The organism is Roseovarius sp. M141 (genome assembly GCF_024355225.1).
Taxonomy (GTDB): domain Bacteria; phylum Pseudomonadota; class Alphaproteobacteria; order Rhodobacterales; family Rhodobacteraceae; genus Roseovarius.
This window is the reverse complement of record NZ_VCNH01000008.1, coordinates 1,482,817-1,595,516: the sequence shown is the minus strand read 5'-3', so window position 1 is coordinate 1,595,516 and position 112,700 is coordinate 1,482,817. Positions and strand designations below refer to the sequence as shown.

The 112,700-nt window shown below is 61.4% G+C and carries 106 protein-coding genes, 1 tRNA gene, 8 pseudogenes and 1 riboswitch (2 of these 116 only partly in view); of the genes and pseudogenes, 44 read left to right on the top strand and 71 right to left on the bottom strand.

The window, feature by feature from the left end; genetic code table 11:
• Positions 1-284: the 3' portion of an aromatic ring-hydroxylating dioxygenase subunit alpha gene (locus tag FGD77_RS11805; RefSeq protein ID WP_255009836.1), read on the top strand. The gene continues 943 nt to the left of window position 1, outside the view; 284 of the gene's 1,227 nt are visible here — the last part of the coding sequence; its start codon lies beyond the left edge, outside the window; its stop codon occupies positions 282-284.
• A gap of 7 nt (positions 285-291) precedes the next feature.
• Positions 292-1,365 (top strand): hybrid-cluster NAD(P)-dependent oxidoreductase, encoded by a 1,074-nt coding sequence (locus tag FGD77_RS11800; protein ID WP_255009835.1) that lies wholly within the window; start codon positions 292-294, stop codon positions 1,363-1,365.
• A gap of 70 nt (positions 1,366-1,435) precedes the next feature.
• Here the strand turns inward: FGD77_RS11800 and FGD77_RS11795 are convergent, their stop codons facing one another.
• The 9 genes from FGD77_RS11795 to FGD77_RS11755 all read right to left on the bottom strand — a co-directional run bounded on the left by FGD77_RS11795 (position 1,436) and on the right by FGD77_RS11755 (position 10,235).
• Positions 1,436-2,212, bottom strand: coding sequence for a cobalamin-binding protein (locus FGD77_RS11795; protein WP_255009834.1), 777 nt, complete (start codon positions 2,210-2,212; stop codon positions 1,436-1,438).
• A 148-nt stretch (positions 2,213-2,360) separates the two neighbouring features.
• Complete coding sequence (locus FGD77_RS11790) at positions 2,361-2,663, bottom strand: hypothetical protein (protein WP_255009833.1); 303 nt, start codon at positions 2,661-2,663, stop codon at positions 2,361-2,363.
• Between the two features lie 120 nt (positions 2,664-2,783).
• A riboswitch (cobalamin riboswitch) is annotated at positions 2,784-2,994 on the bottom strand.
• 255 nt (positions 2,995-3,249) lie between these two features.
• The gene (locus FGD77_RS11785) at positions 3,250-4,434 is read right to left on the bottom strand and encodes a formate dehydrogenase subunit gamma (protein WP_255009832.1); all 1,185 of its coding nucleotides are present in this window, start codon (positions 4,432-4,434) and stop codon (positions 3,250-3,252) included.
• Between the two features lie 79 nt (positions 4,435-4,513).
• A complete protein-coding gene (gene fdh3B / locus FGD77_RS11780) occupies positions 4,514-5,107 on the bottom strand; it encodes a formate dehydrogenase FDH3 subunit beta (protein ID WP_255009831.1) in 594 nt (197 codons plus the stop codon).
• 13 nt (positions 5,108-5,120) lie between these two features.
• Positions 5,121-8,123 (bottom strand): formate dehydrogenase subunit alpha, encoded by a 3,003-nt coding sequence (locus FGD77_RS11775; RefSeq protein WP_255009830.1) that lies wholly within the window; start codon positions 8,121-8,123, stop codon positions 5,121-5,123.
• 88 nt (positions 8,124-8,211) lie between these two features.
• Positions 8,212-8,400 (bottom strand): twin-arginine translocation pathway signal protein, encoded by a 189-nt coding sequence (locus FGD77_RS11770; RefSeq protein WP_255009828.1) that lies wholly within the window; start codon positions 8,398-8,400, stop codon positions 8,212-8,214.
• Between the two features lie 64 nt (positions 8,401-8,464).
• On the bottom strand, positions 8,465-9,073 hold the full coding sequence (locus FGD77_RS11765) for a molecular chaperone (RefSeq protein ID WP_255009825.1): 609 nt from the start codon (positions 9,071-9,073) through the stop codon (positions 8,465-8,467).
• Positions 9,070-9,669, bottom strand: coding sequence for a DUF3306 domain-containing protein (locus tag FGD77_RS11760; RefSeq protein WP_255009822.1), 600 nt, complete (start codon positions 9,667-9,669; stop codon positions 9,070-9,072). The genes FGD77_RS11765 and FGD77_RS11760 overlap by 4 nt, the downstream gene beginning before the upstream one ends.
• On the bottom strand, positions 9,666-10,235 hold the full coding sequence (locus tag FGD77_RS11755; RefSeq protein ID WP_255009820.1) for a DUF3305 domain-containing protein: 570 nt from the start codon (positions 10,233-10,235) through the stop codon (positions 9,666-9,668). The genes FGD77_RS11760 and FGD77_RS11755 overlap by 4 nt, the downstream gene beginning before the upstream one ends.
• Positions 10,236-10,457: 222 nt before the next feature.
• Here FGD77_RS11755 and FGD77_RS11750 point away from each other — a divergent pair, with 222 nt between their 5' ends.
• The 5 genes from FGD77_RS11750 to FGD77_RS11730 are packed head-to-tail and all read left to right on the top strand — an operon-like array spanning position 10,458 to position 14,899.
• Positions 10,458-12,413 carry a 4Fe-4S binding protein gene (locus FGD77_RS11750; RefSeq protein WP_255009818.1) on the top strand — a complete coding sequence of 652 codons (1,956 nt, stop codon included), beginning with the start codon at positions 10,458-10,460 and terminating at the stop codon, positions 12,411-12,413.
• 36 nt (positions 12,414-12,449) lie between these two features.
• Positions 12,450-12,638, top strand: coding sequence for a DUF6494 family protein (locus FGD77_RS11745; protein ID WP_255009816.1), 189 nt, complete (start codon positions 12,450-12,452; stop codon positions 12,636-12,638).
• A gap of 7 nt (positions 12,639-12,645) precedes the next feature.
• On the top strand, positions 12,646-13,713 hold the full coding sequence (locus FGD77_RS11740) for an Mrp/NBP35 family ATP-binding protein (protein WP_255009814.1): 1,068 nt from the start codon (positions 12,646-12,648) through the stop codon (positions 13,711-13,713).
• Positions 13,710-14,414 carry a biotin/lipoate--protein ligase family protein gene (locus FGD77_RS11735; RefSeq protein ID WP_255009811.1) on the top strand — a complete coding sequence of 235 codons (705 nt, stop codon included), beginning with the start codon at positions 13,710-13,712 and terminating at the stop codon, positions 14,412-14,414. Before FGD77_RS11740 ends, FGD77_RS11735 begins: the two co-directional genes overlap by 4 nt.
• Positions 14,411-14,899: a DUF6505 family protein gene (locus FGD77_RS11730; protein ID WP_255009809.1), complete on the top strand. Its 489-nt coding sequence runs from the start codon at positions 14,411-14,413 to the stop codon at positions 14,897-14,899. The genes FGD77_RS11735 and FGD77_RS11730 overlap by 4 nt, the downstream gene beginning before the upstream one ends.
• 662 nt (positions 14,900-15,561) lie before the next feature.
• Here the strand turns inward: FGD77_RS11730 and FGD77_RS11725 are convergent.
• Together FGD77_RS11725 and FGD77_RS11720 are read right to left on the bottom strand one after the other, a co-directional pair.
• A complete protein-coding gene (locus tag FGD77_RS11725) occupies positions 15,562-16,041 on the bottom strand; it encodes a dihydrofolate reductase (RefSeq protein ID WP_255009807.1) in 480 nt (159 codons plus the stop codon).
• Positions 16,042-16,044: 3 nt separating this feature from the next.
• Complete coding sequence (locus FGD77_RS11720; RefSeq protein ID WP_255014181.1) at positions 16,045-16,878, bottom strand: thymidylate synthase; 834 nt, start codon at positions 16,876-16,878, stop codon at positions 16,045-16,047.
• 299 nt (positions 16,879-17,177) lie between these two features.
• Between FGD77_RS11720 and FGD77_RS11715 the strand changes: the two genes are divergently transcribed.
• The gene (locus FGD77_RS11715) at positions 17,178-17,606 is read left to right on the top strand and encodes a VOC family protein (protein ID WP_255009805.1); all 429 of its coding nucleotides are present in this window, start codon (positions 17,178-17,180) and stop codon (positions 17,604-17,606) included.
• Positions 17,600-18,304 (top strand): DUF1194 domain-containing protein, encoded by a 705-nt coding sequence (locus FGD77_RS11710; protein ID WP_255009803.1) that lies wholly within the window; start codon positions 17,600-17,602, stop codon positions 18,302-18,304. Before FGD77_RS11715 ends, FGD77_RS11710 begins: the two co-directional genes overlap by 7 nt.
• Before the next feature lie 127 nt (positions 18,305-18,431).
• Here FGD77_RS11710 and FGD77_RS11705 read toward each other — a convergent pair whose 3' ends face one another.
• The 3 genes from FGD77_RS11705 to FGD77_RS11695 form a co-directional block, all read right to left on the bottom strand.
• Positions 18,432-18,926 carry a MarR family winged helix-turn-helix transcriptional regulator gene (locus tag FGD77_RS11705; RefSeq protein WP_255014180.1) on the bottom strand — a complete coding sequence of 165 codons (495 nt, stop codon included), beginning with the start codon at positions 18,924-18,926 and terminating at the stop codon, positions 18,432-18,434.
• A gap of 136 nt (positions 18,927-19,062) precedes the next feature.
• Positions 19,063-19,326, bottom strand: a complete 264-nt coding sequence (locus FGD77_RS11700) for a succinate dehydrogenase assembly factor 2 (RefSeq protein ID WP_255009801.1) — start codon at positions 19,324-19,326, stop codon at positions 19,063-19,065.
• A complete protein-coding gene (locus tag FGD77_RS11695) occupies positions 19,307-19,717 on the bottom strand; it encodes a helix-turn-helix transcriptional regulator (RefSeq protein ID WP_255009798.1) in 411 nt (136 codons plus the stop codon). The genes FGD77_RS11700 and FGD77_RS11695 overlap by 20 nt, the downstream gene beginning before the upstream one ends.
• An 87-nt stretch (positions 19,718-19,804) precedes the next feature.
• Between FGD77_RS11695 and FGD77_RS11690 the strand changes: the two genes are divergently transcribed.
• Both FGD77_RS11690 and FGD77_RS11685 read left to right on the top strand, forming a co-directional pair.
• The gene (locus tag FGD77_RS11690) at positions 19,805-21,007 is read left to right on the top strand and encodes a pyridoxal phosphate-dependent aminotransferase (protein ID WP_255009796.1); all 1,203 of its coding nucleotides are present in this window, start codon (positions 19,805-19,807) and stop codon (positions 21,005-21,007) included.
• 10 nt (positions 21,008-21,017) lie between these two features.
• A complete protein-coding gene (locus FGD77_RS11685; protein WP_255009794.1) occupies positions 21,018-21,422 on the top strand; it encodes a hypothetical protein in 405 nt (134 codons plus the stop codon).
• Position 21,423: 1 nt separating this feature from the next.
• Here the strand turns inward: FGD77_RS11685 and FGD77_RS11680 are convergent, their stop codons facing one another.
• Together FGD77_RS11680 and FGD77_RS11675 are read right to left on the bottom strand one after the other, a co-directional pair.
• Positions 21,424-22,728, bottom strand: coding sequence for an MATE family efflux transporter (locus FGD77_RS11680; protein WP_255009792.1), 1,305 nt, complete (start codon positions 22,726-22,728; stop codon positions 21,424-21,426).
• A 754-nt stretch (positions 22,729-23,482) separates the two neighbouring features.
• Entirely contained in the window at positions 23,483-24,325 is an 843-nt protein-coding gene (locus tag FGD77_RS11675) for a LysR family transcriptional regulator (RefSeq protein WP_255009789.1), read from the bottom strand.
• A gap of 95 nt (positions 24,326-24,420) precedes the next feature.
• On the opposite strand from FGD77_RS11675, the gene FGD77_RS11670 reads away from it, so the two are divergent.
• A complete protein-coding gene (locus tag FGD77_RS11670) occupies positions 24,421-25,452 on the top strand; it encodes a permease (RefSeq protein ID WP_255009786.1) in 1,032 nt (343 codons plus the stop codon).
• Positions 25,453-25,529: 77 nt separating this feature from the next.
• On the opposite strand, the gene FGD77_RS11665 is transcribed toward FGD77_RS11670, so the two are convergent.
• The 4 genes and pseudogenes from FGD77_RS11665 to FGD77_RS11650 form a co-directional block, all read right to left on the bottom strand.
• Positions 25,530-25,829 carry a hypothetical protein gene (locus tag FGD77_RS11665; protein ID WP_255009784.1) on the bottom strand — a complete coding sequence of 100 codons (300 nt, stop codon included), beginning with the start codon at positions 25,827-25,829 and terminating at the stop codon, positions 25,530-25,532.
• A gap of 274 nt (positions 25,830-26,103) precedes the next feature.
• Positions 26,104-29,411, bottom strand: a pseudogene (locus FGD77_RS11660) (error-prone DNA polymerase).
• On the bottom strand, positions 29,408-30,892 hold the full coding sequence (locus tag FGD77_RS11655; RefSeq protein WP_255009781.1) for a DNA polymerase Y family protein: 1,485 nt from the start codon (positions 30,890-30,892) through the stop codon (positions 29,408-29,410). The pseudogene FGD77_RS11660 and the gene FGD77_RS11655 overlap by 4 nt, the downstream one beginning before the upstream one ends.
• Positions 30,807-31,394, bottom strand: a complete 588-nt coding sequence (locus tag FGD77_RS11650) for an ImuA family protein (RefSeq protein WP_255009778.1) — start codon at positions 31,392-31,394, stop codon at positions 30,807-30,809. The genes FGD77_RS11655 and FGD77_RS11650 overlap by 86 nt, the downstream gene beginning before the upstream one ends.
• Before the next feature lie 193 nt (positions 31,395-31,587).
• Between FGD77_RS11650 and FGD77_RS11645 the strand changes: the two are divergent.
• The 5 genes and pseudogenes from FGD77_RS11645 to FGD77_RS11625 form a co-directional block, all read left to right on the top strand.
• Positions 31,588-32,550 (top strand): annotated as a pseudogene (locus tag FGD77_RS11645) (IS110 family transposase); the annotation flags it as partial.
• A gap of 224 nt (positions 32,551-32,774) precedes the next feature.
• Positions 32,775-33,662, top strand: coding sequence for a DUF1214 domain-containing protein (locus tag FGD77_RS11640; RefSeq protein ID WP_255009776.1), 888 nt, complete (start codon positions 32,775-32,777; stop codon positions 33,660-33,662).
• 36 nt (positions 33,663-33,698) lie between these two features.
• Complete coding sequence (locus FGD77_RS11635; protein ID WP_255009774.1) at positions 33,699-35,237, top strand: DUF1254 domain-containing protein; 1,539 nt, start codon at positions 33,699-33,701, stop codon at positions 35,235-35,237.
• A gap of 23 nt (positions 35,238-35,260) precedes the next feature.
• Positions 35,261-35,554 (top strand): IS66 family insertion sequence element accessory protein TnpB, encoded by a 294-nt coding sequence (gene tnpB / locus FGD77_RS11630; RefSeq protein WP_255009771.1) that lies wholly within the window; start codon positions 35,261-35,263, stop codon positions 35,552-35,554.
• A 107-nt stretch (positions 35,555-35,661) separates the two neighbouring features.
• Positions 35,662-37,090 (top strand): annotated as a pseudogene (locus tag FGD77_RS11625) (IS66 family transposase); the annotation flags it as partial.
• A gap of 34 nt (positions 37,091-37,124) precedes the next feature.
• Here the strand turns inward: FGD77_RS11625 and FGD77_RS11620 are convergent.
• Together FGD77_RS11620 and FGD77_RS11615 are read right to left on the bottom strand one after the other, a co-directional pair.
• Positions 37,125-38,272 (bottom strand): IS3 family transposase gene (locus FGD77_RS11620; RefSeq protein ID WP_255009769.1). Its coding sequence is split into 2 segments (ribosomal slippage): positions 37,125-38,002 and positions 38,002-38,272, totalling 1,149 coding nucleotides; the frame shifts between segments, so codons are not numbered across the junction.
• A gap of 131 nt (positions 38,273-38,403) precedes the next feature.
• Positions 38,404-38,517 (bottom strand): annotated as a pseudogene (locus tag FGD77_RS11615) (IS3 family transposase); the annotation flags it as partial.
• Between the two features lie 159 nt (positions 38,518-38,676).
• Between FGD77_RS11615 and FGD77_RS11610 the strand changes: the two are divergent.
• Positions 38,677-39,114, top strand: a complete 438-nt coding sequence (locus FGD77_RS11610; protein WP_255009767.1) for a hypothetical protein — start codon at positions 38,677-38,679, stop codon at positions 39,112-39,114.
• A 228-nt stretch (positions 39,115-39,342) separates the two neighbouring features.
• Here FGD77_RS11610 and FGD77_RS11605 read toward each other — a convergent pair whose 3' ends face one another.
• Positions 39,343-40,269 carry an MYG1 family protein gene (locus FGD77_RS11605; RefSeq protein WP_255009765.1) on the bottom strand — a complete coding sequence of 309 codons (927 nt, stop codon included), beginning with the start codon at positions 40,267-40,269 and terminating at the stop codon, positions 39,343-39,345.
• A gap of 207 nt (positions 40,270-40,476) precedes the next feature.
• Positions 40,477-40,788: an ETC complex I subunit gene (locus tag FGD77_RS11600; RefSeq protein ID WP_255009764.1), complete on the bottom strand. Its 312-nt coding sequence runs from the start codon at positions 40,786-40,788 to the stop codon at positions 40,477-40,479.
• Between the two features lie 149 nt (positions 40,789-40,937).
• On the opposite strand from FGD77_RS11600, the gene FGD77_RS11595 reads away from it, so the two are divergent.
• From FGD77_RS11595 to FGD77_RS11570, 6 genes are all read left to right on the top strand, one after another.
• Positions 40,938-41,816, top strand: a complete 879-nt coding sequence (locus FGD77_RS11595) for a LysR family transcriptional regulator (protein WP_255009762.1) — start codon at positions 40,938-40,940, stop codon at positions 41,814-41,816.
• Positions 41,817-41,972: 156 nt separating this feature from the next.
• The gene (locus FGD77_RS11590; protein ID WP_255009760.1) at positions 41,973-43,424 is read left to right on the top strand and encodes an aldehyde dehydrogenase family protein; all 1,452 of its coding nucleotides are present in this window, start codon (positions 41,973-41,975) and stop codon (positions 43,422-43,424) included.
• Complete coding sequence (locus tag FGD77_RS11585; protein WP_255009758.1) at positions 43,421-44,440, top strand: membrane dipeptidase; 1,020 nt, start codon at positions 43,421-43,423, stop codon at positions 44,438-44,440. The genes FGD77_RS11590 and FGD77_RS11585 overlap by 4 nt, the downstream gene beginning before the upstream one ends.
• Before the next feature lie 40 nt (positions 44,441-44,480).
• Positions 44,481-46,025: a BCCT family transporter gene (locus FGD77_RS11580; protein ID WP_255009756.1), complete on the top strand. Its 1,545-nt coding sequence runs from the start codon at positions 44,481-44,483 to the stop codon at positions 46,023-46,025.
• Positions 46,026-46,088: 63 nt separating this feature from the next.
• Complete coding sequence (locus FGD77_RS11575) at positions 46,089-47,780, top strand: hypothetical protein (protein ID WP_255009753.1); 1,692 nt, start codon at positions 46,089-46,091, stop codon at positions 47,778-47,780.
• On the top strand, positions 47,777-48,418 hold the full coding sequence (locus FGD77_RS11570) for a DUF3726 domain-containing protein (protein WP_255009751.1): 642 nt from the start codon (positions 47,777-47,779) through the stop codon (positions 48,416-48,418). The genes FGD77_RS11575 and FGD77_RS11570 overlap by 4 nt, the downstream gene beginning before the upstream one ends.
• 598 nt (positions 48,419-49,016) lie before the next feature.
• On the opposite strand, the gene FGD77_RS11565 is transcribed toward FGD77_RS11570, so the two are convergent.
• The gene (locus FGD77_RS11565; protein WP_255009748.1) at positions 49,017-49,604 is read right to left on the bottom strand and encodes a riboflavin synthase; all 588 of its coding nucleotides are present in this window, start codon (positions 49,602-49,604) and stop codon (positions 49,017-49,019) included.
• Between the two features lie 137 nt (positions 49,605-49,741).
• On the opposite strand from FGD77_RS11565, the gene FGD77_RS11560 reads away from it, so the two are divergent.
• The 3 genes from FGD77_RS11560 (at position 49,742) to FGD77_RS11550 (ending at position 54,318) form a co-directional block, all read left to right on the top strand.
• Positions 49,742-51,034 (top strand): capsule biosynthesis protein, encoded by a 1,293-nt coding sequence (locus FGD77_RS11560; RefSeq protein ID WP_255009746.1) that lies wholly within the window; start codon positions 49,742-49,744, stop codon positions 51,032-51,034.
• Between the two features lie 123 nt (positions 51,035-51,157).
• Complete coding sequence (locus FGD77_RS11555; protein WP_255009744.1) at positions 51,158-52,300, top strand: polysaccharide biosynthesis/export family protein; 1,143 nt, start codon at positions 51,158-51,160, stop codon at positions 52,298-52,300.
• Entirely contained in the window at positions 52,300-54,318 is a 2,019-nt protein-coding gene (locus FGD77_RS11550; RefSeq protein ID WP_255009741.1) for a capsular polysaccharide biosynthesis protein, read from the top strand. The genes FGD77_RS11555 and FGD77_RS11550 overlap by 1 nt, the downstream gene beginning before the upstream one ends.
• Positions 54,319-54,405: 87 nt before the next feature.
• On the opposite strand, the gene efp is transcribed toward FGD77_RS11550, so the two are convergent.
• On the bottom strand, positions 54,406-54,969 hold the full coding sequence (efp, locus tag FGD77_RS11545) for an elongation factor P (RefSeq protein WP_255009740.1): 564 nt from the start codon (positions 54,967-54,969) through the stop codon (positions 54,406-54,408).
• 217 nt (positions 54,970-55,186) lie between these two features.
• On the opposite strand from efp, the gene FGD77_RS11540 reads away from it, so the two are divergent.
• Entirely contained in the window at positions 55,187-55,507 is a 321-nt protein-coding gene (locus FGD77_RS11540; protein ID WP_255009738.1) for a DUF6280 family protein, read from the top strand.
• Between the two features lie 209 nt (positions 55,508-55,716).
• Here FGD77_RS11540 and FGD77_RS11535 read toward each other — a convergent pair whose 3' ends face one another.
• The 4 genes from FGD77_RS11535 to FGD77_RS11520 form a co-directional block, all read right to left on the bottom strand.
• Positions 55,717-56,595 (bottom strand): hypothetical protein, encoded by an 879-nt coding sequence (locus FGD77_RS11535; RefSeq protein WP_255009736.1) that lies wholly within the window; start codon positions 56,593-56,595, stop codon positions 55,717-55,719.
• Positions 56,596-56,667: 72 nt separating this feature from the next.
• Entirely contained in the window at positions 56,668-58,125 is a 1,458-nt protein-coding gene (locus tag FGD77_RS11530; RefSeq protein ID WP_255009734.1) for a TolC family outer membrane protein, read from the bottom strand.
• Between the two features lie 33 nt (positions 58,126-58,158).
• Positions 58,159-58,812: a protein-L-isoaspartate O-methyltransferase gene (locus tag FGD77_RS11525; protein ID WP_255009732.1), complete on the bottom strand. Its 654-nt coding sequence runs from the start codon at positions 58,810-58,812 to the stop codon at positions 58,159-58,161.
• Positions 58,813-58,947: 135 nt separating this feature from the next.
• Positions 58,948-60,930, bottom strand: coding sequence for a nucleoside-diphosphate sugar epimerase/dehydratase (locus FGD77_RS11520; protein WP_255009730.1), 1,983 nt, complete (start codon positions 60,928-60,930; stop codon positions 58,948-58,950).
• 420 nt (positions 60,931-61,350) lie between these two features.
• Between FGD77_RS11520 and FGD77_RS11515 the strand changes: the two genes are divergently transcribed.
• A complete protein-coding gene (locus tag FGD77_RS11515) occupies positions 61,351-62,502 on the top strand; it encodes a lytic murein transglycosylase (RefSeq protein WP_255009729.1) in 1,152 nt (383 codons plus the stop codon).
• A gap of 30 nt (positions 62,503-62,532) precedes the next feature.
• Here the strand turns inward: FGD77_RS11515 and FGD77_RS11510 are convergent, their stop codons facing one another.
• From FGD77_RS11510 to FGD77_RS11445, 14 genes are all read right to left on the bottom strand, one after another.
• Positions 62,533-62,754 (bottom strand): hypothetical protein, encoded by a 222-nt coding sequence (locus FGD77_RS11510; protein ID WP_255009726.1) that lies wholly within the window; start codon positions 62,752-62,754, stop codon positions 62,533-62,535.
• Positions 62,755-62,958: 204 nt separating this feature from the next.
• The gene (locus tag FGD77_RS11505; RefSeq protein ID WP_255009724.1) at positions 62,959-63,969 is read right to left on the bottom strand and encodes a phosphotransferase enzyme family protein; all 1,011 of its coding nucleotides are present in this window, start codon (positions 63,967-63,969) and stop codon (positions 62,959-62,961) included.
• A 65-nt stretch (positions 63,970-64,034) separates the two neighbouring features.
• Positions 64,035-64,805 carry a 3-oxoacyl-ACP reductase FabG gene (gene fabG, locus FGD77_RS11500; protein WP_255009721.1) on the bottom strand — a complete coding sequence of 257 codons (771 nt, stop codon included), beginning with the start codon at positions 64,803-64,805 and terminating at the stop codon, positions 64,035-64,037.
• 23 nt (positions 64,806-64,828) lie between these two features.
• Positions 64,829-65,629: an ABC transporter permease gene (locus tag FGD77_RS11495; protein WP_255009719.1), complete on the bottom strand. Its 801-nt coding sequence runs from the start codon at positions 65,627-65,629 to the stop codon at positions 64,829-64,831.
• Position 65,630: 1 nt separating this feature from the next.
• On the bottom strand, positions 65,631-66,482 hold the full coding sequence (locus FGD77_RS11490; RefSeq protein WP_255009716.1) for an ABC transporter permease: 852 nt from the start codon (positions 66,480-66,482) through the stop codon (positions 65,631-65,633).
• On the bottom strand, positions 66,479-67,582 hold the full coding sequence (locus FGD77_RS11485; RefSeq protein WP_255009713.1) for an ABC transporter ATP-binding protein: 1,104 nt from the start codon (positions 67,580-67,582) through the stop codon (positions 66,479-66,481). Before FGD77_RS11485 ends, FGD77_RS11490 begins: the two co-directional genes overlap by 4 nt.
• A gap of 68 nt (positions 67,583-67,650) precedes the next feature.
• Positions 67,651-68,784, bottom strand: coding sequence for a PotD/PotF family extracellular solute-binding protein (locus tag FGD77_RS11480; RefSeq protein WP_255009711.1), 1,134 nt, complete (start codon positions 68,782-68,784; stop codon positions 67,651-67,653).
• 89 nt (positions 68,785-68,873) lie between these two features.
• Positions 68,874-69,503: a hypothetical protein gene (locus FGD77_RS11475; RefSeq protein WP_255009709.1), complete on the bottom strand. Its 630-nt coding sequence runs from the start codon at positions 69,501-69,503 to the stop codon at positions 68,874-68,876.
• 21 nt (positions 69,504-69,524) lie between these two features.
• Positions 69,525-69,803, bottom strand: coding sequence for a BMC domain-containing protein (locus FGD77_RS11470; RefSeq protein ID WP_255009707.1), 279 nt, complete (start codon positions 69,801-69,803; stop codon positions 69,525-69,527).
• A 12-nt stretch (positions 69,804-69,815) separates the two neighbouring features.
• Entirely contained in the window at positions 69,816-70,088 is a 273-nt protein-coding gene (locus FGD77_RS11465) for a EutN/CcmL family microcompartment protein (RefSeq protein WP_255009705.1), read from the bottom strand.
• Complete coding sequence (locus FGD77_RS11460; RefSeq protein ID WP_255009704.1) at positions 70,085-70,531, bottom strand: hypothetical protein; 447 nt, start codon at positions 70,529-70,531, stop codon at positions 70,085-70,087. The genes FGD77_RS11465 and FGD77_RS11460 overlap by 4 nt, the downstream gene beginning before the upstream one ends.
• Positions 70,531-71,142 carry a hypothetical protein gene (locus FGD77_RS11455; RefSeq protein WP_255009702.1) on the bottom strand — a complete coding sequence of 204 codons (612 nt, stop codon included), beginning with the start codon at positions 71,140-71,142 and terminating at the stop codon, positions 70,531-70,533. The genes FGD77_RS11460 and FGD77_RS11455 overlap by 1 nt, the downstream gene beginning before the upstream one ends.
• Positions 71,139-72,674 (bottom strand): aldehyde dehydrogenase family protein, encoded by a 1,536-nt coding sequence (locus FGD77_RS11450; RefSeq protein ID WP_255009699.1) that lies wholly within the window; start codon positions 72,672-72,674, stop codon positions 71,139-71,141. The genes FGD77_RS11455 and FGD77_RS11450 overlap by 4 nt, the downstream gene beginning before the upstream one ends.
• The gene (locus FGD77_RS11445) at positions 72,671-73,951 is read right to left on the bottom strand and encodes an aminotransferase class III-fold pyridoxal phosphate-dependent enzyme (protein WP_255009697.1); all 1,281 of its coding nucleotides are present in this window, start codon (positions 73,949-73,951) and stop codon (positions 72,671-72,673) included. The genes FGD77_RS11450 and FGD77_RS11445 overlap by 4 nt, the downstream gene beginning before the upstream one ends.
• 140 nt (positions 73,952-74,091) lie before the next feature.
• Here FGD77_RS11445 and FGD77_RS11440 point away from each other — a divergent pair, with 140 nt between their 5' ends.
• A complete protein-coding gene (locus tag FGD77_RS11440) occupies positions 74,092-74,901 on the top strand; it encodes a DeoR/GlpR family DNA-binding transcription regulator (RefSeq protein ID WP_255009696.1) in 810 nt (269 codons plus the stop codon).
• Positions 74,902-75,076: 175 nt separating this feature from the next.
• Here the strand turns inward: FGD77_RS11440 and FGD77_RS11435 are convergent, their stop codons facing one another.
• The 5 genes from FGD77_RS11435 to FGD77_RS11415 form a co-directional block, all read right to left on the bottom strand.
• Positions 75,077-75,505, bottom strand: a complete 429-nt coding sequence (locus tag FGD77_RS11435) for a CHRD domain-containing protein (RefSeq protein ID WP_255009694.1) — start codon at positions 75,503-75,505, stop codon at positions 75,077-75,079.
• Positions 75,506-75,662: 157 nt separating this feature from the next.
• On the bottom strand, positions 75,663-77,117 hold the full coding sequence (locus FGD77_RS11430) for a catalase (RefSeq protein WP_255009692.1): 1,455 nt from the start codon (positions 77,115-77,117) through the stop codon (positions 75,663-75,665).
• Between the two features lie 409 nt (positions 77,118-77,526).
• The gene (eutH, locus tag FGD77_RS11425; protein ID WP_255009690.1) at positions 77,527-78,723 is read right to left on the bottom strand and encodes an ethanolamine utilization protein EutH; all 1,197 of its coding nucleotides are present in this window, start codon (positions 78,721-78,723) and stop codon (positions 77,527-77,529) included.
• Positions 78,724-78,780: 57 nt separating this feature from the next.
• Positions 78,781-80,052, bottom strand: coding sequence for a D-arabinono-1,4-lactone oxidase (locus FGD77_RS11420; protein WP_255009688.1), 1,272 nt, complete (start codon positions 80,050-80,052; stop codon positions 78,781-78,783).
• A 26-nt stretch (positions 80,053-80,078) separates the two neighbouring features.
• Positions 80,079-80,846, bottom strand: coding sequence for an SDR family NAD(P)-dependent oxidoreductase (locus FGD77_RS11415; RefSeq protein ID WP_255009686.1), 768 nt, complete (start codon positions 80,844-80,846; stop codon positions 80,079-80,081).
• A 132-nt stretch (positions 80,847-80,978) separates the two neighbouring features.
• Between FGD77_RS11415 and FGD77_RS11410 the strand changes: the two genes are divergently transcribed.
• From FGD77_RS11410 to FGD77_RS11395, 4 genes are all read left to right on the top strand, one after another.
• Complete coding sequence (locus FGD77_RS11410; RefSeq protein WP_255009684.1) at positions 80,979-81,773, top strand: helix-turn-helix transcriptional regulator; 795 nt, start codon at positions 80,979-80,981, stop codon at positions 81,771-81,773.
• Between the two features lie 383 nt (positions 81,774-82,156).
• Positions 82,157-83,137 (top strand): TAXI family TRAP transporter solute-binding subunit, encoded by a 981-nt coding sequence (locus FGD77_RS11405; RefSeq protein WP_255009682.1) that lies wholly within the window; start codon positions 82,157-82,159, stop codon positions 83,135-83,137.
• Positions 83,138-83,218: 81 nt separating this feature from the next.
• Positions 83,219-85,459, top strand: a complete 2,241-nt coding sequence (locus tag FGD77_RS11400) for a TRAP transporter fused permease subunit (RefSeq protein ID WP_255009680.1) — start codon at positions 83,219-83,221, stop codon at positions 85,457-85,459.
• Positions 85,460-85,675: 216 nt separating this feature from the next.
• Complete coding sequence (locus tag FGD77_RS11395) at positions 85,676-86,590, top strand: AEC family transporter (RefSeq protein ID WP_255009678.1); 915 nt, start codon at positions 85,676-85,678, stop codon at positions 86,588-86,590.
• A gap of 318 nt (positions 86,591-86,908) precedes the next feature.
• Here FGD77_RS11395 and FGD77_RS11390 read toward each other — a convergent pair whose 3' ends face one another.
• Both FGD77_RS11390 and FGD77_RS11385 read right to left on the bottom strand, forming a co-directional pair.
• Positions 86,909-88,528, bottom strand: coding sequence for a hypothetical protein (locus tag FGD77_RS11390; protein WP_255009676.1), 1,620 nt, complete (start codon positions 88,526-88,528; stop codon positions 86,909-86,911).
• Positions 88,529-88,584: 56 nt separating this feature from the next.
• Positions 88,585-88,716: a hypothetical protein gene (locus tag FGD77_RS11385; RefSeq protein ID WP_255009674.1), complete on the bottom strand. Its 132-nt coding sequence runs from the start codon at positions 88,714-88,716 to the stop codon at positions 88,585-88,587.
• Between the two features lie 102 nt (positions 88,717-88,818).
• Between FGD77_RS11385 and FGD77_RS11380 the strand changes: the two genes are divergently transcribed.
• Entirely contained in the window at positions 88,819-89,055 is a 237-nt protein-coding gene (locus FGD77_RS11380; protein ID WP_255009672.1) for a hypothetical protein, read from the top strand.
• An 84-nt stretch (positions 89,056-89,139) separates the two neighbouring features.
• Here the strand turns inward: FGD77_RS11380 and FGD77_RS11375 are convergent, their stop codons facing one another.
• The 3 genes from FGD77_RS11375 to FGD77_RS11365 all read right to left on the bottom strand — a co-directional run bounded on the left by FGD77_RS11375 (position 89,140) and on the right by FGD77_RS11365 (position 91,241).
• Positions 89,140-89,511: a hypothetical protein gene (locus tag FGD77_RS11375; protein ID WP_255009670.1), complete on the bottom strand. Its 372-nt coding sequence runs from the start codon at positions 89,509-89,511 to the stop codon at positions 89,140-89,142.
• A gap of 28 nt (positions 89,512-89,539) precedes the next feature.
• Complete coding sequence (locus tag FGD77_RS11370; RefSeq protein ID WP_255009667.1) at positions 89,540-90,097, bottom strand: hypothetical protein; 558 nt, start codon at positions 90,095-90,097, stop codon at positions 89,540-89,542.
• Between the two features lie 199 nt (positions 90,098-90,296).
• Positions 90,297-91,241: a homocysteine S-methyltransferase family protein gene (locus tag FGD77_RS11365; RefSeq protein WP_255009665.1), complete on the bottom strand. Its 945-nt coding sequence runs from the start codon at positions 91,239-91,241 to the stop codon at positions 90,297-90,299.
• A gap of 122 nt (positions 91,242-91,363) precedes the next feature.
• Here FGD77_RS11365 and FGD77_RS11360 point away from each other — a divergent pair, with 122 nt between their 5' ends.
• The 3 genes and pseudogenes from FGD77_RS11360 to FGD77_RS22465 all read left to right on the top strand — a co-directional run bounded on the left by FGD77_RS11360 (position 91,364) and on the right by FGD77_RS22465 (position 94,071).
• A complete protein-coding gene (locus FGD77_RS11360; RefSeq protein ID WP_255009663.1) occupies positions 91,364-92,983 on the top strand; it encodes an alpha/beta fold hydrolase in 1,620 nt (539 codons plus the stop codon).
• A 430-nt stretch (positions 92,984-93,413) separates the two neighbouring features.
• Positions 93,414-93,875 (top strand): annotated as a pseudogene (locus FGD77_RS11355) (transposase); the annotation flags it as partial.
• Positions 93,856-94,071 (top strand): hypothetical protein, encoded by a 216-nt coding sequence (locus FGD77_RS22465; RefSeq protein WP_369682764.1) that lies wholly within the window; start codon positions 93,856-93,858, stop codon positions 94,069-94,071. The pseudogene FGD77_RS11355 and the gene FGD77_RS22465, both read left to right, overlap by 20 nt.
• Positions 94,072-94,321: 250 nt before the next feature.
• Here the strand turns inward: FGD77_RS22465 and FGD77_RS11350 are convergent.
• The 9 genes from FGD77_RS11350 to FGD77_RS11310 all read right to left on the bottom strand — a co-directional run bounded on the left by FGD77_RS11350 (position 94,322) and on the right by FGD77_RS11310 (position 100,209).
• Positions 94,322-94,396, bottom strand: a tRNA-Phe gene (locus tag FGD77_RS11350).
• Between the two features lie 78 nt (positions 94,397-94,474).
• Positions 94,475-94,657, bottom strand: coding sequence for a DNA gyrase inhibitor YacG (locus FGD77_RS11345; RefSeq protein ID WP_255009661.1), 183 nt, complete (start codon positions 94,655-94,657; stop codon positions 94,475-94,477).
• The gene (locus tag FGD77_RS11340; protein WP_255009658.1) at positions 94,654-95,682 is read right to left on the bottom strand and encodes a ribonuclease E/G; all 1,029 of its coding nucleotides are present in this window, start codon (positions 95,680-95,682) and stop codon (positions 94,654-94,656) included. The genes FGD77_RS11345 and FGD77_RS11340 overlap by 4 nt, the downstream gene beginning before the upstream one ends.
• Entirely contained in the window at positions 95,679-96,272 is a 594-nt protein-coding gene (locus FGD77_RS11335; RefSeq protein WP_255009656.1) for a nucleoside triphosphate pyrophosphatase, read from the bottom strand. Before FGD77_RS11335 ends, FGD77_RS11340 begins: the two co-directional genes overlap by 4 nt.
• An 86-nt stretch (positions 96,273-96,358) precedes the next feature.
• Positions 96,359-96,577, bottom strand: coding sequence for a translation initiation factor IF-1 (gene infA, locus FGD77_RS11330; protein WP_005978431.1), 219 nt, complete (start codon positions 96,575-96,577; stop codon positions 96,359-96,361).
• Positions 96,578-96,688: 111 nt separating this feature from the next.
• The gene (locus FGD77_RS11325) at positions 96,689-97,573 is read right to left on the bottom strand and encodes a carbon-nitrogen hydrolase family protein (RefSeq protein WP_255009652.1); all 885 of its coding nucleotides are present in this window, start codon (positions 97,571-97,573) and stop codon (positions 96,689-96,691) included.
• Between the two features lie 571 nt (positions 97,574-98,144).
• The gene (locus tag FGD77_RS11320; protein WP_255009649.1) at positions 98,145-98,975 is read right to left on the bottom strand and encodes a transporter; all 831 of its coding nucleotides are present in this window, start codon (positions 98,973-98,975) and stop codon (positions 98,145-98,147) included.
• A 198-nt stretch (positions 98,976-99,173) separates the two neighbouring features.
• Positions 99,174-99,902 (bottom strand): outer membrane protein, encoded by a 729-nt coding sequence (locus FGD77_RS11315; RefSeq protein ID WP_255009647.1) that lies wholly within the window; start codon positions 99,900-99,902, stop codon positions 99,174-99,176.
• A 160-nt stretch (positions 99,903-100,062) separates the two neighbouring features.
• Positions 100,063-100,209, bottom strand: coding sequence for a hypothetical protein (locus FGD77_RS11310; protein WP_255009644.1), 147 nt, complete (start codon positions 100,207-100,209; stop codon positions 100,063-100,065).
• A 196-nt stretch (positions 100,210-100,405) separates the two neighbouring features.
• Between FGD77_RS11310 and FGD77_RS22460 the strand changes: the two are divergent.
• The 4 genes and pseudogenes from FGD77_RS22460 to FGD77_RS22445 all read left to right on the top strand — a co-directional run.
• Positions 100,406-100,624 (top strand): annotated as a pseudogene (locus FGD77_RS22460) (DUF3604 domain-containing protein); the annotation flags it as partial.
• A gap of 128 nt (positions 100,625-100,752) precedes the next feature.
• Positions 100,753-101,266 (top strand): annotated as a pseudogene (locus FGD77_RS22455) (DUF3604 domain-containing protein); the annotation flags it as partial.
• Between the two features lie 96 nt (positions 101,267-101,362).
• Positions 101,363-101,488 (top strand): annotated as a pseudogene (locus tag FGD77_RS22450) (hypothetical protein); the annotation flags it as partial.
• 62 nt (positions 101,489-101,550) lie between these two features.
• A complete protein-coding gene (locus tag FGD77_RS22445; RefSeq protein ID WP_369682763.1) occupies positions 101,551-101,946 on the top strand; it encodes a peptidylprolyl isomerase in 396 nt (131 codons plus the stop codon).
• A 667-nt stretch (positions 101,947-102,613) separates the two neighbouring features.
• On the opposite strand, the gene FGD77_RS11300 is transcribed toward FGD77_RS22445, so the two are convergent.
• The 7 genes from FGD77_RS11300 to fabD form a co-directional block, all read right to left on the bottom strand.
• Entirely contained in the window at positions 102,614-104,410 is a 1,797-nt protein-coding gene (locus FGD77_RS11300; protein WP_255009640.1) for an ABC transporter transmembrane domain-containing protein, read from the bottom strand.
• 132 nt (positions 104,411-104,542) lie between these two features.
• Positions 104,543-105,712 carry an endolytic transglycosylase MltG gene (gene mltG, locus FGD77_RS11295; protein ID WP_255009637.1) on the bottom strand — a complete coding sequence of 390 codons (1,170 nt, stop codon included), beginning with the start codon at positions 105,710-105,712 and terminating at the stop codon, positions 104,543-104,545.
• Positions 105,712-106,971 (bottom strand): beta-ketoacyl-ACP synthase II, encoded by a 1,260-nt coding sequence (gene fabF, locus FGD77_RS11290; protein ID WP_255009634.1) that lies wholly within the window; start codon positions 106,969-106,971, stop codon positions 105,712-105,714. Before fabF ends, mltG begins: the two co-directional genes overlap by 1 nt.
• Positions 106,972-107,066: 95 nt before the next feature.
• Complete coding sequence (locus tag FGD77_RS11285; RefSeq protein WP_255009632.1) at positions 107,067-107,810, bottom strand: HisA/HisF-related TIM barrel protein; 744 nt, start codon at positions 107,808-107,810, stop codon at positions 107,067-107,069.
• Between the two features lie 280 nt (positions 107,811-108,090).
• Positions 108,091-108,324: an acyl carrier protein gene (locus tag FGD77_RS11280; RefSeq protein ID WP_076531917.1), complete on the bottom strand. Its 234-nt coding sequence runs from the start codon at positions 108,322-108,324 to the stop codon at positions 108,091-108,093.
• Positions 108,325-108,601: 277 nt separating this feature from the next.
• Positions 108,602-109,339: a 3-oxoacyl-[acyl-carrier-protein] reductase gene (fabG, locus tag FGD77_RS11275; protein ID WP_255009631.1), complete on the bottom strand. Its 738-nt coding sequence runs from the start codon at positions 109,337-109,339 to the stop codon at positions 108,602-108,604.
• Positions 109,340-109,404: 65 nt separating this feature from the next.
• Positions 109,405-110,349: an ACP S-malonyltransferase gene (gene fabD, locus FGD77_RS11270; RefSeq protein WP_255009630.1), complete on the bottom strand. Its 945-nt coding sequence runs from the start codon at positions 110,347-110,349 to the stop codon at positions 109,405-109,407.
• 134 nt (positions 110,350-110,483) lie between these two features.
• Here fabD and FGD77_RS11265 point away from each other — a divergent pair, with 134 nt between their 5' ends.
• Positions 110,484-111,713, top strand: coding sequence for a cytochrome b/b6 domain-containing protein (locus tag FGD77_RS11265; protein WP_255009627.1), 1,230 nt, complete (start codon positions 110,484-110,486; stop codon positions 111,711-111,713).
• A 71-nt stretch (positions 111,714-111,784) separates the two neighbouring features.
• Here the strand turns inward: FGD77_RS11265 and FGD77_RS11260 are convergent, their stop codons facing one another.
• Entirely contained in the window at positions 111,785-112,357 is a 573-nt protein-coding gene (locus FGD77_RS11260; protein ID WP_255009624.1) for a YceI family protein, read from the bottom strand.
• 277 nt (positions 112,358-112,634) lie between these two features.
• On the opposite strand from FGD77_RS11260, the gene rpsF reads away from it, so the two are divergent.
• Positions 112,635-112,700, top strand: the beginning of a protein-coding gene (gene rpsF, locus FGD77_RS11255; protein ID WP_255009622.1) for a 30S ribosomal protein S6. It continues 288 nt past the right edge of the window; only the first 66 of its 354 coding nucleotides appear in the window; the start codon lies at positions 112,635-112,637; its stop codon lies beyond the right edge, outside the window.

Sequence of the window (112,700 nt, the reverse complement as noted above, 5' to 3'; positions counted from 1 at the left end):
ACCCCCTGACAGAGACGACGACAGAGGTCACGACAAAATGGCTGGTTCACAAGGACGCGATCGAGGGCGTCGACTACGACGTGAAGCGCCTGACGGAAGTCTGGGTCGCCACCAATGACGAGGACCGCCGCGTGGTCGAGGACAATCAGCACGGCATCAATTCCCCCGCCTACGAGCCGGGGCCCTATTCGCCGATCCACGAAAGCGGCGTCATGGGTTTTGTCGATTGGTATTGCAACATGATGGCGCGCCGCAACGACCCCGCGACCATGGTAGCGGAGTAAACGAACGATGAAAGATCTCCCCCCCGAGTCCAGCAGTATCTGGCACCAAGACGAATCGCTGGAATGCGTGTCGGTCATCCCCGAGATGCCGAACACGGCGACATTCACATTTCGGGCGCCATCGGGCGCGCTGTTCGACTTTCGGCCCGGCCAGTTCCTGACGCTGGAACTGCCGGTGCCGGGCGGCGCGGTGCACCGGACCTATACGATCTCGTCCTCGCCGTCGCGGCCGCGGTCGATTTCGATCACAGTCAAGGCGCAGAAGGGTAGCATCGGCACCCGCTGGATGCTGGACCATCTGACGCCCGGCACGCGCCTGCGTGTCATGGGTCCTGCCGGGCTGTTCACCCATACGACTGTTGCGGCCGAGAAATATCTGTTCATCTCGGCCGGGTCAGGCATTACGCCGTTGATGTCGATGACGACATGGATGTTCGATCTGGGCACCGAGCCGGACATCGTATTCGTCAGCTGCGCGCGTCGCCCCTCCGAGATCATCTTTCGCCAGCGGCTGGAGCATATGGCCAGCCGCGTGCCCGGCCTCGACTTGCACTGGGTCGTCGAAGCGCCCGACCGCTACGCCCCCTGGACGGGGTATCGCGGTCAGATCAACCAGTTGATGCTGGGCCTGATGGCGCCCGATTACCTGGAACGCGAAGTGTTCTGCTGCGGGCCTGATCCGTTCATGCAGGCCGTGCGTGAGGCGCTTCAGGGTCTGGGTTTCGACATGGACCACTACCATCAGGAGAACTTTCAGGCGCCTGTTGCGGTGCCCGCAGACGCGCCCCCCATCGACGATGTCGTACCGGACGAGGATATCCGGGCCGAAGTCACCTTTGCCCTGTCCGGCGTGACCGCCAAGGTGGCCGAGACCGATACGATCCTGGCCGCCGCCAAGGCAAACGGGCTGAACATCCCCTCGGGATGCACGTTTGGCGTCTGTGGTACCTGCAAGGTCCGCAAGACATCGGGCGACGTGCATATGGTACATAACGGCGGTATTTCCGACGAAGACATCACCGACGGATACATCCTCGCCTGCTGCTCCAATCCGATTGGCCCCGTCACGGTCGAGGTGTAACGCAGCGCAACCTACGAGCGTTGCACGCGTTTCACCTTAACCGAGTGCCCCGGGTCTAGGGCGAAACGCTTTAGCCCAGCGCGTCACAGATTGCCTCCAGCCCGTCGGTCAACGCCGCCGGGCCGGGCTGGAGGATCAGCGGCGACTTGATTTCATGAATGCGCCCGTTCCGCACCGCCGGAATCGTGTCCCAGCCGGGGCGCGCAGCGATCTTTTCGGGACGCACCTTCTTGCCACACCATGAGGCCAGGATAATATCGGGCCGCGCGTCGATCACCTGCCGGGAGGTCAGGATCCGGTCCTTTGCGGCCTTTTGCGCGGATAGTTCGGGAAAGGCATCGCGCCCGCCCGCGATCTCGACCAGTTGGCTGACCCAGCGGATACCCGAAATCATCGGTTCGTCCCATTCTTCGAAATAAACGACCGGCCGCGCCCGGCCCTTGGCGCGCGCCGCGATCCCAGCCAGCCGTGCCTCATATCCGGCGGCCAGCGCTTCGGCGCGATCCGCCACACCAACCAGCGCCCCCAGCGACCGGATCATGGCAAGGATCCCCGCCACGTCCCGCTGGTTGTAACCAAAGACGGTGACGCCCTGCCGCAACAGCGCCGCAGCGATGTCGGCCTGAAGGTCGGAAAAGGTCAGCACCAGATCGGGCTCCAGCGCCATGATTTTCGGGATATCCGCCGACGTAAATGCTGATACGCGCGGCTTTTCGCAGCGCACGCGGGCGGGGCGCACGGCATAGCCGGACACCCCGACGATACGGTCCTCCTGCCCCAGAAGATACAGCGTTTCGACGGTCTCTTCGGTCAGGCAGACGATACGTTCGGGCGGGAAAGTGCGCATATCAAAACGCTCCGGCAGGGAAAGTTGCCGCCAGCCCTACCCCAATCAGACCCGATCGCCCAGAGACATGGATACGCCCCCGGCCGCTGTGCTTTGGTTTTCAGGACGTTGCTTCGCTTTGCTGAGCCTTCTCCCCCGAACGATGCGATCAAAGACAGCTGCGCCGCGCGCGTGCGCCACCGCGCCGCGCAGGCTTGGGCAGGGCCAAATCCAGCGGCTGCAAGGGCTGCCGCATGGACGCACAGAGCAGTTCGCAAAAAACGGCGATCGTCGGATCGGTTTCGATGAAATCCACCGCCATGAGATAGGCGCGCGCGGCCTCGGCATTGTAATCGGCATGTCCGGGCAGCCCGCCCAGCCATTGCATATAGCCCAGCTGGCCCAGCTCGCGCGCCCGCTGCGGCGATGACGGTTTCACCTGAAGTTGTGTAAGTGTTCGTTCAATCTGCATCGCGCCCTCCGCGCAAAGGCGCGGGTGTACAGATAGCTCAGGGTCGAATTCGGGCCTGTCAGGTCCATCTCGCTCTGCTCTTTCTCCGAGGCACCCCGCCCGGGTTAAGGTGGCTACGGCGCCGAAGGCACCGGAGATGGCAGGTCTCCTGACTCGCGGGTCAAAGCTGTCCTGAACCTTCCCGGGCTTTGGGGCCCAGTGGCGTCACTCAGGATCGCTCACCGCTTACAGTTGCGGGGGCAGTCACGGAATTGGGCAAGCGCCCGCACCATGTTCCCTATTATGACGAACAGGCCAAAACCGATCCGTCACCATCTCTTCTTTCGTCGCAGACTCGTGCGCCGATTTCAAGACAATTGATGACTGGCGCGTGATGATTGGCACGCCGCGACACAGCCAGAATTGGACGGCAGTCACGGTCAGACAGCCGCCAGATGCGGGCGTAAAGCCGCGCTAGTCGTGGATTCTGACATTGGCCGTCGACGCCGAAACAGCCTCGGCTGAGAAACTCCCGAACTTCAATATCTGGTTCGCGCCAATTGTGATCACGCCCAACGCGACCAATGCTATCAAGAACGCTTTCATTCTAGGTTTCCCTGCCGTGACGCAATTCGGCCTCCTGCACTTCTTCGACCCATAGGCTGTGGTGTTCGCGGGCCCATTGCTCTTCCACGTCACCGCTGCCCATAGCGTCGAATGCACCCTCCATTCCGATGCTGCCGATATAGATATGCGCAAAGATGATGGCGGTCAGAACAAGGCTGACGATGGCATGCCAAAGCTGCGTGTATTGCATCTCTTCCTGTGGGGACAGGGGGTAGTGTAGCGGGTCCAACCCGACCCAGCCCGGCACGCCCCATTCATTCAGTGCATGAAAAGTTGGCCCGAACATGTTGAAATCGAACGGAAACAGCAGGGAAATGCCCGACGCCGAAATCGACCCACCCAACACAATCACCGACCAGAAGATCAGTTTCTGACCTGCGTTGAATTTCTTGGCAGGCGGATGGCTGCTGCCGAAAATACCGCCACCTTTCGCCAGCCAATTCAGGTCTGTGCGATCAGGCAGATTATGAACGACCCAGAAGACAAAGATGATGACGAGCGCCACGATGAACGCCCAAGAGACGTTATTGTGCACCCATTTGGTGCCAATCGCGAGGGTCGAGAACGCATCATGGCCAAAGGCAGGTATCAGCACCTTGCGCCCGAACAGCGAAATCAGACCGGTCACGCCAAGGATGAGAAACGAACTTGCCAACAGCCAATGACCGAACCGCTCTACCCCGCTAAAGCGGGTGATCGTCTGGCCGGTTTTCGCGCCCTCGATGCGAATGCGCCCGCGGATCAGGTAGAACAGCGCCAGCAGCACCAATGTGCCCCCCAGCAGGGCCGCGCCGTAGATCAACAGCGGGCCTTCGCGGAATTTCAGCCACCACATTCCGCCGTCCTGAATGAGCGTCGTCGCAGCAGGGCCGCGCGATTGGGTCGTGACATCCGCCGTATCATAGCGCAGCGCGCGCCACAGGTCGGGGTCGGATTGCCCGCCTCGTGTGCCAAGGGGGGCCGTGATCGGGGCCGCCGCCTCGGGATCGCCGGTTTCAGAGCGCCGGAATGTATCGTCAACCTTCTGCTGCGCCTGCCTGCGCATGATATCGTCCAGCGTTTGCGCCCCGCCGGTTTCAGCGCGCGGGTTGACCGTGGCCTCCTGTGCCAAGGCCGGAGTCAGAAGGCCGCAAACGAGGGCAAATACTGCGAAGAAGCGAAGCATCCGGGCGATCCTTTGTTGTGTCGCAGCGGCCGGGCGACCCCCTTGAGGGTCGCCCCGCCAATCCAAGCAGGAGGGCAAATTATCCGCCCTTCTCGCCGTAGGCTGTGCCCCAGCCCCACGCGCCCGCACCAAAGCCACGTGCGACGATCCGCTCGCGGTAGATGCTGGAAACGTCATCACCATCCCCTGCCAACAGCGCCTTGGTCGAGCACATCTCGGCGCAGATCGGCAGCTTGCCCTCGGCGATCCGGTTGCGCCCGTATTTGGCGAACTCGGCGGCCGAGTGGTTTTCCTCGGGGCCACCTGCGCAGAAGGTGCATTTGTCCATCTTGCCGCGCGATCCGAAATTGCCCGCCTGCGGGTATTGCGGCGCGCCAAACGGGCAGGCGTAAAAGCAATAGCCGCAGCCGATGCACAGGTCCTTGGAGTGCAGCACGATCCCGTCATCCGTCTGGTAAAAACAATCCACCGGACAAACCGCCATGCAGGGCGCGTCCGAGCAGTGCATGCACGCCACGGAAATCGAGCGTTCGCCCGGTTTGCCGTCATTGATGGTCACCACCTTGCGGCGGTTGATGCCCCACGGAACCTCGTGTTCGTTTTTACATGCGGTGACGCACGCGTTGCATTCGATGCAGCGTTCAGCGTCGCAGAGAAACTTTGCTCTGGCCATGATCAATCTCCTCTTATGCTGTCCAGATCTTGCAGAGAGTCGCCTTGGTCTCCTGCATCTGGGTTACGCTGTCATAGCCATAGGTCTGTGCCAGGTTACACGATTCCCCCAACACGTAGGGGTCGGCCCCTTCGGGGTATTTGTCGCGCAGGTCCTTGCCCTCGAAATGCCCGCCAAAGTGGAACGGCATGAAGGCCACGCCGGTGCCCACCCGCTCGGTCACCATGGCCATCACCTTGACCTTGCCGCCCTCGGGCCCTTCGACCCAGACCTGTGCGCCGTCACGAATGCCCAGATTGTTGGCATCGCGGGTGTTGATTTCGACGAACATGTCCTGCTGCAATTCCGCCAGCCACGGGTTGGACCGGGTTTCCTCGCCGCCGCCCTCGTATTCGACCAGACGGCCCGAGGTCAGGATGATCGGGTAATCCTGCGAAAAATCGTTGTTCTGGATCGAAGAGTACATCGTGGGCACGCGCCAGAATTTCTTGTCCTCGTAGGTCGGGTAGTCGGTCACAAGGTCGCGGCGGTTGGAATAGAGCGGCTCGCGGTGCAGCGGCACCGGGTCGGGGAAGGTCCAGACCACGGCGCGGGCCTTGGCGTTGCCGAAAGGCGCGCAGCCATGCGCGATGGCAACTCGCTGGATACCGCCCGACAGGTCGGTTTTCCAGTTTACGCCGCCCGTCTTCTCCTCGAAATCCGACGGTATTTCGCCCTGCTGCGAGGTCTCGCCCACTTCTTCGTTTTCATTCGAGCCGCCATCATCGGCGGGCTCGGTCGTCAGCGGTGCACCATCAGGATAGCCCGCCACGCGGTTGATGCTGGCCTTTTCGTCTTCGGTCAGATCGCCATCCCAACCCAGATCACGCAGCATTTGCACGGTGAATTCCGGGTAGCCGTCCTTGATCTCGGACCCTTTGGAGTAGACGCCTTCGGCCAGCAGGTTGTCGCCGTCACGCTCCACACCGAAACGGGCGCGGAAGGTCAGGCCGCCTTCGGCCACGGGGGTCGACAGATCATACAGAATGGGCGTGCCGGGGTGATTCATCTCGGCGGTGCCCCAGCAGGGCCACGGCATCCCGTAGACATCGCCATCGGCCGGACCGCCATTGGCGCGCAGCGTCGTGCGGTCAAAGGTGTGCTGATTGGCCATATGCATCTTCATGCGCTCAGGGCTTTGGCCGGTATAGCCGATGGTCCACATGCCGCGGTTGAATTCGCGGGTGATGTCCTCGACATTCGGCTCGCCGCCCTCGTCAATCGCGATGTTGCGGAACATGCGGTCGTGAAAGCCGAATTTTTCCGAGAACTTTGCCATGATCGTATGATCGGGCAGCGATTCAAACAGCGGATCAAAGATCTTCTCGCGCCATTGCAGCGACCGGTTGGAGGCGGTGGCAGAGCCGCGCGTCTCGAACTGCGTGCAGGCCGGCAGCAGATAGACGCCATCGGTGCGATCCTGCATCACGGCGGACACGGTCGGATAGGGGTCCACCACGACCAGCATATCCAGCCGCTCCATCGCGGTCTTCATTTCCTTCATGCGGGTTTGCGAATTCGGCGCGTGACCCCAGAGAACCATCGCGCGGGTGTTGTCGGGCTGGTCAAGGTTGGCCTTGTCCTCCAGCACCCCGTCGATCCAGCGGCTGACCGGGATGCCGGTCAGGTTCATCATCGGGGTGTCGTCGACGCTTGCATCGGAAAACCGCCCCTTGAGCCAGTCGAGGTCTTCCTCCCACACACGCGCCCAATGCGCCCAGGAACCCTCCGTAAGGCCGTAATAGCCCGGCAATGTATCGGCCAGAACCCCAAGGTCCGTGGCGCCCTGCACGTTATCATGCCCGCGGAAAATGTTGGTGCCACCGCCCGCATGCCCCATGTTCCCAAGGGCCAGTTGCAGGATGCAATAGGCGCGGGTGTTGTTGTTGCCGTTGCTGTGCTGGGTGCCGCCCATGCACCAGATCACGGTGCCGGGGCGGTTGTTGACCAGCGTGCGCGCGACACGCTCCAGCTGCGCGCCGGGGGTGCCGGTCACGCGCTCGACCTCTTCGGGGGTCCAGTTTTTCACCTCGTCGCGGATCTGGTCCATGCCCCAGACACGGGTGCGGATGAACTCCTTGTCCTCCCACTTGTTCTCGAAAATGTGCCACAGGATGCCCCACACCAGCGCCACGTCGCTGCCGGGGCGAAAGCGCACATATTCATCCGCATGCGCCGCGGTGCGCGTGAAGCGCGGATCGCAGACGATCAGCGGGGCGTTGTTCTGCTCTTTCGCCTTCAGAATATGCAGCAGGGAAACCGGGTGCGCCTCGGCAGGGTTGGAGCCGATCAGGAACATCGCCTTGGAATTGTGGATGTCGTTATAGCTGTTGGTCATGGCGCCGTAGCCCCATGTATTTGCCACACCGGCCACGGTGGTCGAGTGGCAGATGCGCGCCTGATGGTCGACGTTGTTGGTGCCCCAATAGGCGGCGAACTTGCGGAACAGATAGGCCTGTTCATTGCTGTGCTTGGCAGAGCCCAGCCAATAGACGGAATCCGGTCCGCTTTCGTCGCGGATCTTCATCATGCCGTCGCCGATCTCGTTGATCGCCTGTTCCCAGCTAAGGCGGACCCATTCGCCGTTTTCCTTTTTCATCGGGTATTTCAGGCGCCGCTCGCCATGGGCATGTTCGCGTACCGAGGCCCCCTTGGCGCAATGCGAGCCAAGGTTGAACGGGCTGTCAAAACCGGGCTCCTGCCCCGTCCAGACGCCGTTATCGACTTCGGCGATCACGGTGCATCCGACCGAGCAGTGGGTGCAGACGGATTTCTTGGTCTCGATCGCCCGCGCCGCTGCGGTTTGCGCCGTGGCGCGCGACACCGTGCCGCCGGTTGCGGCAACAGCGGCCAGGCCGCCGATGGCAAGGCCCGAACCGCGCAGGAATGTACGGCGGTCAACGCCCGTTGCGGCGGCGCTTGCAGCGGGCGTTCGTGCCGACCGGCGTGCGCTGCCATTTGTCTTTTTCCTGAGCATGGTCTTTCTCCCTACATCTGCGTTGCCCGCAGTCTTGGTACCTGTCAAATGCCTCTGCCCTTCATGTTTTCAGGCGGGCGGCGCTGGCCTAGAAGCGGGTGCTTTCCAGATAGGCGCGTGTATGTTCCGTGTCCTGCATCACTTGCGATGACGGATCGACTTCGGCCGGTGCCGATTGCGCCGCGCTGCCGGCGGCAACCGCCACGACACCCGGAACTGCGGTTCCGGCGATCTTCAGGAAATTCCGGCGGGTCGTGCCCTGTTTCGTGTCAGCCATTTGAGTGCGTCCTTTCCCTGTTGTCTTACTTCGGCGACCCCTGCCGCCGCTCAATGGGCGGGCCTCAGCCTGCCATCATGCGAAATGCTTCTTGTTCGACAGTCAAAAACTCGGCCCCGACGGCCCCGACTGAGGCATACAGCACCGATGCCTTGGCCCCCTGCAGATCCGCAAAGAAATGCGGGGCCCACGGGCGGATATGTTTGCTGTAGAACTCTTTCTGGCGCGCCAGCGATGCCGCAGCGCCAAAGCGCCCGACGATCATGCCGCCCATCATTTCCATCAGCGAGGCAATGTTGTCCTCCGGCTCGAACGTGTTTTCCGCCCGTGTCATTGCGAGGGTCGCCATGTCGGCGCGCAAATTGGCCAGCGGCTTTTCGTTCAGGAATCCGGTCATGTAGTAGCTGGCATAGGGCAGCAGTTCGCCGCGCCCAATGCCGATGAACAAGGCGTTGTATTCCGTGAGGGCGGATTTGGGCCTGGTTACTATCGCAACGCGCGCCAGACCTTCGATCGCCTGCCCCAAGGGTGAGGCGTCGCCGCTCAGCGCTGCGGTCTGCGCCAGCAGCAGTTCGTCCGGCGGACCCGCCAGCATGACCCCGAGATAATTGTAAAGATCGGCGCGCAGGCGATCCTCTTCGTCGATCTGCGGTTGGGCGTGTGCCAATGTCATGCGCTGTCCCCGTCAAAGTGAAAAACCATCCGGCGCGGTTTGCCGTGGTCTGCGTCTTGCGGCGCCGGTTCCATGTCCGCTGCCGGATCCGGCGCTTGCATCTCGTCTGCGACGACCGGGTCTCTGTCGGTATCATACTGTGCCGACTTCTCTTCTTTGTCGAGTGGCGTCAGATCATCGTCGCTCGATTCTTGCGGCTGCGCGACCTCCAGCACATGCGCCAGCAGCCCCTTGCCGACCTGATAGCTGGTCTGAATCGGTGCATTGCCATAGCTGCCGGCCAGATAGTCATCGTCGTAATCGTTCAGCCCGTCGACGCAGGCCAGTACCGGATTGCTGCGCCACAGCTTGCGCAGCGCGCGTTTGCGTATGTGCTCGGGGACCGCCTTGGCCATGAACGCGGCGAAATCATCCCCTTTGGTCAACGTTTCGGGGTCGGGCAGATCCAACTCCGCCAAGATCTCATCATCGCTTTTCTCAGCGAGGGCCTGCTGCTGGCGCACATCAACTGCGGCCTGCCGGGCGGCGGCAGTCGCATCTGCCTCGGCCTCGACGGCGGCGCGGCGGCGGTCCCAGAATGTGGCATTTCGGGTCATTTCAACGCGTCCATGCGGCGGCGCGGCGATCTGTAGACGTCGCTGTCCTGCACGATGCGCGCATCGCCGATACCGTCCTCGTGATCATCCGCGCGCCAGTTCCGGCGCTTGCGTTTCACAAACGCCTCTTCCTCGTGATGACGGGTCAGGAAATCCGCGACCCAGGCCTGCATTCCCTCCGGCATCGCCACCTTTTCGACCAGCACTTCGGCCGCGTCGCAGTAATCCTGCGCCTCATAAGGCGAGGCAGTCGCCAGTGTCACCTTCCAAGGTATATCGTGCGATGCCGCGTGTGGGCTGAGCACGATGTAGACGGACGGCTGCCGGGTCTGAAGTTCATGCACGTATGCCTCGGTATCGGACACATACAGCCTCAGCGGTACGGTCGCGGCGTGAAAATCAGTCACGCCCTCCTCGCTGCGCAGAACCGTCCAGTCCGCCGCGCCCGCGCCGGGCAGCACGCCAACCGCCCGCCACGCCCATTTCGCCCAGCGCGTCACGCCCGGCGATTTGCGGACCACAACCCCAAGGGGGATGGACTGGGAGTTGGGGAAAACGAAGGTCAAGCTGGCACCCGCTGGCTAAAACACTGCACTAAGATATTTCTAGTGTACTGATTTAGAGGAAGATTTAAAGGGGAGTCTGCACTCACCACCACTGGACTTCCTTTTTCAATGACAGGTCGGCCCGTGCCACAACAGCCGCACGGAAAACTCCGGTCAAAAGTCGCAGGATCGGCTTTCATCCGCTGCCGTTAAAGCCTACGCTGCGGCGCGCAAGGAGGCGAAATGAAGAAAATCCTGCTGATTTGTGATTGTCTCGGCACCCAGACCATCGATGCTGCCGCGCTAAGCGCAGCGACGGGGCGTGAGTGTTCGCGGCTACACACCGCCCTGTGCCAGTCCCAGATCGACATCACCGCCAAGGCGATGGAGGGCGGCGATGTGATGATCGCCTGTGGGCAGGAAGCCGCCCGTTTCAGCGATCTGGCCGAAGACATGGGCCTGCCTGTGCCGGACTTCGTCGACATACGCGACCGCGCTGGCTGGACGGCGGACACCGGCGACACCAGCGCGAAAATGGCTGCCTTGGTGGCCGACGCCGCGTTGCCGCGGCCAGCACCCAAGACGATTGACGTCGTCTCGGGCGGGGTCTGCCTGATTGTCGGCGCGCCGGAGGTTGCGTTTGCCGCCGCCGACAAGCTGGCCGATATTCTCGCCGTGACGGTGTTGGTGGCGAACGCGGCGGACGTTCCAGTGACCGACCATTTTGATTGCTGCGCCGGGCGGCTGCGCGATGCCTCCGGTACGCTGGGCCAATTCCAGATCTCGATTGACGCCTTTCAGCAGGTCCTGCCCGGCGGGCGCGGCGCACCGACGCTGACAGACCCGCGCGACGGTGCACAATCTGAATGTGATGTGATCCTTGACCTGCGGGGCGGTACGCCGCTGTTCCCCGCCCCGGACAAGCGCGACGGATACCTGCGTGCCGATCCCGGCAGCCTGCCTGCCGTGGCGGATGCCATCCTTGCTGCCAGCCAAATGGTCGGCACGTTTGAAAAGCCGCTGCATATCCGGCTGGAGCCGTCGCTATGCGCCCATTCCCGCGCCGAACAGCCCGCCTGCTCGAACTGCCTGAATGTCTGCCCGACCGGCGCGATCCTGCCCGCGGGCGAGCATGTCAGCATCGACCCCCTGATCTGCGCCGGGTGTGGCGCGTGTTCGGCGGTCTGCCCTTCGGGCGCGATCAGCTATGATGCGCCCCCCGTCGATCATGTGTTCCGCCGCATCGCCGCGCTGGCCTCGACCTATCGCAAAGCGGGTGGCCTGCCCGGCGCGCTGCTGGTGCATGACGCCCACGGCGCCGAGATGATCCGCCTTGCCGCGCGGTACGGCAACGGCCTGCCCGCCCACGTGATCCCGCTGGAGATCGACGCGCTGGCGATGTTCGGCCATGCCGAAATGCTGGCGGCGCTGGCCAGCGGCTTTGCCCATGTGGATATTCTGCTGGCCCCAAAAAGTGACCGGGACGTATTGCAGGCTCAGGCCGAATTGGCTGCGGCCATGGGCGCGGGCGATGCCGTGGCGCTGCTGGATATCACTGACCCCGACGCGCTGTCAGACCACCTGTTTGCCCGCGACGGCATGGGCAACCCCGTCAAAACCCCGATCCTGCCGCAAGGCTCGCGCCGTCAGATCGCGCGCCTCGCCGCCAAGGCCCTATCGCCCGACGCGCAGACCACCCCCCTGCCCGCATATGCGCCCTATGGCGCCGTGATCGTCGATACCGATGCCTGCACGCTGTGCCTGTCTTGCGCCTCGCTTTGCCCATCCGGCGCGCTGACGGACAATCCCGACATGCCTCAACTGCGCTTTCAGGAGGATGCCTGCCTGCAATGTGGCCTCTGCGCCAATGTCTGCCCCGAGAACGCGATCACCTTGCAGCCACAGATCAACCTGACGGATGCGGCCCTCAGCCAGCTGGTGCTGCATGAGGAGGAACCATTCGCCTGCGTCGAATGCGGCAGCCTGTTCGGCGTCAAATCCACGGTCGAACGGATCATGGAGAAACTGGCCGGGAATCACGCGATGTTCGCCAGCCCCGCCGCCGCGCGGATGATCCAGATGTGTGACGATTGCCGCGTTCAGGCGCAGTTCCAGTCGCAGAACAATCCTTTCGCGGGCAAGGAGCGCCCGCGCGTGCGCACGACAGAGGACTACCTGTCCAAGCGCAAGGATCACTAGCAGGTACTACTTACAAACCCCGAAAAGGAGACGAAGATGAGCGAAGATTTCAACATGTCGATGCGCAAGTTCCTCAAGCAGGTCGGCGTGACCTCGCAACAGTCGATCGAGGAGGCATTCCGCAAGGCCGAAAGCACCGAAGGCAAGCAGTTCGAGGCGCGCATGGTTCTGACGATCGACGGCGTGGATCTGGAACATGTGGTGACCGGCACGATCAAGGGTTGATCCGGGCATGACGCTCGCCCGCGAGGATGTGCTGGCCGCGCTGAAAACGCTGACCGATCCGGTCAGTGGCACGTCGCTGGTGGATGCCGGTCTGGTCAAGGCGCTGACCGTCGACAACGGCACTGTGCGATTCGTGCTGGAGGTCAGCGGCAGCCATGCGGCGGCCTATGGCAAGGTCAAGGACGAGGTCGAGGCCAAGCTGAACGCCCTGCCCGGCGTTGAAAAGCTATCCGTGGTCATGACCGCCCACAGCGCCCCCGCCGCCCCGCCCGATCTGAAGCCGAACCGCCCCGCAGAACCGGCAGGGCCGCAAAAGGTGCCGGGGGTGGACCGGATCATCGCCATCGCGTCGGGCAAGGGGGGCGTGGGCAAATCCACGGTTTCCGCAAATCTCGCCTGCGCGCTGGCGGCCGAGGGGCGGCGCGTCGGGTTGCTGGATGCCGACGTCTACGGCCCGTCGCAACCGCGCATGCTGGGCGTGTCGGGGCGACCATCGTCGCCCGATGGCAAGACGATCCTGCCGATGCGCAATTTTGGCGTGACGATGATGTCCATCGGGTTGATGACCAACGACGATCAAGCCGTCGTCTGGCGCGGGCCCATGTTGATGGGTGCGTTGCAGCAGATGCTGACGCAGGTGCAATGGGGTGCGCTGGATGTGCTGATCGTCGATCTGCCGCCCGGCACCGGCGATGTGCAGATGACGCTGGCGCAAAAGACACACCTGAACGGCGCGATCATCGTTTCGACCCCGCAGGACGTGGCGCTGCTGGATGCGCGCAAGGGGATCGACATGTTCAACCAGCTTGGCACTCCGATCATCGGCATGATCGAGAACATGTCCACCCATATCTGCTCGCAATGCGGGCACGAGGAGCACATGTTCGGGCATGGCGGTGTCGCCGCCGAAGCGGCCAAGCTGGACGTGCCGCTGCTGGCGGAAATACCGCTGCATCTGGATATTCGACTGGCTGCGGATGGCGGTGCGCCGATCGTGGTTTCCAAACCTGACAGTGCGCAGGCGGCAGGGTTTCGCACCTTGGCGCAGCAATTGATCGCGCTTGGCCACGCATGACGCCTCCGGTCTTTCCTCCGCTGTTCTCGGGGCTTGATGCGGCTGGCGCGGATCCGTTCGCGCTGGCCTGCTCAAACGCAAGGGGCGTGTGCGATGCAGGTTTGGTCTGCTATGATCTGGGCGATGACCAGTTGCGTGCGGCGATGGTCTTTGCGCCCGAAGTCCCGCTGCGCGATGCGGTTTGCATGCTGCCGCTCTGCGGGGTCGGGTTTCAGAACGCACTTGGCGCGCTTGCGCCGCCGGAGGTGGGCGTGCATCTGGGCTGGAGCGGTGAAATCCACCTGAATGGCGGGCGCTGCGGCGCGTTGAAAATCGCCGCCTCTGACGATGACCCGGGTGCCGTCCCCGCCTGGCTGGTTGTCGGCCTGTCGCTGGACCTGTGGCCACCCTCGCAGGACACCGGCCTGACGCCCGATGCGACAGCCCTGTACGCAGAGGGCTGCGGCGAAGTAGAGCCACCAACCCTGCTGGAGGCATGGGTGCGGCACACGCTGGCCGAGATCAACGCCTGGATGGATGACGGACCGGCCCGCCTGCACCGCAATTGGCTGACCGTGGCCCGGGGACTGGAGACCGACATGACGGTTGCCGGACATCACGGGACGTTCATCGGCGTTGATGAAAATCTTGGCCTGCTTTTGAAAACCGATGACGGCGTGCGCCTGACCCCCCTGACCTCTCTACTGACGGAGCCTGCATGAAACTTGCCCGCGCGATCCATTTCGACGAAAGCGACACCCGCGTTTTCCACGCTCCCGCCAGAACCGGCGAATGGTGCATTTCGGGCGGATTCGAGTTCTCCAACTGGTCCCAGGCCGATCTGACCGGCAAGGCCCGTCAGGCGTTCGCCAATGGATGGATGGGCTGCGAAACATTTGGCCGCGTCAGCTTTGTCGCCGTGACACAGATTGAACCGGCCGAGCGTGACACGCTGGCGCAGATTCTGGCGCAGCATTTCGTCGACATTTACGGCGCGCCCACGCTGGACCTGGCGCGCAACGTAGCGCTGGAAGAGCTGTCGCAGATGGCGGACCTGTGCGACGAACATGATGCCAATACCCTGCTGACCGTCGCACGTGAACTGACCGAGGCGGGCGTGAGAGAGACCTACCGCGTTATCCAAGCGCAAGCGGCAGGGCTGGAGCAGTTCGCGATCCATGGATCGCTGGACGATCCGCACCAATAACGGCATCGCCATGGCGGATTTGCCACCTTTCGTTCGAATGCGGTAGGGCTTGCCTGCTGTTGCCTCGACCGGCTCAAACACCGGATCACCATCATAGGTCACTTAGGGGGGGCGACGATTTCGGACAGGTTGCGCGGGCCAGTTCCGGAATCGCGGCGCGCAGGCGGGCCTCGTTCGCCTCGGATCTTTCCGGCACACTGGCGCGGACCGTGTAGTAAGGTGCGTCCGCGGGAACCTTCTGGAAGTCGTCCGGCAGGTCAGTGGTGGCAAAGGTCCACGGCCCCTCCAACAATGCGGCGTTAAACCAGCGCCCCGCGACCAGTTATTAGTGGGCCCCCGACGTCTTTGGCCGAAAAGCAACCGCCACACTGTTCGACGCCCGTTCCAGCCCCCTGCCCGGCACGGCGCCAGACACCGGGGCAACCGTCTAACAGGATCACGGCGACCTCAATATAGAAATTCGTGGGGGGAAGTCGTCATAGGCGACCGTCCAGTGCCTTGGGCGTATCGGTCCCGTTGCCATCGGCGCGAACGCGCGTCGCCATCTGGTGTTGCCCTCTCCTTCGGTCTGCACCAGATACCTGGCGCTGACAAAACCTGTCTGACCCTGAAATTCCACGACGCACCACGACCCTGAACCTGGCCAGCTTTTCGTCAAAACCCTAGGTACGCTTCAGATACTCGCGCAAGTAGCATTTTGGCCCAGTTGACCGCAGCGACCTTTCATTGATCACGTGCCAAGTATCCAGATCCACATGAGGGAAAAATGTGTCTGCATCCGGGACATGAATGTCCACTTCGGAAATCAGCAATCGATCCGCAAGCGGGAGCATCTCTTTGTAGATCCGGGCACCGCCGATACCATAGATGCGATCATAGCCCTGATCGCCAGCAAACGCGATGGCGGCGGCCACCGAGGGCGCCACAGCCTCAGCCGCATCAGGCCGTGAAGACACCACGATGTTAAGGCGCCTCGACAGCGGCTTGACCGGCAGGCTGTCCCACGTATTGCGCCCCATGATCAGCGCACCGCCAAGCGTCTCGCGCTGGAATGATTTCAGATCTTCCGGGATCGTCCATGGAATCGTGCCATCGCGTCCGATGGCTCCGTCTTGGGCGCGGGCGACAACCAGCGTAATCATCGTTCAGACCGCCACTGGCGCGCGGATTGCAGGATCGGGATCGTAGCCGACGATCTCAAAATCCTCATAGCGAAAGTCGAAAATGGAGGGCACATCACGTTTGATCCGAATTGTTGGCAGGGCTTTCGGCGTACGCGAAAGCTGCAGTTTCACTTGCTCTTGATGGTTGGAATAGATGTGAGCATCCCCGAGCGTGTGAACGAAATCACCCGGCTCGTAGCCCGTCACATGGGCCAGCATCACCAGAAGCAACGCATAGGACGCGATATTGAACGGAACGCCCAGAAACATGTCAGCCGAGCGTTGGTAAAGCTGGAGGTGCAACCGACCGTTCAGGACGCGCACCTGCCACATCGTATGGCACGGCGGAAGCGCCATGCGCGGCACGTCCGCAGGATTCCACGCCGAAACAATCAGACGGCGGCTATCGGGGGTCGCCTTGATCATATCGATAAGCTGCGCGATCTGATCGACGCCCCGACGGGTAAAAAGGGGGGCACCGTCTGCCACCTGCCCCGTCGGTTCAAGCGCGGAAAAAGCGCGCCATTGGTGGCCGTAAACGGGGCCCAGATCGCCCTTTTCGTCGGCCCATTCGTCCCAGATCGAAACACCGTTATCGTTCAGATAGCCAATGTTAGTGTCGCCGGACAGGAACCATAAAAGTTCGTGAATGATCGAGCGCAAGTGCAGTTTCTTGGTCGTGACCAGAGGAAACCCGTCAGCGAGGCGATACCGCGACTGCAGGCCGAAGTAAGAGAGCGTGCCCGTCCCCGTGCGGTCCGTCGACACTTCGCCGCATTCAAGGATGGTGCTTAATGCATCGTGATACTGCTGCAACGTCGCCCTCGTCTTTCGTTCCACTGCTTAGATGTCATCGTGTCGAGGTTTGGATCAATATGCAATCGCATGCTCGCGCGCAAATTCATCGCGGCGGGGCGCGCTGTGCGTCTATTTCGAAGATTTGCCGGGGTTCACGGCATGGAACTGTCTTTTGCGCAAAGAAAACAGGTATGAGCCGATTGCAATACTATCTACCCCGGGACCGCCAAAAATAACGACGCCGCCGCGCGGTCATGGTGGACGCAGGCGCAGATCCTTCTAGGATGTAGGGCGCGTGACAATACAAGGAGACGGCAATGCCGGTACGCTATCTGCACACCATGGTTCGGGTGAAGGATCTGGAGAAATCCATGGCTTTCTTTGCGCTGCTCGGCCTGCGCGAAACCCGGCGCATGGAGAACGACGCGGGGCGATTCTCGCTGATTTTCATGGCCCCTGAGGGGCAGGAAGAGTGCCCCGTCGAGTTGACGTATAACTGGGATGGCGATGACAAACTGCCCGACGACAGCCGCCATTTCGGACATCTGGCCTATAGCGTCGACAATATCTACGAGATGTGCGCGCATCTTGAGGCGAACGGCGTCACAATCAACCGCCCTCCGCGTGACGGGCATATGGCGTTTGTGCGTAGCCCGGACAATATTTCAGTCGAGCTGCTTCAATCCGGCGAGGCGCTGGACCCCGCCGAGCCGTGGGCCAGCATGGAAAACACCGGGCATTGGTAAGGCTCATCGCCCTTCTGGTGCTGCTTTGGGGGGCGCCCGTCTGGTCACAGGCGCAGTGCCGTCTGGCGCTGGTTCTGGCGCTGGACGTCTCGGCTTCGATTGATTCCGACGAATATGCCTTGCAGCGTCTGGGGTTGGCCGCAGCGCTGGACGCGCAGGATGTCCGCGCTGCCATCCTGCGCGGCGCAGGCGGCCATGTCGCCCTGGCCGTATTCGAGTGGAGCGGGCGATTTCAGCAAAAGATGCAGTTGAATTGGACTGCTCTGGAAACTGACGCAGATATCGACCGCGCCGTCGTGACGCTGGGGCGAATCGAGCGCAGTTATGAAGGTTTTCCGACGTCGATCGGCCAGGCGCTGGGGCATGGCGCATCCCTATTGGCCACCGGGCCCGCGTGCATCCGCAAGGTGATCGATGTGTCCGGCGATGGCGTGAACAATTTTGGCTATGGCCCCGAACATGCCTATCGTCATTTCCCCATGGATGGGGTCGTGGTGAACGGCCTCGTCATCCTTGGCGACGATCCCGCCGTCGAAGGGTACTACCGCCAAGAGGTTCTGCACGGCCCCGGCGCGTTTATCGAGCGGGCCGAAGGCTTTGACGGGTTTCACGCGGCCATGACCCGCAAGCTGTTCCGCGAAATCAACAATCTGATGCTGGGCGCGCGGGAGGTGCAAACCCGGTCGCCACATGGCTAGGCTGCCGGACTGTCTGCATTTGCCGCCCCGGCGCACCGCACTTCGGCAGCGGCGCACGGTACCATGATCGGGGCGGCGGCGTCGGCTGAACCGGGTGGCGAGGGCAACGATAGCCGGGGGAACAGCATCAATAGATATAGCGGATCTGATCGCTCCAATATCGCTCGACCCGGCGCAGCGAGTTGGCGATCTGGTCGATCCCGTCGGCCCCCAGCACCCCGTGCGCCTGAAGGCCCTCGGCATGGCGCCCGAACAGGTCCGTCACCACATCGCGAATCTCGCGGCCCCGCGGCGTCAGGCGCACCCGCACCGAACGGCGGTCGATCTCGCATCGCTGGTGATGCATATATTCCATCTCGACCAGCTTCTTGAGATTATAGCTGACATTGCTGCCCTGATAATAGCCGCGCGATTTAAGCTCGCCGGCCGTCACCTCGTTATCGCCGATGTTGAAGAGCAGCAGCGCCTGAACGGCGTTGATGTCCAGAACACCAACACGTTCGAATTCATCCTTGATCACGTCCAGTAGCAGCCGGTGAAGCCGTTCGACCAGCGCCAACGCGTCAAGATACCCGGCCATGAAGCCCTGATTGCCAGCGGGGGGCGCCAGCGGATTGTGCATGCTCATTTCCATCTCCGTACAAAACCTGTTCGAAGTGAAATTGACCCAAATTGCCGAATATTCGGTTAAACTGCGCCCACAAATTGTATTTATCGCTAAAATCCGAACGAACCTGCATCCGATCCGCCATTCAGAATCAAATATCGGCCGGCACGCTGGCGATATCATCAATCATGGCGCGATAGCGGTCCGGCGCGGTGACCTGCCCGCTGACCCACTGGTAGAGATCGTGATCGTTCTCCTCCAGCAGCGTATCATAAAGATCCAGATCGGGATCGCTCAGCCCCTCCAGCCGCGCCGCCGCGTAGCGCGACATCAGGATGTCCATCTCGCGAATCCCGCGCCGCATCGACCGCATGGTCAGGCGGCGCAGGCGGGTGTCACGCGGCTCCGGCATCATCAGCCCTCAAAAGTTCGTTCAGTTCCTGCTCGACCCGTACAAGCCGCTCGGCGTTCAGTTTCATCTGCACCGAAATCTCGCGGATCTCCTCCATTAGTTGGATGCCGCCCCGCACATAGCTGGTCGCGACGCCCGGATCGCCCGGTCCGTCACCCTCGCCCGTCAGCAACCACAGCAGTGACACGTTGAGAAGCCCCGCCAGCATCGACAGGCGCATCGCGCGCGGATCGCGCACGTCATTTTCCCAGTCGTCCATCGTCTTTTCCTTGACACCCAGGCGCTTGGCCAATTCCTCTTGTGTCATTCCGGCCAGTTCGCGGGCGCCGGCCAGGCGATCTCCGAACGTGGTGGTGTCGGGGTCGAACCATTCTGCTGATGTGTCCGCGCTCATAATAGCTGTCCTCTCTTTGATCGTGCTTGAACCACGTCGGCTCGCAACCTAGAACACCCTAGTCCAGATTTCAAACCGGAGCCTGCCATGACAACGCTGTCCAAGACTTTGTCGCGCGTCAAACCATCGCCCACCATCGCCGTCAGCACCAAGGCGCGCGAGCTGAAGGAGGCCGGGCGCGACGTCATTGGCCTCGGCGCCGGAGAGCCTGATTTCGACACGCCCGAAAATATCCGCGAGGCCGGCAAGCGCGCCATCGATGAGGGCAAGACCCGCTATACCGCCCCCGACGGCATCCCCGAGCTGAAACAGGCGATCTGCGCCAAGTTCAAGCGCGACAACAGCCTGGACTACACCCCTGCGCAGGTCAGCGTGGGTACGGGCGGCAAGCAGATCCTGTATAACGCGTTCATGGCCACACTGAACCCCGGCGACGAGGTGGTGATCCCGGCACCCTATTGGGTCAGCTACCCCGACATGGTGCTGCTGGCCGGAGGCGAACCCGTGTTCGCCGAGGCCGACATAGACACGGGTTACAAGATCACGGCCGATCAGCTGGAGGCCGCGATCACGCCGAAAACCAAATGGTTCATCTTCAACTCGCCGTCGAACCCGACCGGCGCGGGCTATACTTGGGACGAACTAAAGGCGCTGACAGACGTTTTGTTGCGTCACCCACATGTCCTGATCATGACCGATGACATGTATGAACATCTGGTATTCGGCGACTTCAAATTCTGCACCCCCGCCGAGGTCGAGCCCAAGCTGTATGACCGCACCCTGACCTGCAATGGCGTCTCCAAGGCCTACGCGATGACCGGCTGGCGTATCGGCTATGCCGCCGGCCCCGAGCAGATCATCGCCGCCATGCGCAAAATCCAGAGCCAGAGCACATCGAACCCGTGCAGCATCAGCCAATGGGCTGCAGTCGAGGCGCTGAACGGAACCCAGGATTTCATCGCCAAACATAACGAGATCTTCCAGCGCCGCCGCGATCTGGTCGTGTCGATGTTGAACGACGCGGACGGCATCGAATGCCCGGTGCCCGAGGGCGCGTTCTACGTCTATCCCTCGGTCTCGGGCTGCATCGGCAAGACAACGCCCGGCGGCACCAAGGTCACCGATGACGAGGTATTCGCCACAGCGCTGCTGGAGGACACCGGCGTCGCCGTCGTCTTTGGCGCCGCATTCGGCCTGTCGCCAAATTTTCGCGTCAGCTACGCTACCTCGGACGAGGCGCTGAAAGAGGCCTGCACGCGGATCCAGACCTTCTGCAAGAGCTTGAGTTAAAGGATCTGACATGGCCGCAGAACTACCCGAGTATTACTTCAGGGTGCGCGAAAACGGCGCGTTCGTTTTCCGTGTGGACACTGAAAACAAGCAGCGCCGGATCGACATGGATCAAATCGCGGTCGTCAACATCCGCAAGGGCGAGATCAAGCCCCATGGCGAGCGCGACCTGTCAGATGAAGACATCGCAATCATCCGCGACTGGATGGCCGAGCGGATGGAACTGCTGGATCACCGCGACATCGACGACATTCACCGCGCAGTCGACTATCTGAACTCTACCGCACATTGGGCCCAGTCCAAGGCCAGCGATGCGCAGCTGGAGGCGGTGACAGATGCGCTGCTACTGGCGATGCACGATCTGCGCACCGTGCTGGTGCGCAAGAAGGCAGACAGGATGCTGGAAAGGGACTGATTCAGCCGTCCACTTTCCAACGGCCCGTCCAGCGCCAGAACCGCACGGCCAGCAGGGTTGATGCCACCGTCAGTCCGATGGCCAGACCGATCCAGATGCCAACCCCGCCCAGCCCCAGTGGAAACCCCAGAATATAGCTTGCGGGTATTCCGATGACCCAATAGCTGATCCCGGCGATAATCATTGGCACGCGCGTATCACGCACCCCCCGCAAGAGACCCAGCGCCATGACCTGCCCCGCATCGGCCAGCTGAAATACTGCCGCCGCCGCCAACAGCCCGGCTCCGACCGCCATGACGGCGGCGCGGTCCGGCTCGGTCGGGCTGAGAAAGCCCCCCATCAACAGCTCGGGCACCAGCACGAAAGCCGCTGCCGCGATCAGCGCCAGGATGCCCGACAGGCCCCCCGCCACCAACGCGACCCTGCGCAGCGCCACGCGGTCGCGCCGCCCGTAGAATTGCCCGGCGCGCACTGTGGCCGCGTTTGACAACCCCACATGCACCATGAAGGCCAGCGAGGTCAGTTGCAGTGCTATCCCATGCGCAGCCAGCGCCACCGTGCCCAGCCAGCCCATCATCACCGACGAGGCGGCGAACAGCCCCGTTTCCAACAGGTTCGTCACGCCAATCGGCCAACCCAGCCGCACAACGTCGCGCAGCGCCTCCCAGTCGGGGCGCCAGATGCGCTGAAACATCGCGTGCTCGGGCGTGGCGAGGGCGACGTAGACGCACAATGCGGCCAAGGTCGCGCTGGTCACGCTGAGCGACGCAATGGCGGCGCCGCGCACCCCCATCTCGGGAAAGCCGAAATTGCCGAAGATCAGCACGTAATTCACGCCGGCATTCAGCACCACACCGGCGACCGTCAGCCATAGCACGACCTGCGTGCGCTCAAGCGCGGCGAGATAGGATTTCAGCACCATCACCAGCAGGGCCGGTACGATCACCCAGCCCGCAATCCCCAGATAATCAGCCGCCAGCGCCGCCGTCTGCGGTTTCTGATCCAGCACCAGAAACAGCGCCTCGGACCGAAGCATGAATGGCAACACCAGCGCGGCAAAGATCATCGAGGCCCAGCAGCCCATGCGCGTGATGCGCCGCACCTGCGTCTCGTCTCCTGCGGCAACGGCCGTGGCAACCATCGGCATGACCGCAAAGGCAAATCCTGACCCCATGATGAAGAATACAAAGAAGAACGTACCCGCCAGTACCTGCGCCGCCAGCGCCTCGACGCTGAACCAGCCCAGCATGATGGAATCGGTCAGCTGAATTGCCATCTGCGCCAGATGGCTGCCGATCAGCGGCATCCCCAACACCAGTATCGAGCGCGCATGGCGTCGATACGACGCCGGGCTGGCACTGCTTGGGGAATTTGGGTTTGGGCGATTATGCATAGCGGTCTAAACGGCCTCTGATACGCTGCGCCTCTTGCGGCCGCACCTGATCAAACGCCCCGCATCATTTGCACTGGGCATGGCACAGCGGAGATCCATCAAACGCTGGACCCAAACCGCTGTAGATCCCGCGGAACTTCCTACCGAGGTGGTTGATTTAGTAAGTAAAATCAATGCTATCTATTTCCCTCGGTCAATAATTCCGTCCGGAATTGGAGTATGGTTGTATCTGTTTTCAAAATTCTCATAACACGAAGGAAAAGCCCGTATTTCCGAAGGCTTGTCAATGGCTCCTGAATTCTTGAGGGGCCACCGGGCAATGGCAAGTCACGCCCTGCACGGCGGCTGGCGGAATTGGCCGGTGTACCGTCACGTCTGATCGATGTGGGTAGCGGTCGTGCCGGATTCCGGATCATGGGAACCGAAAAGAGATAGAGCAGCGCCCAAGCGGGCATCCCTGTCGAGACCATCCTCTCCTCTCCTGTCGGCAACCCTTTGATGGTTGTCGATCAGGTCACAAGGCGGGCACGATACTCGGCGTTAGCGCAAAACCGACCACCCTTACAACTGCGCTGCTGCCTCCGCAGGACAGCCTAAGCCGATCAATAGCAGCATTGCGGGTGCCAAACTTGCCATTGGTGGATGTCCGCAATCAGATAACTCACACTCAAATGGCGAACGCTTTTCGGATCGCCTCGCACATCGCTTCACAAATAGGGCCTTTGGCGCCCCGCGCCTTTTGCAAGACAAGATATGTCGGGTAGCGGGTCGATATTTCAGGTAAGGGCCTTAATCCCTCCACATCTTCAGAAGCACTAAGCAAGCCCGCAGCGATTCCGGCCTGAACAGCGGCCCGGACGCCCACTGCGCTCTCGCTTGTGAAGATGACGTGATACCGCCGCCCGACTTCCTCCAGGCCGGACAGGGCAAGATCGCGCCACCAGCAATCGCGGTCGAATACGGCGACCGGAAGGACTTCGGAAGCCGAAGCATCGTGCTTGCGACTGCACATCCAGATCAGATGATCCTCGCGGAGAATTTCATCGCTATCATCCGGGTCCGGCACCTCGTGAACAGCGAGATCGAGCGCACCAGATTTCAGGGCGGCCCCGAACCCGGCTCCGAGGGCACAGTGAACTTCCATCTCGACCTCGGGATGCAGAGCCGCGAAGGTTGAAACAATATTCGCAAGTTCAGACCGGCTGTGATCGTCCGGCATCCCGATCCGCAGCTTGCCCTTCAGGCCTCCGCCGCGAAGCTCCGAGAGCGTCGTGTCGAGAGACTGAATTACATTTCGGGCAACCGGGTGCAGTTTCTCGCCAACCACCGTCAGAGACACACCGCGGCCATGTCTGCGGAACAGAGGTTGTCCGATGACCTCCTCAAGTAGCCTGATCTGAAGGCTTGTTGCGGACTGTGACCGTCCAATCCGCTCAGCGCCACCGGTCACGCTTCCAGCCTCCTGTATCGCAAGAAACGTGCGGAGATGATCGCTGTTGAGGTGGGTCATATCATCTGTTTTTTCGATGGCTGAATGTCAAAATACTCGTTTCTCAAATGGCCTGCAAGCCTCCATTCTCTCTCTGCAAAGGATAGGAGATCGCCATGTCAGTTTCAGAATTCATTCAGATAGCCCGCCCCAGAGCAAAGCATATCTATGTTCTGTTGGCGGCCACCCTCGCCGCACTGATTATCTGGAAGCCCGGATTTGCACTCGATACGGCGCAATTCGTGGTTCTCGGTATGACCCATGTTACCCCGCTCGTCATTCCCGGGATTCTGCTCGCCGGCTGGATCACAGCCAGCGGCGCAAGCGACCGAATCGCGACCGTGTTTCATGGCCGGACGATACAGACCGTGCTGGGGGCCACCATCGTTGGCGCATTGCTTCCGGTCTGCGGCATTACTGTCCTGCCGCTGATGGCCGGGTTGCTGGCCGCTGGGGTTCCGTTGGCACCGGTCATGTCATTTTGGCTTGCCTCACCGATTACGGGACCAGCAATGCTTTCGGCTACTGTCGCGACACTCGGATGGGAATTCGCAATTGGCAAAGCATTGGCAGCCATCGGGTTGGGGCTGTTCGGCGGGGCCATGACAGCTTTGTTTGCAAGCCGCCCGTGGGCCAAGTCACCGCTACGATCTAATCGGATTGTAGGTTCGCTTGGCGGCCAATGCGGCACATGCGACGAGAAAACGCGGAATTTCGATGCACGGGTTTGGCGAGAACCGTCCCGACGGGCACGGTTCATGCGTGAATGCTGGTCGATCACACGCTTGATCCTGCTGGTTCTGACGCCTGCCTTCGCGGCGGAATTCCTCCTGAACGCCTGGCTGGAACCTGGTGCTGTGGCCGCCTATGTCGGTCGCGATAGCGCCCTCGCAGTGCCGCTTGCGGTCATCGTCGGTGGCCCGGCTTATATCGATGGATACGCCGCGCTTCCCTTGACGCGGGCGCTTTTGGAACACGGAATGTCATCCGGTGCGGCCATGGCCTTTCTCGTATCAGGTGGGGTTGTCAGCATCTGGGGCGCAATGGCAATCTTCCCAGTGCTGAAACTGAAACCGTTCCTGCTCTACCTCGCATTGGCTGCGGTTGGATCAATGGTCTCAGGATGGGCGTTCGGAGCAACCTACTAAGTCATGAGAAGCGGCCTTTCGTTGCGGTCGATCTACGGCCTTAGCGTTTTGGCCTACCGTGCCCTCGGACGTGGAAACTACGATTTCTCGGCCGAAGTGCTTGCGTTCGCCAACCGCGCGGCAAACGTCGAGTTTGCCTTCAGTTCGTCCATATCGACATAGTGAAAGGCGGTAATCAACCGAAACACCCGCATCCAGTCCTTAGGGAGCGACGCGACGCCAAGAACGGCCTTCAGGCGCCTCTTCAAAAGGGTGTGGTCAAGATTGTCAAAGAAACTGCTAACGTCGAACGCCAGTATGGTGACCGGGCCATGGGCCTTGAAGGAGAAGATCTGAGACCGGATCGCCAGCGTCGAGGAATTGAAAGCCAACGGCATCAAGTTTCACCCGAACCCGGAACTGGCAAAGGGGAATCGTCGTGGCATCCCTCAGGGCACACCCATCAGCGCGGCAGCGTCGAACCTAGCCTGATGCTTTTACGCATTACAGGTTTATGGTTTCGTCTCTCAAGATACCGCCAGGTATGCGAAGACGGCTATCACTGAAATAGCTCACCAGAATTTGCCTCCATGATGGGTAAGTCCATATTAGCATAACAATACCGAGGGGCGGATTGCATCCATGCGCTGCGCCTTTCTTCAATGTCAGCTTTCAATGAAAATCCCGGCTTGGAAACAACCGTTTTGCCTGTTCGCGAGGGTGTCTGGCACGGGGCGGGTGACGTGGACGCGGGGCATCGTCGGTTTGGGGATAGGTAATGCCGACTGCGTCGTCCATTGGATGGCCAAGATCTGAAAGGTAGTGTGAGAGGTCTTCGATATGCTCAGCGATCAGATGCACGACGATGCCCTCGCGTTCCAGCCTCCCGGTCACGCGCAACAGACGTCCACCCATCACCACACGGCGAAATCGCTCGTAAATCTTTTTCCAGACCACCACGTTTGACACACCGGTTTCGTCCTCCAAAGTCAAAAAGATTACTCCCGACGCCGTTCCGGGGCGTTGGCGGGTGATGACGAGGCCGCAGACGCTTGTACGTTTGAGCGGGGCCTCGGGCAGGAGGTGATGGGCTGTGAGACCGGAGATTGCAGGACGCAACAGCTCCATCGGATGGGCGCGCAAGGTCAGGCGCATGGCAACGTAATCTTCGACAACTTCTTCACCCAAATGCATGGAGGGCAGGCTTACCCCCGGCTCACGGACACCTTCGCCGTCAAGCGGGTCGCTGAACAGCGGCAAGGGTTTGGGCGCACGGATTGCGCGAGCTTGCCATAGCGCATTGCGGCGGGTCAAACCTATTGCTGCAAAGGCATCCGCTTCGGCCAGACGTTCCAGCACTGCGGGAAGGATGCCAGCCCGCAGCCAGAGGCTTTCGGGGTCGGTATAGCCATTGCCCCGCGCGGCCACGATCCATCCGGCGTCCTCCTCGCGAAAGCCCTTGATCTGGCGAAACCCGAGCCGGAGCGCCAACTGACCATCGGCGCGGCGCTCCAAAATATTATCCCATGCACTTTTGTTCACGCAGATCGGGCGGATTTCGACCTTGTGATCGCGCGCATCCCGTACGATTTGCGCGGGCGCGTAGAACCCCATCGGCTGAGAGTTCAGAAGCGCGCAGGCAAAGATCGCCGGGTGGTGGCATTTCAGCCATGAAGAGACATACGTCAGCATGGCAAACGCAGCCGCGTGGCTTTCGGGAAATCCATAATCGGCAAAGCCCTCGATCTGGGCAAAGCATTGCTGCGCGATCTCGCGATTATAGCCGTTGCCCAGCATCCCGTCGACGAACCGCTCGCGATGCGCGCCGATTGTGCCCATGCGGCGGAAAGAGGCGAGCGAGCGGCGGAGCTGATCGGCCTCTTCGGCGGAATAGCCTGCACCGACCACGGCAATTTGCATTGCCTGTTCCTGAAACAACGGCACGCCAAGAGTTTTGCGGGTGACGTCTGCCAGCGCGGGGCCGAACGGTTCCGGCTCCTCCAGCCCTTGGCGACGTCTGATATAGGGTTTGACCATGCCGCCTTGAATCGGGCCGGGGCGGACGATGGCGACCTCGATCACCAGATCGTAAAAGGTCACAGGCTTCATCCGGGGCAGGAAATTCATCTGCGCCCGGCTTTCGACCTGGAACACGCCGACGGCATCGGCGCGCTGCAGCATCTGATAGGTCGCCTTGTCTTCCTGTGGCACGGTGCCAAGTGTCAGGCTTGTCTTTTCATGTTGCTCCAGAAGCTCGAAGCTCTTGCGCAGGCAGGTCAGCATCCCGAGACTCAGAACATCGACCTTGAGAATGCCCAAGGCGTCGATGTCGTCTTTGTCCCATTCGATTACCGTGCGCTCCTCCATCGCGGCGTTCTCGATCGGGCACAGTTCATCCAGCCGCCCGTGCGTGATTATGAAACCGCCGACATGTTGCGACAGGTGGCGCGGAAAACCGATGATCTCGCCGATCAGCCGAAGGGTCTGGGCCAAACGCCGGTCGTTCGGATCAAGACCCAGCTGGCGCACCCGTTCAGGATCAGCGCCACTGTTCGACTGTCCCCAGATCTGGCCTGAAAGGCTGGAGGTGACGTCCTGAGACAGGCCCATGACCTTACCCACCTCGCGGATTGCGGCGCGGGTGCGGAAATGGATCACGGTGGCACAAAGCCCGGCCCGGTGACGGTACCGTATTTCTCGTAAATCCACTGGATCACTTCCTCGCGCCGCTCATGTTCGAAATCCACGTCGATATCGGGCGGCTCACCGCGATGGCGCGAGATGAAACGCTCGAACACCATGCCGATCATGTCGGGACTTACATCGGTTATTCCCAGTAGATAGCACAGGATCGAATTGGCCGCCGAGCCGCGCCCCTGGCAGAGGATGCTGCGCGAGCGTGCCTCCTGCACGATGTCGTGGACGGTGAGGAAATAGGCGGCAAAGCCCAGCTCCCCGACAAGGCCGAGTTCCTTTTCCATCAAAGCGTTTGCTCGCTTGGACGCACCGTTCGGATAGCGCCACCGCATCCCTTCGCGCGCCAATCGTTCGAGCCGCGCCTGCGGGGATTCATCCGAAGAAATCTCATCAGGATATTCGTAGCTCAGCTCGCCAAGGGAAAAACTGCACCGCGCGGCGATCTCGATCGTTCGGCGCAATGCAGCGGGATGCGTGTGAAATACCCGAGCCATATCCTTATGGCCCTTCAGACGCCGTTCGGCGTTCGGCAGGGCGCGGGTGCCAATCGCGTCGATGGTGATGCCCTCACGCAGACAAGTCAAAACATCGGCAAGCTGCCGCCGGTTGCTTCGGTGCATCAGCACATCCCCCACCGCCACCATCGGGGCAGAGGTTTTCCGGGCAAGCCGCGCGCAGGCGTTCAGGTAGGCCTGATCTGATCCATCATAGCGCGGTGCCGCGCCGGTAAACACGTAGCCGGGAAAGCGTCTTTGAAGTTTCTGGATATCGGGAGCAGCCGCTTCCAAGCCGTTTTGAGTAAGGGCGATGAGGATCATGCCCTGACAGCCCTCTACCAGATCGCGCAGATCAAGGAGACACTCCGCCTTTCCGGCCCGCCGCTTGCCAAGGGTCAGAAGCCGAGAGAGCCGATGATAGGCGGCGCGATCCGTGGGCAGGGCGATCCATTCCATCGGGCAATCGCGCAGCACGAGGCGGGTGCCGACAATGAGTTTCGGCAGGTGCAGATCGTCCGGAATGGCCAGATCCTGCGGCAGGCCAACTTCCTGCCGCGAACAGGAATCGATCTGATGCGTCGAGCGAATGCGCAGTGCTTCATCGACATCCTTTTTCAAGGCTTCCAGCGTGCTGTAGGCCCGCACCACGCCCGCCAGGGAATTGCGGTCAGTGATCGCGATAGCCTCAAGGCCAAGCTCGGCGGCGCGCAGCACCAGTTCTTCGGGATGTGATGCCCCGGTCAGAAAGGTGAAGTTCGAGGTGGCGCAAAGCTCAGCATAGCTCATGCGAATTCTCCCTGCACGAACCAGCCGGGGTTTTGCGGTGTGTAATACAGCCAAAGGCGGCGGCCCTGCCGTGTTTCCACATGCCAGTAATCCCGCATGCCCGAGCGCCAGCCCTCGTCGTCGAGCCACCATTCCGGCGCGATGCGCTCAGGCCCTGTGGCGCGCGCAGTCGCAAGCGCCATACGCCGCCAGCGAAAACGCTCGGGCGGGCGCGGACCTGTCCCTGCAATAGGTTCGGGCGGGAAAAGGCGTAAAGGACGTGGCCGCGCGACGGACCAACCGCCTTGGGCTGTGCTGTAGGCCGCAGGCGCGATGATAAAGCTGCGCTCGGGGATGTGACTGTCGGCGGGAAGGAACCGCTGCACGTTCTCAAGCCCGATCCGTGTGCCAATACGCGTGATCAGATCGTTCAGCCGGTCAGGGCTGGACGATTTGGCCGAGACTGCGCCGATCTGTTGCACCGGTAGCGGTTCGACCACCCCGGCCACCAGTCGCATCTGGTCGATGCCAAAGCCGGCATCCACCTCACTCAGGCCGCGCTCGAACAGGGGCAAAATACGCCGGGGATTGCGCATCGCCGCGGCAAGACGCAATTCGACCTGCTGGCTGCCCTGATCGACGCGCCGCAGTGTCAGGGTCAGCGCGCGCGCGCCTGCCTCATGTGTCTTTAGCTTGTGGCATAGCGGGCCGAGCAGCCGGGAGGTGGCCGCCATCACATCCGCCATGAGGCCGATGGGTTCGGGAAATGTCAGGCGCACGCCATAATGGGGCGGATCGGCTTCGGGGTTGACCGTTTCCGGGCTGTGCCCCAGCGCATGATCGAGACGCAGCATCAGTTTCGGCCCAAACCGCCGGGCAAGCGGCGCGCGGGCAGTGGCGCAAAGATCGCCGATGGTTCTCAGGCCCAGCCGTTGCAAAGCTGTGCTCATAGCCTCATCCAGCCGCAGCGCCGCCACCGGCAGGTGTGCGAGCGCCTTATGCGTCTCTTGCGCCAAGGTGGCACCATCGCCGTAATGCGCCAGCGCCCATGCCGCGCCGCGTGTGTTTGCCAGACCCAGCCGCACCGTCAGCCCTGCGCGCCCGGCGCGCGTGCGCATGTCTTCCAGCATATCTGCTTCACTGCCCCAAAGATGCGTGGAGCCGGTAACATCAAGCACCAGCCCGTCCGTTCCATCGCGCCCAACCCAAGGACAATAGCGCGTGGCCCAACGGCGCAGCGCAGAAAGGAATCGCGCATCAAGATCGGGGCGCGCGGGGCGGCTTACCAGATCGGGGCAAAAGGCACGCGCATCCGCAAAGCTCATCCCGCGATGCAGCCGCTGCCGTTCGGCCTGTGTGTTGAGGCAATAAACCTGCTCGGTATTGTTTTGCCTGAGCGTCAGCGCAAAAGGCGCATCAACCGGCCACGTCCTGAGAGCCCGCTCGCTGGCCAAGCGGGGAAACCACATGGAGACGACGCATTTCTCGATCCCAGCGAACATCCCAAGCCCCGATTGTTCCTGATTTGTTCTTAATAATTTCCCATCGCATCAGAGTCGAGTCCTCACTTTCAGCATCAAACACCGGGGTGGCCCGCCACCGGGTTTCGGCTGCGTTGCTGCCCATGCCTTCGGGAATCAGGCATAGCCCAACCGTGTTCCCCGCCTTGGCGGCAAGCTGTAATCGTCGTCCTTCGCGCAGATTGAGGGGGCGCGTGATCTCGATGACGACAAGCGCCAGCGCGCCATCCTTGAGCGCCTCTTCGGCTACGGCGAGGCTGTCGGTCTGATGACTCGTTTGTGCAGCCAGAAGCCTTTCGGGTTCAAAGATGGAGGCAAGGCCGACAGGGTGCAATATATCCCCGCGCCACGCCTCACGCACCCACATGAGATCACCGGCCCTCTGCGCGGCGGCAATAGCGGCGAAGCCAAACGCGCTCGGACCATTGGTCTCGTGAACACGCGCATTCCGCAAGGGAAAACTGTTGAAGAAATCAGACGACATGCACTCAACATGGCAGCTAGTCGCAAATGTTTCAAACGGCTAAGATGGAGAATACATCATCGGAAATGTTAGTGCATTGCAGGAATGCCTGCTTTTAATCCTGTCGTGCGGGTGGACTTTGATGCTGTAACCGCCCCCCGGCGGCATCAATGTGCCAAGGTGGGTCTGCGCTGATCCACAAAGGAGGACGGTCATGTCGGAGATTATCACTGTCGGGCTCGATCTGGCGAAGAATGTATTCCAGGTGCATGGAGCCGACGGCGCAGGTCGAGCGGTTCTGCGTAAGAAGTTGCGGCGAGCGCAGGTGCTGGAGTTCTTGGGTCAACTGCCGCCGTGTGTCGTCGCAATGGAAGCTTGCGGCGGCGCTCATTTCTGGGGCCGAGAGATCGGCAAGCTTGGCCACGACGTGCGGCTCATCCCACCCGCCTACGTGAAGCCATTCGTTAAACGCCAGAAGAATGATGCCGCCGATGCCGAGGCCATTTGCGAAGCTGCGCAGCGCCCGACGATGCGCTTTGTGCCCGTGAAGAGCGAAGAGACCCAAGGGGCAGCGATGGTCTTTCGGGGCCGAGAGCTTCTGATCCGGCAGCGCACGCAGGTGGTCAACGCCCTGCGCGGACATCTGACAGAGTTCGGGCAGATTGTGCCGCAAGGAGTGGCCAATGCCAAGCGGCTGGTCGCGATTGTTGAGGATCCGGACAGCAGCTTGCCGACCGATGCGATGGCCACCTTGAAGGTGCTGATCGCGACGCTGTGCCATCTGGACGCGGAGATCGGAAAGCTTGATGCCGAGATCACCCACCGGGCAAAGGAAAATGATGTGGCACGGCGTCTGATGACGGTTCCGGGCATCGGTCCTCTGATCGCCACGGCCATCGCGACCCTTGCGCCGCCGCCCGAGACATTCCGCAAGGCACGCGATTTTGCGGCCTGGCTGGGTCTTGTGCCGCGACAGCATTCAACCGGTGGCAAACAGCGGCTTGGGGCTACGACCAAGATGGGCGAGCGATCCTTACGGCGGTTGCTGATCATCGGTGCCAACAGCGTCATCATCAAACGGCACACCCATGCTGCGGCCCAGCCAGGCACTTGGCTGGGCGGGATGCTGTCACGCAAGCCACCAATGCTGGTGCGGGTGGCGCTCGCGAACACCATACGGGCCCGCGGCATGTATGACGCCGCATACAAGGCCGGATACATGTCAGCACCCGATGACGCGCCAAGATCAGCTCTGAAAATACCTCTTGCGCAATGCGTGCACTCCCACTCTTTTTCAGCGCGGCCCTCACACTTGCGTCCGTCTCCGGCGCGGCGGCTCAGGATAAGGACTCCGTCAAGGTCAACATCGATAATTTCGTTCATGCGCAAAGCGACACCAACATGGCGGGCTATGTTGAGAAAGGGGCGTTCGGCAAGCTTCTGCATATCCGCAATATGGTCAATGCAGACGATCAGATCGTGATCCGGTCCAACGTCGACACGCTCTACTCCTTTGTGATCGTCGATTTGACGACGCCGGTAACGATTTACATGCCCGAGCCGGACAAGCGGTTCCAGTCATTGGAATGCCTGAGCGAGCAACACTCGATTCAGCCGACGCAGTATGGCCCCGGCTACTTTGAATACACGAGGGAAGAGATCGGCACGCGATACGCCTTCTGTATCGTGCGAACGTTTGCCGATCCCAACAACGCCGACGACATGAAAACCGCGCATGCGCTTCAGGACAAAATCAAGCTGGAACAGGCCCACAAGGGTGAGTTCAATGTTCCGACCTGGGATCAGAAGAGCCTCGATGACGTACGAGGGTTGCTGCAGAAAATTGCCCAGACCAGAGCCAGCACGCGCGGTTACTTTGGCATCAAGGAAGATCTGAATCAGCTTTACTGGACATTGGGAGCAGCGGCAGGTTGGGGCGGCAATCCGGCGGAAGCTGCAGTTTACTCCGTGGGTCTGGTAGAGAAAAACGACGGCAAAACGAATTATGTCCTCAACATACCCAAGGACGTGCCGGTGGATGCCTTCTGGTCGGTGACGCTTTACACCGCAGACGGATATTTGCCGAAGAACAAAAGTGGGATTTACGCCTACAACAACGTCACCGCCAAGCCCAACGACGACGGGTCGTTCACGATCAACTTCGGCGGCGAAGGCCCGAACAGTTTTGAGCTCGCGGAAGGCTGGAATTATCTTGTGCGCATGTATCAGCCCAAAAAAGTGCTGCTCGACGGTCACTGGCGTTTTCCTGAAGCGGTCCCCGCAAAGTAGGATCAGAACTGTCCCTCATGGGAAAGCTTGAGACAGATGGAGACGGCACTTTGCCTGAGGAATGTTGGAAAACATGTTGGCCAGTCGTCGCTTAGGTTTGAATATGCGCTGCGGCGCTCAAAAGCTGGAGAAGATCAGATGCGTTACACTCGAAAGTTCTATTCCTATGCAGTCGGCGCGGGCCTCGCGGTCGGCAGCCTTGTTAGCGGTCTTGGTCCTGCAGTTGCACAGTCTGAGTTATCGACGGAGGAAGCAGCCGCCATCGCCGAGGAGGCCGCGATCTACAGTCTGCCGATGCTGATGAATTACAGCGTACTCTATCAATTCGCGGTTGATGAATCGAGCAGCCAGTACAAGGCGCCGTTCAATCAGATCGACAATAAGGCGAGCCTTGCCTCGCCTGCCGACACGGCCATCGTAACGCCCAACAGCGACACTGCGTATTCCTTTGTCTGGATGGATTTGCGCGCGGAACCGATCGTACTTTGCGTGCCTGAAATTGAGAAATCGCGCTACTATTCCGTCCAGCTTGTCTCTCTCTACACATACAATTTTGATTACATCGGCAGTCGCGCTACCGGCAACGGCGCCGGCTGCTACGCGATTGCAGGACCGAACTGGAGCGGTGAAAAGCCGGACGGGATCGAGAAAATCATCCAGTCCGGCACTGAATTTGCCTTTGCAAACTTTAGAACGCAGGTATTCGGACCCTCGGATCTGGCCAACGTCAGTGCGATACAGTCCAAATATTCAGTTGCGACCCTGTCCGAGCACATGAACACGGAGGCACCAGCATCGGCCCCCGCGGTGGCGTGGCCCAAGTTCGATGAAAAAATGGCGAAAAGCGACCCGTTTAGCTATCTGTCCTTTATTCTACAATTCGCACCTGCGATCGGCGATGCAGAAGTTGAGAAACCACTGCGCGAAAAATTTGCCAAGATCGGCATCGAAGCGGGCAAGCCGTTCCCCTCGGTTCCACTGTCGGATGAACTGAAGGCCGCGATCACCAAAGGCGCATTGGCCGGTGCCGAAAAGGTGCAGGCGAAGAAGTCGGACATCGGCCAAGTGATAAATGGTTGGCAAGTATCGCAGGGCCTCTTCGGTGATCGCAAGATGTTGAAAGGCGACTACCTGCTTCGAGGAGCGGCGGCCCTTGTCGGCCTCTATGGCAATGATTCGGCAGAGGCGTTCTATCCCCTCACCCGCATAGACGCGGCTGGAAATGAACTCGACGGCAGCAAGCACAAGTATACGCTGGCTTTTCCGGCCGACGGCTTTCCTCCTGTCAACGCGTTTTGGTCAGTAACGATGTACGATGGAAAGACCCAGCTGTTGATCAAGAACCCGATCAATCGCTACTTGATCAATTCGCCCATGCTGCCTGACTTGAAGAAAAATGAAGATGGATCTCTGACGCTCAATATTCAGCATGAGGAACCGACGGATGCTAAGGCGAAGGCCAATTGGCTCCCTGCGCCGAACGGCCCGATTTATATTGTAATGCGTCTGTACTGGCCAGAGAAAGCAGCGCTAGACGGCAGTTGGGCACCGCCTGCAATTAACCTTGACCAGTGATCGGCTTTGATAGTGGATCGGGTATGCGAAAGGGGATCGCCGGGCTGGCGGCACTTGCCCAAGATGTGCTGCGTCAGAAACCCGCCAGTGGGGCGGTGTTTGCGTTCCGGGGACGGCGTGGTGACCGGCTGAGGCTGCTCTACTGGGACGGTCAGGGGTTTTGCCTCTATTACAAGGTGCTTGAGCGGGGACGTTTCCCTTGGCCGAGCGCCAAGGATGGGGCGGTGCGGCTGACCTCTGCACAGCTCGCGATGCTCTGGGAAGGCATCGACTGGCGGCGTCCCGATTGGGGCGCTCCGCCTGCGCGGGTCGGGTGATTTTGCGACCTGATTTGCTTTATTTATATGGTGCCATAGCCTGATTTTTGGTAGTCAGGCGCATGTCGAAACCTGATGAAAATTTGCCCCCTCTCGCGCATGCAAGCATGCGCTGCCGGGCAGCGGATGATCCCGCTGAATTGAGGGCGATGATCGCGGCTTTGCAGGTAGAAAATGCTCGGATCGAGGCAGAGAACGCCAAGATGTCGGCGACATTGCGTGTCCATGATCAACTGGTTCAAGCGTTGCGCCTGCGGATCGCCAAGTTGCAGAAACTGGCCTTTGGCAAGTCCTCGGAAAAGGTCGAGCGCGAAATCGAGCAGCTGGAACTGGCGCTCGAAGACCTGTTGGTCGCCGTAGCGGAAAACGATGACGCGCCCATCGACGAAGGGCAGGATGAACCGTCACCGGAAGCTGCCGATGCACCCGCTTTGCGCCGCCGACCACGGGTCTCGGATACGACCCCACGCGAGCGGCGTGAACTGGACCCCGGCACCTGCTGCCCTGACTGTGGCGGCGATCTTCGCGTGGTGGGGGAGGATGTCAGCGAACTCCTCGACATGATCGCCGCGCAGATGAAGGTGATCCAGATCGCCCGGATCAAGAAGTCCTGCCGCCGCTGCGAGCGGATCGTGCAGGAACCCGCGCCAAGCCGTCCGATCCCGGGCAGTATGGCAGGCCCGAACCTGCTGGCGCATGTGCTGGTCTCGAAGTTCGACGACCACCTTCCGTTATATCGCCAGCACGAGATCTTCGAACGCATGGGGGGCAGACATCCCCGAAAGCACGCTGGTCGGCTGGGTGAACACCGGTTCGCGAAGCGACAGACTGTCCAGTGGACAGTCTGAGGTGTGAACGGGCGGAGCCCCGGGTGGCCGCGCCATGAAGACCCTGTCGCCGCTGATCGAGCGCATTGAGGCTGACATCATGGGCAGCGATTTGCTGCACGCAGATGATACGCCGATCCGGGTGTTGGACCGCTCCAAGAAAGACAAAGGGCTTGGCAAAGGTGTGAAGCAAGGCCGGATCTGGGCCTATGTGCGCGATCAGCGCCCATGGGCGGGTGCCGCGCCACCCGGTGCGGTCTATCGGTTCGCACCGAACTGGAAGGAAGAGCACGTCCTCAGCCATCTGGCCAATGCCCGCGGCATCCTGCAGGCGGACGGCTACAAGGGCTATGCCAAGCTTTACGAGCCTGAATCCAATAGTGGGCGGCGTTTGCGAGAGGCAGCCTGTTGGGCCCATCTGCGGCGTGACTTCCATGATTTTTGGACCTCGACAAAATCCGAGATTGCCCGCGAGGCGCTCGACCGGATCGGCAAGCTTTACGACATCGAGCGCGACATTAACGGTCAACCCGCTGGTGTCCGCCATGCCGCGCGTCAACAGTTGAGCCAACCAAAGGTCACGGCCTTCTTTGCTTGGTCAGAGCAACAACTCCTGCGCATTCCGGGCAAAAGCGATCTGGCCAAGGCATTCCGCTATGGCCTCAGTCGACAGGAGGCCTTCAGCCTGTTCCTGACCGATGGCCGCGTCTGGAGTGCCCCCATCGGGTGGTCCAGTTTGAATGTTAGTGCATGGTCGGCCTCTGGTCTATTGGCATGATACTTTTCGGCGCCGGAGGGCGGTAGCCCAGAGCGCTATGTGGCCTGACCGTGTTATAGTGGCGGCGCCATCTTTCGATCAGGATCTGGGCTTCGCGTAGCGTGTAGAAGACCTCGCCGTTGAGCAGCTCGTCCCGAAACCGGGAATTGAAACTCTCACAGTAGCCGTTCTCCCAAGGTGATCCTGGTGCGATGAAGGCCGTCTTCGCGCCAACCGCGCCAATCCAGGCGCGCACCTTCTTGGCGATGAATTCCGCGCCATTGTCGGACCTTATGTATTCCGGCGGGCCGCGCAGGATGAACAGGTCGGTCAGGGCGTCAACCACATCGGTTGAGTTGAGCTTGCGTTTGACACGGATCACCAGTGCCTCCTTCGTGAATTCATCGATGATGTTGAGCGTGCGGAAAACCCGCCCGTCGTGGGTCCGATCCTGAACAAAGTCGTAAGACCAAACATGGTTCGGGCGCTCCGGCCGCAGCCGGACGCACGATCCGTCGTTCAGCCAGAGCCGTCCCTTCTTGGGTTGCTTTTGCGGAACTTTCAGCCCCTCCCGCCGCCAGATCCGTTCGACCCTTTTATGGTTCACATGCCAGCCGCTGTTGTTTAGCATCCCGGTGATCATGCGATACCCCCCGGTGATCATGCGATACCCATAGCGTCCAAACTCTTCTGTCAGTGCGATGATGTCATCGGTCAGCCGCTCTTCGTCCGGCGGGCCACAGGGCACCTTGCGCTGTGTCGAGCGATGCTGACCCAATGTGCGGCAAACCCGGCGCTCAGATACGCTGAGGGTTTGCCGCACATGGTCAATGCACTGTCTGCGGCGGGAAGGGCTTAGAAGTTCCCCCGGGCGGCCTCGGTCAGGATCATCTTGTCCAGCGTCAGATCCGACACGGCGCGCCTCAGCCGGGTATTCTCAACCTCCAACTCCTTTAGCCGTTTGAGCTGATCACGGCTCATGCCGCCATATTCTTTGCGCCATCGATAATAGGTCTGCTGCGTCACGCCAATCTGGCGAACCGCATCAGCGATCGAACTGCCTTGCCCTTGCAACACTTCAACCTGCCGAAGCTTCAGCACGATCTCTTCGGGTTTATCTCTCTTTCCAGCCATCTCTGGTCCTCCTGAAATGGGATAATACTATCCCAGTTGGTGGACCACTTCAGTGGGGGCACTCCACTTCCACTGCTTGATCTGGTTGGCCTCTCATGACATTCGCTGTGCGAATGCACTGCCGGTAATAGATGCAGATCAAACTGTGTCGCCAGCTCGCTCATCGTTCTGTCGCCCTTCAACGCCGCCAATGCGACCTTCGCCTTGAAGGCTGGGCTGTCGTTCCGTCTGGGACGTCTTGTCATCTTCGCTCCTTAATCCCGACAAAGCTGCCGGATTGGGAGCAGAAAATCCACCTAACTCAACTGTTCAGATTTGTCAGGCCACCTCTGACATCGACATTTTTAGGCTTGCCGGGATCAAACCAAAATATCAGCGCGACCTCTTGGGCGGGCGCGTGATAAATGGCCCAGAAGAATAGTGGTCCCACGAAAGTGATGGACTTGCACGGCATTAGAGCCGCGCTGAACACCACAAACAACCAAGTTAAGTCTGCTGTCATCGACGGCATTCAGTCTGGTGATATCCAACTCGTGAAAGGCGTCAGTGAAGAATTGAAGGCGATTGACGAAGACCTCTATGCCGATTTTCAGACCATTAAACCCAAGAAGTACATGAAGATTAAGGCGGCCCACCAGTCGCATGCACAGATGCTGTCAGAGCAACATGGGTCCAGCATTTTTGGCTCATTTCCGCCGTCTGAGCGCTTCGAAAGCATAGCACTTTGTATGAAAGAGGGATTGGAGTTGGTGTCCACGCCCAAAGCTCTCAAGGAGTACAAAAGAATCATTTCGAAATGTTCCCTCAATGGACTTGTTGTGAAGGACATCTCTGAGCTGTAAACGGATGTGCCCCGCCGACCCAACTTTGGGACATCACTTTGGAAGGTCTGCTTTCATTTGTTAAATTTGAGATTTCGCCTTCGCAGCTAATGACCGCTCTCCGCCGCCCCTGCTCAATCCGGACTGAGCATCGGGCTAAAGGTCGTGCGTTTAAGGACGGCGATACCCATGCGGCGCCGCTTCGCAACAAAGCGCTAGCTCTTCCAAATACAATGGCCCATGCAAAACCTACCCAGCCAAAGCTTCAGCCACCGCGATATCCGCCATTTTCACTACAGCCTCGCGCGATGCTGCCACCGCAATGAACCGGCCGTTGTGGCAGAACTTCGCCCCCGAGACACCGCTGGCGGCTTCAAGTGCGTCATCGGTCAGTCCCGCCCAAGCAGCAGGAAGATCGGCCCGGTTGTCGAAGGTGTCGTCACCCATGCGGATCGTCGTTAGCGCCCAATCGCTGCCACGCGGGTGGATCACGAACAGCAGGTGATCCGCGCCGGCCTTTTCTACGCCCGCGCGAAACGGCATGCCCATCGGCAATTCCAGTACGCGACCCTCACCGGCTGCCTCGATGGCCGCCATCACCATTGCCTCCGCCCGGTACTTCGCAGCCTTACGTCTGATCTGTGCCTCAACGAAAGTCCGCGCCACGGGCAAGGCGGCCATGAAAGCACGATCATCGGCCCCGTCTTCGCGGTCATCAAAGACCGGCTTCAGGCTTTCCAGCAGCACTGGCAAGGTCAGACCGGCAAACAGCGGTCCGGCCTCGGCCGCATTTACCGCGCCGTTGTCGAGCAGGTCGACCGGCAGAACAAACCCTCGGTCAAACGAGCCATGAATCGCTTCGATATCTTGTTCGGGCACATCCATCGCGCGCAGGTAATCGCGGCCATATTGTTTCCAGATCAAACCGAAAGAACTATACGGCTGGCCATCCTCTCGCAGCGGGTTGGGCCGCTGGTGATGATCGAAAATTTCCGCGGCTGCATCAAACTGGCCGCCGACATCATAGATGATGCGATCCTCGCCGGGCGTGATCCACGCCTTGTCGCGGCTGCGGATCAACTCTGCCTCGGGGAAGAGCCGCGTCAGGATGACAGAGGACAACAGCTCATCGGCATGAAAGCCACCGGAATGGGTGACGAGGTGGGTGATGGTCATCAGAAACAGGCTCCAGCCGGGCTTGAAATGATTTGGGCGACCACAATGGCCGCCCGTCGGTGAATGCGATCGCAGTTTTGAGCGAGAATTATGATCGGCGCAAATCCTGTGGCGCAAAGCCGCCCGCCTACAACATATGGACAGCCGAACAGCTTCGCGGGATCTTTGCCCCAATTTCGAGACAACTTTGCCCCGATTTACACATTCTCAGTGTGTCCAGACGGCGCGCCGGTTGGTTGCGAAGTTTTCGCCATACCCGCCGGGGCGAATATTGGGCTTGCGCGTGTTCCGGTCCTGCACGACGGCAGTGATGCCATGCGCCTCGGCGTATTCCAGCGCCGCTTCCTTGGTGGGAAAGCTCAGCCGCACCTGCGACTGTGTATCGCGCGACGACGTCCAGCCCATCAGCGGATCAACCTCGCGCGCAGTACTTGCCACGAACTCCAGCACCCATTCGCGGGTCTTGGCCGTGCCCGAGGACATGGCAGTGCGGGCGGGTCGATAGATGCGAGCGGTCATGGCGCGTCTCCTGCGGCGGACGGTGTTGCCATCCAGATGCCTCATTGCAGGGGCGAATGTCAATTGCGGCGCACCAAACGCGCCGGGCTGACGGCGCCTGCGCAATCGGCTAGGCTGCGCGTCATTCGACAACAGCAGGACCGCAGCGCTTGGCCATCAAGATAGAAATGCTCCGCTGCTTTCAGGCGGTGGCCGACCACGGCAGCCTGACCGGCGCGGCCGAAGCGCTGGGACGTACACCATCGGCGATCTCAATGATGCTGCGCCAGTTCGAGGATCACATCGGCGCGCCGCTATTCGAGAGCGCCCGCAAATCGCACCTGACCCCCTTGGGCACGTTGATCCGCGCCGAGGCAACCCGCGAACTGTTGCATTACGCGCGCACCATCGACGCGATCGAGGCGCTGTCGCGCGCCGAGGCGGGCAATGTGCGCCTGTCCTGCACGCCCTCGGTGGCGCAGGCGATCATGCCGCCAATCCTGCGCAGCTTTATCGCGGCGCGACCCGGCGTGCGCATCGATCTGCGCGATGCCGACAGCGATGCCGTACGGCGCGACCTGATCGAGGGGCGCGCCGATATCGGCCTTGCCACCCTGCCCGCGATGCCCGGTTTCCGTCGTGAGCTGCTGTTTTCCGATACTTATGGCGTGGTCTGTCCCACCGGGCATCCGCTGGCGCGCCATCGCCAGCACGTCACATGGGGCGATCTGGCCGGGGTCGATTTCATCGCCAACGGGCTTTGCGCGCAGATTACCGATGTCGATTTCCTGCCGATCCTCGCCGCGTCCAAGCTGATGGTGCGCAACACCGCGTCGATTCTCAGCATGCTGCGCGCGGGCGCAGGCGTGACGGTCCTGCCGCGGCTGGCGCTTCTCCCCGAGTTTCAGGGTTTCGAATTCCTGCCGCTGGCGAACATCGACACCCGGCGCGAGGTCTGGCTGGTGACGCCGGATGCCAGCAGCCTCAGCCCCGCGGCCCAGACAATGGCGGAAGCAATCCGCGCCGCCAGGATCGACGCGCCCGAGTGATGGCATGGTGACTGCCACCGCCACCGGACTTCAGTTTTTCTGAATTTTCTTCAATCACTTTGCGTTTGCTTTGAATCACAAAACCGGGCGACAAATTTGGACGGTGCACAACGCGCCACTCAAATATCGAGAACAAGCAATACAAGGGGCTATGCCATGGCGAATGTTCAGAAAAACTATATCGCTGGCGAATGGCTGGCCGGTTCGTCCGAGATAACCAACCTCAATCCCTCGGATCTGAGCGACGTTGTCGGAACCTATGCGCAGGCCAGCGCCGATCAGCTGGACCGCGCGCTGGAGGCCGCAAAATCAGCGCAGACCGAATGGGCCGCCTACGGGCTGGAGCGCAAGCAGGCCGTCCTGAACGCCATCGGCACCGAAATGATGGCCCGCGCCGAAGAGCTGGGCACATTGCTGAGCCGCGAAGAAGGCAAGCCGCTGGCCGAGGGCAAGGGCGAGGTGTTCCGCGCCGGTCAGTTTTTCACCTACTACGCCGCCGAGGTATTGCGTCAACTGGGCGAGAATGCCGATAGCGTGCGCCCCGATATCGAAATCGACGTGCGCCGCGAACCTGTTGGGACAGTGGCCATCATCAGCCCGTGGAACTTCCCCACCGCGACCGCCAGCTGGAAAATCGCCCCCGCTCTGGCCTATGGCAACGCCGTGATCTGGAAGCCCGCCAACGTCACGCCCGCCTCGGCCCATGCCCTGGCCGAGATCATCGCGCGCCAGGACATCCCAAAGGGCCTGTTCAATCTGGTCATGGGCGCGGGCCGCGACGTCGGACAGCGGTTGGTCGAAAGCCGGGATATCGATGCGATTTCCTTCACTGGCTCGGTCCCCGTGGGACGCGGGATTGCGGCGGCTGCGGTGCAGAACTTCACCCGCGTGCAGATGGAAATGGGCAGCAAGAACGCTCTTTTCGTCACAGATGATGCCGATGTGGATCTGGCCGTGACGCTGGCGCTGGGTGGCGCCTTCGGCGGCACCGGACAAAAATGCACCGCGTCGTCGCGACTGGTCGTTCAGGCCGGTGTGCATGATGCGTTCGTGGAAAAACTGCTCGCAGGTACCAAGGCATTGAAAGTCGGCCACGCGTTGACAGCAGGCATCCAGATGGGGCCGGTCGTGTCAGAAGATCAGCTGAACGAAAACCTTGCCTGGGTCGAGAAAGGCACGGCCGAGGGCGCCGAACTGGCCTGCGGTGGCGAGCGCCTGAGCATGGACACCGACGGCTATTTCATGTCGCCCGGCGTGTTTGTGAACACGACGAACAGCATGGCTGTAAACCGGCTGGAAATGTTCGCGCCGCTGGCCGCCGTCATCAAGGTCGACAGCTATGACGAAGGGCTGAGCGTCGTCAACGACACCAATTTCGGCCTGACCTCGGGCATCGTCACCCGCTCCCTCGCGCGCGCCACGCATTTCCGCCGTAATGCCCGCACCGGCGTCGTCACCGTCAACCTGCCCACGGCAGGCACCGATTACCACGTCCCCTTCGGCGGGCGCGGCGACAGCAGCTATGGCCCGCGCGAGCAGGGTCAGACGGCGCGTGATTTCTATACCATCGTCAAAACGTCCTACATCGCATCGGGCAAGCCGGAATGAGCCCGCGCATTGATTGCCTGCAATACGCCAACTGGTCGGAAAAGATCTTTCGCCAGATGCGGGCGGGCGGGCTGGACGCGGTGCATGTCACCATCGCCTATCACGAGAATTTCCGCGAGACGGTGTTGAATATCGAGCAGTGGAATCGCTGGTTCGAACAATACCCGGACCTTATCACCAAGGGCCGGTGGGCGGGCGATGTGCGTGCAGCGCACGAGTCCGGGCGCACGGCGATCTTCTTCGGCTTTCAGAACCCCAGCCCGATCGAGGATGATATCGGGCTGGTCGAAGTGCTGCACGATCTGGGCGCGCGCTTCATGCAGCTCAGCTATAACAACCAGTCGCTTTTGGCGACGGGCTGTTACGAGGCCGAGGATCCCGGCATCACTCGCATGGGCAAACAGGTCATCAAGGAAATGAACCGTGTCGGACTGGTCGTCGACATGAGTCATTCTGCGGATCGCTCCACCATCGAGGCCGCCGACCTGTCCCAGCGGCCCATCGCGATCACCCACGCCAACCTGCATTCATGGCAACCGGCGCTGCGTAACAAGCGCGACGACGTTATCCGTGCCGTCACACAAAACGGTGGCATGATGGGGTTCAGCGCCTATCCGCACCACCTGAAGGATAAATCCGACTGCACGCTCAGCAGTTTTTGCGAAATGATCGCCCGCGCGGCTGATCAGTTTGGCGCGCAGCATTTCGGCATCGGCACAGATCTGTGTCAGGATCAGCCCGACAGCGTAGTCGAATGGATGCGCACCGGGCGCTGGACCAAGGAGATCGATTTTGGCGAAGGCAGCGCGTCCGCGCCCGGTTTTCCGCCACAGCCGGAGTGGTTTCGTGACAACCGCGATTTCCCGAATTTCGAGCGTGGATTGCGCGATGTCGGCTTTGACGCGGGCGAAGTCGACGGATTGATGGGCGGCAACTGGTTGCGTTTCTTTGAGGAAAACTTCATCCCCCCGGTTTCCGACAGCCCCGAGGCGGTCAAGCCCATCACACCGGGCTGATCCGGCGACGCAATCCAAAACACTCAGGGAGGAGTGTCACATGACCGAAACCACGTCAGAGCCTGGCAACAAGGCTCATATCAACAGACCGCTATTTGCCATCACCGGGGGGTTCATCGCTCTCTTTTGCATCACCGCGCTGGTCAATCTCGATCTGCTGTCCACCCTGGTCGATGCCAGCTTTGCCTTCTCGGCCAAGTATTTCGGCCTCTACTGGCAGTTGCTGCTGCTGGCGACATTCCTCATCGGTCTGGTCCTGGTCGTCCTGCCTGGCGGCCGGACGATCATGGGCGGCATGCTGGCGCCGGAATTCCCGGTATTCCAGTGGGGCGCGATGATCATGTGTACCCTTCTGGCAGGCGGCGGCGTTTTCTGGGCCGCAGGCGAGCCGATGGCGCATTTCCTGTCCTCACCGCCCTATTTCGGTGGGGAGTCGGGCACCCCGGCGGACGTTGCGCCCGCACTGGCGCAAAGTTTCATGCATTGGGGGTTCCTTGCATGGGCCATTCTGGGCGCGCTCAGCACTATTATGCTGATGTATTACCACTATGAAAAAGGCCTGCCGATGGCGCCGCGCACCTTGCTTTATCCGGTGTTCGGCGATCACGCGATCACCGGGCCGATCGGCTGGATCGCCGACGCATCCTGCATCATCGCCGTTGTGGCGGGCACCGTTGGCCCTGTCGGGTTTCTGGGGTTGCAAGTCAGCTATGGCCTCAACTCCCTCTTTGGCATCCCCGATACCTTTGTCACCCAAGCCGGGGTGATCGCGGTCCTTGTTGCGATCTACACGATCTCGGCCATTACCGGACTGTCCAAGGGCATCCAGATCCTCAGCCGGATCAACGTGATCCTTGCCGCGTTCCTGCTGATCTTCATGCTGATCGCCGGGCCGACCGCGTTCATCCTGAAAAGCTATGTCGCAGGATTTTCGACCTACATCACCAATTTCTTCGGCATGGCGCTGCATCGCGGCGATGCGGACCTGTTCGGCCCTCCGGGCTGGCTGGGCTGGTGGACCGTGTTCTTCTGGGGCTGGTTCATGGGGTATGGCCCGCTGATGGCGATGTTCATCGCACGCATCAGCCGGGGTCGGTCGATCCGGTCGATCATCATCATGCTCTCGATCGTCGCGCCCATCGTCACCACCTTCTGGTTCACCATCGTTGGCGGATCGGGCATCGCGTTCGAACTGGAAAACCCCGGCGCTGTCTCGACCGCGTTCGAGGGGTTCAACCTGCCGGCCGCGCTGCTGTCGATCACGCAGCAGATGCCTCTGGGCTTTATGGTATCGCTGCTGTTCCTGATTCTGACGACGATCTTTGTTGCCACGACCGGCGATTCGATGACCTACGTCATTTCGATCGCCATGTCGGACGAAGACCGCAGCGCAACAGGCGTGCGCGTGTTCTGGGGCCTGACCATGGGCATCATGGCGCTGATCCTGATCTGGACTGGCTCGGGCGGTATCGGCAAATTGCAGAGCTTCATCGTCGTAACCGCCGTGCCGGTGTCGCTGATCCTGCTGCCATCGCTGTGGGATGCCCTACGCATCACCATCGGCAAAGGGCGCGGAACGCTCTGACAAGACGTCATAGGGCGGCCCCTGTATGGGCCGCCCTATTTATTTGGACAGGAAGGACAGGACATGCAGATCGATCACCCAGCGACCGCCGCCACGATGCGGCACCCCGATATGGTGATGCGCCTTGAACGGCTGGGATCGTTCCACCAGTGCCGCCTGTCCTTCATGCGTATCCTGCTGCGCCGCCTGAAATCCGAAAACTGGCGGTTCGAGCGCGCGGTATTCGATATCGACGCGCGCGGCGTGGGGATTGCGGTCCATACCGCCCATGGCCCCCGGCGCAGCTACAGCCTGATCGCCTTTGCCAACGATCTGCCGCCCGAAAAACGCTCGGACCGGGTGATCGCGACGGAATGGGACGCGACATTCACCCTGTTCGACGGCATCCCCACGCAGGCCGACATCGACAGGCTGCGCCAGAATGTCCCTCTTCAGGAGGCCGGGCGCATATCGCAGAGCGAGCTGTCGCTGAGCCGCGCCAACAGGTCTGTCCGCCTGTGGGATCATGTCGTCACTGCGCTGGCGGCGGGCGGGCAGCCTGATCCGAGAATGATTGACGATGTCGGCTATCTGATGCGGACGACCGCGGTCTATGGCTCGGGCAAGTTCGGCGCCGCCGACCGCGCCGTGATCGCCGACAGATCCGAATTCCAAGCGCCCTATCAGGTCGAGATGTTGTCAGTCTACCTCACCCGTGCCTTCGTCATGGATCTGGTCGAGCATATGGCGGCGCTCAAATCGCCCGAATCCGCCGTGCCGCTGGCGCCGCAGTTGCGCCGCCGCTTCGGCATCGGCAATTCCACCGGCCTCGGCATGGCACCCTATCTTTTGAATCACCCCGCACTGCTGCATTGCTGGATCGCCGCGCGCGAAACGGCGCTGGCACGGGTCCGCGCGCTGCCCCATGCCGCGCCCGATGAGATCGCGCAGTTTCGCCAGATCGTCCAGCGCGCCATCCTGCACGCCGCCGCATGGCGCAGCGAGCACCCCACGCAAGTCATCAAGCTGGCGGATCTGCGCGGCGATCTGACGGCCCTTTCGGCCTATCTGGAGCACGCCGATCTGGCCGCCCCGAACCCCTGGAACCAGCTGTGGCATTGGGCCGAAGACGCACTGACAATCGAAGGTCAGGAACAGCTCGCCTCGCTGCTGCTGGAGCCGTATCCACAGCTCGTCGATGATTTGGCCGACGACATGTCCTGCAACGAGGATCGCCATTGGCGCATCGAAGGCGCGATGACGGCGGCACGGCTGAAGGAAATCACGCAGGACATCTACGGCTGGGCGCTGGACACCGATTGGGACGCGCCCGACGCGCAGGACCGTGTCTGGTACGTTTCGGACGCCAAGCAGGAGCCGCGCCTTGGCCAGCGCAAGCTGGAGCCACTGGAGCCATACGAGCAGCCGCTCTGCCCTGGCCGCGATGCCGCTCGCATGTTTGCGGCGCTGGGACAGTTTGACGGGGCGAACGTCGCCGCGTTCGTGCTGGCGCATCCCGAACATCGCCACATTGTGCGCCGCGCCCAGATCGCCACACGCCTGCCCTATGCCGAGATCCGCAGCAACACCATCGGCGCCACCTTGATGCCCATCGACATGCTGCGCGCCAAGCTCAGCTTTTTCGGCGCATGCCATTTCGATCCACGCTCGGACCGCTGGGTGCGCATCACCATGTTCCAGCATGCGCCATTTCCTCATGAACTGGCCCAGGTCGATGCCGATGACTGGACCTATCCGCCGCTGGTGGCATCATGACCTGGTCGCTGGGAGAGATCGAAGGGCTGGCCCGCAAGGCCGCGCGCGGTGCCGGATTTGACTGGGGCATGGCGGAAGAGGCGGGCAAGGCGGTGCGCTGGCTGGCCGGTCTGGGCCTGCCCGGCCCCGAAGTGCTGGACGCGTTTCTGGCCGCCTATGACCGCACGCCGCATGCGCAGATGCGTCCGATGGACGTCACGGCGCCGACCTGGACAGCGGCAGGCGGCCCGCTATGCCCCATATCGGCAGGCGCTGCGCTGTGCGACATCGCGCAGGATGCGGGCCTGCCCGGCGATATTGCGATCCCGGAATGCGCCTGTCCCCTGCTGCTGATCCCATTCGTCGCCGCCGCATCCGAGGATGGCGGGCATGCCCTACATGTAGTTTGGGAGGGCGGAGAGTTTGCCTTTGCCTCCGACATTCGCGGCCATGCCACAGTGCCGATGGCGCTCATGGGCCGCGCCGTGATCCGCCGCGGGACAGCGCCGGACCTGCCGCTGCCCCGCTGCCAGCTTCGCTACGATCTGGACTCGGCGCCGGCTGCCCGCCTGACCGATCTGGCCCGGCGCACCTATGCGCCCGACACCGAGGCCAGCCGCACATCCGGCGCCGGCTCCGGGCTGAGCGATAACGACTGACGATACGTCCCTGGACAGTAATTCAGCGACGTAGCGGCCTGCTTGCGGGCAGGCCGCTTGGTTTCCGCTAGCCCCATTTTTATGGCTATGACGTTTATACCAGAATGACGCCCCCCCCCTGCCGAAATGTCCATAGCGCCGAAAGCGCAGCAGTTCATGCAGTGCGCACCAAAAGCTGTATCTTGAGCGTCTTCATCTGCCAGTCGTGCCAGCAAGCGTGAACAGGCGCGAGTCAACCCCGCGGATATCGATCTGCTTCATGGCGGACAGAAGGTCGTCTTGCGCTCTTCAGCGTCGGATCAGCGCCACACACCTGAATTGATTGGCCGGGTTGAATGTATTTCCGCCGATGCCGTCCGACACGAAGCGACGCAGAAGGGCTATTACAGCACCCGCATCTCCATCAACGAGGTGCAGCGTACGCGCCTTTCGCGGCCAGACGTGTCTGTCGCTGGGCTAAAGCGTTTCGCCTTAAACTTGAGGCACTCATTTAAGGCGAAACGCGTGTAACGCTGGTATGTCGCGGGCGTTTCGAGAAAAGCAGTGATTCAGGTTTTTCGCGAAACGCTTTAGAACAGGCTTTAGGCGCTTGGCGCCGTCATGCGAAATCTTTCAGCCGCGCAACATAACGGGCCAGCGTATCAATTTCCAGATTGACCATATCACCGATCTTGGCCCGGCCCCACGTGGTCACGTCCTTTGTATGGGGAATGAAATTGATGCCGAATTCGCAGCCATTGACCTCGTTCACCGTCAGCGAGGTGCCGTTCAACGCAACCGATCCCTTGGGCGCAATGAACCGCGCCAGCGCCTCGGGCGCGCGCAAGGTAACGCGGGTGCTGCCCCCCTCATCGTGCATCGCTGTAATCTCGGCCACGCCATCCACATGGCCCGACACGATGTGACCGCCCAGTTCGTCACCGACTTTCAGCGCACGTTCCAGATTGACGATACGGCCGTCCGACCAGGTCGACAGGTTGGTCTTGGACACTGTTTCAGCCGATATTTCGACGTCGAACCAGTCCTCCCCAGTCTGGATCACGGTCAGGCAAACCCCATCGCAGGCAATCGAGGCGCCCAGCGCAATGGTCCCGGTGTCATAGCTACAGCCGATGCGCGCGCGCAGATCGCCCTGCTGCCTGAGGCTCTGGATCCGGCCCTGGTCGGTGATGATACCTGTAAACATGCGTGCGCCCTCTTGTGTTGACCGCCCGCAGCTAACCCACCCTGCGAGGCCGAGGCAAGCCGATGGGCAGCGTTTGACTTAACTTTGTCCTGTTCAACGGTTACCGTCTGTCAACGTCGAACAGGTATGCTCCTATCATGCACGAATTAAACGGCAGCAAACGCATCTTTCTCTTCCTGCAAGGTCCGCACGGCCCCTTCTTTGCGCGGCTGGGCCGAATGCTGCGGCAGGCGGGGGCCGAGGTGTTGCGCATCGGGTTCAACGCAGGCGACAGCATGTTCTGGCGTGGGCGCAGCAGCTACATCCCCTATCGCGGCACACCGGATGAGTGGCCCTCGACGCTGAACGCTCTGCTGGAGGGGCGTGGCATCACTGATATCGTGCTCTATGGTGACACCCGCCCGATCCACGCCGAGGCGATCCGCCAGGCGCGCACCCGCGGCCTGACGGTCCATGTCTTTGAAGAAGGGTATATGCGGCCCTATTGGGTGACGTATGAGCGCGGCGGCAGCAACGGCCATTCGCGCCTGATGGAAATGTCGGTCGGCCTAATGCGCGCCGATCTGGAACAATCAGACATGGACAGCGCCCTGCCCCCGGCCAGCTGGGGCGACATGCGCCACCATATCTTTTACGGGGCGCTTTATCATTTCTGCGTGCTGGCACTGAACCGGCGTTATCGCAATTTCAAACCGCATCGCGCGATCACCGTTCGCAAGGAATTCATACTGTATCTGAAACGGCTGCTCTTGATGCCGGCGCAGGCAATCGACCGCCGCATTGCCACATGGCGCATCCGGCATGGCGGCTTTCCCTATCATCTGGCACTGCTGCAACTGGAACATGACAGCAGTTTTCAGATGCACTCGCCCTTTGCCACGATGGCCGACTTTCTGGAGACCGTGATTCAAGGCTTTGCCCGCGGTGCGCCGACGCATCATCACCTTGTGGTCAAGGCGCACCCGCTGGAGGATGGCCGCGTGCCGGTGCGGCGCGACCTGCGGCGCCTGGCCCGCGCCTATGACGTGGCAGACCGTGTTCACTATGTGCGCGGGGGCAAGCTGGCACAGCTTCTGGATGAGGCACGCAGCGCGGTAACTGTGAACTCCACCGCCGCGCAGCAGGTGCTGTGGCGCGGAATCCCGCTCAAGACATTTGGCGACGCGGTATATGCCAAGCCCGAATTCGTTTCATCCAAACCGCTGGCCGATTTCTTTGCCGGGGCCGAACGGCCGGACCGTCGCGCCTATACCGATTATCGCCGCTATCTACTGGAAACCAGCCAGATCGCCGGCGGTTTTTATTCCGCACGCGGTCGGCGGCAGTTGCTGCGCCAGGCTGTCGACATGATGCTGAGCGCGGATGATCCCTATGATGCGCTCCACGCAGGCACCGCGGCACCACGGCAACAGTTGCGACTCGTCACATGAGTCGCTTGGCCCCTAGCGCTTTATCTTCACTTCGAATCCGAATAACCTGACGTTTGATATATGTCCCGCTGACGGTGCTACAAGTAAGACCGAGGCAGAAATTCAGGTCGAGGAGACCGAGCAGTGAACATTCAGACAAGCCGGTGGGCGCGCTCCGTCGCCCTTGCTGCCATTGCCATGGTGATGGCGTCGTGTAGCCTTCCGCAAGTAGGCCCCAACAAGAAACAGATTTATGCGGGATCCGTGCAGCGATCTGGCGAGTCACACATTGTATCGGTCAATTCCCACGTGACGCGCGTGACCTCCGCCCAGCCCGCTCTTGGGTTCAGCGACACATTCCGCAATGCTGGTCGGCTTGGGTCCGACACGATCAACCCGGGCGACACGCTGGGCCTGACCATCTGGGAAAACGTCGATAACGGGCTTCTCACGGGCGAGACGGCAAACCAGTCCGTGCTGGAAGAGGTCCAGGTCGACGGCAGCGGTTTTATCTTCGTGCCCTACGCGGGCCGCGTTCGCGCTGCCGGCAACACACCTGAATCGATCCGCCAGATCATCACGTCCAAGCTGGACGAGCAGACGCCAGACCCGCAGGTGCAAGTCCGCCGCCTTGCCGGTGACGGCGCCACCGTATCGCTGGCCGGCTCGGTCGGCGCACAGGGTGTCTATCCTATCCAGCGGCCGACGCGTACACTGTCGGCAATGCTATCGGCAGCCGGCGGCATCGTCATCCCCGCCGAGGTTGCCCAGATTACCATCCTGCGCGGCGGCGCGCGTAGCAAAGTCTGGTTTCAGGACCTCTACAAGTATCCCGAATTCGACATCGCCCTGCGCGGCGGTGACCGAATTCTGGTTGAGCAGGATACCCGCGCCTTTACCGCGCTTGGCGCGACCGGCTCGCAATCGCGCGTGACATTCCAGACGCAGGACCTTTCCGCGATCGAGGCGATTGCCACGGTCGGTGGCCTTCAGGCCGCGGCGGCAGATCCCACCGGCGTTTTCATCATGCGCAACGAAACGGCGGCGATTGCCAATCAGGTGCTGGGCCGGAACGATCTGGTCGGAGATCAGCGGATGGTCTACGTGATGGACCTGACGAAGCCGGACGGCATTTTTACGGCGCGCGATTTCATGGTTCGTGATCAGGACACTCTCTACGTGACCGAGGCGCCCTTTGCCACTTGGAGCAAGGTCATCGCCGCGCTTACCGGCTCGCTCGGCATTGTCAGCGACATCGATACCGTCAGCAGTGCATTTGGCAGCTAATGCAGGCCGCGACCGGCCAAGAGCCCGCCGGTGCCGAAGGGCGCCGGCGGGTTTTCTATTTCAACGGCGGTTTTTTACGCCAACCCCGCCTGCGCCGGATCATGGCGCTGGCGGGGTACAACATGCGGTTGGGCTGGCCCGGTGCGGATGACCTGATCGCCGTCTGGGGCCACAGCCCCTATGCGCGGCGGGGCGAGTCCGTGTCGGCGCGCACCGGCGCGGGCCTTATCCGGATTGAGGATGCTTGGTTGCGTTCGGTCCACCCAGGCCGCGCGGGCAGCCCCCCCTTGGGTCTTCTAATCGATGGTGCGGGCGCCCATTTCGATGCATCCACGCCGTCGGATCTGGAGCAGATACTGGCCACCCATCCGCTGGACGACACCACGCTGATGAACCGCGCACAAGGCGCCATCGCCCGGCTGCAAGAGGCGCATCTGAGCAAATATAACGCGCATGACGTGGGCCTGCCCTGCCCCGATCCGGGCTATGTGCTGGTGATCGATCAGACCCATGGCGATGCCGCCGTGCGTCTTGGTGGGGCGGACGCCAACACATTTCGCGAAATGCTGCATTGCGCGCAGACGGATACCCCCGGCGCGCGCATCGTCATCAAGGCGCACCCCGAAACTATGCAGGGCTATCGCAGGGGGTATTTCAGCGCCGCCGATGCAGATGAGCGGACGACACTCCTGACCGATCCCGCCTGCCCCTGGAACCTGCTGAAGGGCGCGATTGCCGTCTATACCGTCTCCAGTCAGATGGGGTTCGAGGCGATCCTTGCCGGGCGCCGCCCCCGCGTTTTTGGTCGGCCGTTCTATGCCGGATGGGGCCTGACCGACGATCGTCACCCTCTGGGCCTGCCGCGCCGGGGCCGCGCGCTCAGCCCGGCGCAGATGTTTGCGGCGGCAATGATCCTCTATCCCAAATGGTACGATCCGTTCCGCGGCAGCCTGTGCCAAATCGAGCAGGCCATCGATACGCTTGAGGCCGAAACGCGCGCTTGGCGCGAGGACCGGCGCGGCTGGTGCGCGCACGGCATGCGCCTGTGGAAACGCAGGCCGCTGCAAAAGATTTTCGGCCGCTATCGGCCGGTGTCCTTCCACGCAAGCGATGGCAGTGATCGCCGCCATATGGTCTGGGCAGGCAAGGCCGGGACTGCCCCGGATGGCGCCGTAAGGGTCGAGGATGGCTTCCTGCGCTCACGCGGGCTGGGCGCGCAACTGGTTCCCCCCCTCAGCCTGGTCTGCGACACACGCGGCATATACTATGATCCGGCCCAACCCAGCGATCTGGAGGGCTGGATCACCCGCCGCGCTCATATGCGCCCCGATCAGACCCGCCGTGCCGAGGCTTTGATCGCCGCGATCTGCACGCAGGGCGCGACCAAATACAACCTTGGTGGCAGCGCCCCGGACCTGCCGCAGGGGCATCGCATCCTGGTGCCCGGCCAGGTGGAGGATGATGCCTCGATCCGCACCGGCGCCGGTGAAATATCCACCAACCTCGCCCTTTTGCGCGCGGCCCGCGCCGCCAATCCGGGCGCCGTGATCCTCTACAAACCACACCCTGATGTGGAGGCCGGGCTGCGCGCTGGCGCTATCGATCCCGACGACACGCAGGGCCTGGCCGATCTCATCCTGCCGCGATCAGACCCGGCGCAGCTATTGCGCGAGGTGCAGGAGGTCTGGACGATGACGTCACTTATGGGGTTCGAGGCGCTGATGCGCGGGCTGCCCGTCACGACAACCGGCGCGCCCTTTTTCGCAGGCTGGGGGCTGACGACCGATCTGGGGCGCACCCCGACCCGGCGCAGCGCGCGACCCACATTGGCCGGGCTTGTCCATGCGACGCTGATCGACTATCCGCGCTACCACGACCCAATCACCGGCCTGCCCTGCCCGGTCGAGGTCGCGCTCGACCGGCTGGCCAGCGGCAACCTGCCCCGCCCCGGCCCGGCAAACCGCGCGTTGTCGAAACTTCAGGGCCTCTTCGCCTCGCGCGCTGCGCTCTGGCGCTGACCGTCAAAACGCCGCGCGGCCTTGGGACCACGCGGCGTTTCCATCTTTTCAAACATACGCCAGCCCCGCCTACAGGCGGCTGCCGCCTTACGCGCGTTCGGAATATTCCATCGTCTCGGTGTTGACGATGATCGCTTCGTCCTGCCCCACGAAGGGCGGCACCATCACCTTGACACCATTGTCCAGTATCGCGGGCTTGAAGCTGTTGGCGGCTGTCTGCCCTTTGACCACCGGCTCGGTCTCGACCACGACGCAAGTAACCTTCTGCGGCAGCGTCGCATTCAGCGCCTCGGATTCGTGGTATTCGATGTGGATCGTCATGCCATCTTGCAGAAAGGGGCGCCGCTCGCCCAGCAGCTCGACCGGCAGTTCGATCTGTTCGTAGGTTTCACTGTCCATGAAAACCAGCATCCCGTCGACCTCATAGAGGAACTGCTGATCCTTTTGGTCCAGGCGCACGCGCTCTACCTTGTCGGCCGAGCGGAACCGCTCGTTCAATTTCGAGCCGTTGCGCAGGTTGCGCATCTCGACCTGGGCAAAGGCGCCGCCCTTGCCCGGCTTGACGTGATCCACTTTCACGGCCGACCACAGACCGCCGTTATGTTCCAGAACGTTGCCGGGGCGGATCTCGTTTCCGTTGATCTTGGGCATTTTGTCAAAATCCTGACGAAAGGTTGAAGGTATTTCGCCATACCCTATATATGGGGACACGCAGAGGGGCAAGCCAACGACATGTCGTGCTATGGGTGTCGAAGCCATGCAATTGCCGCATAGAAGGTATGCATCTGCGCTCTATCCGAATCAGAAGAACTACGCCATACACAACGATAAGCCGAAAACACAAGTGCAATAATATTAAGGACGAATCATGAAAGATTTCGTTGATGGTGCCGCTTTCAACAATGAGCAGGGAAATCGGGCACGTAAACTTTTCGCGGCTGTCGTACTGGCCGCACTGGATGACGCCATTTCCGACGACAAGAAATATGGCAACGGCCCCGATCAGATCGCCCGCTGGGCGCGCTCGCGCGATGGGCGCGAGGTTCTGTCTTGCGCCGGGATCGACCCGAACGAGCGTGTCGTGTCCGGCCTGATGGATTTCGTGTCCAAAGGGGTCCGCACCTCCGTCGCACTGTCGCGCGAAGAGAGTGAGCGTCGCAATGCCGCCGCCCAAGCTGAAGCTGCCTGACGGGATAAAATCCCGTCACGTCTGGCCGAGCCCCGCTTGACGCGGGGCTTTGCGATTCTGACGTCCAGCGTCAAGCGGGGCTCGGGCGAATAGCATGAGTGAACCAGTTTTCTAATACGCGCGCACAGGATCGACCTCGCCGGACGAGGTTCTGGCCCTATCGCATTTCGCTCTGCCCTTGATCGACAAGCCCGACTGGAAGGCGCGCCTTACTGCGCTTCCTGACTGGCCAGCGCGCGCTGGATTTCGCGGCGTACCAGTGTGCGTATATTGCACGTGATGCTCTCGCCCAACGCGCCCTGTAGCTCTTGGCGGACGATATCGGCGACCAGATCGTGCAAGGCGGCCTCGTCCAGAACTCCGCTACCCGCCGCCAGAACATTCCGACCGCTACCCTTCTCAGGGGTATCAACGCCCAAACTGTCATCGGCTCTGAAGGTATCAGAGGCGTCGACCACATCGTTCGGCGCACTACGCGGCTTGGCGGCCAGATTGCGAAGCGCCGCGTCAACCGCGTCTTCTGCTACCGTGCCCTCCTGCGTGTCGTCATCCAGCCCCCGTACACACTCCTCCCAAGGGAGCGGGGCGCCCGTGCTGCCTGAATTTGCGTCTGGCGATGCGCCGTCAGGCTCCCACTGATCGCCTTGACGGGAAACGACCTCTTCCAATTCCGCAACACGGGCCCTCAATTCGGCCTTGGCGTCACGGGAGGGCTGGGGCCTTGCGGGGCCACCGACCGCACTCGTTCCGGGCAGGATGCTGACCTTCTCCGGGATTCTCAATACCCCGTCATCACGTGCGTCTTCTTGCTGTGCGATGTAAGTCGGTAGCCTTGTGGCGGCTGCGGCAACCTCAGGCCCATCCGCGCCCGATCGCGCCTTCGCCGCGCCCTCGGGCCCGTGATTGGCTGGATTCGGCGCCGCAGTATCTATTCGCAAGGAAGGTGTCAGCACCAGGCGCTCTGACGCGACATGCGAGGGCGCGTCTGTCGCCGCTGTCACAGATTTGGGCCGCTCGTCGTTGGATACCAGCCGCCGGATCGACGACAGGACATCTTCGATTTCCACACTAGTCACAGGATCGGACATTGTTTCTACCACTCTTGCCACGATCCGTAGTCTACCGGCAGCGGCCCATCCGCACAACAGACAGGCGCAGTTTTACTGCTTTCCAATCTTGCGCAGCACCCGGTCCAGCGACTGGCCCCGCTCGCTGAGTGCGGCAGGCGCGTCCTTGACAAGATTGTAGTAGGCAGCAGGATCGTAGGTTTGAACGGCCAGGTTCAGATCGCGCACTGTCAGTTCGCCCATCGTTGCCAAAACGGCATAGGAGGCGATGATCACGTCGGCCTGCGCCGAGATCTGGTCAGCCTGCGCGTCCAGATATTCCTGCTCGGCGTTCAGCACGTCCAGCGTGGTACGCGCCCCCAGCGTGGCCTCTTCGTTGACACCGTCAAAGGCAACGCGGCCCGCCCGGACCGCCTCGGCAGTGGCGGCGGCAGAGGCGCGAGCGGCTTCGAGAACCGCGTAGGCATTGCCGACATTCTGGCGGACGCGGTCCTTCGTCTGGTGTAGGATACCCAGTTGTGCGTCGCTCAGTGCGAATGCGCGCCGCTTGGCCGAGGCCAGCGCCCCGCCCTGATAGATCGGACCACCGATCTGAACCCCAAATTCGCCCGTTTGGCCTGCAGAGTTACCGTTTAGCCGCTCGGTCACGCCGATCGCCGCATTCAGCGTGACGCGCGGCTTCATCGCCGACTCGGCGACCAGCACGTTCAGCTTGGCCGCAGCCACGTCATGCTGCGCACGTAGCATGTCAGGATGGTTGCGCAAGGCGATCTGTTTTGCGGTCTCTTCCGTCCGGGTCAGCGCTGGCAGACTGCGCGGCTGATTGATATTGCGCGGGACATTGCCGACGACGGCAAGGTATTCCTCTTTCGCGCGCTCCAGATCTCCTACGGCCTGCGCGAGGTTGCTGCGCGACAGTGACAGACGCGACTCGGCCTGCGCGACGTCAGTGCGGGTAACTTCGCCCACTTCGAAACGGTCACGCGCGGCGCGCAACGATTCGCTGATGACGCCCACGTTGCTGCGCCGGATCGACACAAAGCGCGTGTTGCGTTGCACATCCATATAGGCCTGAACGGCCCGCAGAAGAACCTGCTGCTCGATACTGACAAGGTTCTGGCGGGTCGACAGGACAATTTCCTTGGCCGCCTCGGTGCTGAGGCGCGTGCGCCCGAAATCATAGATCAGCCATTCGGCGGTGATACCGGCATTCAGGTTCGTAGCCCCGCTGCTGGTGCCGCGCACGCCGGCCAGACCGGCGACGCCGGAGCTGTTGGAATAGCTGCGCCTGATATCCGTACTCCAGCCGATGACCGGACGTAGCCCTGCGAGGGTGCCCGCGACATCCTCGTCAGCCGCGCGCAGAAGAGCGCGGTTCTGCTCCAGCAGGCCACTGGTGTTGTAGGCCCCGGCCAGCGCATCTGCCAACGTATCGGCGGATACCGCGACCGGCACGGCGAGTGCCATGGCCCCGGCCACGAGCGTCCTGCGCAGCCCTGCGCCAAAGGTCCGAACCGGGCGCTGCTGCGCAATTTCCGTGGAATTGATCATCATGCCATCCTTCCCGAAAGGGCCGTACTGTGGTTACAGCGTGAACGCTGCTTGTTTCTGGAACCCCTTCAACACGGGCGCGCCCGCGTTGAAGGCAAAGCGCCACGTCATCTTCCCCCCGGATTTATAGCCGATCCGCACCGCGCCCAGCGCCCCTTCCATGAAGAGACAGGCGATACGGCCACCGTCCTTGATCTGGTCGATCAGCACGGTGGGCACCTCTTCGACGGCGCCCTGAACCACGATAACGTCATAGGGCCCATGCTCGGCCGCGCCATCCGTCAGCGGCGCAGTATGGACGACCACGTTGTCGGCGCCATGCTCCAGCAGCAGCGATTGCGCCTCGGCGCCATGCGCCTCGTCCTCTTCGACGGCAACGACAGCCTCGGCCATGCGGGCGATGACGGCGGAGGAATACCCCATCGCGCTGCCGATATCGAGGACCAGCTCATCGCCGCGAATATCCAGCACATCCAGCATCTTGGCCAGCGTGCGCGGCTCCAGGACAACGCGGCCCCCTCCCAGGTCGACGTTTTCGCCGACATAGGCCGCCTCGCGCATGGCGCGGGGCACGAATGCCTCGCGCGGCACGCTCAGCATTGCATCGATGACCGGAAACTTGGTCACATCGGCAGGTCGGACCTGCGTGTCCACCATCATCATGCGGCGGGCTGCGTAATCGGTCATGGGAAACTCGTGCGTTCTGGATTATCGAGGTTGGTTTTGACACAGTTGCGCACATTCGGCAACGCTGCACTGCGTGCCGGGCCGAAGTGTTGCAACAAAGGGATCACAGCACGCCCTGCCCCCGGCAGGCCCGCGTCATTCAGCAGCGGTGCGCGCCAGACGCGGCGGGGGCATGCGTTCAGCCCCCAGCAGATCGGCAGCCGGGCCGGACGGGCGATACCCGAGGGGCGCGGCGGTGATGATGCGGCGCAGCTCGGTGATGTCCTGCGCCTGGCAGGCGGCCAGCACCTGATCCAGCAGAATATCCAGGCTGTCGGGGGAAATGCAGATTTCGCTGGCCGTCAGGATGCGCGGATGCAGCGTGGGCGTCGCATCCTCGCCGATCAGCAGCTCTTCGTACAGCTTTTCACCGGGACGCAACCCGGTAAAGCAGATGGCGATGTCACCTTTGCTCTTGTCTTGCGCGCTGCGGGCGTCGCGCCATTCCTCGCCCTGCGGGACGAGATAAGGCGTCAGACCGCTGAGCCGCGCGATCCGGTCTGCCAGATCGACGATCTTCAGCGGCTCGCCCATATCCAGCAGGAACACGTCGCCCCCCGTCGCCAGCGCGCCGGCCTGAATGACCAGTTGCGCAGCCTCGGGGATGGTCATGAAATAGCGGGTGATGCGCGGATGCGTCACCGTGATCGGGCCACCCTGTTCCACCTGCTCGCGGAACCGGGGAATGACCGACCCGGACGAGCCCAGAACGTTCCCGAAACGCACCATTGAAAACACTGTCTCGGATTGGCGCAAAGCAGCAGCCTGACAGACCAGTTCGGCCAGACGTTTGGAGGCGCCCATCATGTTGGTCGGGCGCACTGCCTTGTCCGATGACACCAGGATCACCGACTCGACCCCGGCCGCGATAGCCGAATCTGCAATCACCCTGGTGCCAAACACGTTGTTGCGCAGCCCTTCGACGACGTTCTGCTCCACCAGCGGAACATGCTTGTAGGCGGCCGCGTGGTAGATGGTTTGAACCGCGAACCGCTGAAGCCCCGATAAAATGCGGCCCGGATTTTGCACCGATCCCATCAGCGGCACCAGCCGGATGTTCAGCCCCTGCGCTTCGATCACTTCGGTCAGCTCGTTGTTGAGGGTGTATAGCGCCAGTTCGGACAACTCCCACAAGATCAGGGTATGAGGGTCCTGCTGGATGATCTGGCGGCACAATTCGCTACCGATGGACCCACCGGCGCCCGTGACCAATACCACCTTGCCCTGAATGTTGCCCTTCATCAGCGGATCCAGCCCCGGCACGGGATCGCGGCCCAGCAGATCCTCGATAGCGACGTCATGCAGGTCGTTCACGCGGGATTTGCCTGACACGATGTCGGACATGCCGGGAATGGTCTGCACCCGCACCGGCAACGTCTCCAGCCGCTCGACGATTGCGCGCCGTTCGGCGCGCGAGGCGCTGGGAACCGCCAGCAGAACCACCTTGACCCCATGGATCTGGATCAGCTTTGCGAGGCGCGCCGGATCATGGATGCGGATGCCGCCCACCTCGGAATCCTGCAGTTCAACCGCGTCATCGACAAAGGCGACCGGGATGAATTCCGACGTTTCGCGCAGGGAACTGAGCAGCTGGCGCCCCGATCTGCCCGCGCCGTAGATCACGATGGCTGTGTACCCTTCGGATATGTGGCGTTGTAAAAGCTCGCGCAAGGACATGCGCAGACCGCCCAGCACGCACATCGCGATCAGCGCATATATCGCCGCCACGCTCCATGTCAGGGGAACCTGGATCAGGTTGACCGCCGCCAGCATCACCGACGCCGATGCCAGCACACCCGCCAGAATGGTCATCAGCAATTGAATCGACACATAGCGTACGACGGCGCGATAAAATCCCAGCCGCACAAATATCAGCAGGCTGACGGGCACGAAGATCACTGATGCCAGCCAGAAATCCACCGTCCCGATGACACCAAATTCGGTGCCACTGAACAAGGTTGCGCCCAGGTAACTCAGGATCAGCAAAATAGCGTCCGCAAACAGTTGCAGCACACGCTTGTGCGCGCGCTTCAACTGTAAAAGATGGGTCAGGCCGCCATCCAGCATTACATGTGCCATTTCGCTTCTGCGACCTTCCGTTCACGCGGCGTCGTCTTTGAAATCCCCGATCCAGACAATCGGAGCGCCATTACTGAGGTCCGTGCGGATCCCCTGCGGTTCTTCGATATGAGCATAGCGGAACCGTCCACGATTCTGGGCCAGTATTGTCTTCGGTTCTTGCGCCATTTCATCAGGTGATACAACCCAAAGGGGTACGACGGGCAGGAAACCGCGGATCAGCCGCGCGACCCAGCACGCGCCTCTTATCTGCGTCAGACGGCACTGCGCCCCGGTTTGTCCTGTGCCTACAGTCCTCATATCGGCGCGAAGGTGGGGCCTCAAGCGGATTTATGGCCAAGCCTGCGCTGTCCGCTTTTGTCGCATGCGTTGCTGCTCTATGCTGGGCACGAGGCGTAAAAACAACAAGCGGGCAGAATAATGAGCATTACACGGCGACATTTCGGAATCGGTATCGCGGCCCTCGGCCTGACGGCCTGCGGCGACATGCGCGGGTTGGGCGGCGCAGGCGCGCCAACGGCGGCCGCGCCACTGGCAAGCGATCTGCGCCCCGTGCCAAACGCAGGGTATGATGCGTGGGTCGTGGGGTTTCGGGCGCGCGCGGGCGGCTACGGCATCTCCGCCAGCACGCTGGACCAGGGATTTCGCGGGGCGGGCTACCTGCCGGGCGTCGTCAAGCGCGACCGCAACCAGACCGAATTCAGCCGCACCCTTGAGGATTACCTGGCCATCGCCGCATCGGACGAGCGTGTGGCCAAAGGGCGCGCCGCCTATGCCCGCCACCGCGCAACGCTGGGCGCGCTGGAGAATCGCTATGGCGTCGACGCGAGGATCATCACCGCGATCTGGGGCCTGGAGAGCTTTTATGGCGAGCGGCGCGGCAACGTGCCTGTCGTTTCGGCCACCTCGACGCTGGCCTATGACGGGCGGCGCGGGGCGTTTTTCGAAAAACAGTTGGTCGCGGCGCTCAAGATCGTCCAAAACGGCGACATACAGGCAAATCGCATGGTGGGCAGCTGGGCCGGTGCCATGGGGCACACCCAATTCATCCCTACATCCTACGAATTGTTCGCCGTGGACTTCACCGGCGACGGGCGGCGCGATATCTGGTCCGAGGACCCAACCGATGCGCTGGCGTCGACCGCCGCGTATCTGTCGCGCAATGGCTGGACGCGCGGGTTGGAATGGGGGCACGAGGTAACGGGCGCATCGGCCAGCGGGCGTATCATTCAGCCACAACCGGGCGGCCCCCGCTTTGCCGTGACGGGAAATTTCAATGCGATCAAGCGTTATAACAATTCCGACTCTTACGCGATCGGCGTCGGGCATCTGGCGGACCGGATCGGCGGCGCGGGTCCGCTGCGGTCCGGCTTTCCGCCCGATGCGAATGGAATGACCAAACCGGACCGCGTGAGATTGCAACAGCGCCTGACCGCGCGCGGCTTTGACACCGAAGGCGCCGACGGCGTGATCGGGTCCAAGACCGAGGACGCGATCCGCGCCTACCAATCAAGCACCGGCCAGCCTGTGACCGGTGTGCCGTCGCCGCAACTTCTGCGCAGTCTGGGATGACGCGATAGGGCCCTGCCTCGAGGCGCCACGCTATGCGACGCCCGTACCGGGCACCTCGCGCGGGGGCTGCGGCGGAGCTTCGTTCGGCAAATCTTGCGGTGCCTCCTGAGGCGGTTGCGGCACTGTTTCTGGTGGCAGATCGTTCGGCACCTCGGTCGGGGGTGGGGCCGGGTCCGGCATACCGGGGTTCAAGGGGCCGGGATTATCGGGGCCGCCTACCTGCGCGGCAGATGAAGGGGTGAGTTGAATCATGGCACGTCTCCTACAGAGGTAATCGACACGAACACGGCCCACGGATCGGGCGCCAACGGCGCTTTCGCGGCCCATGCCTTTGCAATCACTCAACCGCGCGACGCCCCGCTCGGTTCCCACCACGGATCGGTTGTGGTGCGCCCGCAACGACAGAAGGCGCGTGAGCCTTTTCCGCTTTCGGATTCAGGAGTAGGCGAAAAGACTTTACCCTTGGGTCGGCGTTTTCGCCAGCCAGTCGGCGCCCAGCTCGGCCGTCACGCGCGCGAAATCGGCCGCCATCGCCTGCGGTTCTGGCGCCTCGATATGGCTGCCGATCCATGCCAGCAAAGCCATGCGGCGCAGCATGACGAACGTGTCGATCTCGGCCTTTTCGACATCACTTAGCGGACGCATTTTTTCATAGCCCCGCACCCATGCGGCCTTGAGCGCAGGCACGCGCGGATCATCCTCCATAAAGCTGATGCCAGTTGCGAAATCGTAGAGAAACCAGCCAAAACCGCAATCGTCGAAATCGATCAGGCGGGTGCCGCCCGGCCCGGTCAGCAAGTTCGCCAACCGCATATCGGCATGGATCAGCCCGTAGCGATCTTTGCCGGCGCCGAATGCATCCAACCGCGCGCGTATGCGCACCTCGACGGCCTCCAGCACCGTTGCAATCTCAGGCGTCACATTCGGCGCATCGCGCCAATTGCCCCAGTTGGGGGTGTCGCCAAAAACCGTATCAACGTTCCACACCAGACGTTCAAAATTCGCGGGACGCGGCCAGAGTTTTGACTGCTCATGCGTCAGCGCCGCGATCTCGCCCAGCTCCTCGAACGGGCCTTCCAGATCACCGGCCTCATCGGGCTGCACGCCTTCGACGAATTCGAACAGCACCATGAAGCGCGGATTTTCCAAACCGTCTATGCGCGCTTCCTGAATGATTTCGCCATCCTTTCCCGAATAGGCGTCCGGGGTGACAACGGCCTTCGCCTCCTTCAGCGCCGTAATCCATGCCAGCTCGCATTCGATGGCGCGGCGGGTGTGATATTGCTCGCGGTGGATGCGCAGGACGGACTTGTAACCGCCGTCGGCTTCAACCAGATAGGTGGCGTTTTCGGATACGTTTATCAACCGCGCGCGTGCGTTCGGCGGCATCTCCCACAGGGCCAGCGATTGCTGCGCGAGCCTGTCCAGATGTGTCAGGAGTTCTGCAAGCGGCATATCGGTTTGCATCGTCGGTCCCTCTGTCGTGGTCTGCTGATGGTCGGGGCCGCACCCATCTGGGACCCCGGTCGGCCTTAAATTTCTTCGATCGCTTCCAACGATTCAGGCAGGATCTGACCGCCATCGACGATAATCTGCTGGCCGGTGATATACCCCGCCTCGTCGGAGGCGAAAAACAGCGCGGCGTTTCCGATATCCTCAACCGCGCCAAGGCGTTTCAGCGGGATCGAGGCGGCCATCGTATCCAGATACTCCTGCCCCAGCCCTTGCAGCCCTTCGGTGTAGATGTTGCCGGGCATCACCGCGTTGATGGTGGTGTTGTAGCGCGACAGCTCCATCGCCGCCGTCCTGAGAAAGCCGAGCTGCCCGGCCTTGGACGCGCCGTAATGCGACCAGCCGGGAAACCCGGTGACGGCGCCGGTGATCGACGATGTCAGGATCACGCGGCCCTTGTCCGCCTTCTCGAAATAGGGGATCGACGCCTTGACCGCCAGAAAGGATGAACGCAGGTTCGTCGCCATGACGCTGTCCCATTCGTCCACGTCCATATCGGCGATCTTGGTCTGCGGGAAATAGCCCGCGTTGGCGCACATGATGTCCAGCCCGCCCTGCGCCTTGGCGGTGCTGTCCACCGCCTTTTTCATCGCGTCCCAGTCGCCCACATCCGCGATCTCGTAGCGGACATTGTCGCCCATATCGCTGGCCGCTGACTTCAGCGCGGCCTCGTTGCGGGCGATCAGCGTGACCTTTGCCCCCTGCGCGGCAAAGACCTGCGCGATACCGCGCCCGATACCTTTGGAGCCACCGGTGACGATGACGCTTTTGCCCTTGATGGATGTCAGCATGATTTCCTCCCTTGATGCCGTAATTACTTTTGCGGGCGCAGCACCCGGTAGAGCGCCAGCCCCGCGAAGGCGGCGATGATTATCACGAACGAGCCGATGACCGACAGGATGCCCAGCGTCGGCACCAGCGGCGAATAGCCCGACACCATTTTCGCATAGAGCCATTCCGGCAGTGTCGAATCCGCGCCCGTCGTAAACAGCGACAGCGGAAAATTACCCCAGCTCAGCAGGAACGAGAACAGGCCAGCCGCGACGATGCCCGGCATCAACAGCGGCAGCGTGATCTCGCGCAGGATGACGGGGGTGGACGCGCCCATGTCGCGGGCCGCCTCCTCCAGCGCGGGGTCGAAACTGTAGGCGCGGATGGCGACAATCAGTGTGGCGATGGGCGCGATCCAGACCAGATGCGCGACGATGGCGGTTTTCCACGATGGGATGATCCCCAGCGAATTGAACCACATCAGCAGCGCCAACCCGAGCACCGTTTGCGGGAAAAAGATCGGCAGAAGCACCAGTTTCTGAAACAGCGAGCGGTAGCGCCACTGATAGCGCGCAAAGGCCAGAGCGCCGAAAAAGCCGATGATCATTGACAGGATTGTGACGATCACCGCGATTTTCAGCGATGTCATCGCCAGCATGTGCACTTCCTTGCTGGCCAGCGCGTCGGTGAACCAACCGGTCGAATAGCGCCGGATCGGGAATGTCAGGTAGCGGGCCTTGGACACCGAGGCGAAAGCGACCGACACCAGCGGCAGATATAGAAACGCGATGATCCCGATGCCGTAGATCATCAGCACGATGCGGGTGGTGCGGGATGTTTCCATGTCAGCCCCTGCCCATAATCTTGTCCAGGTCGATCTTGGCGATGCCATAGATCGCCAGCGTTCCGATCAGCACGATCAACACCATCGACAGCGCCGCGCCCAGCGACCAGTTCTGGCCGTATGTGAATGCCGTCTGGATGTCGTCGGCGATCACGATCACCGCGCGCCCGCCGAGAATTTTCGCCTCGGCCATCGCGCCGGCGGCCAGAACGAAGGTCAGCAGATACCCCACCATGATCCCCGGCGCGGCCAGCGGCAGGTCGATCTGCGTCAACACCTGCCAGCGCGTCGCCCCCAGATCGCGCGCCGCCTGCCGTGCGTCCTCGGGCACCATGGAAATACCTTGGGCCAGCGGAAACAGCATGAAGGGCAGATAGACATAGACGATGCCGAAGATGATGATGCCCACGTTATAGAGCGGGCTTTCGAACCCGACCCCGGTCCAGTGGCGCAGATAGCCCTCGAACAGCCCGCCCTTCATCAGGGTCAGAACCCAGCCGAAAAGGCGGATGTTTTCCGACACGAACAGGCTCGTGACCACGGCGATGATGATGACCAGCGCAAAGCGTTTGAACACCTTGGCCATGCCGTAGGCCAGCGGCCAGCAGATCACGAACAGGATCGTCGTCGCGGCGAACGCCATGAACAGCGACCACAGCAGCGATTTGTAATAGCCCTGTTCGGCCATCGTCTTGAACGCCGCGAAATTGGGCATGTTGAAAATGCTGAACACCTTTTCCGGCATGATGGAAAAGACCGCGACCAACCCCAGCGGCGCGATAAAGGCCAGCGCGAGAACCGCCAGCATCGGCAGCGACGACAGCGCGCCCAGTTTGCTGTCGAGACGCTTCATGCCACTTGCTCCTCGATGGCGGGCTCTTCGATCACATGCGCGCTTGCCGCGCTCCAGCCCAGCCGCACCGGATCGCCCTCGCGCCCGTCATGGCGATCCTCGCGCAGCTTTTCGACGGTCAGGATCTGGCCGCCTTCGGTCTTGATCTCGTAATGGATGCGTGATCCCAGTGCATAGATGCCGTGCAGCGTGCCGGACACCTCGAAATCAGCGCTCTCACCATCCTTCAGGAATTGCACATATTCGGGCCGTATCATCAGGGTCGCGCCGTGCGCAGCCGCGACGCGGGCGGCCATTTCTTCGGTCGCGGCCCCTTGCGCGGCGGTCAGCCCGGTGCCCTCGATGCGCCCGACCGTGGCGGTGACGTCAAACAGGTTCACCTCGCCCATGAATTCCGCGACAAAACGCGAGACCGGCCTGGAATAGATTTCGTCCGCGTCCGAGATCTGCTCGAACCGGCCTTCCTTCATGATGGCGATGCGGTCGGACATGACCATCGCCTCTTCGAGGCTGTGGGTGATGTAGACGAATGTCTTGCCGGTGCGCGCGTGCAGATCCTTCAGTTCTTTTTCCAGGCTCTTGCGCAGGCGGTAGTCCAGCGCCGACAGCGGTTCGTCAAAGAACAGGATCTCGGGGTCGAAGGCCAGCGCACGGGCCAGCGCAACGCGCTGCCGCTCGCCGCCCGAACATTCGGTGACGCGCTTGTCATAGTAGCTGCCGGGCAGGTGCAACAGCTTGAGCAATTCGAGCGCGCGCGCCTTCCGCTTGGCCGGGTCGATCTTGCGCAACTTGAGCGGAAATTCGATATTCTGGCCCACCGACATATGCGGAAACAGCGCCAAGGACTGGAACACCATGCAGGTCGGGCGCAGGTTGGCGGGGGTCTGGTCGATGCGCTTGTCGCGCAACCAGACCTCGCCGCCCGTCAATTCGTCCATGCCGACCAGCAGGCGAATGATGGTCGATTTGCCGCTGCCCGACGGGCCGACGATGGTGAAAAATTCACCCTCCTCGATGTCCAGATCGATGCCATGCAGGGCCGTGAAGCGCCCGAAAACCTTGCGGACGTTTTTGAGGCGCAAAATGGGTTTGGCAGGCATCTAAGTCTCCGAACTCTGTAAGGAATGGGTGCAGGGCGGCGGATATGCCGCCACCCTGCCCGCGCGGCTTAGCTGCGGCGCGCCTGCGTGTAGATGTCGATCAGCGCGGAATAGGACGTGACCACCTGATAATCGGCGGATTTCGCCATATCCTCGGACAGGCTGTCCATCTGGATCGCGTCCAGTTCATCCTCGGTGAAAAGCGCCATGACCTCGTCATTGCCCATCTGTGCGACGGGGTTGTAGGTGCCCTCGGTAAAGGCGACCGCATGGGCGATTTCAGGCGTTTGCACGAATTCCAGAAAATCCTGCGCCAGATTGGTTGGATCGGGATTGTTCACCACCGATGTCAATTCGACCCAGACACAACCGCCCTTGCCATCGACAGGGCCGGAATTGGGCGTGATCGCACGCACATTGGTCAGCCCGTCGAAACGCGCGGGCGAAGCGGTATAGACGCCGCCGGTGAAATAGGCGTCGATTTCACCGTTGATCAGTGCGGTGTTCATCGCCACCAGATCGTCGGTCAGCAGGCGCGCATTGCCGAAAATCTGTTCGGCAGTCGACTTGAATTTGGCCTGATCGTCGCCCTCGATCGCCTGGAACGGGTTCAGGCCAGCGGCCATCGCCATGTGGATGATGTTCCAGTTGTCATAGGTCAGGACGCCGTATCGCCCCTTCATCTTTTCGTCGAAAAAGAGGTTCCAACCCTCGTCCTCGGCCGTCTCGCGGCTGATCTTGTCGGTGTTGACCACAAAGGAGAACGGGCCGTAGCGCTGGGGCATGCCCAGAAGGTCGCCGTTTTCCGCGAAGGCCAGCGGATATGGCTCGGAAAATTCCGGCAGCATCTTGTCGAAATAGGGCATGAAGCGGTCCTTATCCATCGGCTTGATAAGGCCTTCGGGATAAAGCTGATTGCGCGCCCAAGGCTGGTTGACGTTGATCAGATCCCACACGCGCACCTCGCCGGCGCGCAGCTTGTTGATCATGTCGGGGTCTGACGTGCCGCTTTCGGCGCGGATGGTGGCGTCCGAATGCTTGTCGCGGTATGGGCCCAGCACCTGATCGGAATTGTAGCCCTCCCAGCACAGGATGTTCAGTTCATCATTGCGCGCGGCATGGGCCGCACGCGCGCCCATCAGGCTGCCCGCACCCAGCAGCGCACCGGCGCCGGCAGCAAACTGTCGTCTTGAAAGTGTCATGGTCAATCCTCCCGAGATTGTTAGTTATCGGTGATGCCGGTGGCCTCGCGCTCTGGCGGCGCTTCGTGCCTTGGCCCGGCGGGGTCGTCCTACTTCTTTCGTCCTTTTATCCCTTCGAGACAGGCGGTGATGGTGGCGCGCGCCACCTTCATGTCCTCGACCGACCCGGACATGAAAATCCGGCCCGTCGCGCCCATCATCTGAACGTCGTTGAGGATGGCATTCGGAGCGGCCTTTTCGGCCTCGTTCGCCGCGACGCAGGCAAACAGCGCCGGCGCCATTTCGTAGATCAGCAGCGCCACGCCCGGCACCAGGATCGACCCGTCGCGCGACCGGTTGAGGATGATCGCATGCTGATCCGACAGATCCTCGATGATGTCATGATAGAGGATCGTGGGCGCCAGCTGATCCTCGGGCTTGGCGCCGATCCCTTTAAGAATGGCGCGGCCCGCCACCTCGACATCGGCCATGTCGTCGGCGTGCAGTTCCAGCAGGCCGAACTGGCGTTCGGTGAACAGAATCCCCGGCTCCATATCCGGCGATTCCTTCAGCGCCAGATCGGTGATGCGGTGGATCGCCAGCGCCGGAGCCACCTCGATGATCAGCGAATTCTGCCCGGTAAAGGGCGGATATCCCCGCGCCCGCGTGGGCGACGAAAGATAGGCCGCGAACTGCGGTTGCAGATCCTCGATCGGCAGGTAGACGCGCAATTCAGTCATCAAGATGCTCCGGCGTTAGGATTATTTGGCCGCGTCGAAATGCTTGCCCAGATCGGCATGGGGGCGCGGAATGACATGTACGGCGGTCACGTCGCCCACCTGCGACGCCGCCTCGGCGCCTGCTTCGGTTGCGGCCTTGACCGCGCCGACGTCGCCGCGCACGACGACCGACACCAGACCGCCGCCGACCTCGTTGCGGGCGACGATTTCGACATTCGCCGCCTTGACCATCGCGTCCGCCGCCGCCAGCGCGGGCACATAACCCTTGGTTTCGATCATCCCGAGTGCGAGATTTGCCATTTTGTCTCTCCTTCAGCTTTTCCGGGTTTTGCCGGATTTGTTAGGTGTTTCTTCATCAATCGAGCCGATGATCAGCGCATCGATCGGCACTGTGCGGTCTGTGAAATACGCGGCGGCAACGGACCCTTGGGTGATCAGGACCCCCTCGCCTGGGGCGCAGCCCAGCGGGTCGAACGCGATCAGGCGCGCGCCGCTTTCGGTTTCGACCTCCAGATATCCGCCGGTCGGCATGGTTTCGATCCGGCGCGAGGCCCAGATTTTACCGGTCACGGTTGCGCGTATCATGTTGCAAACCTTTCGATCCTGATGCCCCGGCGCCGCGCCTCGTCATTGGCAAGCGGCGTGAGACGGCATTGTTTCGGCACGCGCAGCACCTTGGCGCCCTTGTCCAGCGCCTCAATGTCACGCTCGGTCACGAGCGTCTTGGTCAGTTCTGCCGCCTTGGTGCGGGTTGGGCTGGCCGGGCCGGTGACGATGCGCGGCGCGCAGGTGTTGGCGGGTGCGGGCATCGCGCCCGACAGCTCGAAGCGTTGCGCGCCGCTGGTGACGGCGGCGGCGAAATCCGGGTCGTTTTGCGCGCGCATCAGCAGATCGCGGGCGAAGCGGTCCAGATCGGCGCTGCCGCCTATCTGGACACGCTCGGGCGCGCGCCTCGGCGCGATTTGGGAGCGTAATGCGGCGATCTCCTCGCGCAATATGCTGCGTATCTCGTCGCGCAATGCGGACATCAGTCAGCCCCCGCAGCGCGCAGCGCGCCCTCGGCAGCATTGCGCGCATTGCGCACATCCGCCTCGGTCCCCGCCAGATAAAGCCGCCCGTTCGCGCCGATGGGGCGCATGTCGATCACCTTGATATCGGCCTCTTTTTCGGCCTCGTTGCAGGCCAGAACGGCATAGGCCGCCGATTGGCATTCCAGCAGGTAGACGGACTCGCCGCCCAGAACCATCGAGCCCATCTTGTTGCGGTTCATCAGGAAAGCATGCTGATTTTCGATATTGGTGACGATTTTCGACGCAAGGATTTTCGGCGGCGCCACATCCGCGGCGGTCTGGCCCAGTTGCCGCATCACCGCATCCGCGCCCGCCTGCACCTCGGCGGTCGAGCGGGAATGAAACTGAAGCGTGCCGAACTGACGCTCGACCACCAGCAGGCCAGCGCGCACATCTGCCGATTTCAGCACGGCGTCGGTCAGCGCCTCGACATCAAGGCCCGGCGCAATCTCGACGATCTGGGCGGCCATCCGCGCGCGCGGCAGCGAACCGCGCATCCATGTGGAAAGGTAGGCCAGCGTTTGCGGCTGAAGCTGGTCGATGAAGATAGAGGCGCGCAGATCGGTCATTTATCGCCTCCGGTCAGCCCTCTGAGCTCTTCGAGGATCAACTGTCGCAGCATGTCACGGTCTGTTTCCGGCAAGGCGGCAGGCGCGCGCGGCGCGACATGTGCCTGCCGGGGCGCGGTCGGCATCTTGCTGTCCAGCACCGACAGATCGAACTGATCTAACGGCACCGATGCGTCACTGTTATAGGCGATGCGCGTCCAGTGAACCAAATGCTGCGGACCCACGTTTTCGCCCACCGACGAACGCCCGGCAAAGCCTGTGCCGATCATGAAGGACGGCGGCAGATGCGTGGCAAAGCCCGCCGCGCCTTGGCTACAGGGCGCGTTGACGACCACGCGGTAGACCGGCAAGGCGCTCGCAAATTGCAGCAGACGGCCCGGCGCCTCGCCGTGGAAGGCCGCCGAATGGCCGCCGCCGCGTTTCAGGATCTGCGCCGCGATGGTCATAGCTTGCTGGAAATCGACGGCGGAGGCAAGCGTCAGCACCGGGCACAGCTTTTCGCGGAAAAGCGTATCATCCTGCCCCGGCGCGGTGATGACCGGCACCAGGATACGCGCCGACGGGCTGACGCGGATGCCCGCCTGATCGGCGATCCAGGCGGCGGATTTGCCGATGGCGGCAACGTTGAAGCCGTGATCGGTAAACAGGTAGTCGCGCAGTTTGTCGGTGTCGGCCTCGTTGCACAGGTGCGCTCCGGCACTGCGCAGGGCGCGCTCCATGTTACCGCGATTGGACTCAAGCGTCAGAACCACGCTTTCATTGGTACATAGGACGGAATTGTCGAAACTCTTGCTGTCCACCAGCCGTTTTGCCGCCGCATCCACCTTGGCCGAGGGATCTACATAGGCCACCGCATTGCCCGGCCCGACCCCCATCGCGGGGTTGCCCGAGGAATAGGCCGCGCGCACCATCGGCCCGCCGCCTGTCGCCATGATGACTGCGATCTTGTCCGAGGCCATAATCTCCTGCACCAGCGAGACCGACGGATGTTCGATGCACTGGATCAGGCCCGCGGGCGCGCCTGCGGCCTCGGCGGCCTCGGCCAGCGTTTTCGCGGCATCGACGCTGCATTCGCGCGCCGCCGGATGCGGGCTGAACACAATGGCATTGCGGCTGAGGATCGCCAGCATCGCCTTGTAGTAAAGCGTGGCAATCGGATTGGTCGCGGGCGTCAGGGCGAACACGACCCCGGCAGGTTTCGGCAGTTCGACCATCTTTGCATCAGGCAGAACACGCGGGCTGACCAGATCCAGATCGCGGTAATAATCCAGCAGCGGCAGGGTGCTGAACTCGTTCTTGATCTTCTTGTGCTCGACCACACCGTAGCCTGTCTCGCGCACGGCCCAGTCTGCGTAATGTCCGGCCTTGGCATGCCCGGCACGCGCCATCGCCTCGGCGACGCTTAGCACCGTCTCGCGGTCTGCCTTGCCGAATCGGCGCACGGCCCAATGGGCGCGGCTGACTTTCATGTGAGCGGTGGCGATATGCGGGTCGGGGACGACCAGACGCGCGGCGTTGGGATCGGCGCTCATGCGGCTGTCCTCATCGTTTTCATCAGTTGTCTGGCGCGCGGCATGGCGGCGTCAAAGCGGTCCATGATTTCCTGGCACACATCGACGCCCAGCATCACGCCCGGCTTGAACTGCAGCACCCGTTTGTCCAGCGATGAGAAGATTGCCCAGACGCCATTTTCATACAGCGCGCGCGACACCGCGACAGCGCCTTCGGGGTGGTCGAACTCCAGCCCCAGAACGACGCCGCGCTGGCGCACACCGACAAAGATATCGCTGTGGCGCGCCATCATTTCCTGCATCGCAGAAGCAAAGAATTCAGATATGAAATGAACGTTCGAGATGATCTCGGGCCGCTCCAGCATCTCGATCACCTTGTGACCGACGATACAGCCCAGCTCGGCCCCGCCGGAGGTCGAGATATGCGCCGCGCCATCCTCGTGCAGCCAGCCGCCGCATTCCTTGGTCACGAGGCAGGCGGAAATGGGATAAATCCCGCCGCCCAGACCCTTGCCGCACACCATGATATCGGGCTGGATGCCGTAGCCCTGCCAGCCCCACATGACGCCGGTGCGCATCAGACCGGTCTGCACCTCGTCCGAGATCAGCAGCGTGCCGTATTTGCGGCAAATGCGGTGACATTCGCGCAGATAGTCGTCGTCGGGCATGGGAAAGCCATAGGTGGCCGGGATCGTCTCGATGATGAAGGCGGCGACATCGCCCTTTTTCAGCACCTGCTCCAGCGCATCAGGATCGTTGAACGGCACGTTCAGGAATTCATCGGGCCGGTCGGCGAGGAATATCTTGGAAAACCGCTCGTCCCCGGTGGCGACCGACAGGCCCGAATGGCCGTGATAGCCCTTGATGATCGACACGATTTTCTTGCGCTGGGTGACATAGCGCGCGGTTTTGAGGGCGATTTCCACTGCCTCGGCGCCGCCCGCGCCAAAGATGGCGTATTGCATGTGCGGCGCCGTCTGGATCAGCTTTTCGGCGAAGGCGGCGCGCGCGACAGACGGGAACCAGTGGTTGCCCATGTCAAAGTAATCGAGGCCGGATTTCAGTGTCGCCACCAGTTCAGCGTTGCGGTGGCCGAAATTGTAGGTACCGCCGTTCAGGTGCAGGTCGATCAGGCGTTTGCCCGACATGTCATGCAGGAAATACTCCTCGCGACGGTCGATCACCATCGGCGTTCCGGCATCGCTCCAGAACTGCACCTTGCCCGGATTCCAGTATTCGGCGGCCTTTTTAAGCAAGTCGTCTTTGGAGTCGAAGCTGAAAAATCCGTAGTTGAACACGCGTGATTCCCTCCAGTTGCCTTTAGCTTGATCCATTAATATGGCCCTGGCAACTTATTTTGTGGTAAGTCGGTCATTATTGATCCGTGACACGGTCAAATGCCCGGTTATAAAGGTGATACGTCAGATGGGGTGCGCAGATGGCATTTTCGAAAAAGACACGGCGGCAGGATCAGATCCTCGCAGCGCTGGACCGGAATCCGGCCATGCGGGTCAGCGAATTGGCCACAACCCTAAACGTATCGTCGGAAACCATACGGCGCGACCTGACCCATCTGGACAACGCCGGACGGATCAGTCGAACCTACGGCGGCGCGGTGCGCGGCCACGTCTCCGAGCCACATCTGGCGGAACGTCTGAACCAGTTTACAGAGCCGCGACAAGCGATTGCGCGCGCGGCCATGACATTGATCGGCGACGCGGAAACGATTTTTATCGGGGGCGGCGCGACGACTCTGCATTTTGCCCGTGCATTGCGCAGCACCACACGGCGGCTGACCGTTCTGACTCCCGCGTTTCGGGTGGCGGCCGAACTGTCGGAAAATCCGCAAATCCAGATCATGTGCCTGCCCGGCATCTTCGACGGCAAGGAGGGGCTGGTGACCGGCCCCGAAACCCTGACCGCCATACGCCGGTATCACGCGCCAATCGCATTCATGGGCGCCTCGGCGATTGATGTCGGCGGGGTAAGCGAGGCGATGCTCGGCCCCGCCGAAGTCTACCGCGCCATGATCGAAAGCGCGCAAACCACTTATATTCTGGCCGATCAGTCAAAGTTCGACCGCCGCTCGCTGAAATATATCACCGGGTGGACCGAGGATATCCATTTGGTCACCGATGCCACCCCCGACACCGACCTACGCGACGCGATCGACGCGGGTGGCGCCGAGATCACGCTGAGCGATGCCTCAACACACCACACTACGACCGAGGCGGTCCAACAACTGTGAACACCGCACGCCTAGGGGCGCGCGGCTTCGCAGCAGAAACTTCCATCTCGTAAGATCCCTGTGCATGAGGGGCGCTGAAGCGGAAAATTGAATTGAGCCAAAGAATACCGCGCCTTGGCACCAAAAAAAACATGCCCTCCGGGGGGAGGGCATGTCTCGTGGCGGTATGTGGCGATCACTCTGCCTTTGACAACTGACCGCGAATTTCGCCATTCGGGTTCTGCTCCGTATGGATATTCACATAGTATTTGCCATCATCCAGTTCGCTGATCTGGTCCTCGGTGATGTCGCCGCTTCCCTCCATGATCGCATCGGACATGTTGATGACGGGGCCCGCATTCTCACCCTCTTCGGCCGGTCCGTGGATGTGCGCCGCGACCGGATCGCCTGTCAGGCCTTCGACCGTCACGGTCCACGATACCGTTTTCGCTTCGGTATCAACGGTCACGTCGGCGGTGCCTGTTGCGGAACTGTCGTTCGGCGGAACCTCGGCCCCGGCTGTCAGATCGGCGGTGTAGTTCACTGTTTCCGCAAAGACCGGAAGCGCGAGAGCCGTGCAGGCAGCGGCGGCGATCGCCGTGTTTTTGAAATTCGGCATAAGCATGATTAATGCTCCTTTCCATTAAGGCGTAATGACCCAACAGCTGAGGCCGCTCAAAGTTTCCGGCGCACCCTACTTTGACCCGGCGAAGGCGGAATTCCGCGCACTCAGGTGCGCGGTCCGTGATTGGCGGTAGGGCTTTTACCAATCAAAGGCGCGTTCAGCCGCCCCTGACGCCTTTCTCGACCCTCTCGCCCAGCGTCTTGTCCACATTACGCCAGTATTCGAGCGCACGCTTCAGGACCGGCTCCGACACGCCGCCCTTGAGGTGGCCGACGATGTTACCGACCAGTCGATCACGTGCGGCGTCATCCATGACATCGCGCACCAATGTGCCCGCCTGCCCCCAATCGTCGTCATCCTCGCGCAGCGTATAGGCCTGGCGCACCATATCGCCATCGGCGTACCACTGCCCTGCGTCATCGGTAAGCGACGGGTCCGCGGCAGGCCCCCCGTAGGAGTTGGGCGCATAGACCGGGTCCGACACGTTCTGGACCCGCATCGCGCCGTCCTTGCTATAGCTGTGAACGGGCGATTGCGGCCGGTTGACGGGGATCTGCTTGTAGTTGGCGCCAAGGCGCGCGCGATGCGCGTCGGCATAGGCAAACCCACGCCCCAGCAGCATCTTGTCCGGGCTCAGGCCGATGCCGCGCACCAGATTGCTCGGCTCAAACGCGGCCTGCTCGATCTCGGTGTGGAAATCGGTCGGGTTGCGATCCAACGTCAGCTTGCCGACCTCGATCAGCGGATAATCCGCGTGCGGCCAGACCTTGGTCAGGTCAAACGGGTTGAAACGATAGGTGCGCGCCTCTTCGAACGGCATGACCTGCATATGCAGTGTCCAGCTGGGATGATCGCCCTCCTTGATCGCGTTGAACAGATCACGGCGGTGATAGTCGCCATCTTCGCCAGCCATCTTGTCGGCCTCGGCCTGGGTCATGCATTCGATGCCCTGATCCGTCTTGAAGTGGTATTTGACCCAGAATTTTTCGCCATCCGCATTGACCCACATGTAGGTGTGACTGGAAAACCCGTCCATGTTGCGCCACGTTTTGGGGATGCCGCGATCACCCATGAGCCACGTGACCTGATGCGCCGATTCCGGCGAGAGCGACCAGAAATCCCACTGCATGTCATGATCGCGCAGGCCCGAATCCGCGCGTCGTTTCTGCGAACGGATGAAGTGCTGGAATTTCATCGGATCACGCAGGAAAAACACCGGGGTGTTGTTGCCGACCATGTCGTAATTGCCTTCGCTGGTATAGAATTTCAGCGAAAAGCCGCGCGGGTCGCGCCACGTGTCGGGGCTACCGCTTTCGCCCGCAACGGTCGAGAAGCGGGCCAGCACATCGGTTGTGACGCCGGGCTGAAACAGCGCCGCCCTGGTGTATTTGCTGACGTCCTGCGTCACCTCGAAACGGCCAAAGGCGCCCGCGCCCTTGGCATGGGGCTGACGCTCGGGGATACGCTCGCGGTTGAATGCGGCCATCTGCTCGATCAGGTAGTGATCGTGCAGCACGATAGGGCCGTCCGCGCCAACGGTCAGCGAATGTTCGTCGCTGGCGACGGGGATGCCCGCATCGGTCGTGGTGGGCCTTTTGGTGTCCTTCGTCATCCTCAATTCTCCTTTTACTCCATGCCGCGTCAGTCCGGCGCCCGGGTTCGTGGACTCGCCCTTATCGGCAAGACAGAAACCCGCAAACATCACTTTGGATCCGTCGGCGTCCAAGCCGCGATCCTCGACCGCGTCAGACAGGGGCGCTGTGCGATCCTCTGGTCGGCGTCTTTGATCCTGCCGCAATTGCGCGCATTAGCCAAGGTGGTGATCTACGTCCAATGCGGCACCCAAGGGTCCATCGTCCCGCAGGGCGCCGCCGAGATAAGGGCGCCGCTGGTCGGGACCTCCAAATCAAACAGCCGCACACCTATTGTCAGACCGTATCCAAACCAATGGACAAGGCCAGGTAAACAAAAAGGAGGTGATCGTAACGGCGATCAACTCCTTTTTTTGACGGACGAAGGTTTCAATGCGTCACTGGGCTGGTCTCAATACGGTCTGGTTTTTGAACCCATGCCGCGATCGCGAATCCCGCAGCACCGCCAATCAGCTTCCCCAACAACAGCGGAAGGATAATCGTCGGCTGGAAATTTGCAGCGAACGCCAGATGGTCACCGAACGCGAAGGCGCCGCAGACCGCGAACGAGATCACAAGCACTTTGTCGCGCGCAGGCATGTCCTCGATCAGACGGAACATCGCCAGCACATTTGCCGAAGCCGCGAGGAGCCCCGCTGTACCAGCGGACGACAGACCAAGCCGGGCACCGACCCATTGCATCGGGCGTCGCAGGAAGCGGTTCATCAGATACACCATCGGAAAGGCACCGGCCAGCATGATGCCGATATAGCCCGCGACTTCCAGCGCGCGAAACTGATCTTCGGTATCGGCGATGATGGGCGCAAACCCCCAGTGACCAAAGATGACCGTGAAGAAACCCGTAAAATATTCGACGATCGAGCTTACGAGGATCAGCGTGATACAAGCATACATCACGCGGCCAAATCCCAGAAACACCCGTATCATCATTGATGGGAACAGCTTCAGGCAAGTGGCGAGCACCAGACAGAACACGATCAGAGGCGAGATGTTGCGCAGCACCTGCATGGTGTTCAGCGCCAGGTTGTAAGTGGCTTCGCCGGTGGTGTTTATGTCGGGACGGATCGCGATATCCATGACACCAAGCGCGAGGCAGGACACCAGCACACCAATCGGAATGGCCAGCACGCCGCACATGATTCCGACGGCCATATATTGGTGGTCTTGCTTGCGCAGCATCGACAATCCCACGGGGATTGTGAAGATAATCGTCGCGCCCGCCATGAAGCCGGTGATAGAGGCGACAATCCAGCCCTCATTGGACAGCGCCAATTCGCGCGCCAGCTGAAATCCCCCCATATCGATCGCAATAAACGTGGTTGCAGCCATGGCCGGATCGGCGTTGACGGCTTGGAAAAGCGGCCCGATGAATGTGTTGATGAAGGCCGAAAGATACGGGATGGCGGCCATTATCCCCGCAACCGGAATGAAAATATGGCCAATGGCGTGCAGGCCCGCGCTGAACTCTTTGCCCAGCGGGCTTTCGTTGTCGATGATCGACGCAATCGCACCGATAACTGCGCAGGCCATGATGATGTAGATGACGAATGTCCCGATATGGGCCATGTGCTTGCTCCCTGTAAAAGGGCCGGACCGAAGGTCCACCCCCCGGTCCGGCGGTTATCAGCGGAAAAGTTGGGTGAGGTGATCGTTCAGGAAGAAGCCTTGTGGATCGAGCTTGCGACGCATGGCCCGGAAATCCTGCGCGCGGGGATAGATGTCGGTGACATCCTGCCCGGTCAGGAAATGCAGCTTGCCCCAGTGAGGCCGCGCGCCAAAGCTGCGCAGGATCTGATCGACGGCGCGCAGATAGTCCCAGTAATCCTTGCCCGGTTCCCCCGACACTGAAACGGTCACGCTATCCTGCTCGTAAAACGGGCTGATCCACCCGTCATCCCCGGCAGTGAAACGGTATTCGATGGGATAAATCGCGTCGCGGAAGTCCTCGAGCATCAGCTTGCGCACGGCGCGAACCGCATCCTTGCCATGTGCGACCGGGACTGCATATTCCAGTTCATGGAAATTTGGAACATATTCGATAGGGTAGACATCGGCGCTATAGGCGGCTTTCTCGAACTCGGCCTTGAAGGGCGCGCGGTCCGTGATGTCCATGATCTTTATCTCGCAGACATCTGTTGTGCGGCCCGATTTTGACGTCGCAGCCGTGTCCGGCAGGCAATAGCAATGCCGACTCGCTTCGGTCGGGCACCAGAAGAAGCTGAAATGACGGTGCTTGTCCGCCAATTCGTCATGCATATCCATGGCGGATTCGAAATCTTCGCGCCAGATGCGTTCGTACAGGTTGTAGCTGTCTGACAGTTGCAGCGTCATTTCCGAGATGACCCCCAACAGGCCCATCGAAACCCTGCTTGCCTCCAGCAGATCCGGTGTGCTTTCATCGACAACGATGATGTCGCCATTGGGTTGAACAAGCTTCATCCCCACCACCGCCGAGGCCATATTTCCCAGCGTCAGACCCGTGCCATGCGTGCCCGTGGTCAATGCGCCCGCAAGCGCCTGACTGTCGATATCGCCCTGGTTGATCATCGAAAGCCCCTCGGCTTTCAGCACCTTGACCAACTCGTTGATCGTGGTGCCCGCTGCGGCCGTCACGCGGCGCTTGTCGTGATCGATGTGGCGCACACCCCTCATCCCCGACAAGGTCATGTGCAGCCCGCTGGTCAATGCGACCGGCGTAAAGGAATGGCCCGATCCCGCGGCGCGAACATTCAACCCTTTCTCGGTCGCCTCGCGCACCAAATTGCAGAGCTGGTCCTCGCTTTCGGGGGCCGCGCGGGCGGCGCGGATGCAGGATTGGTTCCCGACCCAGTTTCGCCAATGTGGCTGTTCGATGCCGAATTCGTTTATGCTCATGTTATGTGATGAGGTATTCATGTAGCTCTCCTGTTGGTTTTTTATTTTTAGATGGCCGTATAGCCGTTGTCGGCGAACAGCTGCGCGCCATTGACAAAGCTCGCGTCGTCGCTTGCCAGAAACAGCGCAGCGGCGGCGACCTCTTCGGGTTTGCACAACCGCCCTTGCGCCGATGCGATCGCCGCCTCGGAAACATCGACGCCGTGGCGGGTCAACGTTTCGATCTCGCGCAGGCCGTGGGCCGTCGCGATAAAACCGGGGCAAATAGCGTTCGAGCGGATGCCGCGATCGCGGAATTCAACGGCCAGCGCGCGGGCGAACATGTGGCAAGCGCCCTTGCTGGTGCAGTACAGCACCTCCATGGGTGTGCCGACGACGCCTGAGATGGACGAGGTGCAGATGATGCTGCCACCGCCCGCCGCGATCATCCCCGGCAACACGGCCTTGCTGACCAGGAACATGCTTTTTACATTGACTGCCATGACCCGGTCCCATTCCTCCTCCGAGGTTTCCAGGAACGGCACCGCAGCCAGAATACCGGCATGGTTCATAAGCACGGTGATGGCGCCGAAAGCGTCCTCAACCGCCTTGACCGCCTGCTCGACCTGTCCGGCATCCGAGACATCAGCAGGGGCAAAAATCGCCTGATGCCCCGCATCGCACAGGCGTTGCGCCACCGCTTCTCCGTCGCTTCGGGGCAGATCCACAATGCCCACCTTCGCACCTTCGGCGGCAAAGCGTTCAGAGGCTGCCAGCCCACAGCCCCCTGCTCCGCCGGTGATCAATGCTACTTTTCCACTCAATCTTCGTGTCACGTAACCCTCCTTGGAATCGTGCTTGCCTGACCGGCTGGTTTTCTTTTGAATGGCTTTGGGGCCGGTCACTCCCTTTGCCAGGTCGTGAAAGAGTAGGAGCGCGTGCATGAAACGCCATATGACAAAAGTCATATGATAAACTCGGACGAGATCGGCGCGATTGCCGCGTTGTTCCGCGCGACGGGCGGCACAGATTATGGTGTGGCGCTGGATGCATTGATCCGCACCGTCGCCGCCTTTGACATGAGCTGCATCTTTGGCTTTTCAGCGTCTTGCGCGCCCATCCTTATCCATGATGGCTATAGCGAGACGGTGGATCGGGGCGCCCTCAGATCTTATCTGCGCGGGGCCTATCAGCTCGATCCCTTTTATTCGGCAAGCATTGTCGAGGCATCCGAGGGCCTATGGCGCATGCGCGATCTGGCTCCTGACGCCTATTATGATACCAAATTCGCATCGTCCCGCGAGGTACACCCCTGCATTTCCGATCAAGCTGGAACGCTGGTCGAGGAGATCGGATTTATCATCGCCCTGCCAGATGGCCAAGGTGCCACCTATTCGCTGATGCGTAATCGCGGGGGCGCGCTGTTCAACGAGACGGAGTTCGCGAAGCTGCAACACCTTCTGCCAATCGTGGCCGCGAGCCTGCGGTCTCATTGGCGGTTCGCGCATCAGATCGATGCGCCCTCCCCCTCCACACCCAGCTCGGACGAAGTATTCCACCTTGCCTTCGGAGAGGTCCTGACACCCGCCCAGTGCGGGGTCACGAAACTGATCCTGCGTGGGCATAGTAGCGTATCAATTGCCGAGAACCTCGGCATTGCCGAGGGCACAGTAAAATTGCACCGCTACAATATATATAGGCGCTTGGAGATCTCCAGCCAGGCCGAGTTGTTTCAGCGGTTCATCGATTATCTGGCGCGCTAGAAAGTGACCCAATGGGATGATCTGCCTTCCCACCAAATCGCCGCTATTGTTGGGGTTATTATACTTTGCGTACCCGTTATCCCGGATAATCATAACGCTTTTATCTTCGGTATGGGCATAACCCTCTACTGATGTCGCCGCTCTATGTCCTGTCCCGCGTCAAGGCCCACAAGAATGATGGCAGTAATGATGATGGCAGTAATGCGAGGCGACGCCCCATCCACCCCATGCGCGGCAGCTTTTATCACCACCGGGAAACTGCGGCATTTTTTACCTTGTCATACGGCGGCGCAGTACCTCTACTCGGGCGCATATGTTCCGCAAGGAACACGCGCGGCGCGTCGATACGGCCCGCGTGACAAGACCAATCAAGGGAGAGAGACATGAAATTCACCGCAATCCTTGCCACCAGCACCATTTTGGCGGGCGCCGCTGTCGCGCAGGACGTCGACAAATCCGACTGGCCCAGCAGCTTTACCGTCGGCACGGCCAGCCAGGGCGGCACCTATTTCGCCTATGGCTCGGGCTGGGCGAACCTCGTCGCCAAGGAGCTGGGGCTTACGGGCGGCGGCGAAGTCACCGGCGGGCCGATGCAGAACATGGCGCTGGTCCATACCGGTGAGGCCGCGTTTGGCATGACCACGATGGGTCCGGCGGCGGAATCGCTGGCTGGCACGAACCCGATCGCGCCGGGGCTGGAAATGACGCAGGCCTGCGCAATGTTTCCGATGTATCAGACGCCGTTTTCCGTGACCGCGCTGGCGTCGTCAGGGATCGAGTCGGTCAGCGATATTCCTGCCGGTGCCAAGATCGGATTTGGCCCCGCCGGGTCCACGTCGGACACCTATTTCCCGCGCATGATGGATACGCTGGGCGTCGACTATGAGCGCCGCAATGGCGGCTGGACCGATCTGGGCGGGCAGTTGCAGGACGGCCTGCTGGATGTGATCGCCTTTGCCGCAGGCGTGCCTGTCCCCGCCGTCAGCCAGCTGGAGGTGCAGACCGACGTGAACATCATCGAGTTCACCGAGGAAGAGCAGGCCAAGCTGATCGAAGCGTTCCCGGTCTCGGATTTCACGATCAACGCCAGCACCTACAGCACGCTGACAGACGACGCGCGCTCGGTCTCGATGTGGAACTTCGCCATCGCCAACTGCGACCTGCCCGCATCGTTTGTCAATGCCGCCGTCGATGTTGTCATGTCGGACAACGAACGCATGACCGGCATCCACAAGGCCGCCGCATCGACCCTGCCCGAGAATTGGGACAAGAACAAAGTGCTGAAATGGCACCCCGGCGCGGCGGCATGGTTCAAGGAGAACGCAGGCGCCGATATCCCCGATGACATGATCTACGGCGGCTAAGCCGCGCACCAAACTCTTGCATGTCGCCCCCTTGGGGCGGCATGACGCCGCGCCGTGCGGCACTTCGGGAAGGGATTTTCCATGACAGATCAGCACAGCGCGGACCCGCAAGGACCGATCATCGCCGAGGGCGTGGACGAAGAACCCGTCGGGGGAAATCAACGCGTCTTTGCAGGGCGCAGCTATCTGGTCGTCGCGGCGCTGTCGGCAATCTATGCCTTCTTTCACGTCGCTGCGCTGAACGGGATGTCGATCCAGGAGTGGACGGGGCTGCGCATCCCGCTGCTGCCGACCTTCCCCATGGAGACTTGGAATTTCCGTATCGTGCACATTGCGGGCGCGCTGATCCTTGGCTTTACCCTCTATTCCGCGCGCGCCTTCGTGGACGAGGGCACAGGCCGGGCGCGCCATCCGCTGGATTTTCTGGCATGGGCCGCGATGATCCCCGCGCTTTACGCCATCTGGACGGCATGGGGCATTGCCAGCCAGATCGCCGGGGGTGTGCAATGGAACGGCATGAACCCCGAGTTCAGATCCCTCGAAATCTATCATTTTGGCCTGCCTCTGATTGCTGCCACAGCCATCGGGATCGTCGTTGGCTGGCTGCGCGGGCGCGAGCGTGGGCAGGTTGCGATTGCCGATATTCTGCTGTCGATCTGCGGTATCGGCGTGGCGCTCTACCTCATCACGATCTACGGCACACTCATGCGTAATTCGACCGGCACACCTTTCGCGCCCATCGGCATATCGCTGGCGGCCGTCGCGGGAACCGCGCTCATCATGGAGCTGACGCGCCGCGTCGCCGGCCTTGCGCTGATCGTGATTTCGGGGATTTTCCTGATCTATGTCTTTACCGGTGACATGCTGCCGGGGTTCCTGAATGCGCCGAATATCCAGTGGACCCGCTTCTTCAGCCAAGTCTATACCGACGCGGGCATCCTCGGGCCGACAACGGCGGTGTCGTCGACCTACATCATCCTTTTCATCATCTTCGCGGCCTTTTTGCAGGCATCGAAGGTTGGCGACTATTTCGTAAATTTCGCCTTCGCCGCCGCCGGACGATCCCGCGGCGGGCCGGCCAAGGTGGCGATCTTTGCCTCTGGCCTCATGGGCATGATCAACGGCACCTCGGCGGGCAATGTTGTCGCCACAGGTTCGCTCACCATCCCGCTGATGAAAAAGGTCGGCTATCCCAGCCGCACCGCCGGCGCGGTCGAGGCCGCCGCCTCGACCGGCGGGCAGATCATGCCGCCGATCATGGGCGCGGGCGCCTTCATCATGGCCGAGATCACCGGCATTCCCTATACGGACATCGCCATCGCGGCGATCATTCCTGCGGTACTCTATTTCGTGTCGATCTACTTTATGGTCGATTTCGAGGCGGCCAAGCTGGGCATGCGCGGCATGAGTTCGGACGAGCTGCCCAAGATGCGCGACATGATCCGCCGGGTGTTCCTGTTCATCCCGATCATCATCCTGATTTATGCGCTGTTCATGGGCTATTCGGTCATCCGCGCGGGCACGCTTGCCACCGCCGCCGCCGCGGTGGTGTCGTGGCTGACCCCCTACCGCATGGGCCTGCGCAGCATCATCAAGGCGTTCGAGCTGGCGGGTATAATGTCGATCCAGATCATCGCCGTCTGCGCCTGTGCGGGCATCATCGTGGGCGTCATCAGCCTGACGGGCGTCGGGGCGCGGTTCTCATCCGTGCTTCTTGGCCTTGCCGAGGCCAGCCAGTTCCTCGCGCTGTTCTTCGCGATGTGCATCGCGATCCTTCTGGGCATGGGGATGCCGACAACGGCGGCCTATGCGGTGGCGGCATCGGTGGTAGCGCCGGGCCTTGTCCAGTTGGGGATCCCGCCACTGACAGCACATTTCTTTGTGTTCTACTTCGCGGTGGTGTCGGCCATCACGCCGCCCGTGGCGCTGGCCAGTTACGCGGCGGCCGGCATATCGGGCGCGAACCCTATGGAAACCTCGGTCGCGTCGTTCAAGATCGGCATTTCCGCCTTCATCGTGCCGTTCATGTTCTTCTACAACGGCGCAATTCTGATGGACGGCACGTGGTTCGAGGTGATCCGCGCAGGCCTGACCGCAATCATCGGCGTCTATCTTCTGTCGGCGGGCGTGCAGGGCTGGTTTGCCGGAGGTCATGTTGCGTGGTTCATGCGGCTGGGTCTGGTATTCGGCGCGCTTTGCATGATCGCGGGCGGGTTGGTGACCGACATGATCGGCGTTGCAACAGCGCTCGCGCTCTTTGCGATACAGTGGAAATTCCGCCCGTCCCCCGATGCCCAGATCCGGGTTCGCGGCAGCGATTAATGGCGGCGACTCTCGATAACGCCCAAGGTGTTTGATCCCTCGGTGTGATGCAGCGATACTTCCACGGGGCTGGAAGGAAGAATTATGGGACAAGCCCGCCGCGATTGAAACGATGCCGCACTGTGGCTAACCGATCCAATAGCCAACGAAGCCGCGCACGTGTCGCACAGGTCTGTAGCGTCACCTACCACTTAAAGCCCAATCGAGGCCCCCAGTATGCTGACAATCTTTTTGGCGATTGCACCGGTCTTTGCGCTGATCCTGATGGGCTATGGATTGCGGCGCGGTGGCATCCCTTCTACCGAGTTTTGGAATCTCAATGACCGGCTGGTCTATTGGGTTCTGATGCCGGCGTTGTTTTTCGCCAAAATCTCTGCGGCTGACCTGAGCGGAGGATTGGGCGATTACGCGCTTCTCCTATATGCAGGGTTCTTTGCTGCAATCTTTTGCGGCTGGTTGTTCGGACGCAGGGTTCCAGCGCCACAGGCCAGCTCGCTTTTGCAAGGCAGTGCGCGTTTCAACACCTTTATCGGCCTCGCGATCGCAGAGGCCGTTTTCGGAACAAAGGGGTTGCAGATCGCGGTGCTTGGCTCCGCCCTTTTGGTGCCGGTGGTGAATATTACAGTCGTCACCCTGATGACGCGGCAGTTGGGCGGCGGCGGAAAGTCAATCTTGCGTGGGCTGATAAGAAACCCGCTGATCCTTAGCATTTTTGCGGGTGTGCTATTTAACCTTGCCGGGCTGAACGAGGTGCCGGTTCTGCACGAAATCGCCCGCATTCTCGGCAGTGCTGCATTGCCGATCATGTTGCTTTGTGTCGGGGCCAATCTCAAGCTTCGTGGGCTCAGCGGGTCCGTTCAGATCATCGGGCTTTCAATGCTTGGCAAGTTCCTGATCAATCCGATTGCGGTTATCTTGGCCGCGTGGTTCCTCGGCCCCGATCCGTTGACCTTGCAGATCGCCCTGATTTTCGCGGCGCTGCCGACAGGCGTGGCCAGCTACACGCTCGCCCGTGAGATGCGGGGCGACGCCCCCCTGATGGCGGCAATCATCACAACGCAAACTCTGTTGAGTTTCGTTACGTTGCCTTTGACGCTGCTCATCGGACAGGCGGTGTTGTCACTCAATTGACTCCAACGCGGACTGTTGCATTGTAAGCAGTGCGCCGACCGCCGAACCTTGCCATGAGCAAGCGATGAGCGATGCGGCCTGCTACATCTATAGTTGCCTCTGCGATTGCAAGGTTTTCGTCAATCAGATGGTCGGCCTCAAGGGGACCGTCCCCCATGGTCGGACTTATCGGCCCGGAGACGGCAAACCTGTGCGGTTTGGCGGGCCTGTGTCGAACAACTACAAGCAAATTCTATGGGGTTGGCAGTTCGGTCTGTCTAGATGGGTAGCACACCGCCACGACCTCCAGTCCTGTCAAACTGACGACAGCGCGGACCGTCACTTGGCTTTGGCACGCGCCATCTCCACTGACCGGAGAGAAAGTTCCAGCATCAGGGCGTTCAACAGGTGCCCTTCGTAAGCGCAATTGTTGTCCTGACGGTAAACGGCGTAGCAGTCAACGAGCCGATCCCGGTCAACGAGTCCCGCCTCGGCCAGTCGCGAGGTCGCAAGAACTTTGACAATTGCAGGCGCTGAGGTTCCTTTCAGACCTTTGCGGAGGATATCGTAGAATGTCTCCTTTCGGTGGCGCCGGGTTACGCATGTCGAGAGACCACGTTCAGTCAGATAGCGCCGCTGCAATGTCCTGCCGCGGCGCCATTCCACAGGTAGGCTGCGGCAGAACTGAACCAGCTCGGGCGTGAAATACGGATTTAGCGGCCAGATCCCGCTTCGCAGATATCCGACCGCGCCCGTTTGGGCGCATTCCAGGCAAGAGCGTTCGACGACCGCGGGCGGCGCAATGTCCAGCGTCCTGACACCGTCCACCAGCGCCTCGCGCCCCATCGGTGTGAGAAATGGTGGAGGCGGATTGCGCAGAGCGGACTCGTTTAGATTCTCATCAGATATCTCGGCTGCGGAGAGGGTCGAAATTTCATCGCCCCCGAAGCCCGTAAACATGCGGTCGAAGCCGCGCGCGCGCGCCCCGGCCATCAGCAGCGACATAGGCTCGCGATAGTATTCCTCCCATGGGACCGCATCACCCGCGCTCAGCCGGTCGCCCGAAAACGGGGGGTGGTCGATGCCCTTGAATTGAAAATCATCCGCACCGGCGCGGGTCAGTATCTCGTCACGGCGGCGGATCTGGGCGACGCCTGAGGGGCCCGGTACGAGGATGCCACACCCCGTAACCCTGACCCCCGGGATACGCGATAGCGCCGTCGCGATGACAGCCGAGTCCAGACCGCCTGAAACCTGCACGCATGCCGTAGATGTCGTATCCAGAAATCGGCGCAGGCTGGAAACAAGAACACTTTCGAACGCGTTTGTGACATCGGCATCCGGTCGCAAGCGCCGCGGCAATACGCGTTTGGCAGAAGCCGGATACTTGATATCAAGACGTCCGGTTTCCGGATCGAATGTCGCGTGGCTCCGCTCTGTCAGCAGAAAAAGGCCACGGAACAGGGTGTGCCGGGAATAGGGATGGCCGAAACCTGCCAGCGCCAGTGCGGCACGCACCGGGTCGATCTCACCAGAAATATGACCATAGAGCCGTGCCGGGTCCCAGTCTGCGTACAACGTCGTGGCGTGCGGTGCGAGATAGACAGGCGCGCTGCCCCAACCTCCGGCGCGAATGCTTACCTTTCCCGAATTATCAATCAATATCAGTTGGTTATTGAGCGGCCACTCCGTGCTGTGTGCAACGAACTGGTCGTATTCCACAGCAGTGGCATGGGCGATATTGCCGCCCTTGCAGGACACGGCACCGACCGCGAGATCGGCCCCAGAATTGGACACTTCCCAGACGCGAAAAGCGATCCGCCCATCGCACTGCATGGCGTGCCATGATAGAGCCCGGTGATCGAACGGCTCCACAAAATCAGCGCCGCGCATCCAGCGGCTGCCCGCCCAGGTCCAATCAGATCCCGAATTCCCGACAGTCAACCGAACACGGATCATCGCGTTCTGGTTTCACTCTGGACGAGTTCGGATTGAGGCACCTATGCTTGCCTGAATTACTCCTGAGGCTCGCGGTTCTGCGCGTCCCCATGGCCCGACGGTTTAAGCTGCGGGGCCTCTTGGGTCACATATACTGGAGCGGTCTCGAAAATTGATTCGCCGGTGGGAAGTTCAGATTGCGTGGACATGATTTCTTCCTTTCTATCTAAATGTGATATCAGCCTGTAGAAGAGTGAGTACCTACATCACTCGTGTCAAGGTTATTTATTGTTTCACAGGCTCACCTTGACTTGCGCAATCTGCGCGCGAAACACGACAAACCGACTACTCTGATCGTATTGGTGCGCGTGAAGATGACGCATAGGCGCAAGCCCGAAGATCGAGATCAGCGCGATGCCGACGGCAGCGGCCATAAGCCAAGGCAGCCCACGGGTGATGTGCGGATACGTTCGATATCGAGAAGAAATGCCGTTAATAATCTGAAAAAATATGAAAAATATCATGCCACAGGAGGGCGCATAGCATGATGAATGCCACTGATATGGGGGTGAGCGGCCCCTGCCACGGAAACTGTGACCGGGGCCTTATCTATCGGCATCTATCGGCATCTATCAGCGCGCGGCATCCCAGAGGCCACCGACACCGTGGCCGCTGGTCTGACCCGGGGCGGAATCGCCACCCCAGAAGTAAAGCGGCAACCCTGCGGGCGTCGCCCATTGGAGGGTTCCGTCCGGCCGCCGGATTACCGTCGAGCCGTCATCGGCAGTGCCACCCCTGCCCACCAGGAACGGGGGCCAGGACGCGGCACAAGCCGCCGTGCAATTGGACACGCCACGCCGATCCTTGCGGAAGGTATAAAGCGTCATTCCCCCGGCCTCCGCCGCCAGAACATTCCCGATCGGAGTTTTGACCTCGACCGTCGGTGTGGCCATCGCCGTACCTGCTGCCGTGACCAGAAGGGCAGCTGAAATCATCGTTTTCATCGTCTTCTCCTTTTTTCGGTTAGAGCGCTTAGTTCGCGTAGAAGTGAGCGTCGCCCTGCGGTATCTCGAAGGTCGCGTTGACCCCGAAATGCGAGGTGAAGCCGATCAATGTCTGCTGCATCACATCGTCAAATCTGGCATAGTCACCCGTTGCACCGGTGATCGGACGGGTGTTGGTGACGCCGACATCGGCCAGTTCGGTGCCTTGGGTGATCATAACATCACCAGTGTCGAATTGCATGATCTGACGGCTGACCAGCCAAACGCCAGATTTTGCATCACCGCCTTCGCCGACGAACCAGCCGTCACAGGTCCAGCTGCCCAGCACCTTGTCGGGAAAAGCAGGGCTACCGTCCTCAAGAACGCCGTCGATGTTTCCGGCCAGAGTGCCCGCGGGATAGATGTAACCTTGTGTTACGAAAGGATTGCCGTGTGCGGGCATGCCGCTTTCATGGACCGGCTTGTCGGCAAAGACAAAACGCGTGTGGTCTTCGGCCACGTCAAAGCGCGTCAGCGCCTCGCCTGCATAGGCGTCGCAGGCCGCGACCGAGGTGAGGGCAGTTGCAAGGAGGAGTTGTTTTATCATCGTGTTTCCAATCTTTATGTTCAATGTGGGGTAGGCATCTGACGGGCTGCGGACAGCAGCCCGTCAGAACATCCAAACGGTTTATCCGTGTTAGGCGGATGGCCAGCACGGGTCGGCGCCAGTTTTGCGTGATCTTGTCGAGCATGGTGGTCTCCTTTCCTAATTGAATGTTGTAAGTGTCGCTCAGCGCGCTGACGGGTCAGGCCGCATGCACCGCCTCGCAGATCTGCGCCACATGCCGATGGTCCGTGCCACAGCAGCCGCCAAAGACGTTCAGCTTTGGCAACAGTTGCGCCAGCACAGCGTATTGCTGGCCCAGTTCCTGCGGATTGCCGTCATCCAGAACCTCGCATTGGTCGAGTTCCGCATGGCTCATCCGCGAGGCATTGGCCCGCACGCCGCAGATGCGGTTGGCCCACGCGCCGCCTTGCTCAAGCATGCCGCGGAAGTGATCCGGGTGGGCACAGTTGATCATGTAATAGGCAGGTTTGACCTCGCAGTTCGCGTCAACTTCGCCTATCGCATCGCCCAGCGTTTCACCCGTGGGCAACCGGCCATCCGTTTCCAGCGTGAAGCTGATCACGCACGGCACGCCCGCTTTTCCTGCCGCCCGCGCGATGCCGATCGCCTCGAACGTGTTGGTCATGGTCAGCGCCGACACCATATCGGCCCCACTGTCTGCAAGGACGTCGATCTGGAAACCGTGGTAGGCCTCGGCATCGTCGGCGCTCATGATCGTGGACGGGTCATAACCATCGCCGCGCGGTCCGATCACGCCATTGATCAGCACATTCATGTCTGCGCCGAACTCGCGGCGCAGCTCGTCTGCAAAGGTGACGGCCTCCCGATTGATCGCCGCCAGATCATGCCGATCATGGCCCAGCAGCCCGGCCCAGTCGGGGTTCGCCCTCCAAGTGTTGGTATCCAGAACGAACCCCGCGTCATTCTGCCGGGCCGTTTCCATGAACTGCGCGAAATAATCCTTCATCGCGGCGCGGCCCTCGACCGTCCGCAGCATCGGAAAGAAAGCGAAATAGGGCATGTCGAAGCCCTTGTGAAACAGCATCGAAGTCTCGAACCCCGCATCCGTCAGAAACATCTGATCGCTCTGGTGGGGCAGGTCTGATCGCTTTGCATGTGTCATCTTCTGTCTCCTGTCTGAGTGACTGGAGACATTTGTGGCGCCCGCCCGTGTGCGGCAGCGTTGTGCGGACCGTGGTAATTTGGTAGAATTACCGATGTATTTCCGAGAAAAATGTACTTTTCATGGGTTATTCGCTCCACATCGCCCTTTTGGGTGAATTGTCCGTCGTGGCCAGTGGCACGACAGTTGCCCTGCCTGCATCACGCAAGGCGCGCGCAGTGCTGGGCTACCTTGCCGCGACGGCGCGTCCCGCCCGCCGCGAACGCCTGTGCGAGATGTTCTGGGATTTGCCCGACGATCCGCGCGGATCGCTGCGCTGGGCGCTGAGCAAGCTGCGCCACGCCGTCGATCAGGACGCCACCCCCCGCATCATCGCGGATCGAGAGCGGGTAGCGTTTGAACCGACCGATGCCCTCGTCGATCTGCGTGCAATACGCGAGCGTCTAATAGACGATCCGCCCTTTATCCCCCCGCCCGAATTGCGCGATATGGCCGATCAGTTGCAGCGGCCCCTTCTGGAAGGGCTGGAACAGGCCGGCACGGAAAGTTTCCAACTGTGGCTGGCCGCCGAGCGTGAGGACACGCGCTTGCTGCAACTCAACGTCCTGCGACGTCTGGCACTTCATCCCGAACTGACGCAGGCCGAGACCGTGATATGGGCGCGGCGTTGGACAGAAGAAACCCCGCTCGAGGAAGAAGCCGCGCGCGGACTGGTCAATGCGCTCGCCCAATCGGGGCGGCAGGAAGAAGCGCGCCATTGGGAAGCGGATTTTCATGCAGCCGCGAAAAAGGCCGGGCTGCCTGTCACCGGCCCACTGTTGGACGAGACATCAGAACCACCGAAAACCGACCCCGCGGTCGAACGCCCTGAGGAAAGCCCGCCCCGCCGCATGCTGCGCAAGCAGAGTATCGGTTTTTGCCGGGCGTCGGACGGCGTGCGCCTTGCCTATGCCACGGTCGGAGAGGGGCCGCCCCTGGTCAAGGCGGCCAATTGGCTGAACCATCTGGAGCTGGACTGGAACAGCCCGATCTGGGCACCGACCTTTTCAGCCTGGGCCAATCACCGGACGTTGATCCGCTACGATGAACGTGGCAACGGCCTGTCGGATTGGGACGTGGATGATATCAGCCTCGAGGCGTTCGTGCGCGATCTTGAGACCGTGGTCGATGCACTGGGGCTGGACCGGTTCCCGCTGCTGGGCATGTCCCAGGGATGCGCGGTGTCGGTGGAATACGCGGCGCGCCACCCCGAACGGGTATCTTGCCTGGTGCTGATCGCCGGATATGCCACCGGGTGGCGCATCGGCGCCAGTGAAGATGAACAGACGCGCCGCGAGGCCGTCCTCACGCTTACCCGTCATGGCTGGGGGACGTCGAACCCCGCCTACAGGCACATATTCTCGCAAACCTTCATGCCGGATTCAAAGCCGGAAGACCTGGCATGGTTCGATGAGTTCCAGCGCCAGACGACCTCTCCGGAAAACGCCGTGCGGTTTCAGGAGGCGTTCGGTCATATCGACGTGCGAGAAAGCCTGGCCAAGGTGAACGCGCCGACAATCGTCTTTCACGCGCGCGATGATCGCCGGATATCGCTGGAGCAGGGGCGCGAGCTTGCGATCGGCATCCCGGACGCCGAATTCGTGCAACTCGACAGCAAGAACCACATTCTCTTGGGTCATGAACCCGCGTGGGTGGAATGCGTCCAGCAAACCGGAGATTTCCTGCGAGAGCATGCGATCTGAGCCGACCTAGAGTGAACTGATACCGGTTTGCCGCCGCCCTGGCGAAAGCGACACTTGCAGCGCGGTTCCTGCAGGAAAAAAGGTAAGCGGTGCATTGCCCCCATCCTTCCGCACTGAGGTTTGTTCTGCGATTGAGGCTCTTCATTGATTTGAGGGAGTTTCTTGAAGGGAGCTACAAGCGGGTTTCGCACATGTGTACGACGGCGATCAGACGGCAAGCGGGAATGGCCATTGGATCTGAAGGCCGGGATTGTGGCGGAGACGTTGATCGAGGGTGAAACGGCCAAGGGGGGTGGCAGGGCGCTATGTTCTGGTACGGAGCACGGTGTCGGATTGGCGTCGCATGACGCTGCAGGGCAAGCTGGTGTTGCCCAATCTGGATGGCATGGGATTTGTGCCGGTTGAGATGGAGGAAGCGGCTGTGCTTGCGGATCGGCCGACACCTGCAGGCAAGTGGCATCTTGCCGAGGTGGTGGTGCCGATCAATGGCGTGAAATACTAGCGTTTGGCCGACGGTCGACGCAGACGGACCTGTGCTCGACATTCTCGTTCAGCCACTGCGAAATGCGAAAGCCGCGCGACGTTTCCTGAAGCGGCTTGTCGCACAATTTGGCCACCCGCGCGTTGTGATCACAGACAAGCTCCGCAACTATTTCAAGCCAGTCCACGATTTTGCGCCGGGCGCAGATCAACGCGCGCCTAAAGGCCCCGACAATCTGATCGAAGGGTCACACCGGCCGACGCGGCGACGGCAAAAGATCATGGAAAGGTCTAAATCGCCGAGGCAGGCGCAAAGGTTCCTTGCTGCCCACGACCGGATCAGCATCATCTTCTGCCCCGCCGTTATCGACTTTCCACCATCTCCTACTGTCATGCCAGAGCCGATGCCTTCGGCCGGCTTTGCCAAGACGTTCGCGCATGTGCTGGAAGCCGAGGAGCCGAAGCGGTTCACTACCTCAATGTCGAAAGCGCGCCGAAACGGGCGAATTTTCGTCGATTGGCTGCGCAACGAACGCGGCGCGACCGCTATATCGCCGTGGTCCGCGCGCGGGATCCTGTCACAGTGCCGGTCGAGAGGGAAGGGCTGAAAAAGCTCAAAAGTGCCGCAAAGCTCACCTTGGGTAATAGCTACGCCCGACTGGCTGTTCCTTGACCGCATCTTGCGCTGACAGCGCGCTTCCAAACTCCTGATGCTGACACCGCCACCCGTTCTCAGGATCGGATCGACAGCTCGGCATGACCCTTCTCACGCGTTACCGCACTCAGCATGAGAGTCTCACCTCTCTTCAAGTCAGAAACACCGCCCTTGGCATATTGAACATTTTCAGCATTTTATGATGGTGCCCGGGGGCGGAATCGAACCACCGACACGAGGATTTTCAATCCACTGCTCTACCCCTGAGCTACCCGGGCACCGGGAACGCATTAGCGTTCGGGTGAGGGCCTTCTAGGCGAGGCCTACGGCGCTGTCCAGAGGCTTAGCGAATATTTTCAATGTGGTTTTGCACGTTCTACTTCGGCGGCTTCGATCGCTTCCTCGATATCATCGGGATCGGTCGAAGGGATAGCGTAGCCGCCGCCCAGCCAGCGGGCCAAATCAACGTCGGCGCAGCGTTTGGAGCAAAACGGGCGAAGTGCCGGGTCCGTGGCCTTGGCGCAGATCGGACAGCTCATTTTGGCATCTCCAGCGGTGCGCGGTCACGCTTGCGTTGCAGCTCGAAATGGCCCAGCGGCGTCCAACCGACCAGCGCGGTTTCGGTCGTGTCGGCGCGGAATGCGGCGCGCAGCGCGTCTTCGAACTGGCGGCGGTCCTTTTTCGCCATCGGGGCGAGATCCAGCACGATTTGACCGCCCAAGCCCCGCAGCCGCAGCTGGCGGGGCAGCTCGCGCGCGGCGGCGATATTGGCCTTGTGACCCGCGGCAGGGCTGGTATCGGCGCCGGTGTTCACGTCGACCGCGATCAGCGCGCGGGTCGGCTCGACATACATCGAGGCACCGCCGGACAGCGGCACATGGGCGGTCTCAAGCAATGCGATCTGATCCAGCACGCCCTCGGCTTCGAAACCATCGGGATCGGTCACGACATCCGCTGGCGCCGTCCATTCCCGCCAGGCCAACTGGTGCGGGCTGTCGCCCTCGGTCAGGGTCTCGGCGTCCCCGTCGGAATCCTCCAACACCGCGGCCGCCAGATCGGCCATGGCGCGGATATCCTCGGCGATGGCGGTGTCATCCGCCTCTTCGCAGGAAGACCGCAGGATCAGGCCCAGGACGCTTTGATCAACCTCGTCCATCTCGGTATGGGCGATCTGCATCAGGGCATCGCGCCGCGCATCATCGCGGATGGCGCGGCTGATATTCAGCCCCGGCGCGCCCGGCGTCACGATGGCGTAGCGCGATTTGAACAGCAGTTTTTGCGTCACCGGCAGGGCCTTGCCCGGCTCGGCCTGGCCGGTCACCTGCACCAACAACACCTGCCCCGGCGACAGGCCACGCACCTGCCGCAGGAAGGCCGGGCCATCAGGCGTGCGCAGGAACATCCCCCCCTGCCCCTTGATGGGACGATCGGCGATGGCGCGGTAGATCGCGCCGGCGCGCGGACCGCCACCGTCGATCAGCACATCCTCCAGACGGCCAGCGACCAAACGCGCGGCAGCCTCCTGCCCGTTCAGTTGATCCAGAACGATTGTTTCACGGCTCATGCCTGCGCCCTCCAGCCTGCGGCGTTCAATAGCGTTGCCGTTTCGGCCAGCGGCAAGCCGACAACAGCGGTAAACGATCCCGATATCCATGGGATCAGCGCGCCTGCCGGTCCCTGAATACCATACCCGCCGGCCTTGCCCCGCCAGTCACCAGTGGCGAGGTAGGCCGTGATTTCAGCGTCGGACAGACGTTTCATTTTCACCTTGGTCAAAACATCGCGCTGCCAAAACGTGTCGCCCCGGCGCAGCGCCACGGCGGTGATCACGCTGTGACGGCGCCCCGACATAGCGCGCAGGAATGCCACCGCCTCGGCCTCGTCCTCGGGCTTGCCAAGGATGCGGCGCCCCAGCGCGACGGTCGTATCTGCCGCCAGAACGATGTCGCCTGCATCCGCCTGCACCGCCCACGCCTTTTCCCGCGCCATGCGAATGCAGTAGGGGCGCGGCAGCTCGGTCTTTTGCGGGGTCTCGTCAATGTCCGGCGGGCGGATATCGCCCGGCACGACGCCGATCTGCGCCAACAGCTCGCGCCGACGCGGACTGCCGGATCCTAGGATAAGTTTGGGGGGATGGTCAGGGGAAAGCATCATGAAGGCACCCAGTTGTCATACGGGGTGCGCTGCGTTCCGCCTGTGGCAAAACACTTTCCCGCACGCGGCGAAGCGTCGCTTCGCCGTTATTTAAACCGATAGTTGATCCGACCCTTGGTCAGATCGTAGGGGGTCATTTCGACCTGCACCTTGTCGCCGGCCAAAACACGAATGCGGTTCTTGCGCATTTTACCTGCCGTATGCGCAATGATCTCATGGCCGTTTTCCAGCTCGACCCTGAATGTCGCATTCGGCAGGAGTTCCTTGACGACACCGGGAAATTCGAGCGTATCTTCCTTGGCCATGGGGTCTCCTGTAAAAACAATTTCCGCGCCGTCGCGGAACAGCGCCTTAAATGGCGCCTTTCCCCGCTTTTTTCAAGGGCTAAAGCGCGCGATGCCGCGACGCAGCAATATCTAGCGCAGTGATGTGACGGCTGGCGCGGCGTCGCGGCCTGTCTGATCGCCCCAATGGCTGCGGTTCAGCACACCGCCATCGGCCCGAACATGGGCAACCTTGGCCAGATCGACCTCGCCAATGGTCCAGCCGGGCTGATCCAGAACGCCCTCGGCAATCACCCCGGTTGGGGGAAATCCTACGTCCGGGGGGCCAAAAATGCCGCCCATACCAACGTTTTCATCCACGGCGGGCGACCACGGTGCAGGCCCCACGATAGAGGACATGACGCTGACGCACTGCGCCTCCAGCGCGCGGGCCATGGCGCCGATTCGTACCCGGCTGTACCCGGCCAGCGCCTCGGTGCAGGACGGGACCAGCAGCAGATCGGCATCGCTGACCGCCCGCGCCAGCAGTGGAAATTCGCTGTCGTAACAGATCAGGATCGCGATCTTGCCCAGTGACGTGTCGAAGATCTGCAATTTGCCGCCCGGTGCGACATCCCATGGCGTGCGCTCGAACCGGGTCATGATCTGCTTGTCCTGCGCACCGCGCCCGCCGCCCGGCGCGAACAGGCGCGCGCGGTTGACGGGGCGCGGACCATACGCCTCGTCAAACACCGGTGCAGAGGCGGCCAGGATATGCACACCATATTTAGCCGCCAAATCCGCGTGCAGATCATCGACATCACTTGTCAGATCCGAAACGACGTGCAGGCACCGCTCCAGATCGCCTGCGGCGTCTGGCCCGGCCAACATCGACAGCTCCAGCGCGGCGTATTCGGGAAACACCAACAACTCGGCCCCCTGCCCGGCGGCGTCTTGCACCCAGTCGGTCAGTTTGGCCTTGTAGGCCGCCCAATCGGGCAGCGGATCAAGCGGATATGCGGCGGTTGCTATTTTCATGCGCGCCACAGTATCAGCGCCACGCCGGCCGTCCAGCCCCCAGCTTTCATCGGTCCTGAAAAAACCTCGGTAGATAATAGGGGAGATATATCAATGGCAAAACTGAACGCATTCACCGTGGCCGGGATGAAAGCTCTGCCGGAGGGCGAGCATGGTGACGCCAGAGGTTCATGGCCTATATGAACCCCGAAGGCGCACGCCAATGTCGAGTTGTCAGCCGGTTGGGCATCAACGAAATCTTGGTCACCATCGTCAAGCTCGTCGATGATTGGACTCCATGCAACCCACCACAAGAGCCTGAACCGCCTGACGCCCGCAGACGTTAAACAGGCCAAGGCCACATGAACTTGCTTGAACGCGAGAAGGCGAGAAGGCGAGAAGGCGAAGAAGAGAACCATGAAGCCAAGGCGTTTGCAGCACGCCAGATACGCTGCCTGGGTGACACCAGATGGGCGATGACTCCGCAGAGTCAAAATATCATCTGTCTCAGACTATTTGAGAACGAACAATAGATACCCAGAACAGCCAAAGGTAATTGGGCTGACCGTCGGACGACGCGCTGAAAATAGTGTCACTTCGGGAACAGGAATGTCATCTGAAGCCGTCCACCCCAGTCATCCGGGCCACCGGCCGGTGAGTCCGCCCAATATCTGACACCGGCAGTCAACTGAACAGGTTGCTTGCCGAACTTGACCATCTGGCCCACCGTGGCGTTGATCGGCACAGACCATTCCTTTGAGTTCCACTCGTAGGTGGATTCCGTGTTCAGCGTGTAGGACGTACCTGAGGCCGTGCTGTAGCTAATAAACGGCTGCAGATACGTCGCCGAGAACTTGTTTCCCAATTCGCCATTGGATACCGACCCGATATGGCTGGCCAATCCGCCAATTGTCAGACCGCCTGTCTGCTTGAGCACGACGCCGGTAATTCCGACACCCCAATCTGCCGGTGCGATGCGATCCGTTGCCGTTGGCAGTTGGAACATTGGGCCGACGCCCCAGATCACCCCGCCTTTGGTCGGGGCCTTGGGCGAGAAGAAAAGGCTCTGAGTCGTATTCCCGAATCCGCTCTGGTGGCCAAGACCGGGAACGACCCCGTCCTGAAAGACGACCGGGATTATGGTTCTGGAAATAACGTTCCAGTCGTTGTTGATCGAGATTGGGATGACCGGTTGCACGGTCATGGTCGTCTGGTCACCGTTGCCGCTTGCAAAGCCCGAATTGTAGTCCAGCTTGATCGGTACGCTGATCAGGTTGGCCAGCGGGTTCGACAATTGCTTTGACAGATCCGAAGCTTTCGTGGATTGCGCTGCCGCTCCAGACGCCAGACCCGAAGCAATGGCGAGCGTCGCTGCCATCATCAAATGGTTCATCGATGTACCTTTAGCATGATTCAGTGTCATTCTCACGTGATCCTTGACCAATTAGTTAATCGAACTTTTAGGTTTGCGCGCCACTTTGAAGTCGGCGTACGGGGGCAGAAGTGACGGCAGCGGTCTGAGCATCCGATCCATAATTTCCGCCCCGACGTGTCTATCATCTTTTGTAGCTTAGGACGCGCCGTTCACGCTGCTCAGGGCCGAGGTGCAATCATAGGAATCTCAGAATCGATAGCTCACACCAACGACTGGCCCCGACAGCCCCAGATCCACGTCGCTTCCCAATATCGACTTATCGATTTCCATGTACCTGTAACCGAACCGTCCCGACCAGTTTTCGTTAAAGGCGTAGTTCAGGGTTCCCAGAACCTGCCATGTCTTGTCCGAGCCGCTTGCGCCAAAATCCACGAAACCGGTCGCCGACCATTTTTGCGACATCCGCCAATTTCCGCGCACCCCAACAACAGGCACCAACCAGCTTTCACTGGCCGAGGATGACCGCGCCGGCAGCGCCCCGGCCGTCAATGTGTGGGAAAGATCAATATCGAACGCCCTGAACCCGCCCGCAATGTCGACCGCGACCGTGGGGGTTTCCGTAACGCGGTAGGCCAGGTAGCCGCTAAGCGCTGCAACCTTGATGTCCATTTCCAGCGAATTGAAGGCCGCCCCGAACGGCGTGCTCTCGGTATCCGAAAGCTCGGTATAAAGCAGGTCTGCAATCACCCCCCAAGGTCCGGAGCGCGCTTCGAAGGTGCCCATGAATGCCATATCGAGATTTGAAAGGACGTCACCGGTTGACTGGCCCAGGTCAGCATCGCCGAATGACGTCTCAAGAGTTCCCGATATGCCGGGCAACCAGCCATATAATGTTGCTGAATACTCCGTATCTTCGGCCGCGGCCAAAGCCGGACAGAACGCTAGGCAAGCTAGTGCCGCAATCCGTATTCCCATTCAGGTCCCCTTGAAACGAATCAATCAACGATATCTATCCGTAACAGACCTGACACCACTTTCGCTCGGAAAAGTGGGCCGATGTATTGGATTTGTTTGTTTGAGCGCTTGGATCACCTGTGGCCTCCCCCGGGTCTTTCAGCGCGTCTTCCTTTGGCCATTAAAGGCGCATCAACAACCGAAACATCCGCCGCTTTGTGATGTCCAACATGTTTGCGTCGTCTTGAGCGTCCAGCCGTCCGTCATCAATCTGCGCCAGAACGTCTATGCGTTTCAACTCGCGCTCGCGCATCATCACCCATCCCATGTCCAAACTCCCTCAGCTCGATTGAACACGACAGTGACATTATCGCCTTGCGACTACAGGCGGGAAAAGGAATTTATCTTTTCCCCGTGGGAATTAGCGACCCCTAAACCCAAGGAAATTTATATGCCGCTTTCAGGTTGACGTTCGCTTTTACGGCTTCCACAGCTTCGCTCCAGCGTGTGCCCAGAACGGAAACGTGTATGTCGGCCAAACCCACCAGCAGACCAGTTGGTCGCTCGAGGCCTATATCCTTGGCAATATCGTAACCGGCCCGAAACAGGCGTACCAGCACTCCACCCGGCAGGCGATCACGCACCCTGCCGGTTATGACGTGAAGATCAGGACACCGCTCGATTTTCAGGGGGTTACCGTCCACGCGGAGTATGTGGGCATCATGAGGTCGGCAAATAACAAGCCGATCGGGGCATTGCTCGACCCCACGATTATCAATTCCGTCTGGGCCAGCAACAATGAAGTCGTGGAAAATATAACAAACCCGGCGAATTCACGACGTTCTGTTCCTATGAATGGACATCCACGCCGCAGAACCGGAACATGCATCGCAATGTGTTCTTTCAGGACTGTGCAAAAGTGCCCGAAGCGCCCCGAGGATTTGTGGAACTGGATGGGCGAACTGCGAAAAACCGGCAACGAAGCGCTGGCGATATCGCACAACTCCAATCTTTCCAACGGCATCATGTTCCCGATTGAGATCGACAGCAAAGGCAAACCAATCAACGCGGCCTCGGCGCAGCAACGGATGCTCAACAAACCGCCGACCGAGCTCAAACAGGTCGAGGGTGCTTCTGATACGCATCCGGATCCGTCGCCGAACGATGAATTCGCCAATTTCGAAATCATGAACTACCTGATTGGCATCGATAACAGTTTTTCGAAGATATATGGCAGTTACATCCGCGAAGCGTTCCAGAACGGATTGGCGCTGCAGGGCTTTGATGCTGTAATCAGTATAAGCCCGGCGTCGTGGGTGCAGGCGGCTCGCACACCACAGCCACGGCATATGCCCAATCGAATTTCTTTGGCGATCACGGGATGACCGACGCAACCCCTGCGATTCGACTGGCGGAGGCGGTCAGTTCCGGCATGTAGACGCTGAAAACGGGCATCTCGGGTCTGGCCGGTATCTTGGGCAGAAGAAAACACCCGTAACTCCCTCTTTTCGGCAATGCAGCGCCGGGAAGTCTGCGGAACCAACGGCGTATGTTCGGTGAGCGGGGCTACGACCCGAGCATCCTGTCGCAAGAGGACCAAGCGATAGTCGGCTATGCCGGAGGCGTCCCATGAGAGGCAGCTTCCTTCGACTGAAGGCAAGGCCCCTTTATTGCCGAGGGCCTGTTCACGCTCGCCCCTGACGGTTGGCACAGCCCAATTCAATCAGGATACGGGTGGCATCTGGTCTGGGTGGGGTCGATCAAAGCAGGTCGCGTTCCAGCCTTCGAGGAAGTCGGGGCTGATATCAAGTCGGCTTGGATCAATGACCAATATGAGGAAATCAAACGCGCTGCACTTGGTGAAATGCGATCACGTCACACGGTGGATTTGGTTGCTCTTGTGACCGCCGATCTAAGAGATCTGGCAGGTCCGGCCAGATCTGCACCTTGTCAGAGCCAATTACATAGTGAAGCATGGTCCCCGGTTTTGGCGCGCAGGCTTGGGGGTATCGCTCACTCTGACAATCGCGCTTCTTGTCAAACCCGCAGATGTTTCGACGCATGAAGTAAGGCCTGCATCTCTGCAGATTGACCAGATCGGTAAAGACCGTTTCAGTGTGCTGTGACGCATACCGGTCCTTTGGGGTGTTCGACTGCCCGTCCTCCTGCAATTTCCGGGCAGCGTGAAAATTGTCACCGGCCCCCCCGAACGCGAACTGTCCGACCCGATCATAAAACACAGCATTATCGAAGCCGCCGGGGGCCTGCCCGGCCAAAAGAGAACTTCCGTCGGCCTTCAGGCAACCATAACCGACGTCCTGATCCTCGCAAAGGAGACAGACGAACGGAGCATCCGCCGAGAGGCGACGCCTGCATCTGCTGCTGCGGCACGAAGGCTGGTCCGTGAATTGAAAGAAGCTGTATCGCATCTACAAGGAGGAGGGTCGGCAGTGCGCAAGCTGTCCCGCTCGGGACATTGCTGCGCAATGCCCTGCCGGGTAACGGGTAGCGTACCGTGGGCACCAGAGCACCTGCGGCAAATCCCTCAAAGACCCGAACCGGGGAAGGAGCAGGTCAGGTCTTCCTTAGAAACAACTCCATCCTCCGAAGTCAGGGAGCCTAACGGAAATGTCTCGCTAGCAATTGCATATCTATGCTACCGCCCCATGCGAGTAGGTTTCGCGCACCGTAGCGTGACTTGAAACGTGGTTTGCCCCCGGAGGGCTTTGGCTTCAGGCCGCCTCGCCGCCAGTGAATTGCAGTTTGGCCAGCCGCGCATATAGCCCGCCCTCGGCCACCAGAGAGTCATGCGTGCCGATCGCGACGATGCGGCCTGCCTCCATCACGATGATGCGGTCCGCCTTCTTCACGGTCGCAAGGCGGTGCGCGACAATGATCGTCGTGCGCCCCTCGGCCAGCTTGTCTACGGCCAGTTGCACCGCGCGCTCGCTCTCGGCGTCCAGCGCGCTGGTTGCCTCGTCCAGCAGCAGGACCGGCGCGTCGCGCAGGATGGCGCGGGCGATGGCGATACGCTGTTTTTGCCCGCCGGACAGCATGACGCCGCGCTCGCCCACCTGACTGGCATAGCCTTCGGGCAGCCCCATGATAAAGTCGTGCGCCGCTGCCGTCCGCGCCGCCGCCTCGACCTCGGCGTCGGTGGCGTCCAGTCGACCAAAACGGATGTTCTCGCGCGCCGAAGTTGCAAATATCACCGGATCCTGCGGGACCAGCGCCATGACGCGGCGGAAATTGTCGCGACGCATATCGGCCAGTGCCGTGCCATCCAGCAGGACGCGGCCCGCGACGGGATCGTAAAAGCGTTGTAGTAGCTGGATCACCGTCGTCTTGCCCGCACCCGAAGGGCCGACCAGTGCAATCGTCTCTCCCGCCCGGATATGCAGATCAAAGCCATGCAATGCGGGTACATCTGGCCGCGCGGGATAGACAAAATCGACATTGTCGAACCGGATATCACCGGTCACAGGGCTGGGCAGCGGCAGGGGACCGGCCGGATCCTCGACCGGATCACTGGCGCCCAGCAGCTCGACCAGACGCTCGGTCGCGCCGGCGGCACGCTGCAATTCGCCCCAGATTTCCGACAGGGCGCCAACCGCACCTGCGACCATGACCGAATAAATCACGAACTGCACCAACGCGCCCGCGCTCATGCCGCCACCGCGCACGTCACGCGCGCCGATCCACAGCACGCAGACAACACCGGTGAACACGAGGAAGATGACGATCACCGTCATAAACGCCCGCACCCGGATACGCTGGCGCGCGGCGTCATAGCTGCGTTCGGTCGACGCGCCGAAATCGGCGCGCGTCGCGGCCTCATGCGTGAACGCCTGCACAGCTTGAACGCTTAGCAATGCCTCGGATGCCTTGCCCGAACTTTGCGCGATCCAGTCCTGATTATCGCGGCTGAGGCGCCGCAGCTTGCGCCCCAAGGTCATGATCGGCACGATGATCAGCGGCACGATCAGCAACACCAGCCCCGTCAGCTTGGGCGAGGTGGCCAGCATCAGCACAAGCCCTCCGGCAAAGATAAGCGCATTGCGCAGCGCGATGGAAATGGACGAACTGATGACGCTCAGGATCAGGGTCGTGTCGGTGGTGATGCGGCTCAGCACCTCGCCGGTCATGATCCGCTCGAAAAACGCGGGCGACATGCCGATGACACGGTCAAACACGGCGCGGCGGATGTCGGCGACGACCCGTTCACCCAGCTTGGTCACCAGCGCATAGCGCAGGCCGGTACCGACCGCCAATAGCGCCGTGATCACCAGCGCGGCCATGAAATAGCGGTCCAGGATCGCGCCGTTCTCGGCGTCGAAATTGTCAATGACGCGGCGCACGGCCAGCGGCAGGGCCAGCGACACCGCAGCCGTCAGGAACAGCGCGGCGGCGGCGGCGGCCATCAAACCCTTGTACGGCTTCAGGAACGGCACCAGCGCGGCCAGCGCGCCAATGCGTTTGGACGGATCGCGATCCCGCATTTCTGCGGTTGCGGCAGCGTTGCGGGCCATGGGCGCTCCTGTGGTGAGGGTCAGCTTGCCCGTGTTCTTGACCCTGCGGGGCCGGAGGGTCAAGCGCCCTTTCAGCCAGCGCGACGATGCGGCGCGCCCGTGGCGGCCAAAGTGCCGCCACGGGCGCTAAGTTCACTTCGCCGGTGCGACGTCCTGCGCGCGCTCGGCCTCGATCCGACGCCATTTGGCGACATTGGCGTTGTGCTGGTCCAGCGTCTCGGCAAAGGCATGTCCGCCCGATCCATCCGCGACGAAAAAGACGAAATCGGTCTGCGCCGGATCGACCGCCGCCTCGATGCTGGCCTTGCCCGGATTGGCGATGGGCGTGGGCGGAAGCCCTTCGATCACATAGGTATTCCACGCCGTCGCCTTGCGCAGTTCGCTGGCGCGCAGGCCGCGCCCCAGTACGCCCTTGCCCTCGGTCACGCCGTAAATCACCGTCGGGTCGGTTTGCAGGCGCATCCCCGCGTTCAGCCGGTTGACGAAGACCGACGCAACCTGGCGCCGCTCGGCCGCCACGCCGGTTTCCTTTTCGATGATCGACGCGAGGACCAGCATTTCCTGCGCATCTTTCAGCGGCAGACCATCGGCGCGGCTGGCCCAGGCGGCGGCGACCAGCACCTCTTGCGCGTTCCGCATACGCTCGATCACGCTGGCGCGTGTGTCGCCCTTGCGCACCTCGTAGCTGTCCGGCGCCAGCGTGCCCTCTGCGGGCAGTTCGGCGACTTCGCCCTCCAGAACGTCGACGGATTTCAGCGCTTCGACGATCTGCCAGCTGGTCGTGCCCTCGGCGATGGCCACACGAAAGCGGGTGTCAGCCTGCGTGCGCACTTCGGTGAAAATATCAGGCGTCGCCTCATCCGCCGGATTGAAGGCGGCCTTTTCCACATAGCGCCCGGCATCCAGATCCAGCTCGCGGATCTGCACGTCATTGTTGGTCACGCCAATGCGATAGACCACTTCGGTGCCGCAGGTGCTGGCGCCGCCGCGGGTGATCAGGTTGGTAATTTCGCCCATGGTGGCGCGTTCGGGGATCAGCCAGCTGCCGGCCTTGATATCGCCGGCCTTGCCCGCGTAATCCGCCCCCATTCGAAAGACGATGGGGCTGGTGATCGCGCCCTGATCGGCCAGGTGGTCCGACACGCCGCGCATCGACGCGCCGCGGTCGATCCGCAGGCAGATCGGCGCCGCTGCCGGGCCCTCAGCCTTGTAGGTGTTCTGCGCCCAGAGGATGACACCCCCCACTAAAAACACAATGACAACCAGAAAACTGATCGCACTGGAGGCGATATTGCGCCACATCACCGCACCGCGCCGAAACAGATGCTGGCATTCGTGCCGCCAAAGCCAAAGCTGTTGGACAGCGCCACCTTGACCGGACGTTCGACCTTTTTGTTCGGCGCCAGATCGATGGAGCTTTCCACCGTCGGGTTTTCGAGGTTGATGGTCGGCGGCACCACCTGATCGCGGATCGCCAGAATCGCAAAGATGCTTTCGATCGCGCCCGCGGCGCCCAGCAGATGGCCGGTCGCGGATTTGGTCGAACTCATCGTTGCGGTACTGGCCGCATCGCCAAGCAACCGTTCGACCGCCCGCAGTTCGATCTTGTCGGCCATGGTCGAGGTGCCATGCGCGTTGATGTAATCGACCTCGCCGGGCTGCACGCCTGCATGTTTCAGCGCCATTTTCATCGCGCGATAGCCGCCATTGCCGTCCTCGGACGGGGCGGTGATGTGGTGGGCGTCGCCAGACAGGCCGTAACCCAGCACCTCGGCATAGATCTTGGCGCCGCGCGCCTTTGCGTGCTCGTATTCCTCCAGCACGACAATGCCGGCGCCCTCGCCCATGACGAAACCGTCGCTGCCGCTGTCAAACGGACGGCTGGCCGCCTGCGGATCATCGGCGCGTTTGGTGCTGAGGGCCTTGCAGGCGTTGAAGCCGGCGATGCCGATCTCGCAAATCGCCGCCTCGGCGCCGCCGGCAACCATGACATCGGCATCGCCGAACATGATCAGCCGCGCGGCATCGCCGATGGCATGCGCGCCGGTGGAGCACGCCGTGACGACCGAATGATTCGGCCCCTTGAAGCCATAGCGGATGCCGACCTGACCACTGATCAGGTTGATCAACGCGCCGGGAATAAAGAACGGAGACACGCGGCGCACACCCTTATCGCGGATGGTCAGCGTCGTTTCCTCGATCGAGCGCAGGCCGCCGATGCCTGACCCGATCATCACGCCGGTGCGCTCGCGCGCCTCTTCGTCCTGAGGCGTCCAGCCGCTGTCCTCGACAGCCTGTTGGGCGGCGGCGACACCGTAAAGGATGAAATGATCAACCTTGCGGCGCTCTTTGGGCTCCATATATTGATCGGCATTGAAGGTGCCGTCAGTGCCATCCCCATAGGGCACTTCACATGCGTATTTGGTCTGCACATTGACTGGATCGAAGCGCGTGATCGGACCTGCGCCCGACTGGCCGTCCAGAAGGCGGCTCCAGCTTTCTTCGACGCCGGAAGCCAGCGGTGTGACCAATCCCAAGCCCGTTACTACGACACGGCGCATATAGCTGACCCTTTCCCCTTTGGTTTGACGCTGGTCTTACCCCGGCTTGGGGCCGGGGGGCAAGACCGCGCTGCGAGTCGCGCATCCGCGGGGGATTACTTGAACTTCGCGACAGGCTCGGCCGGGGCGGCGGCGATGGCCAGTGCCTCGGCCAGATCGACGTCGCGCGCCATCAGCGCGCGCCCGATCAGCGTTCCAGCGACGTTGGGCACGTATTTCAGCCGGGCGATATCGTCGATGGACGCGACCGTGCCGCGCGCGATGACCTGATGGCGCGTCGCGGCGGCGAGCGCGGTGATCGTCCCGAGGCTGGCATCGCCCTGCCCGATATCCGCGTCCACGTCCGTCACGATGATCCCGGCCAGCGGATCGGCCTCGAACGCGGCTATGAACTCCGCCGGGGTGAAACTGGAGCGCGAGCGCCAGCCATCCGTCATCACCGCGCCCTGATAGACGTCGACCGCCAGTACGATCTGATCGGGATGGAGCTTGGCCAGCGCGTGCAGGAATTCAGGATCGCGCGCTGCCATCGTGCCGATAACAATCCGTCCCGCGCCTCGGTCGATCCACCCCTCCACCTGGGCCTGGGTGCGAAAGCCGCCGCCCAACTGCACGGGGATGTGCGCGGCGCGAATGATCTTTTCCACCAGAGCATTGTTATCGCCGTCGCCGCGCAGTCCGTTGAGGTCCGTCAGGTGCATCCACTGCGCGCCGGCATCGGCAAAGCCGCAAGCCGCTTTGACAGGATCGACGTGCCACCGGACCGGCTCTTCCAGTCGACCCCGCGTGAGCGACACGCATTTACCGTCCAGAAGTTCGAGTGTGGGATAAATGATCATGGCAACTGCCCCCAGTTTTCGCGCCCCGGCAGGGTGCCACGGCGCGTCTACCTTCGCACGGATGGCGCGAGGCAGGGTATTCTTAAATCGGCAATTGCAGTGCCGTTCGCGCCCTGTCGGCGTCTTAGAACGTCCGCCGCGCCGACAGAAGGTATTTTCCGCGCATCGAATTCGAGTCGCCGGTGTCCCTGATGGCACGACCCCGGAACGACAAAAGGCCCTCGCCGCGCTGGCGAGGGCCTTTGATATCACTCATTGGCCGCGAACGGCCCGGGATAGCTCAGGAAGCTTCCTTGATGAATTTGACCGCATCGCCAAAGGTCTGGATGTTTTCGGCGGCGTCGTCGGGGATCTCGATGCCGAACTCTTCTTCGAAGGCCATGACCAGCTCGACCGTGTCCAGGCTGTCCGCGCCCAGATCGTCGATGAACGAGGCGTTTTCGACAACCTTGTCCTCTTCGACGCCCAGATGCTCAACAACGATCTTCTTCACGCGGTCTGCGATATCGCTCATGTCATAATCCTCATGTCTCGTTGGGCGCTTTGGCCCGATTGTGCCCCCGCCCGGCAGGCGGGTAGCGGCGTGATTGGTGCCCCGAAGGGCCGTGGTGTCAAGGCCCCGCAGCGCGGGGTAGCCGGGCGCCGGGGCTGTGGCGCGCCTCCGGCAAATCTGCGCCGCCTATAGCATATGGCGCTGGCGACGCAAATGCTTTCCCGGCGCCATGTTTGGGCGGCAATCGATGGCGGCGCAAGCAAAACTTGGCCTGACCCCGCGCAATTTCACCCAGCCGCTAGAGCATCGCCATACCGCCATTTACGTGCAAAGTGGTGCCCGTGACATACCCGGCCTCCTTGCTGGCCAGATACAACACGGCGGCGGCGATCTCATTGGCCTCGCCCATGCGGGCGGCGGGAATCTGGCCGTTTATCTTGGCCTTTTGGTCGTCCGTCAGCTTATCCGTCATCGGCGTGGCAATAAATCCGGGCGCGACGGCGTTGGCGGTGATGCCGCGGCTGGCGACCTCATAGGCGATGGATTTGGTCAGGCCGATCACGCCGGCCTTGGACGCGGCATAGTTCGCCTGCCCCGGATTGCCGGTGGCGCCCACGATCGAGCTGATATTGATGATCCGGCCCCAGCGCGCCTTCATCATCGGGCGCATGACACCACGGCACAGGCGCATCGTGCTGGTCAGATTGACGTCCAGAACGCTCTGCCATTCGTCATCCGACATCCGCATGAAAATCTGATCGCGGGTGATTCCGGCATTGTTGACCAGGATATCCAGGCTACCCATCGCCGCGATCGCCTGCTTCGGCAGGGCCTCGACGGCGTCCTTGTCGGACAGGTTGCAAGGCAGCACATGCGCGTGCACCCCCAGCTCGGCTGCCAGCGCCTCCAGCGGCTCGGTGCGAGTGCCGCTCAGGCCCACGGTCGCGCCCGCGCCATGCAGCGCGCGCGCGATAGCGCCGCCGATACCGCCCGATGCGCCGGTTATCAGCGCCGTCTTGCCCGTCAGATCAAACATCTCGAATTCCTTTTCCTCATGTGCCGCCGCGCGCCCGATTTTTCGCGAAAAACCGCCGCCTGACCTCAGCCGTTCTTGAATGCCTCTACCGCCGCTGCGACGTCGTCAGGCGTGCCTATGTTACGGACGACCGTGTCGCGGGCGATCCGGCGGACCATGCCCGACAGCGCCTTGCCTGCGCCGATTTCCCATGTTTCGGTTACACCCTGCGCCGCCATGTATTCCACGCTTTCGCGCCAGCGGACCGATCCGGTAACCTGCGCAACCAGCAGCGCGCGAATTTCTTCGGGGTCGGTGACTGCCTCGGCACGCACATTGGCGATCAGCGGCACGGCGGGGGCCTCCATCGGCACCTCCTCCAGCGCGGCCTGCATCACTTCTGCGGCAGGCTGCATCAGGGCGCAGTGGAAGGGCGCGCTGACCGGCAGCAGCATCGCGCGCTTGGCGCCGCGCTCCTTGGCCAGATCAACCGCGCGCTCGACTGCGGCCTTGTGGCCCGAGACCACCACCTGCCCGGGATCGTTATCGTTGGCGGCCTGGCACACCTCGCCCTCGGCGGCCTCGACTGCTATCTCCTGCACGGCGGCGAAATCCAACCCCAGCAGCGCGGCCATTGCGCCCTGCCCGACCGGCACCGCCTCCTGCATGGCGCGGCCCCTGATGCGCAAAAGGCGCGCGGTGTCGGCCACGCTGAGCGCGCCGGCGGCGGCCAGCGCCGAATATTCGCCCAGCGAATGGCCCGCGACATAGGCGGCTGCGTCCAGCGTCACCCCTTCGGCCTCCAGCGCGCGCAGGGCGGCCAGCGACGTTGCCATCAGCGCCGGCTGCGCGTTCTGCGTCAGCGTCAGCGTTTCCTGCGCGCCATCCCAGATCAGCGCCGACAGCCGTTCGCCCAGCGCATCGTCAACCTCGTCGAAAACAGCGCGCGCCGCCGGATAGGCGTCGGCCAGTGCCTTGCCCATGCCGATGGTCTGGGCGCCCTGCCCCGGAAAAATGAATGCTCTGCTCATGCCCGCTCTCCCTCGTCTTGCGTTTCCTCCGATACCGCGCGGCGCGGCGCGAGGCAATGGCGCCGCCACTGTGTGGGATTGTTCGCCCGCGCCAAAACGTTAGAATTGGCGCTGCCCAGCGCGAAGGAAAGACAATGCAGGCCGCAAATACCCCCACCAGCTACGGATGGATCACCAAGACCTTTCACTGGGCCATAGCCCTGATGATCCTGTCAATGTTCGCGTTGGGGTGGATCGCCAGCACCCTTGCCGGCTGGATCGAGGCGCCGGACATCGCCGTGACAGAGGACACCGTCGCATGGACCAAGCTGCTGTTTTCCAGTCACAAGACGATGGGCGTCGCGATCTTCTTCCTCGCGATCCTGCGTATCCTGTGGGCGATCTCGCAGCCCAAACCCGGCCTGCTGAACGGTGACAACGGCCCCGAGGCCACGCTGGCGGAAACGGTGCACTGGCTGCTCTATGGTTCGCTGATCGCGGTGCCTCTTAGTGGGTGGGTTTATCATGCGGCGACAACGGGCTATGCGCCGATCTGGTGGCCGCTGGGGCAGACCCTGCCTTTCGTGCCGAAAGATGCGCAACTGGCCCAGATCAGCGGCGCGCTGCATTTCATCCTGCAATGGGTGCTGGCGGGAGCGATTACGCTGCATGTGCTGGGCGCGCTGAAGCACCACATCATCGACCGCGACGCGACCCTGCGCCGGATGCTACCCGGCCGGACAGAGGCGATGCCGACCGCAGAGCAGCCCGGCCATGCCCTGCCCATCATCGCCGCATTGGCAATCTGGGCGGCCGCACTGGGCGCGGGCGCCTGGGTCGGCTGGCTAGCCCCCGAGAGTACGGTGCGCGGCGAAGCGCTGGCCGAGGTTCAAAGCGACTGGACAGTGCAGGACGGCGCGCTGAACATCACGATCGTGCAGGGCGGCGCCGACGTCACGGGCAGCTTTGCCGACTGGACCGCAAGTATCGCCTATAGCGAGGTGCCGGATGCACAGGGTCTGCACGGTGCCGTCACCGTCACCGTCGCGATTGCGTCGCTGACCTTGGGCAGCGTCACGGGTCAGGCCATGGGACCGGATTATTTCGCCGTCGGCGAATGGCCGACCGCCACGTTCACGGCCGATCTGGTTCAGGCCGAAGACGGGCTGATCGCAGACGGCACACTGCGCATCCGCGATCAGGGACAGCCCGCGCAGATGCCCGTCACGCTGAGCATCGAGGGCGACACTGCCAATGCCACCGGATCGCTGACCATCGACCGGCGGGACTATTCCGTCGGCATGGGCACGAAGGACGAAGGGACGCTGGCCTTTGCCGTCGTCATCGACTGGCAATTGACCGCAACGCGCGCGGCGCCTGAATGAACCTGGAATGAAAAAGGCCCGCACCCCCGATGGGATGCGGGCCGCTGGCTACAGCGCAGGTAGGCGGTGGCTTATTCCGGCTTGCCGGCTTCGATCGAAATCTCGACATCCAGTTCGTCGCTGATGTTCGGCACGAATTTGTCCAGACCGAAATCGGACCGCTTGATCTTGGTCTCGGCGTCAAAGCCCAGCCATTCCTTGCCGGCCATCGGGTGCATGCCCGCCTGGTTCAGCTCGGTATCCAGCTGGACCGACTTGGTGATACCGTTGATGGTCAGATCGCCGGTGATGATCGCCTCGTCGTCGCCGGTGACTTCGATCGCAGTGGATTTGAACGTGATCAAGTCCCCCTCCTTGGCGCCAAAGAAATCGTCACCCATCAGATGATCGAACCGCTCTGACCAGCCAGTATAGAATGAGCTGAGCGGGATCGACACGTCCACCGACGATGCGGCGGGATCTTCGGCGTCGAACATGATCTCGCCTTCCCAGCCGGACAACAGGTTGTGCGTGGTCGAATAGCCCAGGTGTTCATAGGTGAACATCGCCTGGCTGTGGCTGGCGTCGAGCATGTATTTCTCGGGGGCGGCGGCAACGCCGGTTGCGGTCAGCGCAATGGCGGCGGCGAAAAGGGCGGTTTTCATAAATAATCTCCGTTTGCTTCGATTTACGACCCCAACCTATCGCAAACGCGGCGAAGGGCAATCGCGCTGCCATCACCTTCGCGTATGAGGCGGCGGGGCGCCGCTTGATCGCAGCCCCGCGACAGCATTTGCAATCAGCGCTGGCCATCTGGCACGGATGGGGGTAAGGGTCGCGCCTGTTCTGCATCTATGGAAAACCGCGCAGTCTCTCGTGGTGGGGCCGCAGGACAGAATTGCCCCGCCTATGAAATGCGCCTTGACAGAAGTGGATACACACATGCCCCTTTACGAGCATGTCTTCATCTCGCGCCAGGACTTGTCCAGCGCGCAGGCCGAGGGCCTC

What these genes read in the sequence shown, in the direction of transcription:
- FGD77_RS11515 (WP_255009729.1), top strand. Translation starts at nt 61,351, where the DNA reads ATGAGCATTACACGGCGACATTTCGGAATCGGTATCGCGGCCCTCGGC.
- FGD77_RS11370 (WP_255009667.1), bottom strand. Translation starts at nt 90,097, where the DNA reads ATGATAAAACAACTCCTCCTTGCAACTGCCCTCACCTCGGTCGCGGCC.
- FGD77_RS11670 (WP_255009786.1), top strand. Translation starts at nt 24,421, where the DNA reads ATGTCAGTTTCAGAATTCATTCAGATAGCCCGCCCCAGAGCAAAGCAT.
- FGD77_RS11365 (WP_255009665.1), bottom strand. Translation starts at nt 91,241, where the DNA reads ATGACACATGCAAAGCGATCAGACCTGCCCCACCAGAGCGATCAGATG.
- FGD77_RS11460 (WP_255009704.1), bottom strand. Translation starts at nt 70,531, where the DNA reads ATGTCCGCATTGCGCGACGAGATACGCAGCATATTGCGCGAGGAGATC.
- FGD77_RS11420 (WP_255009688.1), bottom strand. Translation starts at nt 80,052, where the DNA reads ATGAATACCTCATCACATAACATGAGCATAAACGAATTCGGCATCGAA.
- FGD77_RS11655 (WP_255009781.1), bottom strand. Translation starts at nt 30,892, where the DNA reads ATGTTCGCTGGGATCGAGAAATGCGTCGTCTCCATGTGGTTTCCCCGC.
- FGD77_RS11260 (WP_255009624.1), bottom strand. Translation starts at nt 112,357, where the DNA reads ATGAAAACCGCCCTTTTCGCCGCCGCCATTGCGCTGACCGCAACCGGC.
- FGD77_RS11490 (WP_255009716.1), bottom strand. Translation starts at nt 66,482, where the DNA reads ATGAAGCGTCTCGACAGCAAACTGGGCGCGCTGTCGTCGCTGCCGATG.
- tnpB (WP_255009771.1), top strand. Translation starts at nt 35,261, where the DNA reads ATGCGAAAGGGGATCGCCGGGCTGGCGGCACTTGCCCAAGATGTGCTG.
- FGD77_RS11430 (WP_255009692.1), bottom strand. Translation starts at nt 77,117, where the DNA reads ATGACGAAGGACACCAAAAGGCCCACCACGACCGATGCGGGCATCCCC.
- FGD77_RS11650 (WP_255009778.1), bottom strand. Translation starts at nt 31,394, where the DNA reads ATGTCGTCTGATTTCTTCAACAGTTTTCCCTTGCGGAATGCGCGTGTT.
- FGD77_RS11455 (WP_255009702.1), bottom strand. Translation starts at nt 71,142, where the DNA reads ATGACCGATCTGCGCGCCTCTATCTTCATCGACCAGCTTCAGCCGCAA.
- FGD77_RS22465 (WP_369682764.1), top strand. Translation starts at nt 93,856, where the DNA reads ATGCCAGAGCCGATGCCTTCGGCCGGCTTTGCCAAGACGTTCGCGCAT.
- FGD77_RS11695 (WP_255009798.1), bottom strand. Translation starts at nt 19,717, where the DNA reads ATGAGCGCGGACACATCAGCAGAATGGTTCGACCCCGACACCACCACG.
- FGD77_RS11400 (WP_255009680.1), top strand. Translation starts at nt 83,219, where the DNA reads ATGACAGATCAGCACAGCGCGGACCCGCAAGGACCGATCATCGCCGAG.
- eutH (WP_255009690.1), bottom strand. Translation starts at nt 78,723, where the DNA reads ATGGCCCATATCGGGACATTCGTCATCTACATCATCATGGCCTGCGCA.
- FGD77_RS11475 (WP_255009709.1), bottom strand. Translation starts at nt 69,503, where the DNA reads ATGACTGAATTGCGCGTCTACCTGCCGATCGAGGATCTGCAACCGCAG.
- FGD77_RS11560 (WP_255009746.1), top strand. Translation starts at nt 49,742, where the DNA reads ATGCACGAATTAAACGGCAGCAAACGCATCTTTCTCTTCCTGCAAGGT.
- FGD77_RS11510 (WP_255009726.1), bottom strand. Translation starts at nt 62,754, where the DNA reads ATGATTCAACTCACCCCTTCATCTGCCGCGCAGGTAGGCGGCCCCGAT.
- FGD77_RS11345 (WP_255009661.1), bottom strand. Translation starts at nt 94,657, where the DNA reads ATGAGCTGTCCGATCTGCGCCAAGGCCACGGACCCGGCACTTCGCCCG.
- FGD77_RS11740 (WP_255009814.1), top strand. Translation starts at nt 12,646, where the DNA reads ATGACGCTCGCCCGCGAGGATGTGCTGGCCGCGCTGAAAACGCTGACC.
- FGD77_RS11405 (WP_255009682.1), top strand. Translation starts at nt 82,157, where the DNA reads ATGAAATTCACCGCAATCCTTGCCACCAGCACCATTTTGGCGGGCGCC.
- FGD77_RS11285 (WP_255009632.1), bottom strand. Translation starts at nt 107,810, where the DNA reads ATGATCATTTATCCCACACTCGAACTTCTGGACGGTAAATGCGTGTCG.
- FGD77_RS11360 (WP_255009663.1), top strand. Translation starts at nt 91,364, where the DNA reads ATGGGTTATTCGCTCCACATCGCCCTTTTGGGTGAATTGTCCGTCGTG.
- FGD77_RS11725 (WP_255009807.1), bottom strand. Translation starts at nt 16,041, where the DNA reads ATGATTACGCTGGTTGTCGCCCGCGCCCAAGACGGAGCCATCGGACGC.
- FGD77_RS11310 (WP_255009644.1), bottom strand. Translation starts at nt 100,209, where the DNA reads ATGGGATGGGTGATGATGCGCGAGCGCGAGTTGAAACGCATAGACGTT.
- FGD77_RS11570 (WP_255009751.1), top strand. Translation starts at nt 47,777, where the DNA reads ATGACCTGGTCGCTGGGAGAGATCGAAGGGCTGGCCCGCAAGGCCGCG.
- FGD77_RS11375 (WP_255009670.1), bottom strand. Translation starts at nt 89,511, where the DNA reads ATGAAAACGATGATTTCAGCTGCCCTTCTGGTCACGGCAGCAGGTACG.
- FGD77_RS11525 (WP_255009732.1), bottom strand. Translation starts at nt 58,812, where the DNA reads ATGACCGATTACGCAGCCCGCCGCATGATGATGGTGGACACGCAGGTC.
- FGD77_RS11690 (WP_255009796.1), top strand. Translation starts at nt 19,805, where the DNA reads ATGACAACGCTGTCCAAGACTTTGTCGCGCGTCAAACCATCGCCCACC.
- fabF (WP_255009634.1), bottom strand. Translation starts at nt 106,971, where the DNA reads ATGCGCCGTGTCGTAGTAACGGGCTTGGGATTGGTCACACCGCTGGCT.
- fabD (WP_255009630.1), bottom strand. Translation starts at nt 110,349, where the DNA reads ATGAGCAGAGCATTCATTTTTCCGGGGCAGGGCGCCCAGACCATCGGC.
- FGD77_RS11770 (WP_255009828.1), bottom strand. Translation starts at nt 8,400, where the DNA reads ATGGCTGACACGAAACAGGGCACGACCCGCCGGAATTTCCTGAAGATC.
- FGD77_RS11435 (WP_255009694.1), bottom strand. Translation starts at nt 75,505, where the DNA reads ATGCTTATGCCGAATTTCAAAAACACGGCGATCGCCGCCGCTGCCTGC.
- FGD77_RS11390 (WP_255009676.1), bottom strand. Translation starts at nt 88,528, where the DNA reads ATGATCCGTGTTCGGTTGACTGTCGGGAATTCGGGATCTGATTGGACC.
- FGD77_RS11335 (WP_255009656.1), bottom strand. Translation starts at nt 96,272, where the DNA reads ATGATGCTTTCCCCTGACCATCCCCCCAAACTTATCCTAGGATCCGGC.
- FGD77_RS11580 (WP_255009756.1), top strand. Translation starts at nt 44,481, where the DNA reads ATGACCGAAACCACGTCAGAGCCTGGCAACAAGGCTCATATCAACAGA.
- FGD77_RS11760 (WP_255009822.1), bottom strand. Translation starts at nt 9,669, where the DNA reads ATGACCCGAAATGCCACATTCTGGGACCGCCGCCGCGCCGCCGTCGAG.
- FGD77_RS11470 (WP_255009707.1), bottom strand. Translation starts at nt 69,803, where the DNA reads ATGGCAAATCTCGCACTCGGGATGATCGAAACCAAGGGTTATGTGCCC.
- FGD77_RS11340 (WP_255009658.1), bottom strand. Translation starts at nt 95,682, where the DNA reads ATGAGCCGTGAAACAATCGTTCTGGATCAACTGAACGGGCAGGAGGCT.
- FGD77_RS11315 (WP_255009647.1), bottom strand. Translation starts at nt 99,902, where the DNA reads ATGGGAATACGGATTGCGGCACTAGCTTGCCTAGCGTTCTGTCCGGCT.
- FGD77_RS11535 (WP_255009736.1), bottom strand. Translation starts at nt 56,595, where the DNA reads ATGTCCGATCCTGTGACTAGTGTGGAAATCGAAGATGTCCTGTCGTCG.
- infA (WP_005978431.1), bottom strand. Translation starts at nt 96,577, where the DNA reads ATGGCCAAGGAAGATACGCTCGAATTTCCCGGTGTCGTCAAGGAACTC.
- FGD77_RS11385 (WP_255009674.1), bottom strand. Translation starts at nt 88,716, where the DNA reads ATGTCCACGCAATCTGAACTTCCCACCGGCGAATCAATTTTCGAGACC.
- FGD77_RS11600 (WP_255009764.1), bottom strand. Translation starts at nt 40,788, where the DNA reads ATGACCGCTCGCATCTATCGACCCGCCCGCACTGCCATGTCCTCGGGC.
- FGD77_RS11700 (WP_255009801.1), bottom strand. Translation starts at nt 19,326, where the DNA reads ATGATGCCGGAGCCGCGTGACACCCGCCTGCGCCGCCTGACCATGCGG.
- FGD77_RS11585 (WP_255009758.1), top strand. Translation starts at nt 43,421, where the DNA reads ATGAGCCCGCGCATTGATTGCCTGCAATACGCCAACTGGTCGGAAAAG.
- FGD77_RS11680 (WP_255009792.1), bottom strand. Translation starts at nt 22,728, where the DNA reads ATGCCGCTGATCGGCAGCCATCTGGCGCAGATGGCAATTCAGCTGACC.
- FGD77_RS11450 (WP_255009699.1), bottom strand. Translation starts at nt 72,674, where the DNA reads ATGAGCGCCGATCCCAACGCCGCGCGTCTGGTCGTCCCCGACCCGCAT.
- FGD77_RS11775 (WP_255009830.1), bottom strand. Translation starts at nt 8,123, where the DNA reads ATGCTCAGGAAAAAGACAAATGGCAGCGCACGCCGGTCGGCACGAACG.
- FGD77_RS11265 (WP_255009627.1), top strand. Translation starts at nt 110,484, where the DNA reads ATGCAGGCCGCAAATACCCCCACCAGCTACGGATGGATCACCAAGACC.
- FGD77_RS11300 (WP_255009640.1), bottom strand. Translation starts at nt 104,410, where the DNA reads ATGGCCCGCAACGCTGCCGCAACCGCAGAAATGCGGGATCGCGATCCG.
- FGD77_RS11590 (WP_255009760.1), top strand. Translation starts at nt 41,973, where the DNA reads ATGGCGAATGTTCAGAAAAACTATATCGCTGGCGAATGGCTGGCCGGT.
- FGD77_RS11480 (WP_255009711.1), bottom strand. Translation starts at nt 68,784, where the DNA reads ATGACACTTTCAAGACGACAGTTTGCTGCCGGCGCCGGTGCGCTGCTG.
- FGD77_RS11705 (WP_255014180.1), bottom strand. Translation starts at nt 18,926, where the DNA reads ATGCACAATCCGCTGGCGCCCCCCGCTGGCAATCAGGGCTTCATGGCC.
- FGD77_RS11280 (WP_076531917.1), bottom strand. Translation starts at nt 108,324, where the DNA reads ATGAGCGATATCGCAGACCGCGTGAAGAAGATCGTTGTTGAGCATCTG.
- FGD77_RS11605 (WP_255009765.1), bottom strand. Translation starts at nt 40,269, where the DNA reads ATGACCATCACCCACCTCGTCACCCATTCCGGTGGCTTTCATGCCGAT.
- FGD77_RS11485 (WP_255009713.1), bottom strand. Translation starts at nt 67,582, where the DNA reads ATGCCTGCCAAACCCATTTTGCGCCTCAAAAACGTCCGCAAGGTTTTC.
- FGD77_RS11520 (WP_255009730.1), bottom strand. Translation starts at nt 60,930, where the DNA reads ATGGCACATGTAATGCTGGATGGCGGCCTGACCCATCTTTTACAGTTG.
- fdh3B (WP_255009831.1), bottom strand. Translation starts at nt 5,107, where the DNA reads ATGGCCAGAGCAAAGTTTCTCTGCGACGCTGAACGCTGCATCGAATGC.
- fabG (WP_255009721.1), bottom strand. Translation starts at nt 64,805, where the DNA reads ATGCTGACATCCATCAAGGGCAAAAGCGTCATCGTCACCGGTGGCTCC.
- FGD77_RS11735 (WP_255009811.1), top strand. Translation starts at nt 13,710, where the DNA reads ATGACGCCTCCGGTCTTTCCTCCGCTGTTCTCGGGGCTTGATGCGGCT.
- FGD77_RS11325 (WP_255009652.1), bottom strand. Translation starts at nt 97,573, where the DNA reads ATGAAAATAGCAACCGCCGCATATCCGCTTGATCCGCTGCCCGATTGG.
- FGD77_RS11495 (WP_255009719.1), bottom strand. Translation starts at nt 65,629, where the DNA reads ATGGAAACATCCCGCACCACCCGCATCGTGCTGATGATCTACGGCATC.
- FGD77_RS11540 (WP_255009738.1), top strand. Translation starts at nt 55,187, where the DNA reads ATGAAAGATTTCGTTGATGGTGCCGCTTTCAACAATGAGCAGGGAAAT.
- FGD77_RS11665 (WP_255009784.1), bottom strand. Translation starts at nt 25,829, where the DNA reads ATGCCGTTGGCTTTCAATTCCTCGACGCTGGCGATCCGGTCTCAGATC.
- FGD77_RS11795 (WP_255009834.1), bottom strand. Translation starts at nt 2,212, where the DNA reads ATGCGCACTTTCCCGCCCGAACGTATCGTCTGCCTGACCGAAGAGACC.
- efp (WP_255009740.1), bottom strand. Translation starts at nt 54,969, where the DNA reads ATGCCCAAGATCAACGGAAACGAGATCCGCCCCGGCAACGTTCTGGAA.
- FGD77_RS11505 (WP_255009724.1), bottom strand. Translation starts at nt 63,969, where the DNA reads ATGCAAACCGATATGCCGCTTGCAGAACTCCTGACACATCTGGACAGG.
- FGD77_RS11395 (WP_255009678.1), top strand. Translation starts at nt 85,676, where the DNA reads ATGCTGACAATCTTTTTGGCGATTGCACCGGTCTTTGCGCTGATCCTG.
- FGD77_RS11550 (WP_255009741.1), top strand. Translation starts at nt 52,300, where the DNA reads ATGCAGGCCGCGACCGGCCAAGAGCCCGCCGGTGCCGAAGGGCGCCGG.
- FGD77_RS11730 (WP_255009809.1), top strand. Translation starts at nt 14,411, where the DNA reads ATGAAACTTGCCCGCGCGATCCATTTCGACGAAAGCGACACCCGCGTT.
- FGD77_RS11565 (WP_255009748.1), bottom strand. Translation starts at nt 49,604, where the DNA reads ATGTTTACAGGTATCATCACCGACCAGGGCCGGATCCAGAGCCTCAGG.
- FGD77_RS11320 (WP_255009649.1), bottom strand. Translation starts at nt 98,975, where the DNA reads ATGACACTGAATCATGCTAAAGGTACATCGATGAACCATTTGATGATG.
- FGD77_RS11640 (WP_255009776.1), top strand. Translation starts at nt 32,775, where the DNA reads ATGGCGGGCTATGTTGAGAAAGGGGCGTTCGGCAAGCTTCTGCATATC.
- FGD77_RS11750 (WP_255009818.1), top strand. Translation starts at nt 10,458, where the DNA reads ATGAAGAAAATCCTGCTGATTTGTGATTGTCTCGGCACCCAGACCATC.
- FGD77_RS11440 (WP_255009696.1), top strand. Translation starts at nt 74,092, where the DNA reads ATGGCATTTTCGAAAAAGACACGGCGGCAGGATCAGATCCTCGCAGCG.
- FGD77_RS11715 (WP_255009805.1), top strand. Translation starts at nt 17,178, where the DNA reads ATGCCGGTACGCTATCTGCACACCATGGTTCGGGTGAAGGATCTGGAG.
- FGD77_RS11675 (WP_255009789.1), bottom strand. Translation starts at nt 24,325, where the DNA reads ATGACCCACCTCAACAGCGATCATCTCCGCACGTTTCTTGCGATACAG.
- FGD77_RS11610 (WP_255009767.1), top strand. Translation starts at nt 38,677, where the DNA reads ATGGCCCAGAAGAATAGTGGTCCCACGAAAGTGATGGACTTGCACGGC.
- FGD77_RS11635 (WP_255009774.1), top strand. Translation starts at nt 33,699, where the DNA reads ATGGAGACGGCACTTTGCCTGAGGAATGTTGGAAAACATGTTGGCCAG.
- FGD77_RS11410 (WP_255009684.1), top strand. Translation starts at nt 80,979, where the DNA reads ATGATAAACTCGGACGAGATCGGCGCGATTGCCGCGTTGTTCCGCGCG.
- FGD77_RS11530 (WP_255009734.1), bottom strand. Translation starts at nt 58,125, where the DNA reads ATGATCAATTCCACGGAAATTGCGCAGCAGCGCCCGGTTCGGACCTTT.
- mltG (WP_255009637.1), bottom strand. Translation starts at nt 105,712, where the DNA reads ATGTGGCGCAATATCGCCTCCAGTGCGATCAGTTTTCTGGTTGTCATT.
- FGD77_RS11765 (WP_255009825.1), bottom strand. Translation starts at nt 9,073, where the DNA reads ATGACATTGGCACACGCCCAACCGCAGATCGACGAAGAGGATCGCCTG.
- FGD77_RS11790 (WP_255009833.1), bottom strand. Translation starts at nt 2,663, where the DNA reads ATGCAGATTGAACGAACACTTACACAACTTCAGGTGAAACCGTCATCG.
- FGD77_RS11465 (WP_255009705.1), bottom strand. Translation starts at nt 70,088, where the DNA reads ATGATACGCGCAACCGTGACCGGTAAAATCTGGGCCTCGCGCCGGATC.
- FGD77_RS11685 (WP_255009794.1), top strand. Translation starts at nt 21,018, where the DNA reads ATGGCCGCAGAACTACCCGAGTATTACTTCAGGGTGCGCGAAAACGGC.
- FGD77_RS11785 (WP_255009832.1), bottom strand. Translation starts at nt 4,434, where the DNA reads ATGCTTCGCTTCTTCGCAGTATTTGCCCTCGTTTGCGGCCTTCTGACT.
- FGD77_RS11800 (WP_255009835.1), top strand. Translation starts at nt 292, where the DNA reads ATGAAAGATCTCCCCCCCGAGTCCAGCAGTATCTGGCACCAAGACGAA.
- FGD77_RS11745 (WP_255009816.1), top strand. Translation starts at nt 12,450, where the DNA reads ATGAGCGAAGATTTCAACATGTCGATGCGCAAGTTCCTCAAGCAGGTC.
- fabG (WP_255009631.1), bottom strand. Translation starts at nt 109,339, where the DNA reads ATGTTTGATCTGACGGGCAAGACGGCGCTGATAACCGGCGCATCGGGC.
- FGD77_RS11575 (WP_255009753.1), top strand. Translation starts at nt 46,089, where the DNA reads ATGCAGATCGATCACCCAGCGACCGCCGCCACGATGCGGCACCCCGAT.